This is a genomic window from Ruegeria sp. ABD4_443 (assembly GCF_056160865.1).
The window spans coordinates 288,358-403,700 of the sequence record NZ_JBSWYA010000003.1; the positions used below are offsets into that span (position 1 = coordinate 288,358).

The window sequence follows — 115,343 nt, forward strand, 5'->3', positions numbered from 1 at the left end:
TTTTGCCGATCCTTCGCGCTGAGCGCATCGGCGCGCGTGACCAGCAGCAGGGAATTGTTTTGCAACCGTTCCGGCAGCGACACCCAGGTCGCCCGTTCGGTTTCACGCCAGGCCTGCGTCGAATGCGTGCACCACAATACGCCATTGGCCTGGCCAACGGCCCTGCGCCAGACATCGCTGTCGATCTTGGGGTCCGAGATGCCCGGCGTGTCGATCAGGTCAACGGCTTCCAAAATGTCCGATTCCAGATAGATCCGGATGAACTGGGCATCGTTGACACCAATTTTTTCCAGCTGGTCCAGGGTGATGTTTTCCTGGCTGCCGTCATGGCGTTTGACATAGGCGGATTGGTTGCCCCAGCTGAACCATACCGGTGGCAATTGCGTTGCCGTCACCTGGGTCGGCAAAGCCTGTTGCCGCAGAAGAAAGTTCATCAGCGTGGATTTTCCGGCGCTGAACTCTCCCATAAGCGCGAAAACGGGTTTGCGACGGGACCACTGCTCAATACGGTCCCATTGCTGAGCGGTGACGAAGCGGGTTTGTGATTGATTTACCATAACTCTTCTTATGCTGCTTCGTTGCTGAGGTCTTTGAGGATGTCCCCGAGGATTTCATCCCGCGATTTTTGCGGCTGGATACCCGCCATAAGGGCGGCGTTTCCGGCCGAACCCTTTTCTGCCGATTGCGAAATGCTAAGCAGGGTTTCTTTCTGCTCGCGCATGAAATCGGCCAGGGTGGCGCGGGTGTTTTCCAGAACGGCTGCGATCTGGTTTTCCTCAAGATCCTTGGTGATCGAATTCGCCTCGGACGCGATCAGCCGGGTGTAATCGGCGGCATAGGCTTCGAACCCTTTGCGCCGTTGCCACCACCGGCGCCACCAGGTGCTTTGCAGGTCCAGCGCGATGGTGCGCCCGATCCCCAAGGGCGGCGGAACGCGCGGAACAATCGGGGCCTCGATGCTGAATTCGCCCAGGTGATTGCCCAACAGCTTGTGGTACAGGGTTTCGACATCTGCGGCAGCCGCAGCGTACAAGGCACCGGCATCCTTGCGCATCGCGCGGGCAAAGCTGAAATACGCGGCCTTTTGCAAGGTCCGCAGGCCGCCCGGATCATATTGCCAGGTGCCCTGCTCGCCATTTTCTTCGAGATGCGAAATCAACGAGTCGGTTGCGCGTTTGACAAAGTTAGCCTCGGCCGAGGACAGCCGGTCCAGCACTTTTTCGCGCAGCGCCGTGGTCAGGTCGGAGGCTTTCTTTTCATAGGCGTCAGCGACCGCCGCGATTGCGTCTTCGGGCGATACACCGTCAAGGTCGCGCATGACCCCTTCGCCGCCGGACAGGGTCTTGGCGACCGCCGCCGCGCGGATCTGGCTTGCGATGTTGCGGGCGCGGTGGCGCACCCGATCCAGCAGCCGGGTGCCCGCGCCTTCGGCGATGCGTTCGTTCATTGCCAACAGCAGGTCAGGCAGCCCAGACAGCGCCCAGATCTTGTCAAGCGAGGCGGCCTGATCCCCAAAACCGGCGGCCAGATAAAAGGTGTTCAGCGCCTGCCGCGATTCGTCGGTCAGGATATCAGGGTTGCCGGTCAGTGCGGCCTCGGCCCACAAGGCGCTGCCGAAAACGACGCTTGTGTTGGCGTCGATATTGTTCTGTTTCAGCGTATCCTGCACCCGGTCCCGGATTTCAGGAACCTGGTTGACCGGGTCCGACAGTTCGTCGATCCGGTTGATGAACAGGATGATCTGGCGGTTCTCGAACTGCGCGATGATACGCATCAGCGCCATGTCCATCGTGGTCAGTGCCTGGCTGGCAGCCAGCACCACGATGCACACCTCGGACCCCCTGAGGCTGCGCAAGGTGATCTGTTCGCGCACCATGAACGTATCGTTTACGCCCGGCGTGTCGCACAGACGCAGCGCGATCGGGTATTGCGGAATATCCATGTTCAGTTCCGCGGATTTGGTTACATCCGCGAAACGCCCGGTTTTGGGGCTGATATCCGGGTCATCTTCGTCGCCCAGGCAGACATAGCGCTGGATCAGCTCCTCGTCGAAATAGTCGTATTGGTGGCTTTGCCCCAGGATAAGGTCGAAATGCGTGCCCAGACGCTTTTCCGACTTGGCCTTCATCTCTGCGATCTGGCGACGGATGTCTTCCATTTCGTCGTCGGCACCTGCCCGGTTGGCCAGTTCGCCAAGCCGGCCGCCGCCGACCATCAGGTTATCCCATTCCTCTTGCTCGAAGAAGGTGAACCGGGACTTGGTGTCGCCCTGGGTGCGCGTGTTGATGTTCAACGTCGTAACCACCGAGGTCCACGGGTTCACGTCAGACGGCAACAGGTTGGGCCGCCCCGCAAGGATGTTCACGATCGACGATTTCCCGGCCTTGACCTGCCCCACCAGCGTGACGTTGGCGGTAAAATTTTCCATGCGGGTTTTCAGCGTGGCCAGCCGTGCCGACGACCGCGCGTCGGCCACCTCTGTCAATTGGTCTATCTGCGCGGTCAGCGAAGACATGGCTGATGTCATCGGGGCCAGGGCCTCGTTGCCTACGGACAGCAGGTGGTCATTGCGCGCCATGGTCAGCCTCCGGTGCCAGTTGCAGCGACCGGGGTGCCGGTCGGGATACCTGTCAGCGTGTCAATGCGCGCGATCAGGTCCAGGGCGTTGCCCAGAATCGCCGCCTCGGTTCCCGGCGAGATCGTGTCATAGGCGCGAGCATCGGCCAGCACTTCGATCGAGCTGAATCGTTCGCCGTTTTCCAGACAGGCCACGCGACGCCCCGTCGGAAAGCCGTCGGTCTTGGTCGAGGGCAGCGGCATCCGGGAATTGGCCAGCAGGTACTGGTCGCCCGAATGGGTCTTGAGTGCGATCCCGAAGCCGGTATCGGGATAGTGTTTGTTCAGAGTTTTGAGCTCGCCAATAAAGCTTTCCTTGGCAAGAAAGACGGCGTCTTGCTCAGCGGCAGCAGAGTTGAAATGTTCGGTCACAACAGAGACCCTTGTATTGGAGTTGAGCGAAAAACTCGTACGGTGCCCAAGGGCGAAAAGACTCATTAACTCCTTGATGACCAGAATTACCCTCAAGGCGGTGTTTGTTTGGCGCGATTAAGATTTTTTGGCGTTTGAATTGTGGCGCAAATGTGGTGGGGCTCTCATAATGACGCCTCAACCCTTGAGGGAATATTAATAATCTGGGGCCGATCATGGCCGTCATCCCGGGCCGCTGCCCTTGCTTTTGCTGACCTGGATGCCCGTCCGGTTACCACATTTTTCGTGGCTTTTTAGGGGTTTATTGATTTGTTATTGCGTTGTTATTTCCACAACCGCTTTCCGTTCAGATTGCCCGCTTGCATACGTGATAAACCAGAGGCTGCGTGCGGTCGTCCATTTCCTGTGGTGATCCAGGAAACTATCGCACAGGGATGGTTCAACGTATGGGAGAACGGTCCGGGCGGCCGATTTGCAGGATTTCCTTTGGAAATTTTTGTGCGCAGGACGTCGGGTATCCAAGCGAAAATTGGGCAGGCTGACCAAAGCGGCACCGGCTTTGCGCTTTGCGGACCGGCTGCGGGCACAGCTTTGGACCGGGGGATATCAAGGCCCCGCCCCGATGGCCGCGCGGCGGGAATCGCCACCTGCAATTGCGCCTGTTTCAGGTGTGAAAATTCTGCGGGCGGGTTTGAATTTACCCCTCGCACTTGGTTCCAAGCTTTGCTATGCAGCGCGTCATTCCGACGCCATTGGCGTCAGGTTGCGGGTGTGGCGAAATTGGTAGACGCACCAGATTTAGGTTCTGGCGCCGCAAGGCGTGGGGGTTCAAGTCCCTCCACCCGCACCACATTTTCCTTGGTATCTATGCGCCGTAACGGGCCAGGAACATGTCGACGGCGTGCAACGCGATCTCATCAATTTCGTCCTGGGAAAAACGCGTCTGAATTCCGAACGCGGCTTTCGTCCAGATGCGGACCTTGCACAATTCCGAAAACTGTTCGGCCGCAATATTGACGTCGTCAATCGCCAACTCGCCCTTGGCGACTGCCTTTTCCAGGTATTCAACCATCTGGCGCTGACCATTTGCCGGACCGGCCTCGTAAAAGGCCTTGCCAAGTTCGGGGAACCTGTCGCGTTCGGCCACGCAGATGCGGAACACCTGCTGGGCAAAGTCCGAAACCAGAAAACTGGCCAGTTGCGTGGCGGTGATTGTCAGAACCTCGCGGACCGGTTTGGTTTCGTCGATCATCGAAATGATGCGTTCGGCCATGCGGCAGCATTCGGTCTGGGCGACCTCGCTGAACAGCAGGCGTTTGTCGGGGAAATAGCTGTACAGCGTTGCCTTGGAAACACCGGCTGCACGGGCGATGTCGTCGACGCTTGCCCCTTCGAAACCGTCCGCCATGAAAACCTCGCGCGCGCCACGCAGGACCTGATCGAATTTCCGGCCCGTTCGCAGAATTGTGGCGGCTTGGGTCATGGTGGCTCCTGTATCGTTGGCCCGCCAAGTTTATAAACCGAACGGTTCAGATTCAAGGGCGCGTCGCCCTGGTTGAAACTTTCATTAAACGGCGTAGCTTCGGGATGGCCCCGGACGAGGTGAAATCATGAAGTTCTTTTTGCAGCGCAAGCATTTTAGGGACTTGTCCGAACAAGAGATCGTCGCGCTTGCGATTTCGTCGGAAGAGGACGATGCGCGCATCTATCGGTCCTATGCCGAAACCCTGCGCGCCGACTTTCCGGCAAGCGCCAAGCTGTTCGACGGCATGGCGCAGGAAGAAGACGAGCATCGCGCCCGGCTGATTGCGTTGCACGAGCAAAGATTTGGGTCGGTCATCCCGTTGATCCGCCGTGAACACGTGGCCGGGTATTTCGCGCGGCGCCCCGTTTGGCTTGTCGAAAATCTGGGCATCGACCGCATCCGCGAAGAGGCGGAAATGATGGAACACGACGCCGAACAGTTCTATCTGGCCGCCGCCGCGCGTTGCAAGGATGCCCCAACCCGCAAACTGCTGGGCGATCTGGCGGCCGCCGAGGCGGTGCATGGGGTCCGGGCGGTCGAATTGGAACATACCCATCTGACCGACGATATCCGTGAAACCGAACGCGCCGTGTCGCGCCGTCAGTTTGTCCTGACCTGGGTGCAGCCGGGGCTTGCCGGGCTGATGGACGGGTCCGTTTCTACACTGGCGCCGATCTTTGCGACGGCATTTGCCACGCAGGACACTTGGACGACATTCCTGGTTGGTCTGGCGGCCTCGGTCGGGGCGGGCATTTCCATGGGCTTTACCGAGGCCGCGTCGGATGATGGTGAACTGTCGGGACGGGGGTCGCCCCTGAAACGGGGGCTGGCGTCGGGTGTAATGACGACCGTAGGCGGGTTGGGGCACGCCCTGCCCTATCTTATTCCCGATTTCTGGACGGCCACGATCATCGCGTTCGCCGTGGTGTTTGCCGAGTTGTGGGCAATAGCCTGGATTCAGAACCGGTTCATGGACACGCCCTTTTTCCGGGCCGCATTCCAGGTCGTTCTGGGTGGCTCGCTTGTGCTGGCGGCGGGTATTCTGATCGGCAGCGGCTGAACAGGCTCTTGCTGTCCGGTAAAAACATGTTACCAATCCGGTCATGGTCGAGATCTTCCTGCGTACACTGCCCTTTTTCGCGATTATCGGCCTGGGATACTGGGCCGGGCGGTCGCGGTTCTTCAGCCAGGATGCAACCGCCTATCTGACCAAGTTCGTTTTCTTTTTCGCGCTGTCTGCGCTGTTGTTCCGCTTTGCGGCCACGTTGCCCTTTGCCGAGATCTTCAATGCGCGACTGGTGGCCGGGTACCTTCTGGGGACAATGGCGGTTTACGTACTGGCCACGGCCATCGCGCGATTTCGGAGGCTGGACATCCCCACCGCCGCGGTCGAGGCGCAATGCGCAGCGATCGGCAATGTCGGGTTTCTTGGCCTGCCGATGCTGGCCATGTTGTTCACCGAAGCGGCGATTGGCCCCGTCATGTTGGTGCTGACGGTCGATCTGGTGGTATTTTCGTCCCTGATCGTGATCCTGATCAATGGCGGGCGTGACGGCAGGCTTTCGGCGGGCACGATCCGGCTGATCGGGTTGGGGCTGATCAAGAACCCGATGATCGTCTCGATTTCGGCAGGGCTGGCCTGGTCGGCGTTGGAATTTCCGGTTCCCGAGCCATTGAACGACTTTCTGACCATCCTTGGCGGGGCCGCAACGCCGGGGGCATTGTTTGCCATTGGCGCCTCGCTGGCCAGCAAGTCGGCGGAACGGGTCCAAATCGCGGCCTGGCTGAGCTTTTGCAAGCTTGTTGTGCATCCGGCATGCGTCGCGGTTGCGCTGGTTTGGCTGGTGCCAGTCGATGGGTTTTCGGCCACTGTCGCCATTGCGGCGGCTGCGCTGCCGGTTGCTGGCAACGTCTATATGCTGGCCGCGCATTACGAAATCGCACCCCACCGAGCCTCGGCTGCGATATTGCTGTCCACGGTTGCAAGCATGCTTAGCGTGCCGCTGGTGATCGCCTGGGTGGGCACATTGTAAAGGCAGGTGGGCGAAAATCATCGCGGCTTGGGGGCTCTGGACTTTACGGCGGGGCCTTGGGCCGTTAGCCATTGGCCTGACCCAACCCAAGGACGGTGAAAGATGGAAACCCTTTCGGAAAATGCATGTTTTGGCGGCGTTCAGGGCGTCTATCGCCACGCCTCACGGGCCACGCAATGTGACATGACTTTTGGCCTGTTTCTGCCGGCCGAGGCGAAGGACGGGCCGGTTCCGGTCCTGTGGTACCTGTCGGGGCTGACCTGCACGCATGAAAACGCGATGACCAAGGCTGGCGCCCAGGTCTGGGCCGCAGAGCAGGGTATTGCCCTGGTGTTCCCCGATACCTCGCCGCGCGGCGCGGATGTTGCGGACCACGATGATTATGACCTGGGCCAGGGTGCGGGGTTCTATGTGAACGCGACGCAATCGCCCTGGGCCCCGCATTTTCGGATGTGGGACTATGTCGCCGACGAGCTTCCAGCGCTTTTGGCCGAAAACTTTCCGATTGATGCCGAGCGGCAATCCATCACGGGTCATTCGATGGGCGGCCATGGGGCGCTGACGCTTGCCATGAACCTGCCGGGGCGGTTCCGCTCGGTCTCGGCACTCGCGCCAATTGCCAACCCGACCGGCAGCGACTGGGGCCGCAAGCAACTGTCCGCATATCTGGGCGAAGACAAGGCGGGGTGGGAAAAGCATGATGCAACGCTGCTGATGAAGGCAAACGGGTTTGACGGCCCGCTGCTGATTGATACGGGCACCGCGGATCAGTTCATCGACCTGCTGCGCCCCGAAGCCCTGGCGCAGGCGATTGCGGAACGCCGTCAGCAGGCGATCACCCGCATGCAGCCCGGCTATGACCACTCCTATTTCTTCGTGTCCACCTTCATGGAGGATCACGTCACCTTTCACGCCGAAGCGCTGTACGGGGATTGAGGCATGAGCAGCTATGACTACGATCTGATCATAATCGGCTCGGGGCCGTCGGGGCGCGCGGCGGCAATCCAGGCAGGCAAGCTGAAACGCAAGGTTCTTGTGATCGACCGCAAGGACCGGTTCGGCGGGGTTTCCGTGCATACGGGTACGATCCCGTCAAAAACCCTGCGCGAAACGGTTCTGAACCTGTCGGGCTGGCGCGAGCGCAGCTTTTACGGACGGTCCTACAGGGTCAAGGATCAGATCCGGGCCGAGGACCTGAAGGCGCGTCTGCACATGACGCTTGACCACGAGGTCGACGTTCTGGAACACCAGTTCAACCGGAACCACGTCGAAACACTGGACGGAATGGCGCGGTTCACCGGCCCGCACGAGGTCGAGGTTGCAACGGATGCCGGGGAAACCACCCGTTTGACGGCGGCGAAATTCCTGATCGCGACCGGGACCAAAACCTATCGCCCCGAATACGTTCCGTTCAACGGCAAGACCGTCGTGGATGGCGACGACTTTCTGGAGATGGCCGAAATCCCACGCTCTTTGGTGGTGATCGGCGCCGGGGTGATCGGGGTGGAATACGCCACCATGTTTTCGGCGCTGGACGTCCGGGTGACCTTGATCGAACCGCGCGAGACCTTTCTGGATTTCATCGACAGCCGTTTGATTCACGATTTTACCCATCAAATCCGGGAAAACGGTGTCGATCTGCGGTTGGGATCGGCGGTGGACAAGATCGAAGACGCCGGCGCCCATGTCGAGGTGACATTAGAAAACGGCCGCCATGTCCGGGCCGAGATGCTGTTGTTTGCAGCCGGGCGAATGGGGGCGACCTCGGCGCTGAACCTTGATGCGGTCGGGATCGAGACAGATCATCGCAACCGGATCAGCGTTGACCGCAAGACCTACCAGACCTCGGTGCCGCATATCTATGCGACCGGTGACGTCATTGGGCACCCTTCGCTGGCCTCGACTTCGTTGCAGCAGGGTCGCGTGGCCGCCTGCCATGCGCTGGATACCCCGACCCTGCCCGAAAGCCCGTGGTACCCCTATGGCATCTATTCGGTTCCCGAAATCTCGACCTGTGGCATGTCCGAAGAAGAATTGCAGGAACGCGGCATTCCCTATGAGGTGGGCGTGGCCCGGTTCCGGGAAACGTCGCGCGGCCATATCATGGGCCTGGAACACGGAATGCTAAAGATGCTTTTCTCGTTGAAAACGCGTCGGGTTCTGGGGGTGCAGATCGTCGGTGAAGGGGCGACCGAGTTGATCCATATCGCCCAGGCGGTTCTGAACCTGAAGGGAACCGTGGACTATTTCGTGCAGAACACCTTTAACTATCCGACGCTGGCCGAGGCTTACAAGATCGCCGGGCTTGACGCCTTTAACCGCATGCCCATCCCTGATGAATTCAAGGTACGCAAGCAGCCTGCGGACAAGCAGGCCAAAAAAGCGTGACAGCACTGTATATTGACGGGGACGCCTGTCCGGTAAAACCCGAGGCCGAACGCGTGGCCACCCGTCACAAGGTGCAAATGCTGCTGGTATCGAATGGCGGCCTGCGTCCGTCGGCCAACCCGTTCGTGCAGATTGTCATCGTGGCCGAAGGCGCGGACGAGGCCGACAAATGGATCGCCGAGCGTTGTGGCGCGGGCGATGTGGTGGTCACATCGGATATCCCCCTGGCGGCCAAGTGCATCGAGGCGGGCGCGCGCGTTCTGCGCCCCAATGGCGAAAGTTTCACTGCCGCCAATATCGGGCAGCAACTGGCGATGCGCGATCTCATGGCCGATATGCGGGCGGCCAATCCGCTGGGCGCGGGCGGCGGCGGTAAGCCGTTTTCCAAAGCCGACCGGTCGCGGTTTCTGGATGCGCTTGAACGAGAGCTGCGCGCGGCAAAACGGGTGTGACCCGCCCATTCGTCTGTACCGTGCCGCGCGCCGCGGATGTGGCTTGCACATTGTGCTGCAGGTTGGTTCAGTCCGCTGCAGGGGAATCGTGAAAGGTGCGCCCATGCCCGTCCAGGCCGTGATCTTCGATATCGGAAACGTGCTGATCGAATGGCAGCCCGAGCGGTATTATGACCGCGTGATTGGCGAAGACCGGCGCCGCGAGATGTTTTCCACCGTTGATTTGCACGGCATGAACGACCTTGTGGATCAGGGGCATCATTTCACCGATACGATCTATGACTGGGCCGAGAAATACCCGCAATGGCGCGCTGAAATCCGTATGTGGCATGACAACTGGATCGAGCTTGCGGCGCCGGAAATTCCGCACTCGGTCCGGTTGCAGCGCGCGCTGCGCGCGCAGGGGGTTCCCGTCTTTGCGCTGACCAATTTCGGGGTGCAGAACTTTGACTATGCAACCACCGTCTATCCGTTCCTGACCGAATTTGACCGCCTTTATGTTTCCGGCAGGATGAAGGCGGTGAAACCACACAGCCCGATCTATGAGATGGTCGAGGCCGATTGCGGGCTGGCCCCCGAAACCCTTCTGTTTGCCGATGACCGGATCGACAATATCAAAACCGCGCGGGCGCGCGGCTGGCAGACCCATCATTTCACCGGCCCGCAGGGATGGGCCGACCGGTTGGTCGCCGAAGGGTTGTTGCGGCCGGACCAGGCGGTTTAGGCTAGGCTAGGCTAGGCTAGGCGCCGGAGCCGGTCTGTTTTCCCGAATGGGCAAGTGAACCACGGCACTGAACGCTCCGATCGCGACACCGATCCACCAGACCAGCGTGTAATCACCATGGGCGTCATACAGCCGCCCGCCCAGCCAAATGCCCAAAAAGCTGCCGACCTGATGGCTGAAGAAGATGATGCCGTAAAGCGTACCCATGTAGCGCAGACCATAGAGATGCGCGACCAGCCCCGAGGTCAGGGGAACTGTGGCCAGCCAAAGCGATCCCATGACCAGTGAAAACACGATGACCGATAGCGGCGTGATCGGGAATATGATGAACCCCGCTGCCGCCACGGTGCGGGCCGCGTATATGATGGCCAGCAGGTATTTCTTGGGAAAGTGGTTGCCCGCCCAGCCTGCCAGCAGCGTCCCGCCAATATTGGCCAGCCCGATCAGCGAAATCGAGATAGCCCCAAGCGCCGAAGTCGTGGTGACCCCGATGGAATGCAGTATTCCGCCCGGCTGGATGGGGCCGCACATTTCGGTCACGAAGGCCGGGAAGTGGGCGGTGATGAAACCCAGTTGATAGCCACAGCTGAAAAAACCGATGAAAATCAGCGTGTAAGAGGGGTCGCGGAAGGCTTTGCGCAGGATCTGGCCCATGCTCTCTGCCAGGTCCGTATTGCTGGCCTGTTGTGGGGCGCGCATGAAAGGAAGGGTCAGAACCAGGGCGAGGACTGCGGCAGCAAAAAGGATGAACACCGTCTGCCAGGGCAGAAATGACAGCATCCATTCCGCCGTTGGCGCGCCCAGAACCTGGCCAAAGCTTCCAGCAGCCGTGATGATGGCAAGGGACATGGACCTGTTGGCGTCGGATGCGGCACGCCCGACCACGGCCAGGATCACGCCGAAGCCGGTTCCGGCAATCCCGAACCCGACCAGCCACGCATACATCTGATGTTCGAAAGGTGTCACCGACCATGCCGACAGCACCAACCCGGCCGCATAGAAAAGTGCCCCCAATATGATCGCACGCCGATCGCCGATCTTTTCGGCGATTGCGCCGAAAATCGGTTGCCCGATACCCCAGGCAAGGTTTTGGATCGCGATGGCCATCGAAAAATCGGTGCGCAGCCACCCGAACTCGTCCGCGATGGGGATTTGAAACACGCCAAAAGATGCGCGCACGGCAAAGCTGACCGTGATGATGATACATCCGACGATCAGAACGGGGTTAAAAAGGCGGACCGATTGCTGCATTGGAACCCTGGCTGTTGCTTTGAGCGGAAAATGAAAGCGAATGCCCGGCGCGTCAATTCAGGAGTTTTGCGGTCACGGATAAGCAAATTTGATGTGTCGGAAAAACTGTCCGCTTTTCAAGGGGCAACGCGGGCGTTATGGCTCGGGGTATGACGGATTTGATATCGCTTTACGAGGCGCGCGTTGCGGATGGCACCCTGCGGCGCGACGACGCGCAAGAGGCTGTTCTGCCCCGGTTCGAACGCATCCGCGCAGCGTTGAAGACGCCCGTCCGGCGCGGGCTGTTCCGCAAGGCACCGCCGCCGCCAAAAGGGTTGTACCTGTGGGGCGGTGTCGGGCGTGGCAAGTCGATGCTGATGGATATGTTCGTCGAGGCGTTGTCGGATATTCCGGTGCGACGGGTTCACTTTCACGCTTTTATGCAAGAGGTCCACGCGGGCATGCATGCCGCGCGGGCGCAGGGCGTAAAGGATGCGCTGGCGCCTGTGGCCGCTCAGATCGTGAAATCGGTTCGTTTGCTGGCCTTTGACGAGATGCAGATCACCGATATCACCGACGCGATGATTGTCGGCCGGTTGTTCGACCTGCTGCATGCAGGGGGTGTCGTGGTCGTCACCACGTCAAACCGGCACCCAGACGACCTGTACAAGGACGGGTTGAACCGGCAATTGTTCTTGCCGTTCATCGCCCATATCAAGGAACAGTCCGAGGTTTGGGAACTGGTTTCGCCCACGGATTACCGCCAGAACCGGCTGGAGGGTGCGCAGGTCTATTTCTCCCCGATCGGACCCGAGGCGCGCGCCAAGATCCGGGCCGTGTGGCAGGACCTGTCGGGCGGCCCGGCCGATCCGTTGGTCCTGCAGGTCAAGGGGCGCGATGTGGTTCTGCCGGCCTTTCGAAACGGCATTGCACGGGCCACGTTCTATGACCTGTGCGGGCGGATGCTGGGCCCCGGAGATTATTTGGCAATTGCCGAAGCGGTAAAGGTGCTGGTGCTGGAAGACGTGCCGCGCCTGTCGCGCAACAATTTCAACGAGGCCAAGCGGTTTGTCACCCTGATCGACGCCTTGTACGAGGCGCGGGTCCGGTTGATCTGTTCGGCGGCGGCTGAACCAGAGATGCTGTATGTCGAAGGCGAAGGGACCTTTGAATTCGAACGCACCGCCTCGCGGTTGCGGGAAATGCAGGATCAGGATTGGGGGACATAGGGGGCTCTGCCCCCGCCGCCCATGGCGGCTCCCCCGGGATATTTTCAGCCAGATGAAGCCTTGCGGGCCGAGGGGTCAGGCGTTGTCGCGCAGGATTTTGCCCGCAAGGTAAAGCGAGCCGCAGATCAGGACGCGCGCCGCAGGATCGCCTGCCGTGATTGCCGCCAACGCATCGGAGACCGTATTGGCGGTCGTGGCGGGCAGGTTCACCGCGGTTGCGGCGGCCGCGGTTTCAGCGGCACTGAGCGTGGCGGGTTCGTCGGGGATTGAAACCGCGGTCAGGCTGGCCGCCTGTGTCGCCAACGGGGCCAGATAGCCGGTCACGTCCTTGGTGTTGAGCATCCCGCAGATCAGGTGCGTCGGTCGGGGCGGCAGCTCTGACAAGAGCTCGGCCAGGGCATGCCCTGCGGCGGCGTTGTGACCGCCGTCCAGCCAAAGTTCGGCCCCTAGGGCCTGATCGGTCAACGGGCCGGACTTGAGGCGCTGCATCCGGGCGGGCCACTGGGCCTTGGTGACTGCGGCCTCGTAGGCGCGGTCACCCATGTCCAGGTATCGAAGCACCGCAAGGGCGGTGCCTGCGTTCTGGATTTGGTGGTGGCCCAGAAGGTTTGGCAGCGGCAGGTCGCGCAACCCTGTTTCATCCTGATAGACCAGGCGCCCGTTTTCCTTGTGAACGTGCCAGTGCTGGCCATGTACCAGCAGCGGCGCGCCCAGGCGGGCGGCGGTGTATTCGATGACTTCGAGCGCTTCGTCCTGTTGCGGGCCAACGATGCAGGGCACACCGGGCTTGATGATCCCGGCCTTTTCCGCCGCGATTTTCCCCAAGGTGTCGCCGAGGAACTGTTCGTGGTCGATTGAGATCGGCGTGATCACGGTGACTGCGGGTTGGCCGATCACGTTGGTTGCATCCAGGCGCCCGCCGAGCCCGACCTCGAGCAGGGTAAAGTCGGCCCTGGTGCGGGCAAACGCCAAAAGCGCGGCGCAGGTGGTGATCTCGAAATAGGTGATGTTTTCGCCGCCATTGGCCGCGTAGCATTCGTCGAGAACCGCGGTCAGCGCAGGTTCTGAGATCAGTTCGCCCGCGAGGCGGATACGTTCGTGGAAACGGGCCAGGTGTGGCGACGTATAGGCATGGGCCGAGCGCCCCGCCCCTTCGAGCCCGGCACGAAGCATGGCCTGTGTCGATCCCTTGCCGTTGGTCCCGGCGATGTGAATGACCGGAGGAAGCCTGTCCTGCGGGTTGTCGAGGGCCGCCAGCAGGCGCCAGACGCGATCCAGTGTCAGGTCGATGATCTTGGGATGCAGCGCCATCATCCGTTCGAGGATGGCGTCCGAAGGCGCACCCGTCATTTCTGGTCTTGGGGTTCGGGCGCTGTCTCGGCGGGGGCGTCTGCCTCGGACGTGGGATCGGGCGCGGGAAGGTCGCCCTTGATCGCGGGTGGCAGGCCCATCAGCATTCGGACAATGGTGATCAGCTCGTCGCGCATCTCGGTGCGTTTTGTCACCCGGTCGAGCATGCCATGGTCCAGCAGATATTCGGCGCGCTGAAACCCTTCGGGCAGTTTTTCGCGGATGGTCTGTTCGATCACACGCGGACCTGCAAAGCAGATCAGTGCGTTGGGTTCCGAGATGTGGACATCGCCCAGCATGGCGTAGGATGCGGTCACGCCGCCGGTTGTGGGGTGGGTCAGCACGACGATGTAGGGCAGGTTCGCCTCTTTCAGCATCTCGACCGCAACCGTGGTCCGGGGCATCTGCATCAGGCTGAGAATGCCCTCTTGCATCCGCGCGCCGCCAGCGGCCGAGAACAGGATCAGCGGGCGCTTGAGTTTTACCGCCTCTTGTGCGGCTGCGATGATGGCGTTGCCGACATACATGCCCATCGACCCGCCCATGAACGAGAAATCCTGGGCCGCGGCAATGACGGGTGTGCGCCCGATTTCGCCAGCGGCGACCAGCATCGCCTCTTTCTCGCCGGTTTTTTTCTGCGCGGCTTTCATCCGGTCGGGATATTTCTTTTGATCGCGGAACTGCAGCGGGTCATCCTTGGGGGCCGGCACGTCAACCTCGGTAAAGATACCGCCGTCAAACAGGTGCCCGAAACGGTCGCGGGGCGTGATCGCCATATGGTGGCCGCATTGCGTGCAGACGTTCTGGTTTTCTGCCAGTTCGCGGTGGAACAGCATCGTCCCGCATTCATCGCATTTGTGCCAGAGATTCTCGGGCACCTCGCGGCGCGAAAAGATCGAGTTGATCCGGGGGCGAACGTAGTTTGTGATCCAGTTCATGTCGGAACCTTGTTGGTGCGGCGTTGACGTCAAATAAGACGCAACGGAAGGAATTGCAATCAGCGCCTGAGCGCAAGGCGCGCGGTAAGCCAGCTGACGATCATGACGGCGAAATCCACTGCCAGCCAGGGGCGCAGTGCTTGTGTGTCGGTCATGTCATAGGGCAGGTGATACAGCGCCAGGCCGCCCAGGTTGTCAGGCAGCGATACCAAAAGCAGGGCAACCGCGTTGTTGACGAAATGCATGGCAATTGCCGGTCCCAGTGTGCCGGACCGGGCCGTCAGATCTGCGCTGAACAGGCCAAACATGCAGGCCCAAACCGCGATCAGACCGGCATTATCGCCAGCCGCGACCGGGGTATAATGCCCCAGGGCAAACAGAATGGACGGCACGCCCATCCAGATCAGCGGGGATCGGAACCGGGCCGCCAGGCTTTGCTGCAGGTATCCGCGAAACAGGATCTCTTCGGCCCCGGTTTGAATCAGGATCGCGACCGCTGACAAAGGCAGAAGACCCAGCCATGTTGACAGCGGCAGGTTGGGCAACAGGGGCGCGCCCATGTCATAGGGCGGCAGGATCAGGATAACCGCCCCCAGGGCCAGAAGCGCGCGCAAAACGCGCCAAAACTGGAATACGGCAAGAGAGCGCGGCCCCAGCACCGACCCCAGGCTGCGGTGCTGAAACTGGCGCGCGGCCACGGCAACGCCCAGAATGGCAAAGGCGAAACTGGCCAGCAGCACCAGCATGGCCACTGGCGAGGACCCGTTGAGAAACCCCAGGACCCAATCGGGCGGGCCCAGGCTGGCGACCACGGCAAACAGCACCGCATTCAGGGCAATAACGATAGCGGCAACAACGGCCAGCCCGGCCACGGTGCGCCAAAGCTGGGGGTGGCCGCGTGCCTCTGCCACCAGTGTTTCGTGTGCGCAATACGGCGCGCCAGGCTGTCTATCCATCCTCGGGGCGCCTTGCAGGTTCGGCCTCGGCCTGCGTGCCGATGGGAACATCCGAAACCAGCAACCTTTCCGAAACCGTGGTGAAATACCCCGAAATCGTTTCCAGCAGACTGACGGCGACGGTGGCGTCGTTTTCAATGACCGATCGCAGTTCCTCGGCCCCGATCCTGAGGAACGTGCAATCGGTCGCCGCAACAAGGTCAAGCTGCCGGGCCTGTCGTGTTATGATCGACAGATCGCCGATCAGGCGGCCCGGTTCGACGGTCGATATCGTGGTCTTTGCCCCATCGTCGCGTGTCCAATTCAGGTTGGCCTGTCCCGATACGCAAAGATAGGCCGCGTCGGGGTTTTGGCCGCGTGCAAAGATGGTCTGACCTGCGGCGGCATCATACCACTGCGCAGAGAAGGCAAGCAGGCGCTGATTTCGCCCATCCAGCCGCGCGAACGGGTCCGCCGCCGAGATGATCTTGAGCTTGCGGCTGAGATCGGCGCTGGCGCCTTCTTCGATATCCGTCTGGGTCCGCGACACACCGTCGATGCGCCCGTCCTTGACCTCGACAAACAGGTCATAGGCTTCGGGGTGGGCAAAGTGGTCCTCCATGAAGATCATGATCGAATCGGGCAGCAATTCGCGCAGCTTCAGGCGCGTGCGCAGGCGGCTTTCGGAATCGTGGCTGGCCAGGGCCTTGTCGAGGATCAGGATATCGGGACGTTTGATGCCCGCACGGGAAAAGGCGGCCCGTTCCTGAAAGACGGTCGGCAGGTTGTTACCGCCAAGTCCCGAAGGTAGGTCATAGATGATGGCCGCCACCCGTCGGCGCAGCCCCTCTTCGTTGAGGGTATCTGCAATCACTTCCTCGATTTCGTCGCTAAAGGCCCCGGCCATGATCGACACCCGGCCATACAGGGCATTTTCGATGACGGTGAGGCGCGGCAGGTAAGCATCTGGTGACACCGGAACGAACATGTCCTTCAACGCTTCGCGCAGCTCTTCCGCGCGGTTGTGCCGAATGGACAGGATCTTGTTCTTGTACTCCTCGGGAAAGCTGGGGCCGATCTGTTCCGCGGTCAGCATGAACGGAACCGTCAGCAGCAGGGACCGATCGCGGTCGCTGAATTCGGCACCTCCGGCCTTGTGCCTGCGTTCCTCGATATCAAGCAGGCGGTGATACATGTCCTTGGAAATACCCAGCCGCAAAAACAGGGGGTGGTCGGCCCCGTCGCGTCCGAATGTGCGGCTCAGGGTTTCAAGGACCGCGCTGGCAATGGCCATCGCGTCCTCGTCCAGGCGGTGCGCCCTGAGCATTGCCAGGAACCGCCCGTCATCGGCCAGCATATCGGGCGAGATGTTCTGCGCAGGCGCGGAAAACAACAGGTTTCCCCCCAGCGGAACGGCCGGGTTAAAGCTGTCGGGGTCAAACTGATAGACATACTGGTCCAACCCCTTTTCGCGCAGGCGCTGCGCGATTTTCGGGCGCAGGTTTACTATTTCCTGGGCCAGATCGGGATGCAGGCCGGGGTCGAATTGCGACCGCAAGGTGCGGCGGAACATGTATTCGTCAATGCCCATCGCCTCGACCAGCTGGAACCACCAATTGCGGATATCGTCGATATTATCCAGCCCCGCCAGCCCTGGGTCGAGCCAGTCATCCGACAGCGAATCGGGCAAATTCCCCGCCCGGAGCGCCTCGGCCTGGCGTTTGGAGGGCGCTTGCGTGGCGTCTGCCTCGTGGCGCGGATGCGTCCGAAGCGGCATCAACAGGTTGTCCCCCAACGTGCCGTCAAACAGGTAGGGGCGCGAATAGGCGTATCCGATGCGGGCCGCGATCACCGCCTGATGCAGGTCGTTCAGGTTGTGCCCGGCCACGATCACCTCGCCGTGAACCGGCAGCACTTCGCGGGTCAGGACCTGCGCCAGCGCGTTGCGTTCCGAGGTCTGGGGCGCCTGGATGGCCACCCGCGCGCCGGGCGGAATGGTCAGGTCGATATCTTCCAGGACCGTCTTGCCGTCGGCGTCGCGCACGGTCACGTTGCGCAGCTCGATCCCGCCGCGCAGATGCGGGATGGATTCGGGCGCGTTGTCGAACAGCTCTTCGGGGATCATGTTGTCCGGCGCGAACCGTTCGGTCACGATCTGCCAGCGCAGCGACATGTCCTGAACCTGGTTGTAATAGGTCAGCAGATCCTTCCAGGGGCCGCTGAGATCCTTATAGGCCCCCAGCGCGGCCACCAGCGCGCCGACCGTAACCTCGCCCGTGATCGCCAGGTAGCCCCCCACCGAATAGAACAGGAAGGGGGTCATCTGCGTGATCAGGTTGTTGAGGAACTTCATGAAGAACTTCTTGTTGTAGATCCGGTACCGGATATCGAACAAGGTCCCCAGCCTGTGGCTGAACTGCGCCAGCCTGTAGCGCCACCCGCCATTGGTCCGCAGATCGCTGATCCCCGCGGCGCTTTCGCCGATTTCCGAACTGAGGCGCCGCACCTCCTGAATGCGGTCCTTGTTCAGCAGGTTGATCTGGCGCTGCAACCGGGGGATCAGCCAGGCCTGCAATGGAATAAGCGCGATGCTGGCCAGCCCGAACCAGACGCTTTGCATGAACAAGAACGTCACGATCGTCATCATCTGGCCGAACTGGAACACCGGTTGCGCGATTGCATCGCCCATCAAGCCGCCCATCGGCTCGGCCTCTGACGTGATCATCGATACCAGCTCACCCTGGCTGGTGGTGGCAAAATAGGTTTTGGGAAAGCGCATCGCGCGGCTGATCAGTGTGAACCGCAGGCGGCGCAGCATGCGTTCGGCCAGGACGCCCTTCATCGTGTTGATGCGCATTTTCATCACGCCGCTGGCAATCACCGTTGCCAAAAAGGCAAAGCACAGGATCAGCAAATACTGGATCTGGGTCACGGTCAGCCCCCAGATCGCCACCGTATCGCCCGGCGCGCCGATTGCGTCGTTGATGATCTGCTTGGGCAGTTCCAGCGAGGCGTAGAGAAACGGAAACGACAGCACGGTCAGCAGCAACAAAACCAGTTGCTGTTTCTTGGAGTGCTTCCAGATAAACGCAAAAAGGGTGGGTTCCATACCCCGGCCTCGTCATTGTCCTGAGTGATCTGCGGCGCCTCGCGGAAGAACCACAATGACCGGGTGCCCGACGGTAAGCGCTGTCCCGGCCTAATTCAAGAATTGCGGTTCCACAATGCGCCCCTGCGGCCAGAGCCGGATTGATTCGTTCACAATTGGGAAAATAATGCGGGTTATTTTGGAAAGGCGGGTTTAACCCGCCGGGGTTCTCTGGGTAAAGAGGTACAGTTACGGGCAATGGGGTCATGGGCAGGATTCTGGATCGCATCATCAGTCGCATGTCGCTTTCGCGCTGGCGCGGGGTTGCGGCTCAGGCCGGTCAAACGAGCCTGCCGATCCTGCGGCTGCAACGCGATGAGGCGCGCGTGCTGCGCAGGCAACTGGATCAGATTGTCCAGATCGCCGACGGCCGCCTGACGCGCCCCCTGATCGGGTCGACCAATTTTCCGACCCCGCTTGGAACCGACTGGGCCTGGCGCCCCGACCTTTGGCGCGGCCCCCTGCCCCGGCCCGGTCTGGCATCGCTGCCGCGCAAGGCGGATATCGACCGGCAGGTAAGGCTGTTTCACGACTGCGACCTGTCCGAAATTGCGGTTCGGCAGATCAGGAATTCGGGTGAAAAGGACCTGGCACCCTTCAGCCTTGCCATCGAGGTTTTCGAGTTTGCGGGATCGTTCCTGTCCCTGTCGGTCGAGTTGCCAACCCAGGCCGCATCCGACCTGACGCGCCAACACCTGATGCGCGCCAGCCTGCAGGTCGAATGCGAAAGGCCGACGGGGATGTTTGCAAGGCTCAACATCCAGCATGGCCCCAACACCGAGCAAGTGTTGCGCGCACTGGACCTGTCCGCCCAAACCTCAGAGATCGACTTTGACCTGGCGTATCTGAACCTGAACGAAAGACGGATCGAGAAAATCTGGCTGGACCTGATCTTGGAACAGCCCGCTATGAACCGTGTTATCCTGCGGGATCTGACGCTGTGCCGTCATCACCGCGCCGATTTGTAGGGGGTCAAACCTTGACGCAAACCACGCTGACGCCGATCCGGTTCGAAAACGCCGTCTGGGAAGGGCATCTTGCCGCCGACAGTCTGCCGCAGGTCGTTGCGCGCTATCTCGGAGAGCCGCTGCCGGGTGTCGAGCTTGCCGCCAGCGGGGACGGTTGGGCGCTGCGTGTGCCGGTCCCCGATGCGGTGCTGTCCGAAGGCGTGCATACTGTCGTGATCTGGGATGAAGAGGCGCAGGTGAAGCTGGGCGATTTCACCGTCATTGCCGGATCGCCCGCCGGTGATGACCTGCGATCCGAGCTTGAATTGCTGCGGGCGGAACTGGATATGCTCAAACGCGCCTTTCGCCGGAGCCGGGCAGAAAACACCTGACGCGCACAGCTGGAACGCGCATTGAAACCCGACCCCTGCACGGCGTAAAGTCCGGTTTTTCTGTCATTTCACCCGTTTTCGTGCATCATTGAGGCAGTTTCAGCCGAAAAGGAGCCGGAATGGATCGCAGCAGCATAATCAAGGTCATCGCGCTTATGGTGACGGCCTTTGGCATCGGGATCGACTTTACCGGCGCTCTGATGCTGGTTCCGGCAATCGAAAACAGCTTTGACGCGGATATCACCAGCACTCAATGGGTTCTGAATATCTACGCGTTGTTCTTTGCGATGACGATGGTCGCCGGAGGGCGGCTTGGCGACATGTATGGACATCGCAAGGTCATGATCATCGGCCTGTCGATTTTCCTGTTTTCATCCGTCATGTGCTTTTTCGCGCCCAGCCTGGATTTCCTGATCGGTGCGCGCGCGTTGCAGGGGATCGGCGCCGGGTGCGTCTGGCCCTGTACGCTGGCATTTGGGGCGACCAAGGTATCGCATGAAAGGCATCGCGCCCTGATCATGGGGCTGATCCTGGCGGGCGTCACCAGCGGCAATGTCTTTGGGCCGATGATCAGCGGGTTCGTGGTGGGCTTGGGCGACTGGCGCCTGTTCTTTCTTGCCAACGTCGTTTTCTCGTGCATTTCCATGGCAACCGCGCTGTTGCTGATGCAGCGCGAAGACAAGCACAAGCAGGGCGAACATATAGATTTCGCAGGCATGGGCGTTTTGTCCTTTGCCGTGCTTATCCTGCTTTATGCGCTAGATGTTGGTGCCGACTGGGGGTGGGCATCGATGCCGCTGCTGTTGCTGTTTTTCGTCAGCGCCGTTCTGTTTTTCCTGTTCCCCAAGGTCGAAAAGCGGGTCAAGGAACCCTTGTTGCTGCCGCAGCTGATGCAAAACCGCGAGTTTCTGATCACCCTGGGCCTGAACATGTTCAATGTGTCGGCGGCTTTTGTGGGCCTGCTGTATTTTCCGCAATACATGCAAAAGGTTCTGGGCTGGTCGGTTTTCCAGTCCGCTTTGGGGTTGGCGCCGCTGACCGTCCTGCTGGCGATCGGATCGATCGTTTCGGGCACGCTGTATAACGATTTCGGCCCCAAAAAGCTGTTGTTCTGGGGGTATATGATTGCCACCTGCGGCGCGGCCAGCGTCGTGATCCTGCCGGCGGGGCTGGGGTATTTCCAGATCCTGCCGGGGATGGCGATGATCGGTCTGGGTGCGACCCTGACCGTTGGCCCCTCGGGCACTGCGGCCGTTTGCGCGGTCAAACCTGAACGGGCCGGGCTGGTCGGCGGGCTGAGCTTTATGACGCACCTCGTCTACGGCGCGGTCGCGGTCGCCTGTGCCACGGCGATCATGTATGCCGTCAGCCTGTCCAGCCTGCGCAATTCGCTTGCGGCCGCCGGGATCAAGATGTCTGATGCGGATCAGAGGGTTTTGAATGGCGGGACGTTGGACACGGACTCGGCCCGCGCCGTGCTGAGCCGCCTGGCATCGGGCGAAAGTGACACGGTTCGGGCCGCCGTCAACACCGCGTTCGACAGCGGCATGAACATGGCCTTTGTCTTTGCCACGATCTCGGTTTCCATAGGCGTTCTGCTGGCGATCCTGCTGGACGAAAAGAAGTTGCACAAAGTGGAAAGCTGACCTGCATTGCAGGGCCGGATATCAAAAGGGCCGCGTTTGATGCGGCCCTTTTCAACGATCTTGTTCAATGGTCTTGCGGTTACTGCGAAGGACCTGCGTTAGGCGTAAAGGCCGAAAGGCCCTTTAGGATATCAATTGCATAAGCCAATTGGTAATCTTCTTCCCGCAGTTCAGCGGTCGCCTCGGCCTTGGCGCGGTCTTCCTCGATCTGACGGATTTCGTCTTCGCTGAGGCTGTCGTTGTTCAGGCTGCCGCGCAGGTCGGCCTCGGAGCGGGTGAAGGCATTTGTTGCCTCTTCCTCTTCGGCGTCCGGTTCCCGGCGGGGCTGTTCGACGATGATGTCGGGGCTGACACCCAGCGCCTGGATCGACCGGCCCGACGGCGTGTAATAGCGCGACGTTGTCAGCCGCATGGCGCCATCACCGCGCAGCGGCATGACTGTCTGTACCGACCCTTTACCAAAGCTCTTGGTGCCCACGACAATAGCCCGGTTGTGATCCTGCAGCGCGCCGGCCACGATCTCGGACGCCGAAGCCGAGCCGCCATTGATCAGCACGACGATTGGTTTGCCGCCCGCCAGGTCACCCGGGGTGGCATTGAACCGTTCGCCCTCTTCCGGGTTGCGGCCGCGTGTCGATACGATTTCGCCTTCGTTCAGGAACGCATCCGACACTTTGATGGCCTGGGTCAGCAGCCCCCCCGGATTGTTGCGCAAATCCAGAACGACGCCGTTGACCTTGTCGATGCCGCCGGCCTCGGCGATCTGCTCATCCAGGCCTTCCTTGAGGTTGGGGAAGGTCTGATCGTTGAACGTGGTGACGCGCAGAACAACGCTGGTGCCCTCAGTCCGGGCGCGCACGGCGGTCAGTTTGATCGTGTCGCGGATGATGGTGACGTCAAACGGGTCCTGTTCGCCTTCGCGGACAACTGTGATCACGATTTCCGATCCAACAGGGCCGCGCATCAGGTCGACGGCCTTGTCCAGCGTCAGGCCCAGGATGCTTTCGCCGTCAACATGGGTAATGAAATCACCGGCCTCGATACCGGCCTCGTCCGCAGGGGTGTCGTCGATCGGCGAGACAACTTTGACAAAACCTTCTTCCTGCGTGACCTCGATACCCAGCCCGCCGAATTCCCCGCGGGTCTGGACGCGCATCTGTTCGGCGTCATCGGGCGACAGGTAGCTGGAATGCGGGTCCAGCGAGGTCAGCATTCCGTCGATGGCGGCCTCGATCAGTTCCTCGGGCTCGACCTCTTCGACATATTGCGCCCGGATCCGTTCGAAAATATCCCCGAAAAGGTCCAGCTGTTCATATACGCTGGCCTTGTTCTGGGCCTCTTGCGCCAGCAGCGGACCGGCAATCTGGGTCGTCGCGATAATACCTGCCACAGTTCCGGCCAGACCGGCCATCACAAATCTTTTCATACTCGTTTATCCATCCTTGTTCGTCCGGAACCAAGTTTCCGGATCCACGGGGGTGTTGCCTTCTCTTACTTCTATATAGAGCGTTTCTGACCGGTCAGTTCCAGTGCCATCACCGCTTGTTGACAAAATAGCGCCGATTTCCGGGGATTCACCGGGCATGAGGCCAACCGGGGTGCCTTCGGGGATCACCTGCCCGGTTTCGCCGTAAACCTCTTGCAACCCCGAGAGCACAAACAACAATTCCTGTTGCGGTTCCAGGATCACGACATTTCCCAGGTCCAAAAGCGGGCCCCGGTAACGGATTGTTGCAGCGGTGGGGGATGTGACCAGAGACCGCGGCCGCGTCCCCAGAACGATGCCGGGCCGGGTCACCCCGGCCGCATCCGTGTCCCCTGCCCCGTGCAGCAGGACACCCTGGACCGGCAGGGGGATTTGCCCTTTTGATGACGTCACATCCGCGTTTGTGGCGGCGACCTCTCCTTCGGTGATCTCGGCCAGACCGCTGGCAAACCCGTCCAGCGTTTCGGTCGACGAGATAAGGATCGCGGTGCGCACCGGGTCTTCGACAAAGCGTTGCGGCAGATCGGTACGTTCGGCGATTGCAGCGCTCAGGCTGGTGCGGGCCTGCTGGACGCCGGTCAGCCCTTCGGACAGGGTATCAGCCGCGCTTTGCTGAAGCTGGCGCAGGGTTTGAACCTCTTGCAGGTCTGACGCCAGCGCCTGCGCGCGGGCGTTCAGGCCGGGCGTGACCTCGGACAGCATCATGCCGGTACGGGCGGCCCCCAGCGGCCCCGAAGGGTGCAGCATCAACACCGGCGGCGCGGTGGTTTCGATGGTCTGCAACACGCCCAGAAGCTGCGAGATGTCTTTTTCCCGCGCCCGCAATTCAGCGGTCAGCTGCGCCTCGCGCGTGGCGGCCTTGCGCAGCCCGTCGCGCATCGCCGCCAACCCGGCCTCAAAGGCCTGGATGGTCTCGGTCAGCGCCCGGACGCGGTCACGGGCCCCCTCGGCCTCGGTCAGTGCGACAGAGGCCTGTTCCAGCATCCGTGCCGCGTCCAGGGCCGCTTGCGAGGGGTCGTTTTGCGCCCCGGCCGGAGCGCCCAGCAAGGTCATGGCCAGAACAGCCGCACGAAATTTCATGACAGCAGGCTCGTACCCGTCATTTCAGGCGGCTTGGGCAGGTCCATCAGGTCAAGCAAGGTCGGGGCCAGGTCGGACAGGCGCCCGTCGCGCAGGCTGGCGCCGTCGGGTCCGCCGACCAGAGCGACCGGCACCGGGTTCAGCGTATGTGCGGTATGCGGTCCGCCGGTTTCGGGGTCCAGCATCATTTCGCAATTGCCGTGATCTGCCGTCACGATCATCGCTCCGCCCGCTTTTTGCAGCGCCTCGACGACCTGTGCCAGCCCCTGGTCGACGGCCTCGCAGGCCTTGATGGCGGCTTGCAGATCGCCGGAATGGCCGACCATGTCGGGATTGGCATAGTTAGTCACGATCAGGTCATATCCCTGGCCGATGGCCTCGACGAATTTCGCGGTCACTTCGGGCGCGCTCATCTCGGGCTGCAGGTCATAGGTCGCGACCTTTGGCGATTTCGGCATGAAGCGGTCCTCGCCCTTTTCCGGCTGTTCCTTGCCGCCATTGAGAAAGAAGGTCACATGCGGGTACTTTTCCGTTTCGGCCAGCCGGAACTGGCGCAAGTCATGTTTCGCCACCCATGCGCCCAGCGTGTTCACGATGTCGCGCTTGGGAAAGACGGTGGTCATATAGGCATTGTGGCCGTCAGAATATTCCACCATCCCAAGCAGCGCTGCCAGGTTCGGGCGTTGTCCGGCGTCAAAATCCTGAAAACCCGGCTCGCCGATGGCCCGCAGGATTTCGCGCGCACGGTCGGCGCGGAAATTCAGGCAAAAGAACCCGTCGCCGTCTTTCACGCCGTCATATCCGGTCAGAACCGTTGGCACGACAAACTCGTCGGTTTCGGATTGGTTATAGGCGTGGTCGATGGCCCCATGCGCGGTATCGGCCATGCGGCCCCGACCGTGGATCATCGCGTCATAGGCTTTGCTGACCCGTTCCCAGCGATTGTCGCGGTCCATAGCGAAATACCGGCCCGTCACCGTGACAACCCGTGCATTCTGCGGCAGCCGCTCTTGCAGTTCGGCAATATAGGTAAAGGCCGATTTGGGGGCCACGTCACGCCCGTCGGTAACTGCATGCAAGGCCACCGGAACCCCGGCATTGGTGATTGCGGTCGCGGCCGCAACGATGTGGTTCAGGTGCCCGTGCACGCCTCCATCCGAGACCAGCCCCATCAGGTGCGCCGTGCCGCCGCTGGCCTTGGTGGCGGCGATAAAGGCTTGCAGTGCCGCGTTGTCGTTAAAGCTGCCATCCTCGATCGCCAGGTCGATCTGGCCCAGATCCATCGCGACAACCCGTCCGGCGCCGATATTCGTATGGCCGACTTCGGAATTGCCCATCTGGCCGCTGGGCAGGCCGACATCCGGACCATGAGTGATCAGTTTGGCCGAAGGCCCCCCGGCCATGATCGCGTCAAAGGTCGGGGTCCGGGCCAGCAGCGGGGCGTTGGCCTGCGTGTCATCGGACAGGCCCCAACCATCGAGAATACACAGGACTACGGGTTTCGGGGCGGTCATATCCAGGGTCTCCGGTTGCTGCTCTTGATCCGTCTTCTATCGCCTGCCCGTCTGCGCGTGAACCGCATTTTCGCCGGAAGGGGGCAGAATTGGGCTGGCGGGCTTTAGGTCTTGCCGGATTGGTCGTCAAAGCGCCGTGCCTTTCGGCCGCGGTATTTCACGGTCAGATCCAGGGGCGCGTCGTTTTCGTCGTAAACGCCAAGGATCACCCCTTTGCCCCGGCTTCGGGTGCGCATGTCGATAAGTTGCTGTTCCGAACGGGTGGTCCGCTGCGATTGCCGCCGGGTCCAGGCGAACAGGTGATCATGCATTTCGGCAATCACATCAGCATGGTCCGCGCTGTCGCCCAGATCTTTCAACTCGTCAGGATCGTTTTCCAGATCAAACAGAAGGGGCCGGAAACCGCCTTCGCAATGGATCAGCTTCCATCGCGTCGTGGCAACCATGAACATGACCGCATCCCGGACCGATACGCCCAGGGTTTCGGCGATGGGCGAGGCCGAGTAATCGTATTCACAGATCGCAAAGTCGCGCCCGGTCGACGCCGCCTGCCCGTGCAGGATGGGCAACAAAGACCGCCCTTCGAGAATGTGATCAGCCACCTGCCCGCCTGCTGTTTCAACAAAGGTCGGTGCCAGGTCGATGGATTCGACCAGCGCATCGCAGGTGGTTCCCCGCGTGGCGTCGGCCCGGGGCGAGGGGTCGCAGATGATCAGAGGCACCTTGGTGGACGCGTCATGGAAAAAGGTCTTTTCGCCCATCCAGTGATCCCCAAGGAAATCACCGTGATCCGATGTCAGCACGATCATCGTGTCCTGCAGCCTGCCGGTCTGTTCCATCCAGTCCAGCAAGCGCCCGATCTGATCGTCGGCCTGTTTGATCAGACCCATATAGGCAGGGACGACCGCCTCGCGCACCTCATCGCGGGAAAAGGCCTGCCCGACCTTGGTGTTCATGAAAGCCGCAAGAACGGGATGTGCATCCTGCCGCTCGGCCTGAGACCGGACCACCGGCTGCACATGCTCGGGGCCGTAGATCGAGGCATAGGGCTCGGGCACGATATAGGGCCAATGGGGTTTTATATAACTCAGGTGACAGCACCACGGCCCTTTGTGGGATTTCATGAAATCCATGCCGCGGGTTGTCAGATAAGGCGTTTCGCTGTCTTCTTCGGCGATATTCGCAGGCTCGGCTGCGTTTTTCAAAAACCATCCTGACAGCACGTTGCCCTGGGCATCCAGACCGGAATTGGCAAAGTCGTGCCACGGGTTGTCGCTGTCATACCCCTTGGCCGAAAGATAGGCGTTGTACTGCCGCGCCCCCTCGGGGTCATAGAAACCATCTGGTCCTTCGGGGCGCATCCCGTCATCGCGTTCGAATACATCAAACCCGCATTCCGCGACGCGCGCGCCGATCAGGCTGTCGGGTTCCAGCCCCAACCGGGCCATGCCTTCGGCATCTGCGCGCATGTGGGTTTTGCCCACCAGCCAGCAATCCATTCCGGCGTCGCGCAGGTGATCGCCCATCGTCCGCTCGCCGACCTTCAGCGGAATGCCGTTCCACGAGGCGCCATGCGAATGGACATAACGCCCGGTATAGGTGGACATGCGCGAACTGCCGCAGATGGGCGATTGAATATAGGCCCGCGTGAACCTGACCCCGCGCGCCGCCAGCCTGTCGATATTGGGTGTATGCAGATGCGGATGGCCGTAACAGCTCAGGTAGTCCCAGCGCAGCTGGTCGAACATGATGAACAGGATGTTGGGCGGCCGGGCCATGGTCAGCAGCGCACCCTAACCTTCCATGTCTTGCAGCATCTTGCGGGCGCGCTTGCACTGAAGCTGGTCGCGCAGCGGGCTGTCGGGGTCGATGTCCTTTTGGCAGACGACGCATTTATCCGCCCCCGAGATCGCGTTCAGGCCGCCACAGCTGCCCTTGATCGTCTTGCCCATGAGCATGACGCCCAGGGACATGCCGACCATGATGATCAGCAACAATACGAAGGCCAAGATGAATGTGCTCATTGCCGGGTCCTGCCTGTCAGTTGGTCCCCAGCGCATCCTTGAATGCGCTGCTTTGAACCGTGATATAGGCTTCTTCGCCGCCTGTCACATCCCGTGCGATGAAGAACACGGCGATTTTATGCTGTTCGGCCAGGTCCAGCCCTTTTTCCTGCCCCAGCGCCAGCATGGCCGTTGCCCAGGCATCCGCCATCATCGCCGTTTCGGCCAAAACCGTCACCGATGTCGTGCGGTGGGTGATCGGACGGCCCGTTACCGGGTCGATGATGTGTGAATACCGCACGCCATCCTGTTCAAAGAAGTTCTTGTAATCGCCCGACGTGGCCATGCCGAGGTTGTCCAGCGGCACGATCAGTTGCAGCGCCTGGCTGCCGGTTTCGGGCTTTTCAACGCCAATGCGCCATGTCTCGCCCTTGTCATTTTCGCCCATGGCAACAAGGTCGCCGCCAATCTCGACCATGTAGTTTTCGATCCCGGCATCGCGCAGGGTCCGGGCGACCTGGTCTATTCCATATCCCTTGGCGATCGCCGACAGGTTGATCCCCACCGCCGGGTCCGACTTGGTCAGGGTCCCGGCTTCGGTATCCAGGCTCAGCAGGCGGGCCTGGCCGACCTGTTGCAGCGCCTGGGCAATCTCGGCATCCGAGGGCACCGGGTCCTCGGGCTTGCGCGGCCCAAAGCCCCACAGTTCGATCAATGGGCCCAGCGTAACGTCGAACGTGCCGTTGCTTTTGTCGTGGACCTCGTTGGCCGCCGCGATCACATGTGCGAATTCCCCGGACACCGCCGCGGGGTCGGTGCTGTCGGAGGCGGAAAAAACCGAAACCTCGGAATTCGGGTCCCAGTTGGACATCTTTGCGTTGACGGCGGCCAATGTCTCTTCGACGGCGGCAGCCAGGGCGGATGCGTCCAGATCGGTGCCAATGGCGGTGATGTTATACGTGGTGCCCATGGTTTCGCCGCCCAGGGAAACCACCTCTGGTTCAGCGTCGAACAGACAGCCGGAAACAACAAGCGACAGGGCCAAAGCCGGCAATACGCGCATGGGGCGACCTCCTGGGGAAAACCGTGACCGGCGTATGCCAGCGGCCTTGGACAGAGTCAAACCGCGTTCACAGCTTCAGCGGCAGGAAGCCAAGCGCCAGCAGCCCCAGCGCCGCCGGGACACCAAACAGCCAGGCGCGTTTCTGCCAGCCATCGGGTTGCTGTTTCCAGGCCTGGCGGAAATTGTGACCGCACACGACGACGACAAAGAAGATTATCGCGGCGATGGGCGGGGTCAGATGCAGGTTCTCCAAGGGTTGGATTTCCTTGTTGCAGGGCAGAGTTGCGCCAGATTGTGAATTTGCACCCTATACAGGTTGTGTCTGAGCGCTAAGGTGGAAGGCATAGTCATAACCGCCGAAGGAGGAGACCGCCCATGGCCCCAAGCTCTTACCAGCCCCCGACGCGTGGCGACAAGCCCGAGACCGGCACCTTTAGTCAAACGGCCGAGTCGAACCTGTCGCACACCAAAACGACAGTCGCAAAGCTGCTGGAAGGCAAAGGGGACGCGGTGTTTTCCGTGCGACCCAATGAAACCATTCACGCGGTCGTGGATATCCTAAAGGCCAAGCGCATCGGTGCGGTTGTCGTGACGGATCAGAACGGCACGCTTGAGGGCATCCTGTCGGAGCGGGACATCGTGCGCCGCATGGCGGACACTCCGGGCCAGACCCTGCCGCAATCGGTTGGTGATCTGATGACGCGCGAGGTAAAGACCTGCGCGCCCGAAGACCTGCTGATGGATGTGTTGAAAACTATGACCGAAGGGCGGTTTCGCCACATGCCGGTGCTGAGTGACGGTAACCTGCGCGGCGTCATCACGATAGGGGACGTGGTTCAGTACCGCCTAAAGGAACTGGAATACGAAGCCCTGCGCATGAAACAGATGATCGTGGGCTGACCCGGGTTACACCCCGTAATAACGCGCATGAACGCCATAGGCCTGACCGGCGCGCTGGACCGCGCCGCGGGCCGGTTTCAGGTCGGACATCACCAGCCCGGACACTTTCAGGTTGACGCTGGCAAGCTCGCGCAGCGCATCCTGCACGCAAGATTGCGCCGTTCGCTCGACCGCCACCGACAACAGGATCGCATCCGCCAATTGCCCCACCACACGTGCATCGGGGACCGCCAGCACCGGGGGGCTGTCGATCAGGATATGGTCATATTCCTTGCGCAGGCCCTGTAGCATCCGGCCGAATGCGGGCGAAGAAAACAGGTCTGCTGCGCTGCGGTCGCTGCGTTCACCCATAAGAATATCGACGCCCAACCGGCTGTCCGGCCGGATCAGCCTGTCCAACGCGGCGCTTTGTTCCATCGCCGACACCAGTCCTCCATCCGGGTTTTCGGGAAAATAGTCGCGAAAGGAAAGGCGACGGATATCGGCCTCGATCAACAGGACCGCGCGGCCAAGCCCCGCGAGGTTGTGCGCCAGGGAAATGGCAGTCGTGGTCTTGCCTTCATCGGGGACAGACGAGGTGCACAGGATGACCTTGGGCGGAAGCCCCTGCCCCGACAGCAACAGCGAGGTTCGCAGGTTCCGCGCGGCCTCGGCCAGGGGGGATGTCGGATGGCCCTCAAGATATCCTACCAGATGCTTGCGGTCGCGGATCGGCGCGCGTGGCATATGCCCCAGGACGGCCACCTGCGTCGCCGATTCCAATTGGTGCGCATCGGGGATGCCGGATTTTTGGTAATTGGTCAGAAACAGAAAACCCGCAGCCAGGGCCGCGCCGCACAGCATCCCAACGATGCCAAGCCGCAGTGTCGCCGGTGCAATCTTGGTGCCCGGTGTCGCAGGCGATATGATCCGGCTGTCCGCAGTCTGCAACCCGCGCCGCAACGTGGTTTCCTTGAGCCGGGTCAGAAAAGTTTCATGCAGCAGCGCGGTCGCGCGGGCGTCGCGTTCGACCTGTCGCTGCCGGGTCACGATGGCCGTTGTCTCGGCAATTTCGCCCTCAAGTCGCGCAATCGCCTGTTCCAGCGCCTGGGCCTGCTCACCCGTCAGTGACAGGTCGCGGTCTGTCCTCTCTGCCAGTCGGTCTACGCGATCGAGAAAGGCAGCCGCCGAACCGACATCCCCGGCCTGCGCTTCCCGGGCCAACAGGTTCAGCGACCCGTCCTCCAGGTCCAGGTCGGCCAACCCGGACGGTCCGGCGGCGTGTAACGCGCCAAGATGTGCCTTTTCCTCGAGCAACTGGCCCTGCCGGTGGCGCAGGGTGTCCAACCGGTTGCGCGCCTCGCTCAAACGCACAGAGGGCTGGTCAGCATTGGCGGTTTCTACCTGTGTGCGCAGGTCGTGGAGAATGGCTTCCTGGTCCGTAAGGTCCTGTTCCAAAGTAACCACCCGTGCCGACAGCCAGTCAACGGCGGAATCGACGTCGGCGTGTTTCGTGTCAACCTGTCCCTGGACGTAAAGCGACGCCAAAGCATTGGCCAGACCGGCGGATTTGTCAGGGTCATTGCTGGTGGCGGTGATACTCAGCGCATAGGAATTGCGGATATTGCTGATCGCGAAGGCCCGCTCGACATTGGTTGCAACTGCGTTGGTGATCTCGTCCGTCGCCGCGACTGGCGCGGGGTCGGGCCTCAAACGCAGGGGGCCGGAACGCACTGCCGGATTGAATTCGGGGTCTTTGGCCAGGGCCAGGTGCTGCACCAGATTTCGCATCATCTGATGCGAACTCAGAACCTCGATCTGAGTGTTGATGGCGGAAATGTCGCGCCCCAGCCCCGGAACCGGATGCGGTGCGCCGCCCAGGTCCGGCGACTGATCCAGGACCAATACAGCCTGGGATTGGAAGCGGGGGGTCAGAAGGAAATGCGCGGTCGCCAGCCCAAGCATCAACCCCAACACAGAAAGTGAGGCCAAGACCCATTTCCCCGCCCACAGCACCGCCAAAGCGGCGACAATGTCGGTCGCCTCTTCGGCCCGGCCCGGTGCGGGCTCTTGCGGCATGCTCATCCTGTTCAGCATGGCCGCCCGCATTGCTGAGCAATGAATGACAATGTGCGCATCCTACGCCCCCTTCAGGCCAAAAACGGTGCGGATCGTGTGCAGGAAAATCCGAACTTCCTGCGCCAGGCACTGATTGTTGATATAGCGAATATCCGTCCGGACCTTGGCGGCCACGGCGTCCGCGCCCTGGGCGTAACCGTTCTGGGTCTGGGCCAAACCGCTGATGCCGGGCCGGACACGGCAACGGGCCCGGTATCCCGGAACGTGGCGCATATAATAGCGCGCGTGATGGATGTAATCCGGGCGCGGCCCGATCAGGCTCATCTCGCCGCTGAGCACGTTCAGGATCTGTGGCAACTCATCCAGACGTGACCGCCGCAGGCAATGGCCGAGGACAGGAATGCGGTGGCTTTCGACGGGGTCAAAGGCCCTGCGGGCGGTTTTTGGCGCCGGAATCATCGAACGGAACTTGTGGACAACAAAGGGTCTGCATTTGCGCCCCATCCGTATCTGCGAATAAAAGACAGGCCCCGGGTTGAAGATCGGGTTCAGCACAAAGAGAGCCGCCGCAACGCACAGCAAAACCGGCAACAGAAGCAGGGAGACGACGATGTCGGTTCCGCGTTTGACGGCGAAAAACCACGGAAGGGGCCGCGCCTGTCTGACTGATGCCGAGAATATTGGCTTGGCGGGGGGCAGTGCCGTGTATTCCGTGTTCACCTTGGTCCTCCTGGTCAGTGCCGGGTTGACCGAAACATGGCTGGTCCCCCGCGTGCTTGGGAGCGAGTGTCGGGAGGGAATGGTAAATTTATCGTTAACCTTAACAAGGTGTTAGGGTGTTTCCCGTCATGAAAGCACTTGTTTGCCAGAATTGGGAAACGGCTGTGACTGAAATTTACTCAGACGTTGGATTGCCCGAGGTTTCGCCAGTGGTGTGAAAGTTAATTTCTCCGGGCCGGATTTCGGCTGCGGTCAGCCGGTCGGTGGCAAAAGCGCCGGTATCGACCGAGATCACCTGCCGGTAGATCCGGGGCGTTGCGACGATGGTATGGCCGTGGATCACCCATTGCCCGTCGGTCCGCGCGTCAAGAAAGAACCGGGGGTGACCCCACAGGCAAACCTCGCGGGTCTGGTCCTTTAGGGGCAGCGCCGGATCAAATGCGGCATGAACCGCAGTCACATTGCCACTGGTCCATGTCAGCGGCCGGTTCCTGAGCCAGCTCAGCAGCGGTTCACCAACGGTCTCGCGCAATCGGCTGGCAAGTGCTATGGCGTCGGCGCCGGATACCGGCTCGGTCACGTCCGACAATCCAAATGACGCCAGCGTCTGCAGGCCGCCATTGTGCAGCCACAAGCCGCCCATACGCTTTGGGTCGTCTATGAACCGCAGCATCATTTCCTCGTGGTTTCCCAAAAGGCATATGAACGATTGCGGCGATCCGTTGGACAGATCTTGCAAAAGGTTCAAAACCTGCGCGGCCTGGCCGCCGCGGTCGATGTAATCACCGACAAAGACAACCGGATGGTCCGGCTTTAACTGGTCGAGCAGCGTTTCCAGCAGGTCCAGCCGTCCGTGAATGTCACCGACAACATAGAAAGGTCGGGCCGGGGCGATGTCTGCCAGGTCCGCGCCGTGATCCCCGGCGGTGCCGCGTGAAACAAGCCTTTTGATCCAATCCGTAATCATCCTATCCGATCACTACCTTGGCGGGCTTTTGGCGGCAATCGCCAAGTTCGCCCTGGCCCCTGCCGGTGGTTCGTGAACGATCCGTCAAACCGGCGTTCGGGCAACGACCGGCGGCCCGAGGCTAATGTGGCGCCGTCAAGAAACAGGAGAATCTCGGTGCCTTCCACGACTTTCAAACCCCAATCCGGCTGGACCGCCGTAAACCGTCATACGGCCGATGCGGATCAGGATATCCTTCTCAGCAATGTCAGCGGCGCATCCGTCCGGTTCGAAATTACCCAGGACGATGGCATTCCCATGCTTGATCCCGCATCGGGACACACGGTGCAACCGGGCCGTTCAGTGGCCATGCAGCTGAAGACCGGCGAGCGGATGTGGCTGGTGGGCGACGACGCTCAGGCCACGCTGTTGGTGGGCTGATGATGAGGCTCGCCGGTAGGTTCAGGAACGGTCGATTCGCTTGCAGCAGGCGCACCGCACCCGGAAACGATCCGTGGGCCGCTTATGCGGCAAACGGCAGTGTCCCTGATTTATTCGCCGATTTCAGGGCTGGCTTGTACAAGGGTCTGGGCCCGCAACATTCCGCATTTGGGCAGGTCTTTGCCTTTTCGCGCGGCTCGTCCGGGGCATTTACGGATGCGTCAGGCACATTGGTTCAGGCCGGGCCGGACGTGCCGCGGATGGATCATGTCCTGGAAAATGGCCAATGGGCTGCGCGCGGTCTGCTGCTGGAAAGCGAGGCGCGCAGCAATGCCCTGAAATGGTCGGCGGATTTTCAGAATCCTGTCTGGACCACAAGCCGCGCCAGTGTCGCCGCCAATGCCGGGCTTGCGCCCGATGGCGCTATGACCGCATGCCAGCTGACCAGCACCACCGCGTCGTTTGACGGTGCGATACGTCAGTCCGCCACCTATGCCACAGGCGAAACTCTCAGCTTTTCGGTCTATGGCAAGGCGGGTGACCGGGCCTTTCTGTTCCTGCGGGAACGGACCAATGGGTTTGCCAAGGACAGCTATTTCGATTTGCAGAATGGCACGCTGGGTGTGGTGAATTCCGTCCATACGGCGCGAATCCAAGATGTCGGTTCCGGCTGGTTCAGGTGTTCGGTCACCGTCACGGCGACCCGAACCGCCACATCGGATTTCGAGGTCTACAATTCCGAGGAGAATGCAAATACCGCCTCGGCGCAGCCTGGGTTCACCTATATCTGGGGCGCACAACTGGAGCGCGGCGCGGCCCCGTCGTCCTATATCGCGACCCAAGGCACGGTTGCGACGCGAGGCGCGGACAGCCTGACGGTGCTGCCGGGGCAACTGGTTGATCCGGTTGGGGATGGCGGCGTTTCCCTTTTGTTGCGCGGCGATGCGCATGTTCTGCCGGGTGCCGCCCCGGTGCAAATTTCCCGATGGGGCGATGGAAATGGCGATCGGATCGAGATGGATATCGTGGCGGATGGGGCCAGTGCCGGGCAGTTGGATCTGACGCACTCAGCCGCGGGCGCGTCCGTTGTTCTGGCCTCATCGCCCGGAACGTTCGGCCCGGGCCTGCTCAGCCCCTTTGCCGTGGCGACCAGCCATGGCGCGGCTCTGGTGACCGGAGTGGCCGCCAACCAAATCCTTGGCCCGGTCGCGACCCAGGGTATCCCGGATATCAGTACAGGGCCTTTGGTGCTGGGGCCTGGAATGATGGGTCATATTGCCCAGCTTGGGGTGTGGCGCGGCGAGCGCGACGCCGAAGCGATTGCCGCCGTGACGATGTAACGGAGGCTACGCCGGGATGGGGTGCGGTGTCTTGTCGACATCCTCACATGAAACTGAGGTGCGCACGTCGCGCCCCATCACACGGATCAGCAGATTGACCCGATCCTGCGGTTCAAGCCGGTCAATGCGCGACACCATGCCTGCGAAGGGCCCGGCCATCACCCGCACGGTATCGCCCACATTTAGCGGCAATTCCTGAACAAACCGCCCGTCGTCATCACACATGCATTGCAGCCCGGCGATGAACGCGGGGGGCAGCGGCCGTGGTGCCTGCCCCGGCCCGGTCACGATCCGGCTTATGCCGCGTGTCGCATTTATTGCCTGCCATCCGGGGCGGCGCGGATCAAACCGGACAAACAGATAGCCCGGAAACAGCGGGCGCGCGTCGGTCTTGTACCGGTTGGCCCGCCGTATGGTTTCAAGCCGGGTGGGTGAAAAGCACGTATACCCCTGCCGCAGCAGATTGCGTTCGGCGATCAGGCGCATATTGGGGCGCAGTTGGACGGCAAACCAGTTTTCCCAGCGTGCCGAGGCGGCGCCGTGGCGCGGATCGGTTGCGTCTTTTTCTGATGTGAGTTTCGCAGGGTTCATACTGACGCCTCCAGTTTTACCCGAAGGTTGTCGAAATTGGTTAACAATACCCTAACCGATTGAAGGGGCACCGACATCTCGAAGGAAATCTTGACTGTGGAATATAAGTTTAAAGCGATTTGTTTGCGTCGAATACAACTTTAACGATTGAATTCTGATCTTTTGGCTGCAATGATCCGGGCAAATCACATACCCCCAGAAGTCCGCCCCCTCAGGCACTTCCGGTGCGGTAGCCGTTGAGCCAGTGTATTTGCCAAATTGACGATGACAAAAACAAAATCCGATTCGGATGGACCTCCCATGACAGGCAAGCAAATTCGCGCGGCCCGGGGTGCTTTGAATTGGTCGGTACGCGACCTGGCCGAAAGGTCGGGGGTGGGCGCTGCGACCATCACGCGGTACGAGGCCATCGAAGGCGTGCCCCGGTCGCGCAAGGACAACCTGCACAAGCTGCGCCGCGTCCTGGAAAGACAAGGCATCCGTTTCGTGAACGACCGCAGAACCTCGTATGGTCTGCTGTTTGACATTCCATCGGCCCGCGACTGACGCTGACTTGAATCGTGAAAATTTCCGTGATCACACCGGTTTTGAATCGCGTTAAAACGATTGCTGACGCATTGCAGTCGGTTTCGGCGCAAGACTATGGAAATATTGAGCATATTATTCAGGATGGCGGGTCGGACGACGGGACGGTTGACTGTCTCAGGGATTGGCGCGGGCAAATTCCGCTGCACTGGCAGTCCTGCGCGGATCGCGGATTGTATGACGCAATCAACAAGGGGATGGCGCGCAGCACCGGCGATGTGATCGGCCTGATGCATTCCGATGATGTTCTTGCGGATCGGGCTGTTCTGTCTGATGTGGCGCAGGCGCTGTCAGGGTCCGGCTATGACGGGGTGTATGGCGATCTGGATATGGTAACCGCGACGGGGCAGGTCCTGCGCCATTGGCGGGCGGGGGCGTTTCACCGCGACCGGTTGCGCCGGGGGTGGGTACCCCCGCATCCGACCCTGTTTCTGCGGCGTGATGTTCTTGAACGGTTTGGCGCCTATGACCCCGACTATCGCATTGCGGGCGATTACGATGCCATGCTGCGCTGGATCTGGACGGGCCAGGTTCGGCTGGCCTACCTGCCGCGGGTCCTGGTGAAAATGCGTGTGGGCGGGGCCAGCACCGGTTCGGTCGCTGGCCTGTTGACCAAATCCAAAGAGGATTACCGTGCATTGCGCCGCAATGGTGTCGGCGGCGTGGCCACGCTGGCCGCTAAGAACCTGCGAAAACTGGGGCAGTTTTCGGCCGTTTTCCAGATGAGGCCGCATTGAAACCGGGCCCCTGGGCGATTTGGGCGCGGCTTTTTGTTGACCCCGGCCCCGCGGGGATTGATATGACACTCGCAGGTCAGGAATATCCCCTTGACGGTATCTGGGGAAACGTATCCCTGATAGCACCGGGTATTGATTGTATTTGAGGGTTTCATGAAACGGGTATTGGTTACGGGCACAGCAGGGTTCATCGGGTTCCATCTGGCAAAACTGCTATTGTCAGAGGGGTTCCAGGTGCATGGATATGACGGGATGACGGACTATTACGATGTCTCCCTGAAACAGAGGCGCCATCAGATGTTGCTGCAGACGCCGGGCTTTTCGGCGACCGAGGACCTGCTGGAAAACCACGAGCGCCTGATGCAGGTCGCGGATGAGTTCAAACCGGACGTGATTGTCCACCTGGCCGCGCAAGCCGGCGTCCGCTATAGCCTTGAACATCCGCGCAGCTATATAGATTCAAACGTCGTAGGCACGTTCAACGTCATGGAAGTGGCCCGCCAGCACAAGGTCGAGCACCTTTTGATGGCCTCGACATCCTCGGTCTATGGCGCGAATGAGGACATGCCCTTTACCGAGATGGAAAAGGCAGACACGCAGCTGACGATTTATGCGGCCACCAAGAAGGCGAACGAGGCGATGGGCCATTCCTATGCCCACCTTTGGAACCTTCCGACCACGATGTTCCGGTTCTTTACGGTGTACGGCACCTGGGGCCGCCCGGACCTGGCTCTTTACAAGTTCGTTGACGCGATTCTGGATGGGCGTCCGATCGACATTTACAATCACGGCGACATGTACCGCGATTTCACCAACGTGGACGATCTGGTGCGTGGGATCAGATTGTTGATCGATGTTCCCCCGGTTCGCCCTGACAGCGCCGATGAAATTCCCGAGGGTGACAGCCTATCCCCGGTGGCCCCCTATCGCGTGGTCAATATCGGCAATGGCGACAAGGTCCGCCTGCTGGATTTCGTCGAAGCCATCGAAGACGCGGTGGGTCAAAAGGCGATCCGCAATTACATGCCCATGCAGATGGGCGACGTTCCCGCCACATGGGCCAATACCGACCTGTTGCAAAGCCTGACGGGCTATCGCCCGCAGACCGATTTCAAGGACGGGATCGCACGCTTTGTCGAATGGTTCCGAGATTATCACGGAAAATAGGCAAGAGATCTGAATGCTGGACCCGAACCCCAATACGCGCCGCATCGCCGTCATTGGCCTTGGCTATGTCGGCCTGCCCCTGGCCGTGGCCTTTGGCCGGATTGGCCCGGTCGTGGGGTTCGACATCAACCCGTCCCGGATAGCGGCCCTGCAGCAGGGCATTGACGCCACGCACGAGGTCGAGCCCGCCGAGCTTGAGGCGGCAAACGGCTTGAGCTTTACCGCCGATGCGTCCGATCTTGCAGGGTGCGACACCTATATCGTGACGGTTCCGACGCCGATCACCAAAGGCAAGCAACCCGATCTTGCACCGCTGCTGGCCGCGTCCAGAACCGTTGGCGGCGTCCTCAGGCCCGGTGATCTGGTGATTTATGAATCCACCGTCTATCCCGGCGCGACCGAGGATGATTGCGTGCCTGTCCTGGAACAGGTTTCAGGGTTGCGCTTCAACCGGGATTTCTTTGCCGGATACAGCCCGGAACGGATCAATCCGGGGGACAAGTCGCACCGGATTTCCGACATCTGCAAGGTGACGTCCGGCTCGACGCCGCAGGTGGCGGACCTGGTGGATGCGCTTTATGCGCGGATTATCTCGGCGGGGACGCACAAGGCTGAAAGCATCCGCGTGGCCGAGGCTGCAAAGGTCATCGAAAACACGCAGCGCGACCTGAACATCGCTCTGGTCAACGAACTGGCGATGATCTTCGGACGCCTCGGGATCGATACCGAGGCGGTGCTGCGCGCGGCGGGAACCAAGTGGAATTTTCTACCGTTCCGTCCCGGCCTGGTCGGCGGCCACTGTATCGGTGTGGACCCCTATTACCTGACCCACAAGGCCGAAGAGGTCGGGCACCATCCGCAGATCATTCTTGCCGGACGCAGGCTGAATGACGGGATGGGGGGCTATGTCGTGTCGCAGCTGGTCAAGCAGATGACACGGGGCGGGATCGACGTCGGGGCCTCGCGCGTGCTGGTGTTGGGGCTGACCTTCAAGGAAAACTGCCCCGATCTGCGCAACACCCGCGTGGTCGATATCGTGGACGAGCTGAAATCCTATGGGATTGCGGTCGATGTGCACGACCCGCACGCGGATATGCAGGCGGCACAGGATGAATACGGGATCACCTTGCTGGCCGAGCCGGAACAGGCCGCCTATGACGGGGTCGTCCTGGCCGTGGCGCATCAGCATTATCTGGACCTCGATCCTGCGGACATTCGCGCCTATGGCAAGGCGAACAGTGTCCTGTTTGACGTCAAATCCTGCCTTCCCCGGAGTGTCAGCGATCTTAGGCTGTAACATCGTGCTGTCCGGGGCCGGAGCGCAAGTCTGACCCCGCGATCCGAGGCGCTCTGGGTTGCATCCGGGCAGCTTGGCCTGCTGGTCGGCGCGCTTGTTCTGGTGCGTGTGCAGACGGGGATGCTGACACCGGATGACTATGCGCAGCTGGCCCTTGCTATGACCGTGTTCAGCTTTGGGCAGGTTGCGGTGTTCGGGGGCGTGAACCAGGCCATAACGCGCCTGTATTCCCTGGCCTCTTCCCGTGGTGAACTGGCGGCCTATCGCCACTGTCTGCGCAAGCGGTATGCCCATGCCTGCGGGGTTTGGGGCGCGGCGGTCTGCGCGCTGGCTGCGGGGTTGGGTGCCTCGGGACGGCCGGAATGGGCCGGCTTGCTGTTGGCGGTTCTGCCCTATTCGGTGCTGAACGGGCGCCTCAGCGCGCTGATGGCGCTTGGCAATGGCGCGCGCGCGCGGCGTGTCGTGACCCTGCACCAGGTTGCGGATGCGGCGCTGAAAATCGGGCTGGTCTGTCTGGTCGCGCATCTGGCGGTCGTGTCCGTTGCGCTCTTGTTTGTGGCCTATGGGGTTGCAACGGCACTGGTGCTGGCCTCGATGGCCTTTTGGCTTGGCCCTGTACAACCCGCATCGGTCACGGTCCCGAAAGGCGATGAGATTGACGCGATTTTTGGCCGCTTTTCCGGCCCGATCTTCCTTTGGTCGCCATTTGTCTGGGGCGTATTGGTGGCGGATCGCTGGGCGCTGCAGGCATTTGAGGGCGCCTATGTGGTCGGGCTGTATGCGGTTGCCGCACAAATGACCCTTGGCCCGGTTCGGATCGGCATGTCCGCGGTGCTGCGCTATTTGGCGCCGCGCCTGTTCGACGGGCTTCAGTCCGGGGACCGCGCGGCGGGCAAGGCCGTGGGGCAGGCAATGGCCCTTGTCCTTGTGCTGACGGGGCTTGGATGGACCGTTGCGTTCCTGTTCCATGCATCGATTTTTCGGATTCTGGTCGCGCCGGAATATGCGGCGGCTTCGGTGTTCCTGCCCTGGCTTGTGCTGGCCGCCGGGCTGAGCGCTGCGGTTGAGCTGGTCACCCTGAATGTCCTGGGCGCGATGAACACCGCAGCGTTGGTCCGACCGCGCGTTGCAACCGCGTCATTGGGGATTGTGCTGGTCTATTTTGGGGCCTGGCAATTTGGCGTTGCCGGGGTCATTGCGGCGCAGATTGCCCATTCCGGCCTGTTCCTGGCCTGGACCTTTTTCCGCATCGCCAACCAGGGCAGATGCCGGACATGATCACCGGCGCAATCTACCAGCTGCCCCTGATTGCGCTTCTGGTCGTGGCAATCCTGCGCAATGGGCTGCGCCGCAGGATGGTTTCGGCGGCCATGCTGGCGACGGTCGCAATCTATGCGGCCTATATTCTGGCGATTGACGTGACCGGGCAAATTGCTCAGGTGCGCGTATTTGACCGTATGCCGCGGGATTTCATCACGGCGAACGGGGCGATCCTTGCCGTTTTCACCCTGAGCTTCCTGCTGGGAGGGGGCTTGGGGCGGGCCTGGGGCACTGACCACCCCCCCAACCAGCGGGCAGAGATCGGCGCGATCGGCCCCTTGATTGCCGGCGCGGTGCTTGTCCTGATTTCGGCCGATGGCTGGTGGCTGTTTGCGCCCTATCCGCTGAACAAGGGGGCCTGGCAGCTTGTTCATCTGGGCGGTGCCGGTGCGGTCGCCAACTTGCTGCTGCTGTATGCGGTGAACCGGGCCCGCAGTTCCGGGCAGCATATCGGGTTGACCCGCGCGGTTCTGTGGGTGGTCGCGCTGCATTACGTGCTGGCAGGGGACAGGGGGTCGCTGCTGTTCCTGCTACTTGGGGCGTTTGCCTTTCACCTGGCCACAACACTGCGCGGCGGCTGGCGTGTGGCCATCCGGGCGCTGTGTGTGGCCGCGCTTGCCCTTGTCGCGCTTGAACAGATTTCCTATTGGCGCTCGTGGGGCGTTCAGGCGCCATCGGCCGAAGGATCGTTTCTGGCCGAGATTGACCTGCTGCCGCAATCCGTGGCCCACATGTTTCATGCCATCGCGATCCGGCTGTCCGGGTACCAGACCGTTGACGGCGGGGCGATCGATCTGCTTGCCACGTTGTGGCTTCAGGTGATCCCGTCCGGGGTTCTTCACGGGCTGGGTCTGCAAACGTATAACGGCCCGTTATTGCTGTCTGAATTCGTGGTGCACGGGGGCGGTTTCTTTGTTCCGGCCGAGCTGTATTTCGCGCATGGCTTTCCCTCGGTCGCTTTGATCGGCGTGTATTTTGGCGCATTGGCGGCCTTTGCCGACCGTTGGTCCGCCCGCCCCGGCGACACGTTCATGACAACGCTGGTCCTGCTGGTGGCGGCGTCCAGCTTTTATACGATGTTCTATGGCGTTCAGGCCGTCCATCGCATGCTGAGCCTGCCTGTCCTGCTGGTCATCCTGCGCGCCCTGTTGCAAGCCGTGCTACGGCGCCAAGAGAGGTTTCGCGCGTGGTAGCCGCGTTGGAGCCCGTCAAGGATGCGCGCAAGGGGCGGCTGCAATGGCTGGCGCGCGGTATGGCCAGCCACGCAACCCGGATCTACGCGGGCAGCCTGGGCCGCAACACAACCGTGGCGGTGTGCGGCTTTCCCCGTTCGGGCACGTCCTGGATCAGTGCCGTGCTGGCCGGCTATTACGACCTTCCCGTGCCGCGTCACTATGTGGTGCCGCAGTTCCGGCCCCATGTGATGCACGGGCATGATCTGCGTCTGGGCCGATTGGGTCGGGTTTTCTATATGGTCCGGTCGCCGTTTGACCTGTACCCATCGCTGTTCGTGAAACGGTTTGGCATTTCGGACCCGACAGGTTCGTCCAGGGACCAGTTCGCAGCGTTTCTCAGGGCCGAGCTGGCCAGCCCGCACGAGGCACCCTGCCCATGGTCCGATCACGTGGCCCGGGCCTGCCGCCAGTTTGGTCCGCCGCTTGTCTATACCCGCGATGTGCAACGGATGTCGGATCAGCTGGCCACCCACATCCGGCGCACGGATGGCAGCTGTGACCGTGAACGGATGATGCGGCTGGTCTCGGCCCGCCCCAAGGGCGCAGGCGCACCCACGACGGTGACACCCCATCTGGCCCGCCAGTTCGACTGGTTCACGCCGGACAGCCGCCGCCTTGTCGAGGCGCAACTGGACCGCCTGCAAGCGCTTTTGCCCACCGACGGAATGCCCAGAGACTGGATTGAGGAGTTGAAACGGTGAAAGACCACAGCAGTCCGGGGGACGCGTGCGTTGAAACGGCGGCCCCCCGCATCCTGCATGCCATACCATCAATTGCCCTGTGCCATGGCGGCCCAAGCCAGAGCGTTGCCGGATTGCTGGGCGCACAGACCAAGATCGCGCCGGGGCGGGTCGGACTGATCTGCGGCCAGGACGCGGCCGAGCCCAAGTTCGCCGTGTCGCGCCGATGGGCCGCACGCTATGCCAGTCAGCGGTTCTGGTGCCCAGCCCCAAGCGCCCTGCCGGTGATGCGCAAGGCCATTGGTGATGCTGACATTGTGCATGTGCATTCTTATTGGAACGGGTTTGCCGCCACCATGATCGCCCTTGCGCAGCGCGCCGGGAAACCTGTGGTTCTGTCGCCGCGCGGCTGCCTGCAACATGCGGCAATCGCGCAGTCTTCTGCCCGGGCCAAGGCGATATTTGCCCGTCTTGGCGGGCGTCGGCAGCTGGCGCGCCTGTCGGGGTGGCATTTTCAGACCGAGGCTGAAGCCCAAGCCAGCCTTGGCGTCGGCCACCGGCCCCGCGTCATCGTGGATAACGGGGTTGCCCTGCCGCGTCCGGACCCATCGCACGCGGCCCTGCGCGCGCGGGTGTTCGCGGACACGCCCGATGCGGTCAACCTGTTGTTTCTGGGACGCATTGCCGCCATCAAGGGGATCGACCTGCAACTGCGCGCCTTGCGATACCTGCGCGACCGCGGTGTACCGGCCATCCTGCATCTGGTCGGCCCTGACGGCGGCGACCTGAACCGGCTGCGCGCCCTGGCGGATGACCTGGGCGTGGCGGACGGGCTGAAGGTTCACGGCCCTGTCTATGGCGATGGCAAGTTCGACTGGATGCGCGCCGCTGAAGCGGTTTTGCTGACGTCCGAGTTCGAAAACAACTCGAACGCCGCGCTTGAGGTGATGGCCGCAGGCGGTGTGCTGGTCGCGACCTCTGGGTGCATCAGCGACCAAGCGGTGGCTGCGGGTGCCGCAACCTGTGTTGCCCGCGACGCAGGGGCGCTGGCCGAAGCGCTGGCGCGCAGCGGTACTGACGGGCAGCGATCTGCCGCCCGCGCCTATGTGCGCGACAATCACAACTGGTCCGACCGGGCCGCCCGCATGCTGTCGTTTTACAAGACCTTGTTGTGATAGACGTCAGCGCCAACCGGGCAACCCGCACCTATTCGCGCCGCATAATGGCGGCACGGGTGCTGTGGGCCTGTTGCCAGCCCCTGTTCCGATACAGTCCGCGCCCATTCTGGGGGTGGCGCCGCTGGCTGCTGAGATGCTTCGGGGCCAAGGTCGGGCCCGACGCTCATATCCATCCCTCGGCACGGATCACGATGCCCTGGAACCTGTCGCTGGGGGCGCAAACCGCGGTCGGGGACTGTGCGATACTTTATGCCCTGGGCCAAATTGACATCGGCCCGCGTGCGACCGTTTCGCAAGGCGCGCATCTGTGTGCGGGCACCCACGATCACCGCCGCGCCGACCGGCCTTTGTTGACGCCGCCGATTGAAATTGGCGCCGATTGCTGGATCGCGGCCGAGGCCTTTGTCGGGCCCGGCGTTTTGATTGGTCCCGGCGCGATTGTCGGCGCCCGCGCGGTGGTCACAAAGCCGGTTCCACGCGGCGTGATCGTGGCAGGCAACCCGGCCCGGACCATCGGCAAATGCTGACGGTTGTTATTCTTGTTCGCGACGAAGCCCTGCATATCGAACGGGCCATAAAGTCGGTTCAGCCTGTTGCTGACAGGATCGTCGTGGTCGATAGCGGGTCGCAGGATGATACCTGTGCGCTGTCCCGTGCCCTTGGGGCCGAGGTGCTGGTTCACCCGTGGCGCAACTATGCCACGCAGTTCAACTGGGCGCTGGATCAGGTCGGGGCGCAGGCGGGCTGGGTTCTGCGGCTGGATGCCGACGAAATCGTCAGCCCCCGCCTGCGTGATGAAATCCGCGACAGCCTTCCGGCCTTGGCGGATACGGTAGATGGCGTCTATGTCCCGCGCTATATGACCTTTTTGCGTGGCCCCGTGCGCCGGGGCGGGCTGTTCCCGGTGCATGTTCTGCGCCTGTTCAGGGCCGGTCAGGGGCGGTGCGAGCAGCGGTGGATGGACGAACATGTGGTCGTGACCGGGGCAACCGTTTCGTTTCAGGGTCATGTCCTTGATGACAACCTTAAACCTCTTGGCTGGTGGATCGACAAACACAATGGCTATGCCAGCCGCGAAGCGGTTGATCTTTTGAACCTGGAATACCGGTTTATGCCGCATGAAACGATTGCACGGGCACAAGGCGGGCAGGCCAGCCGCAAACGCTGGATCAAAGAGGCATTGTATTCCCGCATGCCGGCAGGCGCGCGGGCGGGCCTGTATTTCCTGTGGCGGTTCATCTTCCGGCTGGGATTTCTGGACAGCCCCCAAGGGCGCAGTTTTCACCTGTTGCAGGGGTTCTGGTACCGATACCTGGTGGATATGAAACTGCGCGAGGTGCGCGCCCATATGCGGGATCGGTCGGTGGATGTTCAGACCGCGATCCGCGAGGTGCTGGGGATCGACGTGACCGAAATGTAAAAAACCGGCGCCAACTGCGCCGGTTTTTCCATTGGTTTTACCCGCCGAAATCGTCGAGCATGATGTCTTCGCGGTCCACGCCCAGATCCAACAGCATGTTGATGACCGACTGGTTCATGATCGGCGGTCCACACATGTAGAACTCGCAATCTTCGGGGGCCGGATGGTTCTTGAGGTATTCTTCGAACAGGACGTTGTGGATGAACCCGGTATAGCCGTCCCAGTCATCGCCGGGCTGCGGATCGGACAGGGCGACATGCCATTCGAAATTGTCATTCTCGGCCGCCAGCATGTCGAAATCTTCGACAAAGAACATCTCGCGGCGCGACCGTGCACCGTACCAGAAACTGATCTTGCGCTTGGATTTCAGCCGCTTGAGCTGATCGAAGATGTGGCTGCGCATCGGCGCCATACCGGCACCGCCGCCGATAAAGACCATTTCCTTTTCGGTCTCGCGGGCGAAAAACTCGCCAAACGGACCCGAAATCGTAACCTTGTCACCCGGTTTCAGGTTGAAAATATACGATGACATCTGACCGGGCGGGATACCCTCGGACCCCGGCGGGGGCGAGGCCACGCGGACGTTCAGCATGATCATGCCACGTTCTTCGGGATAGTTGGCCATCGAATAGGCGCGCTCGATCGGTTCGGCCACGGTGGATTTATACTGCCAGAGATTGAACTTGTCCCAATCCTCGCGATACTCCTCCTCGACGTCGAAATCGGTATAGGACAATTGGTGCGTGGGGGCTTCGATCTGGATATAGCCCCCGGCGCGGAAATTCACGTCCTCGCCTTCGGGCAGGTCCAGTGTCAGTGCCTTGATGAAGGTGGCGACGTTCTCGTTCGAACGCACCGTGCATTCCCATTTCTTGACGCCGAACACCTCTTCGGGGACTTCGATGTCCATATCCTGCTTGACCGCGACCTGACAGGACAGGCGGTCACCGCATGATGCCTCGCGCTTGGTGATATGGCTTTCCTCGGTGGGCAGGATGGACCCGCCGCCCGCGTGAACGCGGACACGGCATTGGGCACAGGTTCCGCCACCGCCGCAGGCCGAGGGCACGAACAGCTTTTCCGCCGCCAGCGTCTGCAGCAGCTTGCCGCCCGCCGGGACCGAGATGGTCTTTTCGCCGTTGATGGTGATGTTCACGTTGCCGGTCGACACCAGCCTGGACCGCGCGGCCATGATAAGGGCCACCAGCGCCAAAACGATCAGGGTGAAAAGGACGACGCCTAAGCTAAAGGTTTCCATCGACCCCTCCTTACAGTTTCACGCCCGAGAAGGACATGAAGGCCATCGCCATCAGACCCGCGGTGATGAAGGTGATCCCCAGACCTTGCAGGCCGTCGGGAATGTCCGAATATTTCAACTTTTCACGGACCCCCGCCATTGCGGTGATCGCCAGCGCCCAGCCGAACCCGGACGAGATGCCATAGGTTGCGGCCTCGGCAAAGTTGTAGTCGCGTTCGACCATGAACAGCGAACCGCCCAGGATGGCGCAGTTCACAGTGATCAGCGGCAGGAAAATCCCCAGCGCGTTGTAAAGCGGCGGGAAGTACTTATCGAGCACCATTTCCAGGATCTGAACCATCGCGGCAATCACCCCGATATACGAGATCAGGCCAAGGAATGTCAGGTCCACATCCGGGAAACCGGCCCAGGCCAACGCGCCGGGCTTCAGCAAATAGCTGAGCAGCAGGTTGTTGGCGGGAACGGTGATGGCTTGAACGACCATGACCGAGATACCCAGACCCAGCGCCGTTGAAATCTTCTTGGATACGGCGATGAAGGTACACATCCCCAGAAAGAAGCTGAGCGCGAGGTTTTCGACAAAGATGGCCTTTACGGCCAGTGAGATAAGCCCTTCCATCAGTGTGCCTCTACCTGCTGGATTTTGTATTCACGTTCTTCGACCTGGTTCGGTTTCCATGTGCGGAATGCCCAGATCAGCAGGCCGATCACGAAAAAGGCCGATGGTGGCAGCAGCAGCAGGCCATTGGGCACATACCACCCGCCATTGTTCACCGTCGGCAGGATCGTGATTCCGAACAGGCTGCCCGAGCCGAACAATTCGCGGATCACGCCGACCAGCATCAGGATCAACCCATAGCCCAGACCATTTCCGACACCGTCGATAAAGGATGCCACGGGCGGGTTTTTCATCGCAAAGGCCTCGGCCCGGCCCATCACGATACAGTTGGTGATGATCAGCCCGACGAAAACCGACAGGGTCTTTGAAATCTGGAACGCATAGGCTTTCAGGATCTGGTCCACCAGGATCACGAGCGAGGCGATGATAACCATCTGCACGATGATCCGGATCGAACCGGGGATCTGGTTGCGCAGCATCGAGATGAACATCGACGCAAAACCGGTCACGAAGGTCACCGCCAGCGCCATCACAAATGCCACCTGCAGCGAAGAGGTCACCGCCAGCGCGGAACAGATGCCCAGCACCTGCAGGGTGATCGGGTTGTTGTCGACCAGCGGGTCGACCAGCAGCTCTTTCCTTGTCTGGGACATCAGAACTCTCCTGCTTGCAGTTTGGCCAGGAAGGGGCCATAGCCCGCATCGCCCATCCAGAATTTCACCAGGTTATCGACACCGACCGAGGTCAGCGTGGCACCCGCCAGCGCATCGACATAGAAATCAGGCCCGGCGGCGGGTTGTGACTTGGCGACAGTGATCTGCAGATCACCCGCGTCGTCGCGCAGTTTCTTACCGTTCCACAGCGCTTTCCAGCGGGGATTGTCGACCTCGGCGCCCAGCCCCGGCGTCTCGCCATGCTGATAGAACTGCAGGCCGAAAATGTCGTTGCCGTTGCTTTCCAGCGCGATAAAGCCATAAAGCGTGGACCACAGGCCATAACCGTGCAGCGGCAGGATCACCTTGTTCAACCCGCCGGTTTCATCCCGCAACAGGTAGATGACACGGTATTTCGCCTTGCGTCCAATACCCGCCGGGTCGCTGTCCAAAGCGACGCTGAGGTCCGGGTCGCTGGCTGCCGCCAGGTCGTCGAACGTGGCCGGGTCGAACTGATCATCGACAAACTCTCCGGTCGCCAGGTCCAGCACATGCGGCTCGAACGCGGCAAAGGCTTTGGTCACGTCGATGCCAGGCTCATAAACGCCTGCGACCTGCAGGACGTTGACCTGCTTGTCCTTGAGCTTGTTGGCCTCTTGCACAGGGCGCAGGCTGACGGCGGCCGCCGACACGATCATCGACGCGACAAGGCAGACGGCGACGGCGATAAAGATCGTCTTGCCGACCGAATCCGGCGATGCGGCCAGGAACCGGCCAATGGCGCCCTTTGGGTCTTGAGGTTGCGTATCAGACATGGCGGCGCGCCCTCCGTTTGATGTTGGCCTGCACGACGAAATAGTCGATCAGCGGCGCAAAGACGTTGCCGAACAGGATGGCCAGCATCATACCTTCGGGGAAGGCCGGGTTCACCACGCGGATCAAAACGACCATGACACCGATCAGCGCGCCATAGATATACCGGCCCAGATTGGTGTGGCTGGCCGAAACCGGCTCGGTCACCATAAAGGCCAGACCGAAGGCATAGCCGCCCAGCACGACGTGCCAGTACCAGGGCATGGCGAACATCGGGTTGGTATCAGACCCGATCAGGTTCAGCAGCCAGGTGAAGGCAATCGTACCCGCCAGACAGCCGACAATCAGGCGGTAATTGGCGATCTTTGTCATCAGCAGGAAACCAAGGCCAAACAGGCAGGCCAGCGTCGAGGTTTCGCCAAAGCTGCCCTGGATCGTGCCAAGGAACGCGCTCATCCAGCTGATCCCATCGGCGGCCAGCGCCTGATATCCGTCAGCCGCAGACACCGCCAGGGCGGTCGCCCCCGAGAACCCGTCAACCGGGGTCCAGACGGCATCGCCGGACATGTTCGCCGGATAGGCGAAATACAGGAACGCACGACCGACCAGAGCCGGGTTGAGGAAGTTCTTGCCGGTTCCGCCAAAGACTTCCTTGCCGATCACGACACCAAACGAGATGCCCAGGGCGACCTGCCACAAAGGCGCGGTCGCCGGCATGATCAGCGTGTAAAGCATCGAGGTCACAAGGAAGCCTTCGTTCACCTCGTGGCCGCGCACGGTGGCAAAGATCACTTCCCAAATACCGCCGACGATCAGGGTCGTCAGGTAGATGGGCAGGAAATACAGCAACCCGTGCACCGTGTTCCCGAACAGGCTTGTCGGGTCCAGCGAAATGCCCAGGGCCTGCAAAATGACGATGCGCCATCCGGTTGCCGCCTCGGGGCCAAGCACGGCCAGCGCCGCGTTGGCCTGATAGCCCGTATTCCACATGCCAAACAGGATGCAGGGGATCGTGGCGATCACGACATAGGTCATGATCCGCTTCATATCCACATAGGACCGTGCATGCGGCGCTGCGGTTGTTACAGTTTTCGGAGTGTAGATAAAGCTTTCGACCATCTCGTAGATTGGGAAAAGCTTTTCGTACTTGCCGCCCTTGGTAAAGTTCGGCTCGATCCGGTCAAAGAAGCTGCGCAAACCCATCTGGCTCAGCCCTCCTTTTCAATTTTGGTCAGGCAGTCGCGCAGCGCCAGCCCGTATTCGTATTTCGCCGGACAGGCAAAGCCCACAAGGCCCAGATCCTCTTCGTCCAGCTCCAGCGCACCAAGCGCCTGTGCCGTGTCGGTATCCATCACCAGCATCGCCCGCAGCAATTGCGTCGGCAGGTAATCCTGCGGCATAAGTTCCTCGAAGGTTCCGGTCGGCACCATCGCCCGCCGACCCCCATTGAGGTTGCTGGTCAGCGCAAACATCTTGCGGGTGAAGGCCGAGCCAAGCACCGGCTGCACCGCGAATTTCGACGGCATCGGGCGAATCCAGCCCAGCGGTATCTGGTCGTGATCCTCGCGGATCAGCGTGATCTGGCGGGAAAACCGGCCCAGAAAGGCGTGTGGCCCTTCGGCCTGGCGCCCAGACAGGACCGACCCCGAGATCACCCGCGCCGGGCCTTCGACGGCGATTTCGCCCCGGGTCAGGTCGTCGGTCGAAGCGCCCATGACGGTACGGATCAAGCGCGGTTGCCGCGCGGCAGGTCCGGCGAGCGAGATGACCACATTCGGATCAAGATGCCCGGTCTGAACCAGGCGGCCGATGGCGATTACGTCATGATACCCGATGGTCCAGACCTGTTTGTCCCCCGCCAGCGGTTCAAGGAAATGAACATGGGTCCCGGCCAGCCCGGCGGGGTGCGGCCCCGAAAAGCCCACGGCCTGGACACCGTCCACATCCGCGCCCGGAACGGACGCGCCATCCTGGTGGCACAGATAGGTCTTGCCTTCAGTCAGACCGGCCACGGCGCCAAGCCCCGCGGCAAAAGCCTCGGGCGCGTCGCCCATGATCAGCGCGGCATCGCCCGCAAGCGGCTCGCTGTCCATGGCGGTCACGAAAATCGCGGCAGGCGTATCGCCCGGTGCCGGCATCTTGGAATAGGGGCGCGTGCGAAACGCGGTCCACAACCCGGCGGCACAAAGCTTGGTCGCGATTCCCTCGGCCGAGGACCAATCGCCGACCGCAGAAAAGTCGAGCCCGGTATCATTGGCGTCGGTGACTTCGACCACCACGCTTTGCAACACGCGGCGCGCGCCCCGGTTGATGGCCACGATCTTGCCGGTAAGCGGCGCAACCATCATCGCCTCGGGGACGTCCTTGTGGCAAAACAGCGGTGTTCCGCGCCGGACCTCGTCGCCTTCCTGAACCAGCATGCGTGGTTTCAGCCCAATATAGTCGCCGCCTAAGACGCCAACGCTGGAAAACTCCGGGCCTGGGTGAATTGTCTGGTCGGGGGCGCCGTCTATCGGCAAGTCCAGCCCTTTTTTCAGTTTGAAAGTTTGCATGTCGCTACGTTCTTCCAAGCCTCTTTCCTGCGCCTGCCGGGTGCAATCAGGTGACCCTGATTTTGACCAGCCTGAGGCACTTGTCTGCATGTGCGCAAGAGGCGTTTGCAGGCAGCCGCACTCTGTGGGCGTTTTTCCGATCACGGCCCCTTTACGCGGGCGGGGCGCCAAACGCAAACCTGTTACCGCGCGAAATGCGCGTTGTGGGGCAGTTTAACTGAAATTGATCACATTTCAGTCGCATTTTGCCAACCCAATTTGGCTGTCGCGCCACTGAACGATCCGGTGTAAGAGGCTGGGATGGCAGATTCCGATCTTGAGATTTTCCTGATAGCAACCCCGGGGCTTGAAGCCCCCCTGTGTGACGAGGCCGCCGCCTGCGGCTTTGCCAGTGCGCAGGTGGTGGCGGGCGGCGTGGCTGTACGTGGCAACTGGTCCGAGGTGTGGCGCGCGAATCTGCAACTGCGCGGCGCCAACAAGGTTCTGGTCCGTCTCGGCAGTTTCCCGGCGGTCCACCTGGCCCAACTTGACAAGCGTGCCCGCAAGTTTCCCTGGGCCAATGTCTTGCGCGCCGATGTTCCGGTCCGGGTCGAGGCCACCTGCCGCAAATCCCGTATCTATCATGCCGGTGCCGCCCGGCAGCGCATCGAAACCGCGATTTCCGAAGAGCTGGGCGCACCGATTTCGTCCGAGGCCGACCTGCGGGTCCTATTACGCATCGAAAAAGACCTGTGTACCCTGTCTGTCGACAGCTCGGGCGAGCTGCTGCACAAACGCGGGAACAAGGCGGCTGTCGCCAAGGCCCCCATGCGTGAAACGATGGCCGCGATGTTCCTGCGCGAATGTGGATTTTCGGGTCAGGAACCGGTGCTGGACCCGATGTGCGGATCAGGGACCTTTGCCATCGAGGCCGCCGAAATTGCCGGGGGGCTGCATCCCGGCAGGTCGCGCAGCTTTGCCTTTGAACAGCTGGCCACGTTCGATGCCGATGGCTGGAATGCGATGCGGACCCCGGTACCGCTGCGGGATCCGGGCCTGCAATTTTCTGGCTCGGACCGGAATGCGGGCGCGGTACAGGCCGCCACCGACAACGCGCAACGCGCGGGTGTCGCGGCCCTGACCCGGTTCCAGCAACGCGCTGTCAGCGACATCAAACCCGACGGCAACCCGCCCGGTCTGGTTATCGTCAACCCGCCCTATGGCGCCCGGATCGGGGACGAAAAACGCCTCAGGTCGCTTTATGGCAGTCTGGGCAAGGTTCTGACCAACCGTTTCAGCGGCTGGAGGGTCGGGATCGTGACCAGCAGCGCATCGCTTGCCCGTGCAACCAGGCTGCCGCTGCTGCCGCCGGGCCCGGTGGTGGATCATGGCGGAACCAAAGTGCGCCTGTACCGGACCGAGGCCCTGCCCTGACAGCGACAGACCCGAGCGGCCCGACAAAACCGGCCGCGACAAACCCGATCGATTTTTCGCCATCGGACGCTCAGAATCCCCCTTGCGCATCCAAACACGCAGGTATAGATCACCCGCCACGGTCGGAGTGTAGCTCAGCCTGGTAGAGCACTGTCTTCGGGAGGCAGGGGTCGGAGGTTCGAATCCTCTCACTCCGACCAATAAAACAAGGCGCCTGATGCGTCCCTCGAAAATCAGCCGCAACGATATCCGCAACGTTTCAGGTTGGATTTGTTCCCACTCTGTCTGTCAACGGCGCTGTTTCCAACGTCATCCCCTTTTGAATGCCCAGGAAACGGCGATATGTTTGAGGTAACCGATGCGACAAACCCGGTCGTCAAATCTGGGGATTTTTAATGCCAGTTACCCTTGCGTAGGTCTCCTCGACATCTCCCCAGCGCTGTGCCAGCGGAAGAACAGCAAGGTGGACGATCAGCCAAGTGGCGTAAACCATGTTGTGATCCCAAAACCCGCCTACCGGCACCTTGCCGTGGGCAATCTGATTTCGCACAGATGGACCACCGGGAAAACTGAACAGAAGATCGATCTCGTGAGTGTAACGCTTAGGAAGAATTTTCTCTAATTGTGACCGCCAGGGATTGCTTGGGTTCAACAGCATCGGGAGAGAAGCTTCTGTTTGAATTCCGTGTTCGTCCGTAGTCGTGGTGTCGATACCTCGATGATAGAGGATCGTTCGCAGTGAATTCTCTAACTGTGGGATCAACAGGGACGCCGCCTCGATATCTTCACCACCAAGAAAGTGAACGATTGCACGGGCGAAAATATATACGTGCCCCAGCGGGATGAATGGGCTGTCCTTGATCATCTCTTGGACAACATCAGCGGCTACTAGGTGTTCTTCTGAAATCACCCTTCGAATTGGATTGATGGCACCGGCAACCGTTACTTGCCGGGAATGCCCGCGGTGAAATGACATCAAGTATCGATAATGCAACTCCGTCTGTTCGGCACTTCCGGTCAGGCCTGGTGATTTGAACACGACCCGTCCTTGGAAATCGTGGACCTGCATGGGCATGATGCCTTGTAACGGAAACTCCTCGGCGTGTTTCACAGCCTCCCGACGAATAGCATCGGGTTCAGGGGGTTGATCACACAACACCAAGGAGAGAAATGCGGCCGGCCATGAGTGGCCCTGGACCGAAGCGAAAGAGTGTTCCACGATCTCCGACAGATCGATTTCGGTCGAGAAGGAGCCCATCTCATCGCGGATCGACGGCTGAACCTTGCTAAGCCAGGTGGTCAATTCATCCCTTCGCTCCTTTGTGCCTGGGTAGTTGCGGAGCACCTGAATTGCATCGTTCAGAAAGGCGGATGCTAACATGGGGGAAGCGGCAAACTCGGCTTTTTGCACGTGGCACTCAGCAACTTCAACCATGCATCGACTGTGGTTCTGTTCATCCCGGTTGCGCTTGTGGCATCGGGCAGCGACCTTCCAAAGGTCAATTCTCAGGTCTGGGTTTGCTTGCAGTTCATCCGCTGCAACCAGTTCCTCGGCACGTGCCGCGATCTCTTCTACTAGCGTGATGTCATGATCGATATCGACTTCTACAATCCGAACGAAGTCACTAGCGTTGCCGTCCTTGTAGGCATCGGCGACCAACGAACGGATTATTTCCCTTAGCCGTTCCGAAGCCTCATGCTGCCATCGAGTTGCGTGGGACACACGAGCTGCTCGGACCAATAGTTCTTTTGCATGCACCCCCCAGGGAGATACATCTTCAAAAGCAAAGACTGAAGTGCCAGCCTGCACCTGCTCCACGCTGTCGCAATAGGCGGAGATTGCTTCCTCCGCCATGTCATGCCGCTTCCGCTGAACAAACCACGTGACATCAGCCAATCGCGCTCTGAGACCCGCGTTGGTAATCTCCGGAGCTAGTTCAGCCAGGACGTCGATTTGCTCTGGTAGCAGGTCGCCGGGAACTAACGACCTACGATCACCAAAAATGAACATCGGCCTGAAGGGCTCTGTGCGGTGATCGGGCTCAACATGGTAATTCGTAAGCCCAGCCATCAGTTGAAGCGGTTGTTGATTTTCAGGTTCGGCACTATTGGCCAGATCTGAAAAAAGCTGGTTGATGTCGTGGCAATCTACACTGTTCGAGACCGACAACAGAGAATTGATGTCGATATCACGCAACTGGTCCAACGCTACGACGAAATCCACGCCAGGTATTGGTGCCTGCGTTTCGCTTTCCTCGGGCGTTGCCGGTTCCGAGGTTTGATTGTCTTCGGAGTTATTCATACCAAGGCTCCCGGATATTCGATCAGCCTATGGTAGTGAGCTCAAAGTTCCAACCAACGAAATGAATTACCACGGTAATACGCTCCGTTTTTGGGGAAGGTGAGGGAGGCAAATCGTGAGACAAGCGGACCACATACGAGAGTTCGTTCTTTACCAAATGATCAAACCGGTAGGCTCGCACGGCCTGCCATCGGTGTCAGTTCGAGCCGTTGACATTCATCGAGATATAGGGTCGAGGAATTCGATGCCCGCCGTGTGTAGTGCCCTGGGCAGCAACAAGTTCTTGGGAATGGCTGCGGTGGAAACCATCTCTAGGTCTGGCCCACCGAACGGATCCGATGCCCTGTTCACGTTCAAGCCAATCGATGGATACTCGGGGGAAACCTCAACGTAGTCGATTTCGACCGACAAATCTGTCGCTAAGTCGATGACCCTTCTCGACCCATCCAACGCCCTCGTCTTAGTCACATGTGTGAAGGGGAAGCTCAACCACCCTACTCCCGCTCAGGATCTCAAGGAGTTCATGATCTAGTTTTGATCATCATATGCCGGGCTGCGGACTACAATCTGTGCGCAGCTCAATGAACACGCGAGGAACGCGCCCCTCTTTTAAATACCCAGATTCATAATCCCAGCGGCGTTCTTCAGCGCTTCTGGGCTGTAGGACCTATAGACGTTTTCCAAGGTCTCGCGCGAGGTTGCAAAATAGGCCGTGGCGTCCTCCAGCGTCATGCCGCGCATGAACGCCCATGTAACCGCTGTGTGCTTTAGGGTGTGCGGCGTCACTTCCTTAAGACCGGCCCGTTGGACGGCGGCTCGAAAGGCTTTGTCGATCCGATCTATCGGCACGCCCTTGAACGACACGACATGGCTCCCCTCCTGCGTCCAGGTCTTCATCTCTGCTTGAAGCGTCCCAGGCATCTTGATCATTCCCTTGCGCTTCTTGGTCTCGGCCTCAGCCTTACCAAGGAAATGGATCACTCCGCTGTCAAGATCGACCCAGCCGCTATCAAGGGAGGGCATCCACTTCAGCCGCGTGATCGCGGTCTTCCGACGTCCGGTGTAAAGCGCGATCTTGATGAACCGCTGAACGTGAGAAGCAGAGGCCTCCAGCAGGCGCTGGACCTCCTCCTCGGTCAGCCAGCGGTCATTGGCAACTCCCTTCTCAGGCAAGGTTACGATCGGTGCATGGCTGATCTTGCGCGACGCCATGGCGTATTTCACAGCGGCGTTCAGCGTGTTCATCTCGCGCCGGACGGTCCATGCGGCGCGCCGTCTCCAGGCCGTGTAGCCCCGGCACCTGTCTATATCGATCTCGGACACCTTGAGGTCGCTCCAGTAGGGCGACAGTGCCTGTATCGTGTAGAGCAGACGTTCCCTGTCGCGGACCACCTTTACCTTGGTCTCGCCGTAATGCACCAAAATCTCGCCGACGGTGATCTCGCTCGGGTCGTGGACGCGATCATCTTGCCGCTTCTTGCTGGCGATGTAATTGCTCAGAACTTCTTCCGCTGCTTCATGAAATCCATCACCAAAGCCTGTCCGGATCTGCTGTCCTCCGTCGAGGATGACCCATGCGCCATCGTCTTTGCGCTGGAAGAGTCGGGCCGGTTTGCGTTTACGTGGCATGTCGAAATGAACCTTTCCAGTTCGCAGCGTGTCATATAGTAGCGATGGCCAATCTTAGTCGCTTTGATTTTGCCGAGATGGATCATCGTCCGCACTGTTCTGGGTTTAACAGTTCGGTGAAGCGCCAACGCAAAGTCATCGACTGTCAGAAGAGCTTCATTGGCGCTCATGATAAGCGCCCCCGGGGCAGCGCTCTATTTTGCGGGGTATAGATACTGATTTCCATGACGGACTTATCGCCGTTGTTAGGTTCATGCGTAGTCGCTGCAAACATTGCCGGAACATCTCCTTTTTCATGCAAACTGTTTAGTCTATAGCGAAAACCACGCCGGATGCGCTTTAGCTGTCACGAAAAAATCACAAGACACTGAAACTAAAAGAAAGATTATTCCTTTTCACGTTGTCCTTTCATCCTCTTCAAATACTTCAACCAGTTCTACCAAGGACCACCTGGCCTGCCAGAATTCTTGTGTCGACGCCTTTGAGGATTCCTTCTGACTTTGAACCGTCCGTGCAGAGGCAATCAGCATACTTTTGAGAGTTTTCCGTATCTCAGACGAAAGTTCAGGCCGAAGTTGAAAATTTGTGTCCGTGGCTTTTTGTTCTCACTATGAGACGTGCGTCTACAACAGCTGGTTGCGCAACATCTTTAGGGGCCATAGAAAATCCTAAACTGACCAATTTCCCTAGCTAGCAAAAAACTACGACGAACGGACTACTTTATGAATCCTACTGAGATCTTCGAAGCTCTGGAACAGATCTCCTCGAACCCATTTGAACCGAATGAATTTCCATTCGAATTCGCTGAGGCTACGGATGTCGCCCAAGCAGCGATAGCCAAACTCAGGAACGGAACAACCAATAAATCCGACCAACCAGGCGGCGTCCTGGTCAGCAAGAAATTCCACTATGCCCCCGCCATGACCGGCATGGCAGCTGTCACGCTGGAGGCCCTGCGCAATTCAAAGAAGACCAGCACGGCGAAACCTGCCATCCTGATCGCTACGGATGGCGAGATGGTGGCAGCCGAACATCGTGCCAGCGGCGACACACTGCATTGCCGCTTTGATGAGATCGGTGACAACTTCGGCTTCTTCCTGCCCGCAGCAGGCAAGGAACGCTATGAGGCGGCGGAAGAAAATCCGATCGACGTCAAAGTCACGGCCAAACTGGCCAAGCTCTATGACGCGCTGGTGCGAAAGAATCCGGATTGGGCCAGTGACGCGCGCCGACATGAGATGAACCAGCTGATGATGCGGCTGATCTTCTGTATGTTTGCCGAGGATGTGGGCATCTTCCCCGATAACCAGTTCAGCCAGATCCTGTTCAACCATGCTGGTAATAAAGGTGAGGAAGCGCGCGAGGTAATCATCGATGCCTTCACCGCCATGAACCGGCCTAAGGACAAGCGCAGCGATCTTCCTGCTTGGGCGGGTGATCTGGAATATGTGAACGGCGGGCTCTTTGCGGAATCCATCGACGCGCCTGTCTTTGACGTGACCGCCTATCGTTATCTGCGCGATGCCTGTGACGAAGACTGGCGTGAGATCAATCCGGACATCTTCGGTTCAATGATCCAGTCCGTGGCCGATCCTAAACAGCGATCGGAGCTGGGGATGCACTATACCTCAGTGCCGAACATCATGAAGGTGATCGGGCCGCTGTTCTTGGATGATCTGGATGCCGAAATCGACAAGGCGTGGGAACGGCCCAATGGCCTACGCAAGGTGCTGACCCGGATTGAGGGGATCCGGGTATTTGACCCCGCCTGTGGGTCAGGCAACTTCCTGGTCGTGTCCTACCGCCAGCTGCGCGAACGCGAGATGCGGATCCTGAAACGGCTGGAGGAGTTGACGGCGGAGAGCACCAAGGAGATGTTCTCGGCCGTAAAAATCGCCAATTTCCACGGGATCGAGATCACCGATTTTGCGGCCGAGACTGCAAAGCTGGCACTGTTCATCGCCGAATACCAGGCGAACGCTGTGTTCAAAGAGGTTTTCGGCCAAGGACCGGTTAGCCTTCCACTGCGCGAAAGCGCCCATATCGTCTGCGACAACGCCCTGCGTGTGGATTGGGAAGATGTCTGCCCACCTCCTGTGGAAGGGCAAGAGGTTTTCATAGCGGGCAATCCTCCATTTTTGGGAAAAGCGAAGCAAACCAAAGAGCAGAAGGCTGATCGGGACTTCGTCTTCGATGGGAAGCTGAAAACCTACAAAGCTCTGGATTTTGTTGCCGGGTGGACTTTCAAGGCGGGGGACTACATTCGAGGGAAAAAGGCGTCGGCGGCTTTGGTGTCGACCAATTCGCTCTGCCAGGGCGCATCCGTGCCGATGCTTTGGCCTGCAGTTCTGTCAGGTGATCTTGAGATCTCCTTTGCCCACAGGTCTTTTAAGTGGAGGAACAGCGCAGCAAAGAACGCTGCGGTAATCTGTGCCATTGTCGGGATGCGAAATAAGTCGAATGCCCCTAAGCGACTATTTGAAGCCGACTATGAAGGGTTAGTCCAGCACATCAATGCATACCTTGTAAGTTATCCAGACGTTTGGGTTCGGGGTATTGGGAAGAGCATTTATGACCTGCCTCATATGGCTTTCGGCAACATGCCGTATGACGCTGGTAAGCTATTGTTCAATCCTGAGCAAAAAAATGACCTTCTTGATGCAGAGCCGGGGGCAGAGAAATTTATCCGGCGCTTCATGGGGGCCCAAGAGGTCACCAAGGGCATCGAACGATATTGCTTATGGATTGGGGACGATGAGCTTCAAGAAGCTCTGGCTCTTCCGAAGGTAAGCGAAAGAATTGAGGAAACGCGCAAAGCGCGTTTGGAAATGAAAGATGCAGCTGGCAAAGCTCTTGCAGAGAGGCCTCACCAATTCCGTGAGCACTATTCGGCAGAAAAACACGCAATCTTGATCCCAAGAGCTACGAGCGAAAATAGACCCTATCTTCCAGTCGAAAAGGTCACCTCAAAGACCATCAGCGGTGATGCCAATCAAGTTCTTTATGACGCTCCCGACTGGTGCATCGCTCTAATTGCTTCACGCGTCCACCTCATTTGGATTGCAACCGTTTGTGGAAAACTAAAGACTGATTTCCGCTATTCCAATACCCTTGGTTGGAACACCTTTCCTGTGCCGAAATTCTCAGAAGATCAGCTTGAGGCGCTCAATGCCTCGGCCCGCAAGATCCTAAAATGCCGCTATTCCCATTACCCAGCCACCATCTCTGAACTCTACGATCCCGACAAAATGCCCGGCGATTTGCAAGCCGTGCATCTGGAGAATGATGAGCTGCTGGAAACCATGTATATCGGGCGGCCCTTCCGCAACGACACCGAACGGCTGGAGCATCTTTTCAAGCTCTATGCTGCCAAGATCAAACAGATTGAAAAACAGGCTGCGAAACCCAAGCGCGGCAAAAGGAGCAAATAGATGGCTCAGATGCTCAATGTGACCTACGGGCGCTCGAAATCCTCAACCAACGCCATGGGTATGCGCGAAATGCAGGCGCGAGCCTATGCGGCGCGGGCGGCGCAATTTCTGCTGCTGAAAGCGCCCCCGGCGGCGGGGAAAAGCCGGGCGCTGATGTTCATAGCACTCGACAAGATGCGCCATCAGGCTCGTGAAAAGACCATCGTCTGCGTGCCGGAAACCTCGATTGGCGGGTCGTTCCGCTCGACCGATCTGACCAGCTATGGGTTCGAGGCGGATTGGGAGGTCGAGGACAAGTGGAACCTCTGCCTGACCGGCGATGACGCACAGGATCAGAAGGTAAAGGCCTTTGTTGAGTTCATGAACTCGGACGCGGAGGTCCTGGTTTGCACTCATGCCACCTTCCGATTTGCTTACGACCAAGTGATAGAGGAACAGGGGATCGAGGCCTTTGACGATTGCTTTATCGCAGTGGATGAATTCCACCATGTTTCGGCGTCGGACCACAACCGCCTGGGCGTGATCCTGCGGGCACTTGTGGCGCGAGAGAAATGCCATCTGATGGCGATGACCGGAAGCTATTTCCGGGGCGACGCGGACCCTGTGCTGCGTCCAGAGGATGAAGCCAAGTTCACCACGATTACCTACAGCTACTATGAACAACTGGAGGGCTATGAACACCTCAAAGCGCTAGGTGTGAATTACCAGTTCTACAAGGGTAACTATGTCAACGGCCTGGAGGGTGTGCTGGACCCGGCGCAGAAGACCATCATCCATATTCCACACCGTGGCTCGTCCGAGGCGTTCGACGACAAGAATAATGAGGTCGGGAAGATCATGGATTTCCTGGGCCGCCATGTCGGGCGGGATCCGGATACTGGATTCGATTTGATCGAGCTGCCCGATGGACGAGTTCTGAAAGTAGCCGACCTCGTGGATGACGGTCCGGGGCGCGGCATCGTCAAGACGGCGCTGTCGCGGGAGATTAAAGGAGCTGATGGTAAACGCGATGATGTGGCGGATCGTGCCAAAGTGGACATCATAATCGCGCTCGGCATGGCCAAGGAAGGGTTTGACTGGGTCTGGTGCGAGCATGCGCTGACAATTGGGTATCGGTCTTCGCTGACCGAAATTGTGCAGATCATCGGTCGGGCCACGCGCGACGCTCCGGGCAAACCCCGTGCCGTCTTTACCAATCTTGTGGCGGAGCCTGGCGTCGAAACAGATGTGGTCTCGGACGCAGTAAACGACATGCTCAAGGCGATCTCTGGATCCTTGCTGATGGAGCAGGTTCTGGCCCCGAACTTCAAGTTCTACCGCCGTGAAGACGGGGATGTGCGCGAGCCTGTGCATACCGATGGTCAAGGCAATGTCATGATTGGTATCAAGGGCTTGATTGAACCACCCACTGAGCGCGCCAAGGAGATCTGCGAGCAAGATATGCACGATCTGCTTGCAGCTGCATGTCAGGCAATGGACAAGCGTGTTTTAGCGCCTGACACAGCCCCTGAGGTCGCTACTCAAATGATTCTGACTGACATTATCGAAACACGCTATCCAGACCTCAGCGACGAAGAGACCGAAAGCGCTCGTCAGCACCTTGCAGCCCATATGAACATCTTGACCCTTGCCCGCCAGGAAGAGGAGCCCGGTATGGCTGAATCTGCCGCCGCTTTTGAAGGCAAGTCGACAGACGTCGATGATGATGGGCAGGATGAGCCGGAAGGTGCTCCGAATACGCTTTTACAAATGGTGAAGAAGTTCATCAACGTGCGCGAAATCGATGTCGATCTGATCGACAGCGTGAACGCCTTCCAGGAACGATTTGAAATTGCCTCCAAGTCACTCGATTCACAGCTGCTACAGCACGTCCAATCCGCAATGGTCGCCATCCGTGTTTCCATGACTGAAGAAGAAGCACGGACACTTTGGCCGCGGATCAAGGCGTTTCGGGCAGCAGAAGGGCGTGAACCCAATCTGAACTCGCCCTATGCATTGGAAAAGCGGATGGCTGACGCCTTGGCGTGGCTCAAGTCACAGAAAGCCAAACGCATGCGTGAAGGGACACTCTGATGCCCAGGCTGACCCTCGAAGAAATCTTCTCGGAACCGGACGAGTTCGGCCTTCTTGAGGTTGCCCCTCAGAGGCAGGTTGCGTCAAAATCTGATGATGGAACAGCAGTCCTTAGCGACGTTTCGCGGTTTTTTGAACAGCACGGTCGCCTGCCAGATCCGGACGCTGAAGACCACGAAGAGATGCGCCTCGGAACCATTTGGGACAAGCTAAGGCAATCTCCGAGCCAGGACATATTGGATGCGGATCGGCTGGGTCTTCTGGCTGGTCCGGAGCCTGAACACGCGAACTGGCGGGACCAACCCGCAGAAGAAGTTATACCAGAAAGCCTGGACGACATTTTTGCCGATGACGATCTCGAGGTGCCAACAGAGTTCTCGGACCTCCGTCACGTCACACCGTCTGCAGAGAGACATCAGCCTGAACATCGCGCAGAGTTTTTTCCCTGTTCGGATTTCGAACAATTTCAGGCGAAGTTCTCGCAGATTCAGGCCGCGCTTGAAACAGGTGAGCGGAAAACAAGGATCGTCGAGAAATGGGCCGTTATCGAACCAGTCGCCGGGGATGTATTCATCCGAAATGGGCTTCTGTGCCTCGTGGTTGAGCGGATGCGCAAATCTTCAGGCGGGCTTTCCCAAGAAGATCGGCTGCGCATTGTGCTGTCCAACGGAATGGAAAGCGACCCCATGGTCGCTTCCTTCCGCAAAGCGCTCAACGAGGATAAAACCGCCCGTTCAGTTCAGAAGGTCGGGTTGGGGCCTCTTGATCCCGCATGGGAGGCTGACCAGCTGTCTATAACTGGGACGATTTATGTCGCAAGGTCCATGTCCGATGATCCCAACATACGGCCGCACCGCGACATTCTTCACAAGATCGGTGTAACCAGTCAGGATGTGAAACGGCGCGTAGCGGATGCAAAAAATGATCCAACCTTCCTTCTGGCCCCTGTTGAGATTGTTGCAACATACCAATTAGAGAATCTTCCCAGGGAAAAGGTCGAGAGCATTCTTCACCGATTCTTCCAAGCAGCGCGTCCTGCAGAACTATTCGTCTTGGATCGCTTCGGCAAGAAGGTGCATCCGAAGGAATGGTTCTTTGTCCTGCCCGAGCATGTGAGCCAAGCGGCTAGTCTGATACAGCAGAAGAAACTTCACCTTTACCAATACAACCCACAGAAGCAGGCTATCGAAAAGAGATAGCTTCCAACCGAAATTAGAAAGAGTAAACAGTATAGGTTTCTCCCTCGCGCGGCCTTCGGCCTTTCTCGGTCCGATGAACACCTCCCCTTCGGTCGATGCTCAGCCAAGCCGTATTCTTAACCATAGGGTTCTGACTGCTGAAGACTGGTTCCCTTCCAACAAGCCAAAGAAAAGCATTACGACCAAAGTGCAGGTCGTATTTGCGACGGCTTGAAGAGGAAGTAGCTGGTTACCTGTAGCGTTGCAGACAGGCCCCTGGCGGTTACCTAAATGTTCATGAACTCCCGAAATACAACGAATTTTTCGAAGTGTTTCTCGTCGAAACTCATCTTCGTAACATACTGGATAACTTCATTAGATTCAACATCTTGACAATCAAAAGATCCTTGCTGCACTAAGCTCAGCCAGTGCATGTGACCAATCTCCGGCAAAAACTCGGTGCGCGCTGCTCGTTCGGAAGCATCGATGTCTGGATCCACCTGCACAATCATGTGCCAATGAGGATTCACATCCAACTTTTCCGGGAAGGCAAACCAGACCAATCGCTCGTCCGGACGCCTGCCCCATTTCGGCCCGTTGATCTCGCGATTCACACGCGCATCCCACTCCTTTAGTAACCGGCGCATGCGTGGATAACCCAAAGGCTGGTGGTTTGATGCAAGCGTAATGAAGTGGGTGAAATCATAGTTGGCCAATTTCTCACGTAATTCATCACGCATATGCCTGTGTAGCTGTGTGCGCCGTCCGCAGTTGGTTGCGACCCAGTCTTTCATGTGTCCGGCTCCATGTGTTCGTTGGATACACCAGGCGTTATAGCGACCTCGGCTCCGATATGCAGAATGTGGCTAAAAAAATCGCCCGCAACATCCCATGGATCGCCAATTGGCGACCTTTGCGAGGTTCATTTCTCGTGACCTAATCTCGTAATTTTTAGCTTTACCGATTGCTTGTTCACAGAAAGGATCTGGCACAACAGGAGGTTTGGACCAATCAAACGCTGTGGACCCAGAACCCATCCCCTTAATCATGCGTGGGGAAACCTAGGACTTCGATATTGTAGGGATCTGGCGAACGGGCTTGAGCGAAGCGCTGAGCCATTCCTCGCCCACTTGCGTGATTGGGTTCGCTGTTTGCAGCTCTGCACCCATCAGACAGATCCAGCTGTTGCTGGTCTCCATTTTTTCAAACCCGAATTGTCTCTTCGACTCACGCTTTGGCCGACCACAACAGAGCCAATAACTATGACTGCTCCTATGGACTGGGTGAGGCTAAGCGTTTGTCCCAAGTATACCCAGCCGAGCACGACAGCTGTTACAGGGCTCATCATGCCGAGCATCGAGACTGCACTGGGCTCCAGGCGCGCTATGCCACGAAGCGAAAGGGCGTAAATAGCAGCTGCACCAATCAACCCAAGCCAAATTTGACCGGCGATATTTGTCGCGCTGAGCGCTGGTAGTGGCGGCTCAAGGAGCAACGCGACCGGCAACATTCGAGCCACCGGCCGTCAATTGCCACGCCATAAAGCTCGCGCCGAAGTTGCCGGCGTTAATTTCCGGGTGATCACCACAAGACAGTCCTCGCACTTTTTCGATGAGGCTAGGTCGTGTTGTGACAGCGTTTCACAGCTGGCAACTGGCGAAATCCAAGCTGTTGTCTGACAATGATTGATTACGCTGACGCTACGTGCCGATTGGTATGAATCGTGTTAACCAATGATTAACTATTGGTCTAATGCGATTTAGAGTTTGGATTTTTGGCAGCTATGACAGAGAACAGAGATCGCCTTTCGGCGGAAGAAGCAAAAGGCCTCCGAACGGCGAAGGAACTGGAAGCTCACCTATCGTGGCTAGACACCTTCACGCCGGCAGCCTTGGGCGTCCTTGCAATTGCGTCCGGTATTTACACCTACCTCGGGGTATCTTCGCTACTCGAAGATAATGGTGCCGTCTCGTTCTTTGCGGCAGTGGCCTATTCTATCGCGGTCTCGGTCGGGATCTTCGTTTTCTGGAGCTACATGCTTCGACTGCTCCCTTCCATGAGAACGGCCAGCGGCTTCATTGGGCTGACTGTTTCGACAATTGTTGGCTCGGTCGCCATTATCGCAATGTCGAGCTGGCTCAACGCTGCGGCGCTCGCCGGATCAGCCGCCGTGGAGCAGCATCTGGAAAACACGGTGCGTGATTACCAAGCGGCACTTGAACAGTCCCATGACATCGCACTGCATGGTCAGGCATTGGGTCGTGAGGTGGAACGCGCGCGCCAGAGTTTCGAAGAGCTTGCTGAACTTGAACAATCTGGTGACTTGTCCGGAACCGCAGGACGAGGTGCAGTATTTCGAGTCCTGACCCAGAAGGCCGAAGAGTTGCGTAACCTCGAGGAGCAAATCGCTGACCAACAGCCACTTATCGAAGAGGCGTTCCAGCAGGGTAACGAGATTCTGGCCAGAATGCGTGAGCTCACTGTAGCGCCAGGTCCTGTCGACCGGCGCTCCGTGCAATTCTCAGAGGAAAGCGTGAAGCTTGCAGGGGTAATATCCCGTTTGAACCAATATAGTGTCGCTCCGCTGGTCGCCCGTGCTGCCGAAGATCTTCCTTCGTCGGTGGTTCTTCCCGAACTTGATGGGCGAAGCTCAGATGTGCGCAGCGCTCAGTCGTCCACGATCAACTCCGTGCTTAACGCACTCGATCAGCGAAGCAGAACGCTCAAGAACGCGGCCGACGAAGTTCTGGACATGGAGCCACCCATTGAAACCGCCTACAACCCGATCTCAAGCGCAGACGCCGTAATCAAGTATGCCCATAACTTTGTTCCGTCATGGGCCGGAGCCATCGCCATCGATCTGCTGCCGGCCGTTCTTGTGTTCGTGTTGGCAATCACACAGGCTGCTATTCGAAGTGGCAAGGACGGTATGAGCATCGAAGATACCCTGACGCTTGCGGATCTAAGAGCTGCCATGAATGCGATGAAGGACGTTGAGGCGACTATGGGTGTTGCCGATGCAGCAATCCTCGAACGCACATCTCAGAAAATCGAAGATTGATGAAGAGCTTCATATCCAGGTTCGACCCACGATCGGGGCTGAGATACGTGCTGCTCCTACAATTGGGGATCGCAGGCATCCTCATTGTTTCGGATGTTTTTAGCGATGCTCAATTGTCTTTCCGAGACAGGGAAGAGCTTCCTTCCGGACCAGTCTCGCCTGGCGATCAGCGCCGAGAATATCGCACTGATCGCACGGACCCGACACTGCTACCCCGAGACGAGCCGCTTGACGTGCCGGTGCCTGAGAATTTTCCCAACCGGTTGAACTTTACTCAGCACGAGGTTGCTGATCTTGGGCGGGTTCTGCTTCTCAGCGGCCAGATTGAGCCAGGGGACGCTGGGCGCTTTGCTTCCTACTTGTCTGACATGCAGGGCAAGCCTGATCTGATAGCGCTCCATAGCCCTGGCGGAGTGGTGTCTGAGGCATTGTCCATCGGCAGACTTCTCCGGGAGGCGGGTCTTTCTTCTGGCGTTCTAGCCGGAGCGGTTTGCTTGTCCTCATGCCCATATATTCTCGCCAGTGGCTCCGAACGATTGGTATCGCGCCGGGGTATCGTGGGAATGCACCAACACTATTACGAGCAACCACGCCTGATCCCCGTCGTTTTTGCAGTTGAGAGCATTCAAAAAGGCCAGGGAGAGACGATGCAACATCTTATCGATATGGGCGTAGACCCAGCGCTCATGCTGTATTCGCTCAACACACCGCCCGAGCAGATCTACGCGTTAATTGAAGACGAACTTTTGGATACACGGATAGCGACGAAGCTTGTCGACTAACCAAAACCGAGGGGATGGAGCTTGTTAAAGAAACTGACTGCCGCGCTTGCTCTGATTAGCACAACCGCCACTGCAGGAGGTGTGCAGGTTCGCGACGCAGATACGATTGTTGTCGACGGGACGCCTGTGCGCCTGCAAGGGGTGGACGCACCGGAACTCGGAACTTCTTCGGGACGAGATGCGCGCCGGTGGATGGTCAACTTCCTGCGCGGTAAGGCGGTAGAGTGTAGGCTCACTGGTGAGCGAACATATGATCGTTATGTTGGCGTTTGTTACGCTGATGGGCAGGACTTAGGCGCTGCTGTAATCGCAGCTGGCTACGCACTGGACTGCGCGCGATATAGTGGAGGTCGCTACCGGAAGCTGGAGACCTCGGCTGCGCGATCACGGCTGCGTCGAGCGCCATACTGTTGAGGCAAGCACATGAGTGAGAGTGAAACTGATCGTGGTGGATCAGCCCCCTGTTACCAACACCTGGTTTTTGGAGGTGAGAGCATAGATCCTGGTGCTGCGCGCGACGTCGCACGTTTTCGCCGCGCTGAGCGCACGCGATTGTTGGCCTTAAGAAAGATGCCAGTTCAGGATCGGGATGCGGCCACCAGGACTTTGATTGAAGGGCTGGATAATGTGGTCGCACCCCAATCGGGGATGAAAATCGCAGTCTACTGGCCAATTCGGGGAGAGCCAGATCTTCGCCCTTGGATGGCATCAAGCCACGCAGCCGGCGCCCGGATTCTGCTCCCTGTCGTGGTTGCAAAGGATCAACCTTTGGAATTCCACGCGTGGTCACCTGGTTGCGAGATGATACGCGGTGCGTGGAATATTCTCGTCCCCAAGACCGGCCATGCCGAGAAGCCAGACATTGTCATCGTGCCTCTCGTAGGTGTCGACCAGGCACTCTACCGGCTTGGCAACGGCGGTGGATATTACGACAGAACCTTTGCTGCATTGCAGCCCCGGCCTAACGCAATCGGCGTCGGTTTTGTGAATTGCTTGATCAAGACAATCTTCCCGATGCCCTGGGATGTTCCCATGAACGAGGTTTTGTTATCGGATGGAAGCCATTTGCCTTGATAGGCAATGCGTCTTTCCCAACGTCATAGAAGGCACAGACACTGAGTGCTACGGCTCGGGTGGATGGTGTGTTGGTTGCTGAACGTTATTCTTAACTGGTATACAGCTCAGCTGGCGATCAGGGAAAACGCAGTTGTTAGCAAACGGGACGCAATCTTGGGTTAACCTTTCGCGAGCAATGGCCAAGACAAAGGTTTATACCTTCGAACCGGAACGGGGGCGTTCGAATCACTTTTCCATCAAGTCGTCCAGATGCGGAAGCAGTGGCCACATGATAATCACCCAGATCAACCAGCAGGCAGAGGTCGCGTCGGTGCCGTAGGGACCCCGTCTGAGAGAAGTGCATGTGCTACGCCATGGCGAACAGCAAGCCGACTCAATTCACGTCAAGGGATGCTTGCAAGTAAACGTGGGACAAGGCCAATGTCCTCGCGGTTGACGAGCCTGCAAGCCTTGCGTGAAGCATAGGAATGTCTAATTGTTCATTTGTGACGGATTGTTGAGAAAAGGCAGATATGCGGCAAACATACTTCAGCCTACTTTTATACTGGGCTTTTTCAGCCAATGCATCTGCCTGCGTGGTTGATGCTGAATTCATAAGAGAGAGCAACAGCGAAACGCTGATCGCTTGCCTAGAAGGATCGGAGAGTGATGAGTTTCTGAATGAACGCAACATGGAACTAGCTACTGTTCTGCATTTAGCTGTCGAAACAGGTAAGGGCCACGTCGTGCTTGAGGCAATACGTCGAGCCGCTGGCGAGGAGGGGTGGCCGGACCTGCGAGACCGCGTGGATAGTGACGGGCGCACGGCACTGCACATTGCTGCCGAGATTGGTGAATCCGCCGAAACCGTCCGCTGGCTTTTGACTTGGGGAGCGGATCCAAACGCGATGTATGCGGTCGAAAAACGGTGGAATCCCATGTCCTGGGACTACGGAATTGTGCCACTCCACTTAGCCGCTATGAAACCTAACAGCGCGAATGTTGTATCGGCGCTAATGGCAGGTGGTGCGAAACCGTCAATAGCACGCCCGATCGTTTCAAAAGCAGGCAAATATTATTGGCCTGCATTGCTGGATACGATCCGTCACGCTGAGGACCTAAGGGTTCTAAATGCCTTTGCGGCCGGTGGAGCGGACTTTAGTGTTGTTTCAAACGATGACAACAACGCGCTGCATGTTGCGGCGGCCTGGGACCGGTCGAGTAGCGTGATCCGTTTTCTCCTTGAAAAGGAGGTGGATACCAACGCGACTAATGATGAAGGTCAGACACCTCTGCATCTCGCCGCTCGTTTCTCATCGAAACCGGAAATTGTGGCGAGCCTCCTAGAAGCTACGGACGATCCGTGCGCCGCAGACACAAAGGAGCGAACCGCACGCGAATTTCTTAGAGTTAATGAAGTTCTCGCTGGGAACCATGCGCTAGAGCGCCGGTTTCATGAGGTTTGCGTCGAAGGGAATTGAGAGGTTATGCGGCGAATAGCGAGCTTCGTTTTTCGCGTGCTCAGGCGAGGCTCATTCTTGTTAATCTTCATTGTGTTGATCCTCTGCAGCAATATCCTTTTACTGACCGCTGACGCAGTTTACGACGCCTCAAAACGGGGGCTCTGGAGTTTAGCCAGCATTGTGGCGGATGTCGGCACCCCGACGACTCATCGCGGAAACCGTGAAGCGGTGGTCAGGCTAACTACGCAGACTGAAATTTTCGAGGCCGAGGCCCAGCGACTAGATGCCGAGTTGCGGCGTTCACGAAACGAAGTGGCAAAACTTGGAGCTGACAATGAGACGCTAAGTCGACGCGCTGCCGGTCTCGCGAACGAGAAGGCGGAGCTCGATCGAAATCTTAGACGCGTTCGGCGAGAGGCAACGGATTTGTCCGCCGAAACCGCGGAACTCAACGCCGAACGCGCTCGCCTTAATCGTAGGCTTGCTAACCTCGAAATTCAAGTAAACAACCTTGATGGACCGCTCCGCGAGCGTGTCGGTGCGATCAACGAACGGCTTGCTCGACGAACATCGCGAATGATCTCCACTAATGTGTCCTCTATGGCGATCGAGGCGGCGCCATATGTAGGCGCCGCCGCAATTGTCGCCGTTACCTTCATGGAGGTCCGCGATGCCTGCTTAACTCTAGCAGATACCCGCGAGATGTCGGAGCTACTTTTGGGTGAGCCCCACGTGGAAGTTCCTGCCTGTGGCTATTCGCCAGCGGAGTTTTGGGATATTTTATTAGGAGGTCCTGACGCGACTTCGTGCCACGATCTAAGTGCCGATATGCCAGCCGAACTGCGGCTCGACTGTTCAACAATCTCGCGCCCTGGCGAAGCCGCGTCACCGAATTCCGATGGTGGGCCTGAGTTCGAGAATGTAAGGCGCCCAGGCGAATGAACAATTTAGTGATCGGCGAGGCTTCGGTGACGTGACCGCGAACCGATGGCATCGGTTTGGGGGTTTGGCCGCCAATCATGGTGAGGAGAAGACGGTTATGATCGACGCAACATATCTTAAAGCCCATCGCACGGCGTCCAGCCTTGCGGTGAAAAAGGGGGACGTGGCCGTCTGATCGGCCGAACCAAGGGCGGCATGAACACCAAACTGCATGCTATCTGTGACAGCAAGGGCCGTCCACTGCACCTGTTCGTGACTGCCGGTCAGGTTAGCGACTACATCGGCGCCCGTGCCTTACTGAGCAGCTTGCCGGACGTTGACTGGTTGCTTGGGGATCGCGGGTATGACGCCGACTGGTTCAGAGAAGCGTTGAAAGACAGGGGAATACGCGCCTGCATCCCAGGCAGAAAACAACGCAAGAAGCCTGTCCGATATGACAAACGTCGATACAAGCGTCGCAACCGCATTGAGATCATGTTTGGCAGGCTCAAGGATTGGAGGCGCGTGGCAACCCGATATGATCGCTGCCCCAAGGTCTTCCTCTCGGCAATAGCACTCGCCGCAACAGTCATCTATTGGCTATGAGTCCTGAGCCTAGCACTGCCTGTTTGTCCTTTTGAGTTGCTGCACCTTAATAGACCTGCAACTTTGGCCCCAAGCGACAGTTTTTGACCGCTCAAGGCCGCTGGCCAGAATACTTATTGATTGCGGTGTCTACATGCTCCTTAAACGTTGGGTCTTGGTAATTTGAAGTGGACTTAAGCGCCCTAAAACTCAAGAAGTCTTCTTTGGAAGCCGTCCAAGAGGTCGACCGAGAAAGCGTGTATGCAATGTATAGATTGACGCGATATTCTCGCTCGGGATCGTCTCTAATTATCGCATCGATCAACAATTTAGGGATCCCGGCTTCGCCTCCATTGATGTCGGCTAGGATCTTGTCACTGAACTGCCGCCTGTAACCGCTGAAAAAACTGTCCCTAATACTATTGGTTGTATAGTCACTTGGTATCCGGTCGTTTTCCGTCAATGTTGCCAAAACAGATGGTGAAGCTACTGGTTCTGATCCTCTAGTTAGCACCCTATCTAGAGTGTTTCCCTTGTGCCCGGACGCTTCGTCTTCCGTATCAGGTTTCGCCTTCATAAAATATTCAATTACCACTGAAAACTCTTCATCATCCGAGTAGAGAGGATGCAAAACGTTCGTAACAAAGGTTAATCGACCCAACTCATCGCGCTCAACTTGGTCGTTCAAGACATTGTTGAGAGTAGAAACAAAGTTCAATTCCCTCTCAAGGAGGTCTTTTCTTGAGACGAAAAAATGATTGTATCCGATCGAAACTACTGCTGATACAACGGCGGACCCTAAGATGACGCTTATAGATGATGCTGTCTGAGGCATACCTAAAACTCCAAATTGTTACACTAGAAAACATAAAAACAATATGCTGAGCAAACGGGGACCAAGCAACGTCGTTGGCTCTTCCGGTCTTAGTATTTGAACGACTCTGGTGTCAATTACTGCGTTGGTCATTGGCGTCCGCATTGGAGAAGCCGTGGTGTGGCGTCAAAAGCCGTATCGGACGGTTGGTCTGGGTCGCGCGTGAAGGCCTGTCTCCTGGCGTTGATCACGAACGTTCTGCACCGCTTCTGTTGCCGGAATTGAGCGCGAAATTACTGATGCTGCGCGATGCCCGAGGGCCCGGTTTTCGACAGGATGATAATAGATTTCAGCAACCTGAGATACCAAGATCTACGAATTGAAAACGAACACAAACTCATTTCCAGCAATTTCATTCCCAAGAACAGCGCCTGTCAGGATTTGCTTTGAATTGACTCAACAGACGCGCCCGAAATGAAGTCATTCAGGCTCCAAGAATGCTCCGTGGACCCATCCAGTTTGATTTCCGAACCGAACCAATACCCAACGTGAGCCTGGGTCAATTCCGATAACTTCGATTGACTGGGCGCGATGGCTGAATGATCCAATGATAGGTGATCTAGCTGACGGTTCTGTTCTGATATTCAGAACATCGTCGGAAGCAACGCCCGTTACACGGAACATGATTGCAGGAGTTTCTTGAACAGCTTGATCAGCTGATGGGCCTGCTGAGTTTTCTGTCTCGCGGTTTCTATCATCAACTGCTAATGGCCCTCCAACAATTGATACGATGACGACGAGCGCAACAAAAGCGATAAAAATATAGAGGACTGTTCTAAATAGGCCCTTGAAGATGGCCTTAGCACTGGGTCCTCTTTGTGCGGCCAAACAGCCCTCACACAGCCAGAGCTTTTGTTTTCGTGTGTAGTTTCGCTGATCTGTATTGAATACCCAACTCTTCATAGCCCGTTTAGACTTCTTGTCATCGAGCAACGCACCAACGACTGTTCCGACCCCCACGCCCTTCTCGGACTTACCGGTTTGCACATTTCGGGTAACTTGAACCATTTCTGGTTGAGGTTTTCTAATCCCGCAACTCGTGCAGGTCCTTACTGTATATTTCGCCAATGTGTTCGCCCGCTTTATTGTATTGATGCCTGCATCGGTTTTTATGGCCAATATCGGATCGGGTTTTGAATGTGCTTCAACTTATCGTTCTCAATCCTCTTTCCCCTCAAACCTACATACTCGGCCCAAATGTTTTCGGGTGCCGGTATTCCGTTGAATCCTTTTCTGCCAATGATGTCGCCGCCTTGTAGTATTCGGTCTGGGAAATTTCTGTTTGTTGCGTCCAGCCACTGATGCGCTTCAAAAGCACCGACCACAACCCCTCGAACAACGGCCAGCACATAGTCAGCCTGATTTGCCCTCGCTTCGGATATTCGCCATGCCAGCCGAACTTGTTGGTAAATTTCTTCAACCGACGTTCTGTCTTCCAGTCGGTTTACATTGATCAAGATGAGTTTGTGGCTTGGCTCCCAGTCAATGGCCGGAAGTGCATACTTGTCAATCAACTCGGTTACGCTCATTGGGCCTTTGGAGCCGCTGCCGTGACCACCTTGAATATTGCTTAACCCGGGGAAGGCATCAATCACAGCCGCCTCTACCTCAAAAATTGCGGCCTCGGGTATGTCGTGTCTGTGTATCACATGGATTACGGACAGTTGTGCGTTCAATATCTCGCGGATGCGTTTTGTTTTTGCAGTTGCCTCATCCTCACCATCTTCATGCTTGAGACTAGCGGGGTCGGTGGCATGCTGGAAAACGCGGTTTCCCTTTCCTTTGCCGACGTAAAATGTTTCCCCGTTTCGCGGATCAATGAGCCTGTAGACATAGTTGCCCAATTTCTCCGCGACCCCCTCCGGGAAACCAGATGCACAGTTGTTCTTGAGCGCCAGTTCCAAAGAATCCTCCAACCACGGAAAGTTTCTCATTTTCTAGCACCTTAATAAGCATTTCGGCAATCAAGGTCGGGGAAACCAAGTGCTAGTGTGTCGATAACAGAACTCGGCAGAGTCAGCGTCAAAGGCAAGTTTGTCCGCGATCTGTCATTTCTTATTGCTCCCGGTCGTGCGCCTGCAGCGAATGTCTCATTTCACAAGCCTCACTGGACGATCTAACGAGCTGCGCTCGAAGCCGACTTAGCGCCGATGAAACTTCCGCGACACGTCGCCGGCCGCGCTTCAGTTGCTTGCCGAGAACAGCCAATTTAGCATTGGGAGCTGTAACCGGCACAAAAAACAGTCGGACGTGGTCAGGTCGTCTGCAGCCAGCACTCCTATCGACGATCCATTTCACTCATTTCCGGAGGTCACTATGGCAATGCAGTGTCAAAGTTTATCCACCGGTTTCCAAGTTAATCTCCTGGCCATCTTGAGCGACGTCTAGCCTCCGATCTTGTATTGATAGCCTAGAAGTGATCGTCGGATTGTCGCCCTTGGAACTGCTCAATAATCTACCAGGTTTGCTCCGTTGCGTTCACACTCGATGTGGGTAGCAGCAAACCGTGCTGTGCGCTGTCCTAAATTGCTTTCATTCCCTTACGGGAGCACCGGTTGGTCGGTCTGGGTTTGGTCGCCATGCGCGCTTTCCAGGCCTACCTTTGGTCCCGTTGTTTTCCGAGTTTCTTACTGCAAAGGGTTTTGCGCTCAAATAGGTTTACATTTAGCCAGAAAAACCCTGACTTTTGCCCGGATCTGTCAACTTAACGTAAACTTAGTGTAAACCTTTTGGCGCGAAATTGGCTGGTTTGAGCGGAATTGGGTTTACATTCCGCCGATCTCGTCCGGCGCGATGTAAACCTTTGTCAACCTTATGCAACCTTTTGACTTAGTCGTGGGATCCGGCGAGGCAAGACGGACGAGCCATTCCTCCCCGCCGTGATGTTACTGGTTAGCTATAAGCTCTCTTAGCGGCGCAGAGGTGCCGCAAGAGTTGCACCCGCCGCAACGTAGGCTCGGGATCGCGACCGTTGCTCACGTCACGCTGAAAGCGCAACCAGGCGCGCTCATTGGGTGTCAGTCGGTCTCTCTTTTCATGCATCGCACCTACCTTCCGAAAATGGTCTTGATTGCCGTCTCTGACCGACTGGTCAGCCGGGGATCAGTGTTATTAGAGGCCTTGCGAATTGCTTTCAGCCAGCCAAGTTCATTCGACGTGACAGGTTCTCCGAACACCTCGACAACTGCCTCGGCTGCAGTCGGGCCTATCGACTGCTCAATTGCGAGGCGCATAAGGTAAGCGGCGTCAACTTCCAAAGCTTTCGCCAAAGCCGGAACGCGATCCAATGCCACCTTGGAACTACCCTGCTTGATCATCGTGATCATGTTGGGGCTGACGTATCCAACCTGCGCCGCGATCTCGGCCTGGCTCTTGGTCGGTTTCAGTTCGAGCACCCTACGTTCGACATATTTCGCCATCCGGCTGTTTCCATACAATTTATTGGTCATCGCTATCCTCTTAGATGTGATGCAGCACGCGCTGCATGTCTTCGTTATAGCGACGGTGATAATGGGAATGTGTGGCGGGACAAACGATGGTTCCGCCAAGACCTATGTGCGATCCGAACCGAAACTGTTATCCGATATAGACCAAACTTTTTAAGCCTCGCGCCGCAACCCGTTAGGGCTTGAACCAAGGCTCTTGCGCCGATCACTCAGGCTGCGAATACTGAGAAGAAGAAATTTCTGGAGCTCGGCTATGGTGGAAGTCCTGGCGAATTTGGAACAGTCTTTCAGTGTCACCGCTGCCGGTGTCGCCGGAGGGCTGGAGGTTTTCCGCGAGATCCTGAACGCCTACGGCGGGGCCGCTGAAGGCTTTACCGATTTCCACTCCGGTGTGCTTGACCGAGAAGAAGGTTACAAAGCTCGCAACTACGAGATCGCTCGCAAGCGGCTCGCGCTTACCGACTGGGGCAAACTTTCGCCCGGTTCGGGGAAAATAGTCGCGCGCCTCATCGACGCCATCGAAATCCGAGAAGATAAGGCCAAGGGCATCGTCCAGAACAATCTGCTCACGTGGTGGCCACCCAATCTCGCACATCGCCACGTTCTCAACATCCGCGACGAAAGCGGCGCCCGGTTGGTGAAGCTTGAGCAACTGCTCTACGACCTCTACCTTGATCTTCGCCCGGAGGAAGAGATCTTTGTCGAACTATCGCAACAAGACTTGATCGGGCGAAATTATCCTCTCCTAGGCTACTTCTTGTTTCTTAAGGATATTGACCGCTTCGTGCCAGTAACTCCAGGTGGGCTCCAGAGAGGACTTGTCGAGATTGGCGTAGAGCTTTCACTTGTCGGGAGGGCCTCCTGGGAAAACTACAACGCCTTCCTGCAGTGCCTTAGGGACATCGCGGTGGAGCTTGCGAGACAGACGGGGCTCGATGTTCGACTTATCGATGCGCACACTTTTGTATGGGTCATAGGTTCCTGGGAGCGGCCCGACGCGGCGGGGCGCATATCACACCGGGGAGGCGCGATACTCACTGCAGCGCGGGAAAAAGCCCACCGCCGCATGGTTTATACCATCCAGAATACAGTAAAGAATGCGAACGGACAGATGGAGCTACGGCGCGTTAAGGACAAGATAACTGACATGACGGATGCTGAGCTTGAGGCACATATCGACGAATTAATGACCGAGGGGCGGAGCTGCAAGCTCACTGGCTGCGAGATGCTCTACGACGGCGAGCCCAGGACCGAGTTTGAGAAGCATTTTTTGGTGTCACCGGACCGCATCGATTCCGACCGCGGCTATATCCGCGGCAATATTCAACTGGTGTGCCAGTTCGCGAACTTCTTTAAAGGTCACCGCTATTCCGCTGCGGTCTTCAAGGAACTTCTTGAGAGTGTTCGGATGGCCTCCCCAGAGGTGCAGGGCGACGCGGAATAACCAACGACACTAGGTGCACTCACACCTCTGCTGACCCGCCGAACCTATGTGTCCACTCACAACTGTAGCGGCCACGCTGACCCTTAGGCGCACCGCGGTTGTGGAACGCCCTAGGACATTGGCTCGTCCTCGTTTAACCTTTGCAGGTTGGCCGCAATGAAACCGCAACGTTATTTCGGCGCTAGCTGCCACTGAAGTAAAGGACGTGACGCCAACAGCCCTTATTTTGTTGATTTTCGTTCTGGACGCTCGCCTTCGGGAGGCAGGGGTCGGAGGTTCGAATCCTCTCACTCCGACCAATAGAACAAGGCGCCCTTGGGCGCCTTTGTTGTTTTCCGGGGACCGGCCATGGCAACCAGGCTTGCCAGTTCACGCTTTTGCAGGCGCTCCAGCCGATCCACAAGCCATTGCCGCAGCTCCGCTGCACCCCGACCCGTAGAGCTTTTGAAGCCATAGAGGTCACGCAAGTGGCCGGATGATTGTGGCGTGTTTCTTCGCGAATGGTTAAAAGGGACAATAATCAAGCCAGTAAAAACAAGCCATAATGACCACTCAAACCACACGAGTTCAATTGGGACAGAAATCTCTGGCTTCGATGAAGCGAGCGGTATGACGTTCGAGCTCGACAGCCCCCATGGCCGCATGATGGCCACCATGCTAGCAGGCCTCGCCCAGTTCGAACGCGACCTCATGAGTGAGCGCATCAAGTCAGGCCTCGCCGCTGCCAAGGCGCGCGGAAAAAAACTGGGCCGCCAACTCGGCCAACGCCCAAAGTTAGACCGCCTCGCCCCAAAGGTCTTGATACTGATCGCGGAAGGCCGCTCCTATCGATGGATCGCCCGCGACACCGGCATCTGCAATAACACCATCCTGGCGATTGCCAAGCGCGAAAACATCACCCCAAAACAGGCACAGAACCCTTGAAAAACTGGTCAGAAAAACTTCGAAAAACCTTTGGCCTGGAAACATGCCCAGAAGCGCTTTTCTACGAGTTTGAATTTGCCCTGCGCTTCGAACTCGGCGGGGAGCAGTTCGGAATGAACCAACCGATAAGACGTTTCCTGCAAGCGCATCAGCGTGCGAACTCCATCGCCGAGACCGTATTCGGCAATGCTACCGACGTACATGCCTTCACCAAGAGCTGGGGAGACAGCAAGGGCCCGGCATCTGATTTCAGCGGCCTAAAGTTCGTGCTGCCAAAGATTGGGCGCGGAGACTTTGCACAGCTCACGCAGAGCGATGTCGATGAAGATGAGCGTGAGTTCTGGCACGTAGCCCCGATATCTGACGCCCTGCAGATAAGAGAATTGCTTTGGTTGGACATCGCGCGCGAAATGCCCGTCGAACCTGCCTCGTATGGTCACAACACATGGTTGGTTGATTTCGAGCATGAAATTATCCTCAACGCCTATGACGACCGTGGCCTGGACGTCATCAGCACCAAGAAAGCGATGTTGCAGCCGCTATACGAGAAATTCTCTGATTGGCTGCTCGACTATGATCGCAACAAGATGGACGCGGTCTTCAAAGAACCTTAGCGCAGGATTTCGCCCCTATCCGCAACTGACCCAATGAGATGCCACCGGCCGCTGTCATTCGGTCAGCCAAGGTCTTGGACAAGGTGGACGTTCCAGTTGCGGGCGGACCGGCGATGGACGATCCGTCTGCGCCGCCAGGCACGAGGCGCTGCCAGGACCTTTCCCGGCAGCGTCTCGGCAACTTGGTTGGGATCGCTCACGCGGCGTCCTGTGCGGGCGGCTCCTTGGCGCCCGTCATAAAGGCGACCGCATCGGACATGGTATAGTCCTTGGGATTGATGGTGCAAAGCCGCTTGCCCAGCCGGTGAATATGAATTCGGTCCGCAACTTCAAACACATGGGGCATGTTGTGGCTGATCAGAATGATCGGGATGCCGCGGGCACGCACGTCCTGGATCAGCTCCAGCACCTTGCGGCTTTCCTTCACCCCAAGGGCCGCCGTCGGTTCATCCATGATGATGAACTTGGTGGCGAAGGCTGCGGCGCGGGCCACGGCGACACCCTGGCGTTGACCACCTGACAAAGTCTCGACCGGCTGTTTGATCGATTGGACCGTCATCAGGCCAAGTTCGGTCAGCTTGTCCCGCGCGAACTTCTCCATCGCGGGCTTGTCGAGCATGCGCAGGTATTTGCCCTGCCACCCTTCCTTGCGGATTTCCCGGCCGGTGAACATATTGTCGGCAATCGACAGTGCCGGAGACAGGGCGAGGTTCTGATAGACAATCTCGATCCCCATTTCGCGCGCCTCGATCGGCGAGTTGAACTTGACCGGTTTGCCCTCGATCAGAATCTCTCCTGCGTCGGGGATGGTGGCGCCACAGATCGCCTTGACGATCGAGGATTTGCCAGCGCCGTTATCTCCGATGACGGCCAGGACTTCGCCCGGACGCAGTTCGAAGTCGGAGTGGTCGATCGCGGTCACGTGGCCATAGCGCTTCACGATTCCGCGGGCTTGAACAACAGGAGCAACCATTATGCCGATACCCTTCTGATCCATTGGTCGATGGCGACCGCGATGATAATGAGCCAACCGATTGCGAAGACCTGCCACAGCACGTCAACACCCGAGAGGCGGAGACCGGACCGAAAGACGCCGACGATCAGAGCTCCGAACAAGGCGCCCATGATCGAGCCGCGCCCACCAAAGAGCGAGATGCCACCGATAACCACGGCGGTGATCGAGTCGAGATTACCTTCGTAGAAGGACTGGGGCGAGATCGATCCGACCCGGCCGATGGATGCCCAACCGGCAAGGGCGCAGACGAACCCGGCAACCCCGTACACTGAAAGCAGGGTGCGATCCGTGCGAATGCCGGACATGTCGGCGGCTTCCTTGTCATCGCCGATGGCATAGACATGCCGGCCCCAGGCGGTCTTGTTGAGCATATACCAGAGCACGACGAACACGACGATCATAAGCAAAGCGCTAAGGGTGATCCGGGCGCCACCGATGTTGAAGGCCGCGCCGAAGAATTTCAGGAACGGGGCTTCGGCGTCGATGTCCTGCCCGCGGATGGATTGCGCACCCGACAGCCACAGCAAAAGCGCGTAGAAGATGGACCATGTGCCCAAGGTGGTGATAAACGGGGGCAGCTTGATCTTGGTGATGAACCAGCCGTTCAGCACCCCGGCACCGACGCCACCGGCAAGTCCGACGATGATGGCAAGTCCAGAGGGCACGCCGGCAAATACGGCCAGGTTGCCCATGACGACCGACATCAGGACCATGATGGCGGCCACCGAAAGGTCGATGCCCGCAGTAATGATGATAAGCGATTGCGCCGCGGCCAGAATACCGATGATCGACACTTGCTGCAGGATCAGGCTGAGATTGAAGGCCGAGAAGAATTTTCCGCCTGCAATCAGTCCGAATGCGATCAGGCTTAGAACCAGAACGATCACGGGGACCAAGGTGGGGTTATTGTGAAGCACATGCTGGATACGCTCCAGCGGCGTGTGGCGTTTGACTTCAAACGACGCAACTTTGGTATCGCTTTGATCCAAGGTCTTTTCGAAGTCCTGCCCCTTTGGGGTTGTTGTCGTTGTATCGGACATGACACTCTCCCTTGCCGGCAAGCGTATCTGCGGCATTAGATTCCGTCAAAAGTGATGGGGCGAATGCGGAGCGGCAGGGCACCATGGCGCCCCGCCTGAGAGGTTAGATAAAGACTAACCCCAGCACTTCTTCAGGCCTTCGGCCGAGGAAATCGAGGGGACACCGTCGACAGGTTCGTCGGTGATCAGCTCAACGCCGGTGTTGTAGAAGTCCAACCCTTCGCTGTTTTGCGGTTTCTCGCCGGTTTCAACATAGGTCTTGATCGCGTCGATACCTTTCGAGGCCATCAGCAAGGGGAACTGCATCGAGGTTGCGCCGATCACACCACCCTCGATGTCTTTCACACCGGGGCACCCGCCATCGACAGAAACGATCAGAACGCCCTCTTCCTTGCCAAAGGATTTCAGCGCTTCATAGGCGCCCGCGGCGGCGGGTTCGTTGATGGTGTAGACCAGGTTGATGTCCGGATCGACCTGCAGAAGGTTCTCCATCGCGGTACGACCACCATCGGGCGAACCGTCGGTCACGTCGTTGCCAACGATACGGGGATCATCTTCGTCACCGATGTCAGTCGGGTCTTTGATGTCGATACCAAATCCGTGCAGAAAGCCGTTGTCGCGCTGGTAATCGACCGAAATTTCCGAAGCATTCAGGTCCAGCAGAGCGATCTTTGCATTGGCCGCATCGGCACCCATCTTCGCCTTGGCCCACTGACCAATCAGAACACCGGCCTTGAAGTTGTCAGTGGCAAAGGTCGCATCAGCCGCATCTGCGGGCTCGAACTGGGTGTCGAGTGCGATAACAAGAGCGCCTGCTTCACGCGCCTGAGAGATCACCGGAACCAGCGCGCGGCTGTCAGTCGGGGTGATCAGGATGCCTTTGGCGCCAGAGGCAATGCAGGTCTCGACAGCGGCAACCTGAGTTTCAACGTCGCCGTCGTATTTACCCGCGAAGGTCGACAGGTTGATGCCGTTTGCTGCTGCTGCTTCGGTCGCGCCTTCCTTCATCTTGACGAAGAACGGGTTGGTGTCGGTCTTGGTGATTAGGCAGGCATTGGTTTCAGCGAATGCGCCACCCGCTATGACAGTCATGGCCAGAGCCGATGTGGTCAAAAGAGTTTTCATGTTCTCCTCCCAAGAGAAACAATTTTGAGTTCTGGACAGGGCTCCTCCCCGATCCAGACCTGCAATGTCAGATAAGCAGGCCTGGTCTCAAAAAAGCCCGATTCTATCTCTCGTGTCAATTAGTTTGTGAACTTTACTAACAAACAGATTTTGGTTTATCTTTTAATTCATACGGGAGGCAACTATGGTCCGCACCATGGACGGAGACAGCATCAGGGAACAAAGCGCTGGCGTGAACCAACGTGGTATTCGCGACCATAACGAGCGCCTGATCCTGACTGTTCTACAGCGCTATCGTGCCGTTCCGGCGGCTGAACTTGCGCGGCGCACTGGCCTGTCCAAACCGACCGTGTCGACGATCCTGCGAAATCTTGAAACGGATGGTCTGGTGCGGCGGGGCGATCCGGTTCGAGGAAGGGTCGGCAAACCGTCCATTCCAATAGAACTGGACCCGGACGGCGTGCTTTCCGTGGGGCTCAAGATCGGACGCCGCAGTGCAGATCTTTTGTTGCTCGATTTTTCCGGAAACGTGCGCGGGCAACTTCATACGACCTATGACTACCCGATGCCCGACGCTGTCTTTGGCTTTTTGAACCAGGGTTTGGACACGCTTCTCGGCGCGCTTCCCGCAAAACTTCGGGCCCGCGTCTGTGGCGTCGGAATAGGCACGCCCTTCGAACTGTGGAAATGGCACGATCTTGCCGGTCTTGCTGCCGAAAAGTTCCGCTCGTGGAAAAACATCAACTTCGCCGCAGAGGTTGCGGCTTTTAGCAACCTGCCGGTTTTTGTTGTAAATGACGCAACAGCAGCCTGTCACGCAGAGCATCTTTATGGACGAGGCCAAGAGTTCCGGGATTATGCCTATTTCTTCATCGGTTCTTTCATCGGGGGCGGAGTGGTCCTGAACGGAACCGTCTTTGAAGGCAACCAGGGCAATGCAGGCGCTCTGGGTTCGATACGCAGCACGGGCCCACTAGGCGAGGCGCAACAACTGATTGATGTCGCCTCGATTCACCTGCTCGAGACGCGCCTGACCGAGGTCGGGATTGATCCCTCGGTTCTTTGGCAACAGCCGCAGGACTGGAGCGGTTTGTCCCGCCATGTCGAAACATGGATCGGTCAAACGGCGCAGGAACTGGCGAAGGCCTCCTTGTCGATTTGTTCCGTTATCGACTTCGAGGCCATTTTGATCGATGGGGCCTTCCCTGCAGAAGTGCGCGACGAACTGGTCGAGCGGACTCGGCGGTATTTGGTCAACCAGGACAAGCGCGGGTTGATCGAGCCCCAAATCGAAGCTGGAAATGTTGGTCACAACGCCCGCGGCATTGGGGCGGCGAGCTCTCCGATTTTTTCACAATTCCTGCTGAATACGAATGCCGGTCTTTCGGCGATTTGAGGTCGCGACCGGACGTTGATCAAAGACAAGCCACAGGGCAACCCAGGGCCGTATCCGCTTGGTCAAATCTCTTGCATGCTTCAATTGCCACAAGCGATGAGGCGTATGACTTGTACTTGCAAGGCGATTGCAGGCCCAGTAACCTTCTGGAAAAGTTGAAACTTATAAGTCAACTGGCAGGGATGGCAGATGTCGTTTGCAAAGCAGGCACTATTAATCGCGGCGTTTATGAGTATTGCTCTGGCACCGGCGCAGGCGCAAAGCCCGACAGAGGCGCAAACCGAAGCCTTTGTCGTTTCTGCGCTCAGCGAAGCGCAAGAATTGTTCAAAAGCCCGTACAGCAGCGGCCCGCCGACATTCTCTTTCAACGCACCCCTCTTGCAGCACCAAAGTTACAGCGGAAAGTGGCAACGCACCTATGCGCTGAGCATGGTCGACACGATCAAAGTCTACAAAGAGGTCAACGGAGAAGGCAGCGCCCATTTCGAGGACGTCTGCTATGGCGGGAACCTTCCCAAGACATACAGCGTGATACATGTCGAACTAAGCTGCGGCACGGTCAACTGTATCAAAACCGACTATGAAAATGACGGCGTTCAGAAATTCTATTATTCGGATTCAGCAGCCCTAGCGACATCCTGTGATACGCCCGAAGGCATGCAGCGGATGCGGCGGATCGCAAATGCGATCAAGCATTATGTTTCACTGAACGGTGGAAACGCGGCCGTAATTGATCCCGACGCCATCGGATCCAGCTTCGACTGACAACAGGGCCGATGTACCACGCGCGGTTCAGGGTTTGGCTGGCCGCGAAATCAGCGCCTGAACCGCCTACTGAAAACCCCATTTGGAAGAACTACCCCTGAAAGGACCTACCATGACAAAGTCTGTTTTCTGTCTGGCCACCTCACTTACACTGCTTGCTTCGGCTGGGCATGCGGATTGTTTTTACAATAAATTTATGTCCGTCAAAAAAGGGGACAGCATCTGTTACACCGACAGTCGCAAACAATACCGGTGCAGTGAGGATAGCGAAGGGTTCTATTGGAGCTATGTCCAAAAGGTCACGCTGAACAGCACATTAAAGGACAAAACGCACTGCCATGTGCTGATCGATGGGTCGGCGACACCGGTGGGACGCGTCAAGTAATCGCGGCGCGGGGTTTGCCGCCGCTGCGGATAGTTCCGGATAATCACATAAGCGATCGGTCGCCCTGCGAAATTTTTCGCTCGTCCCGCGCCCGGGCGTGGGTTTAGACTGCGGCTATCCTGCGGTTCATTTTGCCGTAAAACGACGCGTCGGATACGTCGGCAATCCGTGTCATACGGTTGTTGTGATTTGCCGACACAAGACGCGGTGACCATCAAACATGAAAGGTGCCTTCATGTCTTTCTCCAATCGCTCGTCAATTTCGCGTCGCCGGTTCCTTGCTACGACCGCTGCCGGGGCCGCGACTATCACGCTGCACCCGTTCTCGGCTGCTGCCGCCACCAATCAGGCCCATCTGCGGATCATGGAAACGACGGACATTCATGTGCATGTCTTTCCCTATGACTACTATGCCGACAAACCGCGTGACACCGTGGGCCTGTCGCGCACCGCGTCGATCATAAATGAAATCCGGTCCGAGGCGACAAATTCGCTGTTGGTCGACAATGGCGACTTTCTTCAGGGCAATCCGATGGGCGATTACATCGCCTATGAACGGGGCATGAAAGACGGTGACAGACACCCGATCATCACCGCGTTCAACACCGTCGGATACGATGCCGCGACGCTGGGCAATCACGAATTCAACTATGGCCTGGAATTTCTGGAAAAATCCCTGGCCGGGGCCGAGTTCCCGGTTGTGCTTGCCAACGTGGCCAAGGAAAAAGGGGCAGGCCCGCGCGACGACAAGACGCTTGTGCGGCCCTATGCCATTCTCGACCGGGAAATCGAAATGGGCGATGGCACAAAACACCCGATCAAGATCGGTGTCATCGGCTTTACCCCACCACAGATCATGAACTGGGACCGCAAACACCTGGAAGGCAATGTCGAGGCGCGTGATATCGTCGAGACAGCCCAAGCCTATGTCCCCGAGATGCAGGAACAGGGATGTGACCTGATCATTGCCCTGTCGCATTCGGGGATTGGCGATGCCGATCATACCGACGGGATGGAAAACGCCTCGGTTGTTCTGGCCGGTGTCGATGGCATTGATGCGCTGGTCACCGGGCATAACCACCTGGTCTTTCCATCGCCCACATTTGCCGATCGCCCTGGTATCGACATCGAAAAAGGCACACTGATGGGCAAGCCTGCCGTCATGGGCGGCTTCTGGGGGTCGCATCTGGGCCTTCTGGACCTGCTGCTGGAGCGGGACGGGAATGAATGGCGCGTGGTGACCACGACATCCGAGGCGCGGCCCATTTCCAAGCGCAACGAAGACCGCTCGATCACCGCTCTGGTCGGTGATGATCAAAAGGTTCTGGACTCGGTCGCCGCGGATCACGATGAAACGCTGGCCTATGTCCGCCGCGCGGTTGGCAAGACATCCGCCCCGTTGCACAGCTATTTCGCGCTGGTGGCTGATGATCCATCTGTGCAGATCGTCTCGATCGCGCAAAAATGGTATATCGAAGAGATGCTGAAAGGCACCGCACACGAAGGCCTGCCCATCCTTTCGGCGGCAGCCCCCTTCAAGGCCGGTGGTCGTGGCGGCCCCGAGTATTATACCGATGTTCCCGTGGGTGATGTTGCCATCAAGAACGTCGCGGACCTGTATCTCTATCCGAACACGGTGCGCGCCGTTCGCGTAAATGGGGCCCAGGTGCGCGGCTGGCTTGAGCGTTCGGCTGGCATGTTCAACCAGGTCGAGGCGGGCGCCAAGGATGCCATCCTGTTGAACCCCGAATTCCCGTCCTACAATTTCGACGTGATGGATGGCGTGACCTATCAGATCGACCTGTCCCAGCCGTCGCGCTTTGGCCCCAAGGGCGAAGAAGTGAACCCCGATGCGGCCCGGATCGTCAACCTTGCCTTCAACGGCGCGCCGGTCACCGACGACATGGAATTCATCATCGCCACCAACAACTATCGCGCCTCGGGCGGCGGGGCCTTTCCGGGCGCCTTGGGTGACACCATCGTGTTCGAGGCCCCCGACACCAATCGCGACGTCATTGTGCGCTACATCGTCGAACAGGGCACCATCGACCCCAAGGCTGATGGCAACTGGTCCTTCGCCCCGCTGGCGGACACGACCGTGCTGTTCGAAACCGGCCCCAAGGCACGGGATTACCTAAGCGATGTCAAAGGCGTATCGATCGAGGATGCCGGTGAAGGCGCCGACGGGTTTGCCGCATTCCGCATCAAGCTCTGACCCCATTGCCGGGGTTTCCCGATCTGGCCCGCCACTGCATTTGGCCTAAGGCGGGCCTGCACCGCTGAATGTCGGCACCCTGGTCAGGCCGGGGTGCCGTCCTTGACATGGACGCTAAAGCGCGGCGTGGAACAGCCCGGTCAGGTTGTCCTCGGTCAATTCAATCGGGTTGCCCCCGCAAGACGGGTCGATGATCGCGCCCTTGACCAGCTCGGGGATCGACGCCTCGGTCACGCCCAGATCGCCCAGTTTCCGGGGGATACCCAGCATATCATTGAATTCCTGTACAAATGACCGGAACCCGTCAAAGCCGCCCTTGATGCCCAGATAGGCCGCCGCCGACTGAAACCGGTCCGCAATCGCGGGGGCGTTGAACTCCAGCACCGCAGGCATGCAAACCGCGTTGGTTGTGCCGTGATGGGTGTTGAACACCGCGCCGATGGGGTGGCTCATGGCGTGGATTGCACCAAGACCCTTCTGAAAGGCCGTCGCGCCCATTGCTGCCGCGCTCATCATCTGGGCGCGGGCTTCGATATCCGTGCCGTCGGCAAAGGCGCGCGGCAGGTAATCCTTGACCAGACGCATACCCTCTAGCGCGATGCCCTGGCTCATTGGGTGATAATGCGGGCTGGAAAACGCCTCGACGCAATGTGCAAACGCATCCAGCCCGGTGCCTGCCGTAATGAACCCGGGCATGCCGACGGTCAGTTCCGGGTCGCAGATCACGACGGTTGGCAGAACCTTGGGGTGAAAGATGATCTTTTTGGCATGGGTCTCGGAATTGGTGATCACGCTGGCGCGACCGACCTCGGACCCCGTCCCCGCCGTCGTCGGAACCGCGATGATGGGTGCGATGGCATCGGCGTCAGCCCGCGTCCACCAATCGCCAATATCCTCGAAATCCCAAACCGGTCGCGTCTGACCGCACATAAAGGCGACCATCTTGCCCAGGTCCAGCCCCGACCCGCCGCCAAAGGCGATCACACCGTCATGCCCCCCGGCGTTATACGCCGCGACACCGGCCTCCAGGTTCTTTTCATTCGGGTTCGGGTCCACATCCGCAAACAGGCCCCGGCCCAGCCCCGCGGCCTCAAGAATATCCAGCGTCGCGGTGGTGATCGGCAGACCGGCCAGCCCCTTGTCGGTGACAAGCAGCGGTTTTTTCATACCCGCCGCGGCACAGGCTTCGGGCAGTTCGCGAATGCGCCCTGCCCCGAATTTGATTGCGGTCGGATAGGACCAGTTTCCAACAAGGCTCATGATGTCACCTTCTTCAGATGATAGGATTTGGGGCGCGTCAGGTTGTGGTATCCGATCACGGACAACCCCCCGCCACGCCCGGTATTCTTGCATCCGGTCCAACACAGGCCGGGGTCAAGATAGTCGGCCCGATTCATGAACACGGTGCCGGTCTCGATCTGGTCACCGATCCGCGCCGCACGGTCCACATCGCGGGTCCAGAGGCTGGCGGTCAGGCCGAACGCACTGTCATTCATCAGCGCGATGGCTTCCTCATCCGATGAAACCTTCATGATGCCAACCACGGGCCCAAAGCTTTCATCCCGCATCACGCGCATGTCATGGGTGACATTGGTCAGGATTTGCGGGGTCAGATAGGCACCGCCGTCATCCTCGGGAAAGGGCGCGATATGTGTCACCGCACCGGCCTCGACCGCCTCGGCAATCTGCGCGCGCACCTCGTCGGCAAAGCGGACATTGGCCATCGGGCCCATCGACGTCTCAGCATCCAGCGGATTGCCCAGCTTGTACCCGTTCACGATCTCGACCGCCTTGGCGACAAAGGCGTCATACAGGCTTTCATGCACGTATATCCGCTCGATCCCGCAACAACACTGGCCGGCGTTGAACATGGCCCCGTCGATCAACGTATCAACGGCAGCATCCAGATCGGCATCCTCCAAGACATAGCCAGGGTCTTTCCCGCCCAGCTCGGTCCCGACACCGGTAAAAGTGCCCGCCGCCGCGCGTTCCATCGCCTGCCCGCCACCGACCGAGCCGGTGAAGTTCACAAAATCAAATGCGTTGCCCGCGATCAGGTCATTGGTCACGTCATGGCTAAGGAAGACATTCTGAAACACATCCTCAGGCACGCCTGCCACATGAAAGGCCCGCGCCATGCGCTCGCCGACCAAAAGCGTCTGCGTGGCGTGTTTCAACACCACCGCATTTCCAGCTATCAATGCCGGTGCCACCGTATTGATCGCGGTCATGTAAGGATAGTTCCACGGCGCCACGACAAAGACAACGCCATGGGGGATCCGCTTGATATACCGCTTGAAATTCTCATCCTCGCCGACCGCAATATCGGCCAGCGCACCAGCGGCAATTTCCGCCATATGGCTGGCGCGTTCGTTGAACCCGCCAAACTCGCCGCCATAGCGCACCGGCCGCCCCATCATATGCGCCAGTTCCGGCACGATCTCGTCATTCATCGCGCCAACAGCGGCCACGCCCGCCATTACAAGATCAACGCGCTCCTGCAAACTCCGCGCCGCCCAGCTTGCCTGCGCCGCACGGGCTCGCGCCACAGTCTCAAAGGCCGCCTCGCGCGACAGAACCTCACGTTCGGCATAAACCGATCCATCGATCGGCGAGATGCATTTCAACATCTGCCCCATATTCACTCCACTTTCAAAACGAACAGGTTCCCCTGCTTCATCTGGCCAAAAATATCCCGGGGGTCTGGGGGCAGAGCCCCCAGCCTGCCCCCGCCTTATGCGCGTTCAAACCCACGGGCGATTTCCCAATCCGTCACCACGCGTTCGAATTCTTCGATCTCGACCTCGGCCGCACGCGCATAATGCTCAACCACATCATCGCCCATGGCGGCCCGCAACATGGCCGAACCATGCAGCGCATCGCGCGCCGCCTGCAAATTGCCGGGGATCATACCAGAGTCGCCCTGGTACACGTCGCCCTTGGTCGGCGCCTGCAACGCAAGCCCCTCCTCGATCCCTGCGATCCCTGCGGCCAGCATCCCGGCCATCGCCAGGTACGGGTTCATGTCAGAACCGGGGATGCGGCATTCCACCCGAACCGCCTTGGTGCCGTCGCCGCACAGGCGGAACCCGGCGGTGCGGTTGTCCACCGACCAGATGATCCGCGTCGGCGCAAAGGTGCCCTTCATGAACCGTTTGTAGCTGTTGATATAGGGCGCCATGAAATAGGTGTAATCGGCGGCGTATTTCAACAGACCCGCCATATAGCTTTTCATCAGTCCCGACATGCCCAGATCGTCTGCGCCATCATAAAAGGCGGGCTGCCCGTCGGACCACAGCGACTGATGCACATGGGACGAACTGCCGACCTTCCCGTGATGCCATTTCGGCAGAAAGGTCGCGGCATGGCCATGCTGCCAGGCGATCTCTTTCACCGCGTTCTTGGCGATTGAGTGATACTCGGCCGTGTCCATCGCTGGCGCGTATCTGATGTTCAGCTCTTCCTGCCCGGTCTCGGCCTCACCCTTGGTGTTTTCGACCGGTATCCCCGCATCCCACAAATGATTGCGGATCGGGCGCATCACATGTTCTTCCTTGGTCGTCTGAAGAATATGGTAATCTTCGTTATAGCCTGAAATAGGCTCAAGGTCGCGAAAGCCTTCCTTGCGAATTTGGTCAAAACTTTTCTCGAACAGGAAAAACTCAAGCTCGGTCGCACACATCGCGTCATAGCCCATGTCCTTCAGCCGGTTGACCTGCCGTTTCAGGATTGCGCGCGGCGAATGCGGGACATCCTGATGCGTGTGGTGATCCAGCACATCGCACATCACCATCACGGTTCCTTCAAGCCAGGGCACCGGCCGCAAGGTTTCCAGATCGGGCTTCATGACGTAATCGCCATAGCCCCGTTCCCAGCTGGTGGCGGCATAGCCGTCCGGCGTGGCCATCTCAAGATCGGTCGCCAGCAGGTAGTTGCAGCAATGGGTCTCTTCCCAGGCGCTGGCCACGAAATGACCCGCATGGAACCGCTTGCCCATCAAACGCCCCTGCATGTCGACCATGCAGACCAATACCGTGTCGACCACGCCGTCTGAAACCTGAGACTTGAGATGTTCGAATGTCAGCATGTGCCACCCCCGGTTTTGCAGGCCGCGGCCTGCCAAATTTGTGTCTGACCCGCCCCTGATAAGGGCGGGCCGATCGTATCAGCCGTAGCGGTAGGGCCGTCCGGCCTTTTGCATATCGGCGTTATACTGTTTGAAAATCTCGACCACTTTTGCCTTGGTCTCGGATTCCGCAGCAATTTCGTCCCAGAACTTGACCGCGGCCTCTTCGACCTGTGCCCATTCGGCGTCCGGGATCGTGGTCAGTTTCAGCTTGTCGCCGTGAACCCGCAACGAGGCCTCGCCACCCCAATACCACCACTGGCGATAGTAATGCGACTGGTCGGTACAGACCTTGAACAGCGTCTTGAGGTCTTCGGGAAGCTCGTTCCAGCGGTCCATATTGGCAAAGAAATGGCCAGCCCAGGCGCCCGACACATTGTTGGTCAGGAAGTAGTTGGTCACATCGGCCCAGCCGACGGTGTAATCTTCGGTGATCCCCGACCAGGCGATGCCGTCCAGCTCGCCGGTCTGAACCGCGACCTCGATGTCTTCCCATGGCAGGGTCACCGGAACAACGCCGAACTGCGTCAGGAACCGGCCCGCTGTCGGGAAGGTAAAGATACGCTTGCCCTTCAGGTCCGCCAGGCTGTTGATCGGGTCCTTGGTGGCGAAATGGCACGGGTCCCATGCCCCGGCCGAGATGTGTTTCACGCCGACCTTGGAATATTCCTCGTCCCAGATTTCGTTCAGGCCGTATTGGTTGAACAGCACCGGCACATCCAGCGAATAGCGCGACGCAAACGGGAAATAGCCGCCAAAGACGGTGACTTCGGTGGGTGACGCCATTGAATCATCGTCGGACTGAACCGCGTCGATGGTGCCGCGCTGCATGGCGCGGAACAGTTCGCCCGTGGGAACCAGCTGGTCTGCATAGAACAGCTCGATCTGCATGCGGTCCCCGGCGATGTCGTTGAACATCTTGATTGCCGGGTCGATCACGTGCTCGGCCAGTGCCGGGCCGGCATAGGTCTGCATCCGCCACTTGATCGTCGATTGGGCCAGGGCGGGCGTCGCCAGTGCAGCGGCGGGCGCGGCTGCGGCCCCTTTCAGAAATGTACGTCTGTTGGTCATTCTCTCTCTCCGTTGGTCGGTTTCGTTCTCAAGAGGACCCCCTCTTGTCGGCGCCCCGGTTTTGGCCGGGATCATTTGTTGTACACGTATTCCGGCAGCCACAATGCGATCTGCGGAAAGGTCATTATGATGGCCAGGGCCAATGTCATCACCATGACGAAAGGCAGGATCGAGCCATAGATGTCACGCAACGAGATTTCGGGCGGCGCCATGGCGCGCATCAGAAACAGGTTATAACCAAAGGGCGGGGTCATATAGGCGATCTGCGTGGTGATCGTATAAAGGACCCCGTACCAGATCAGGTCAAACCCCAGCGCCCCAACAAGCGGCACGTAAAGCGGGGCCACGATCACCAGCATCGCGGTATCATCCAGAAACGTGCCCATCAGGATAAAGCTGAGCTGCATCAGGACCAGGATGACCCATGGGTTCAGGCCCAGACGCTCGGTGAACAGGTTCTCGATCGCGCGCACCGCACCCAGCCCGTCAAACACGGCCCCAAAGGCCAGCGCGGCAAGGATGATCCACATGAACATGCAGGTGATGCCCAGCGTTGACCGCACCGAGGTTTCGAACACCGCGCGGGTCATGCGCCCCTTTAGGACGGCGGCGGCAAAGGCCGTCAGCGCGCCAATGGCCGAGCTTTCGACCAGCGATGTCCAGCCATTGACGAACGGGATCATCATCGCGGCGAAAATGGCCAGCGGCAGCAGCCCGGCGCGCAGCAGGCGCATCTTTTCGGCCATGGGAACATCGCGTTCTTCCGGCGAAAGCGCCGGGCCAAGGGCCGGGTTGATACGGCACCGGATGACAATATACAGGATGAACATCGCAGCCATCATCAGCCCCGGCAAAAGCCCCGCCAGCCACAGCTGCCCGACCGGCTGGCGCGCGATCATCGCGTACAGCACCAGCACCACCGAGGGCGGCACAAGGATACCCAGTGACGACCCCGCCTGGATGACCCCCGTCACCATCTTTTTGTCATATCCGCGCTTGAGAAGTTCGGGCAAGGCGATCGTCGCCCCGATGGCCATGCCCGCAACGCTCAGCCCGTTCATCGCCGAGATCAGGACCATCAGGCCGATTGTGCCAATGGCCAGGCCACCGTTCAGCCCGCCCATCCACACATGGAACATCTTGTACAGGTCGTCGGCGATCTTGGATTCTGCCAGGACATACCCCATGAAGATGAACATCGGCAGGGTCAAAAGCGGGTACCATTTCATCAGCTTCATGGCCGCCGCAAAGCCGATGTCGTACCCTCCGCGGTCGCCCCAGAGCAGAAGCGCGGCGATCACCGCGACAAACCCGATGGCGCCAAAGACGCGCTGACCGGTCAGCAACATCAGCATCATGGTCGAAAACATGAGGATTGCGATCAGTTCATAGGACATCAGATCACCTCACGCGGGATGTCGTCGCCGCGAAGGCGCAGTATATCTTTGAAAAGTTCCGAGATGGCCTGAAGCAGCATCAGGAACAGGCCGACAACCATGATGACCTTGATCGGCCACAGGTAAGGCCGCCACGCGGTGGGACTGCGTTCGCCATATTGCAACGAGTAGCTCAAGGAATCATAGCCGCCATAGATCATCACGCCCAGATAGACGATCAGGAAGAACACGGTGAAAGCATCGGTCCAGGCGCGGCGGCGGTCCGACCATTCGCTGTACAAAAGGTCCATGCGCACATTGGACCCCATCTGAATCGAATAGGGCCCGCCAAGAACGTAATAGGCAACCATCGCAAATTGCGCCATCTCAAGCGTCCACAGCGAGGGCAGGAAAAACGTCTTTGAGATCGATGACCACAACAGGATGCCCATCATCACGAAGATCCCGTACATGACCACACGGCCAATCCACCGGTTCACCCGGTCAATAAACGCCACGTATCCCCGCATGAACGTCATTGCACGGCTCCTGCTGATGTCAGTTCGTCGACGGTCGCGCGCAGGATCCGGGTCAGAATGCCTGCGATCCGGTCCAGACCCTTTGGCGTGTCGATCAGGTCGTTGCGCACTTCGATCATAACGTTGGGCATACCGCGCGCGATCCCATGTTCGCGCAGCGTGTGGGTGACCCCGTCGGCCGCGGAATAGGGCTCGTTCAACGCCACGCGCAACCCAGACCCGGTGGCGTGGCGCATCATGGTCTGTGCGGCCCGGTCATCGGCGTCATGCAGCAGGCCCAGCTCAACGGTGCGGGGGGCACCGTTATAAACCGGGGTAAAGCTGTGAATGGTGACCAGGACCTGCGGTTCTGGCCGCGCGTCCAGCGTTTCCGCCAGCAGGCTGCGGAACGGCTCATAGACCTCGTGCACCCGGGCCGCCCTTTGAGGCGCGCTCAGACCCCGGTTGCCCGGAATGTCGAAAACCTCGCTGGTCTGCGGCATGGCCCCTGCGCTGTCCGGGGGGCGGTTGCAGTCATACACCAGGCGGCTGATGGTCGAATGGACAAGCGGGCAATCCAGCGCCTCGGCCAGCGTCCGGGACAGGTCCAGCGCACCGATATCCCAAGCGGCATGGGAAACCGCTGCCTCTGCGCTTAGCCCCAGCCCGTTGAGGGCTGCCGGAATACGGCGGCTGGCATGTTCGCATACCAAAACCGCGGGCCTGCACCCCTCGGGGTTCAGGACACGGGCGGCGGGGGCCTCGTTCGGTGCCAGAAGGCGGGGGTTGGGATTGGCGGTCATGCGAAACATTTGCTACAGGCAAAACTTATCTGTCAAGAAAATTACTGTAGACAAAATTACAATCTCAAATATTCTGTAACCATTCTGATAAAAAGAGGGCGCTGATGGGCACTTTCACCAAGATCGTGAAACAGCGCATACAGGACGAACTGGATGATCTGACCCGGTCCGAGCGTCAGCTGGCCTCGGTTCTGCTTCAGGATTACCCCATGGCGGGGCTGCAATCGATCACCAAACTGGCCGCGGCGGCGCAGGTATCGACCCCGACCGTCATTCGCATGGCGCGCAAGCTGGGTTTCGACGGGTTCCCCGACCTTCAGCTGGCGCTGCGCGAAGAAGTGGCGGCCCAGATCAAGAAACCGATCTCCAAGCGCGATGCCTGGGGTGTCGATGACGAGGCAGAACATTCGGTGACCCGGTTCGCGCAGGCGGTTTGGGCCAATATGCGGCATACGCTGGAGCGACTGGACAAGGACATGTTCGATGCGGTGGCGCAATTGCTGGCCGATACCGAACGGCACCTTTACGTCGTGGGCGGGCGCATCACCCGGTCGAACGCGGATTACCTGTTCAACCACATGCAGATCATCCGCCCGAACGTGACCATGTTGGGGAATTCGGCAAATGTCTGGCCGCAATACCTGCTGGATATGGACGACGCCTCGGTCCTGGTCATCTTTGATATCCGCCGCTACGAGGCGCATCTGGAAAAACTGGCGCAGGTGGCGTCGCAGCGCGGCGCCAAGGTCGTTCTGTTTACCGACCAGTGGGGATCGCCCATTGGCAAAACCGCCGATTTCACCTTTCACGCCCTGGTCGAGGCGCCTTCCAGCTGGGATTCGACCATCGCGCTGCAACTGATCTCGGAATCGCTGATCGCCGAGGTGCAGGGCGCGCGTTGGGAAGAAAGCAAAGAGCGCATCGAAGAGCTGGAGCGCTATTTTTCATCGACACGCATTTTCCGCAACCAGGACGGATAGCTGTTGGCCGGATAGCCTGATCAGACGGCTTCGAGATTGCCCAACAGAATGGCGGTCATGTCTGCCGCAATATGCCCGTCAACCGCCGTCACCGTGGTGCCGGTCTGATAATCGACATTGGTCCTTGTGACCGCCGATAAATCGGCCTCATCATCCAGAAAGACCCATTCAGCCTCGCCAATGGATGGCAGACCGACCGCAACCTGCAAAATCGAAAGCGCGTCCAGCGCGTTCACGGTTCCGTCCCGCGTGATATCCGCAGCGATGAGGTTTTCGGCCGCAGCAGGCCCCCAGGTCGGGTCCAGCCCCACCGAGATACGAAGCACCTGCAAAGCATCCAAAGCGGTGATCTGTCCGCTGGCCGTCGAATAGCCCTTGGTGATGTCCAAATCCCCGGCAAAACTGCCGCCGGGCAACCCAAGGTCAAATCGCCCATCTGCGTCAGCCTGAACCGTAATGGGCGCTCCGCCATCGGGGGAAAAGGTAACCTCTGCATTCGAAAGGGCCGGGTTGGCGTCGCCCGAATCCACCGTGACCGGACCGGCCACACCTGGCGAGGCCGGGCTGCCGATGATTGCTGAGAAATCCACTGGTATATGATCCGGCCCTCCGAATTCGCTCCCGAATATATCCGTGCTGCTCAGGGGGGCGCCTGCGGCGGAAACCAGCACAACGGTTGCATCCAGATAGGAAATTTCCGCCCCCAGTGCAGTGGATGAGACTGTCAATTGCCCCGGATTGCGCAGCATCGGGAAATCAAACAGGTCCAGCCGGTCGGAACCAACCTCGAAATCCGTGATGGTCGTCGTCCCGCTGCCATAGCGCATGACAAATATGTCGGTCCCTGCCCCGCCGGTCATCGTGGCCGTGCCGGTCCCGGACACCAGAATATCATCGCCAGCCCCGGCCAACAGGACCGTATCCAGAATACCACCGGTCAGCATGTCGTCGCCCGCGGTCCCTGTGACGGTGCCAAAACCCTCGGCCACCACGCCCAGTGTCTCAAGCGACACGGTCAGCTGTGTCAGGCCCGCGTCCTCTTGCGCCGAGGCAAAGATCTGCAGCGTGTCGCCCAGGTGGGCGGTTGCCAATGTCTCGACGTTTTGCAGGCCACTGGACAGCGTATCGGCAAAGCTGTCCCGGTGGACCAGCTTGCCGTTGGCGGTCAGGCTGAACAGGCTGACCCCGTCATCGCCGCCGCCTGCCACGACGAATACCTGGCCCGAGATCTCGACCACGGAAACATCCTGCACGGCCTCGAACCGGGTATGGCGCGAATCAAGAACGTGATCGGTCGGCGTCAGGTGCCCGTCCGGGCCCAGCTTCAGAACACTTATCGAGTTGCTTTCGGCCCCGGCAACAATCAACCACGATTGCCCGAACGCCTGGATGGATTCGATACCCGTGGGGGCGGCGATACCCAATGTCTGGATGGCGGCCGCGGTGTCGACTAGGCCCAGGGTCCCGTCGACAGGGTCGACCATGTAAACGGCGACAGAGCTGCTGGCCGCGTCGACCGTGGCCAGAAACCGGTCTGACCCCGATTGCAGGCTGGTCATGGCGCTGGCCTGCCCGGTCACCAATCCGGCCAGGGTCAGGCTGCCATCGGTGCCTACCTGATAGGTGCCGATCTGACCCGTCGCTTCATGCGCGACGGCCAGAAAATCAAGACCCCCGGCCGCCAGTTGGGTCATGGCCCCAAGGTTGCCGCCGCCAGTCAGGTTTCCGGTTTCCACAAGCCCGTCAAGCGTTCCGTCGCCGTTCAGCTGATAGCTGACCAGCCCCGTTGCGTTATCGACATCCAGAACCAGGTGATCCTGACCCGCCAGCGTGACCGGCACGACACTGTCACCCACCTCAAGGCTAATCGTATTGCTGAAAAACTGTGTGTCCTGCAACACCGGCGCCGCATCATCGACCAGCTTCCAAACCGCAAGCCCCCCACCCGGACCGGTCGCGCCATACAGATACGTTTCACCGTTAAGCGTTTTTAAAGCCGTATCGCCGATACCTGAATCGAGCGCCGGGTTCCCCGTTGCCACCACTCTTTCGAACCGAAGCATCACATTCATTCGCCCCCATGCCACCCCTGGCAATGTCTGCAGAATGACCCGCTGCCCGGTCCGAAACGAAAGCAACAATGTGGTGAAAACGAGGATTTCGGGACCAGTTTAACTCAATTTTTCAGGACCGATCGCATGCGACATTTCCTGGCAAGTTCGATGAACCGGTTTCGGCATATGCCGGACTGTCGCCGGGATGTTCGTGACCGCGGATTGTGAGGGCAAGATGACGAAAGAAACCGTTCCGGGCGACCCCCAGACACTCGAAAACCGGCCTGACACTGGGCGTGGGCAGCATGTTCGCAACTGGCTTGCACGAAAGGTCGGGAAATGGGCCGGCCGCGGGGTCGCAGGCGGGTTGGGTTCGACGCTGCTGGCGCTGCCGGTTCTGGCGCAGGCCACGGATGCCGAGCTGGATGCCTATCAGTTTGCCGATGCCATTCCCGGTGTGCAGTCGGCCAAACTGTTGCCCAATGGTGACGTTCTGCTGAAACTGGCGGACGGGCGCAGCGCGGTGGTCGCCGCCGAGAATGTGCGTATTCTGCCCAATGGTGCGGTGATGATCGCCGACGCGGCCGCGGCCGAAATCTCGCAATTTGCGCTCGCGGCCGAAGCAGGCGGCGCGGCGGCTGGTGGCGCTGGCAGTGCGGGCGCAGTTCTGGGCGGTGTCGGCCTGGCCGGCGCGGCCGCGGCGGGCGGTGGCGGCGGCGGGGGTGATGACGCTGCCGAAGACGTCACCACGCAATCCCTGCCCGGCCTGAACCTGGCAAGCGCCCAGTCGGGCGGGCTCAGCAGCGTCAGCGCCAGACATTCGGCACCGGACGGGACCGCCTCGGTCGAGGTTACGATTGGATCGGTGACCAAAACGGTCGTACCGGCAGCCGACGGCAGCTGGAGCCTGACGCTGACACCCGCCGAAGCCGCCGGATTGCCACAGGGCAAGACGACCGTCACAATCCGCAATCTGGATGCGGGTGGCGCCGAAATCTCGGTGGAAACCGCGAAATTCTCGGTCGATACCGTCCCACCCAACATTGCGATCACCGGGTTTTCGGACGGGGCCGTGATGAACGCGGCGGAACAAGGCACCGACCTAGCCGTTTCGGGCACGTCGGATGCGGAAAACGGACAGACCGTGACCGTGATGCTCAACGGGCAGGCCTACACCGGCAAAGTGTCAGGCGGACAATGGACCGTGGACATTCCGGCCGCGGATCTGGCGGCCCTGGCAGATGGATCGACAATTTCGGTCTCGGCTGACGTAAACGACAGGGCCGGCAACCCTGCACCACAGGCAACCAGCAGCTTTGACACTGATTTTTCGGCCCCCGATGTCACGCTGAACCCGGTTGCCGGAGAGTCCATCGAACTGATCGACGTGACCTCGGATCTGGTTCTGACCGGGACCACGACCGCCGAAGACGGCCAGGTCGTCACGGTTGTCTTTGCCGGTCAGTCATATACAGGGGCGGCCACAGGTGGCAGTTGGAGCGTTACGGTGCCGGTCGCAGACCTGTCGGGGTTGGCAACTGGCACGCCGGTCTCGGTCAGCGCATCGGTCAGCGACGCGGCAGGCAATCCGGCAACACCGATTACCGCATCCGTTCCGGTGGACCTGACGGGCCCCTCTATCGCCATCGACGCCCTGCCGGTCGGCGCGGTTCTGAATGCCGCTGAAGCAGCATCAGACCTGACGATTTCGGGGACAACAGACCATGTAACCGACGGCCAGATCGTTAGCGTTATGCTGAACGGTCTGACCTATACCGCCGCGGTTGCAGGCGGGGCGTGGTCAGTCACTGTTCCGACCGCCGACCTGGCGGCTTTGACCGATGGCAGAGACTTCACCGTTACCGCCGATGTTACCGATGCCGACGGGCTGGTTGCGCCGCAGGCGGGCGTCGCCCTGTCCAAAGACGCAACCCCACCGGCACTGAGCATTGATGGCATTTCAACCGGCGCAATAATGAACGCCGCGGAACAGGGCGGTGACCTGACCATCACCGGATCAACAACCGCCGAGGACGGACAGGTCGTAAGTGTTACGCTGAACGGTCTGACCTACACGGCTTCGGCCACCAGTGGAAGTTGGAGCGTTACCGCCCCTGCAAGCGATGTGGCCGCTCTCGCCGATGCGTCAACCTTCGCGGTCACTGCGAATGTCGCAGACGCAGCGGGCAACCCCGCGGTTCCGGCAACCTCCAGCTTTGACACCGATTTCACGGCACCAAGCCTTTCGATATCGGCCCTGTCAGATGGCAGCGTGATGAACGCCGCGGAACAGGGCACTGACCTGACGGTTTCGGGCACGTCCGATGCCGCCGACGGAACCATCGTCACGATCGAGATAGCGCGCGCGGATGGCACGGTCGATGTCAGCGGCTCGACCGTGGTTACCGGCGGGGCATGGACATACACGGCGTCGGCGGCTTCGATTGCCGGTTTGTCAGATGACGAGGTCTATTCAGTGAACGCGGCAATCGCGGATGCCGCGGGCAACAGTGCCACGGCCTCTGCCGGCTTTTCCACGGACTTCACCGCACCAAGCCTCACCATGAATGCCTTGCCCATCGGATCGGTGCTTGATGTCATCGAAAAGGACAGCAACCTTACGATTTCGGGGACGACAACGGCCGAAGACGGCCAAACCGTCTCGGTCAGCCTTGGCGGAAACATCTACACGGCCTCTGTATCGGGCGGAACCTGGTCCGCGACAGTATCCAGCACTGACCTGGCGGCGCTGACCGACAGCACCGGCTATGTGGTCACCGCCTCGGTCGCCGATACTTCGGGCAACCCGGCACCGGATGCGACAGCGACTTTTACCACCAATTTCCGCCCTGTGCTGGCGATGGATGACGTGGGTACAAACGACAGCATCTCGCTGGAGGATGCACAGGCAGGCGGGTATACGGTATCCGGAACGTCCTACGGGCTGAGCACCGGTCAGGCGGTGGCAATCACGCTCAACAGCGTCCTGGTCGGCAGCGCAACGGTGGGTTCGGACGGAACCTGGAGCCTTGCGGTATCATCCCCGGCATTTGTTGCGCTTGACGCAGGGGATGCCATCAATTTCACCGCCCAGGCAACAGTAGTGGGCGGGCCCGACCCGGACCCGGTCTCGGACCAGGCCACCGCCCACATTCCCGCCGCATATACCATTACCGAAATTGGCCGCAGCGGATCGACGGTAACATTCGAAATTCACGCGGCGGCAGATCGCGATACTTCTGGCGGGCTGGCAGTGACAGCCGAATTGGGTTTTGATCCCTCGGTCATCACATACGATACCGGGTCAGACGCCGAGAATGACGACTTTGACCTGTTCCTGGCCAACCAGATCAGCGGATCCGCGGTCAGTTTTGCGGGGGCGGCAACGTCGTTCAGCGATATCTCTGAACCCGTGGTCACATTCACCATGTCCATCCAGGATCCGGGACAGCCGGTCCTGCTGACCATCACCACACCGGATGGCGGCCCGACCACCTGGCAAATGGGAACAGACGGCGCGGATACCCTGACCGCGACAGATGTCGATGACATGATCCGCGGCGGGGATGGCAACGACATCATCGACCTTGACAGCGGCGGACGCGATTCCGTCGTCTTCGAAGCCGACCCTGGGGACAACGGAGTGGACATTATCACGGGTTTCACGCTGGGCGCCGCAACCGATATCTCGGATGCGATCCTGTTCAGCGGGCTGGATGTGTCAACGCTGCGCGGGACCGGGGTTGGTTTTGAAAAGCTGGGGGTTGGCGATGCAATCGACACCGATACCGGCTTTGTCGGATTGACCTCTATTCTGGCAGATCTTGACGCCGGCACCCTTGCCCAGGCGGCCGAAAGCCTGAGTGGCGCCCAAACCGGAGATGAAATCTACATGCTTGCATCGGACGGCTCGGACAGCCTGCTGGTAAAGGTTTCCTTTGCAAACCCAAACACAGCCAGCGTGGAAAGCGTCGCGCAGTTCTCAGGGCTGAGCGACCTCAGCGACCTGCATGCCGACAATGTTCTCCATACCGATCCGACCGGGGCGTCGGTCTGATCCTGAAATTTGCAACGCAACAAATGGGGGAAAGAATGGAACAGAAAGGTTTGGTTCCGGTCAGCCATGGCAGGCACGGCCAACGGTTTTGGCGGCGGTTCACATCGTACAGTTTTGCGGCCGAACGCAGCGAATGCACGATTGTGTTTTCCGAGATCATGCAGATTGCCGCGGCCTTTCCGATTGTTTTTCGCAGGGATGGGTCCAGGTCGACGCCGGTTGCGCTGTTTTCGGTTGCACGGGAACGGTCGAACCCATTCGTGTCACCGACAGGGCATTGGCTGGCCAGCTATGTTCCGTCAGAACTGCGGTGCTTTCCATTCTACGCGGGGCAAAGCGATGTTTCCGGCCATGTCCAGCTGATGGTGGACGAGGCGACGGGTTTTGTCACCGATGACCCGCAGGACATGCCGTTCTTCACAAGAAACAAAGGGTTCGCGCCGGACGTTCGATCCGCGCATGAATTTCTTTCTCGCCGTCACAAAGACGCGGCAAAGACCGAGGCAGTCTGCGCCCTTATCGAACAGACCGGACTGTTCCAGCCGCCAGGTCCAGTAGAAGGACATCACCTGCCGGGCGGGCTCAGTACAATCGATGTGGCGCGCCTTGAAAAGCTGCCTGCGGCCCAAAGGTCGCTTTTGCTGAACAGCGGCGCCTTGCAGCTGATCCATGCCCACCAGGTTTCGATGTCGCATTTCCGCTGGCTGCTGCAAGTCCAACGGGCAACCGGCACGCAAGCCACCGGGCCACGAAAGGAAATCAGCCCTGCTGTGCGCAATCTGCTGTCAAAAATGGCTGGCGACCAGCAAGAGGGCATCGCCGTTCTCAACCCCCGGTCGGAGATTGCGCATGCGGCTGTTTGACAAATCCGCACGCTTGCTGGCCGGGTTCCTGACCTGTATCTGGATGGCCGGATGCGAACCGGCCCCCGACCTGGTCACGGTCAGCGCGTCATTTGCCGAAGGAACAACCGGGGCCGGGGCAGTGCAACCGTCCAAGAGCCTGACGCAAAGCAGCTTTGGGCAGCGTGTGCGCACTGCGGTGCTGACCAGCCCGAACCTGGCGCAAAGCAACGCAGGCATAGAAATTGCCAATGCCCGACAACAGGCCGCCAAAGGCGCCTTCCTGCCCGAGGTTTCGCTGGGCCTGAATGCGCGGTCCGAACGGGTGGATTCGGATATTGCCGATACCTCGCCCTATTTGCGCGTATCGCAGCTTGTCTATGATGGCGGTGCGGCGGCCGGTACCCTCGGGGCAGCCAAGGCCCGTGTCCTGGAAAGCCGCGGCGAGCAGCTGCACACTGCCGCCGCAACAGCGCTCGCGGCTGTTGAGACTTACATTCTGGTTCTGGACCGCAGAAAAATCCGCGAAATAGCCCGGCAGAATGTCGAAACGCACGCGATGATCGAAGCACAGATCGCAGACCGTGCCGCCGGGGGGGCCGGGTCGAATGCGGATGTCCTGACGGCACGGTCGCGTATGGCCGATGCCCGCACGCGCCATGCAGATGCCCGAGCACAGGTTGACCGGGCCGAGGCACGTTTCCGCGAAGTTTTCGGAAGTGACCCTGGAAATCTTCCCAGCCCGGTTGCCGCCCCGGCGCTTGCCCGCAGCGATACGCAAATCGTGATGGACAGCCCCCAAGTCCGACAGGCCGAAGCGGCCGTCGTGGCGGCAAGGGCCGAAAGAACAGCGGCCCTGGCGCGCCGTCAGCCGGATGTGCGGGTTTCCGCCTTTGCCAACCAGGATACCAACCGCGATGCCAATTTCGGTGTCGACTTGTCGGTTGATTACGAAATTGACAGCACCGGCAAGCGCAAGGCGTCGATTGCGGCGGCCGAGGCCGAGGTAAAGCGGTCCGAGTTTGCACGCGATACGCTCATCCGTGAAATAAAACGAGAGCTGGATTTCGTCCGCTCTGACCAGAAAGCGGGCGCCCAGCGTCTGCGTGAAGCGAAAGCGGCAGCCCAGGCCAATGCGCAAAGCGTTTCTGCCACGCAAGAGCAGTTCGCAATTGGCCGCAGCAGCCTGATCGAGATTCTGGATGCGCAAAGGGATTATGTAAACGCACAGGAACGGCTTATCCTGGCCGAGCAGAATTTCTTTCTGACCAACTATGCGGCCCTTAGCCTGACAGGCGATATTCTGGACCTGTTCGGGATTGTTCTGGATCGTCCGGGGCGTGGGCAATGACGAAGCAGGACACAAGGCCAAGCGAACCAGACCTTTCCGCATTGGAAGCCTGTATGCTTCACGTTGCACGCGTACTGGACCGCCCCATGACGCTTGCCGCGCTGCATGCGGTTCAAAGCGGACCATCCGGTGCGCTGACTGTGCGGGACGCGATACAGGCGGCCCAGCGGGCCGGGATGCAGGCCGCGTTTGGCGCGCATCGACTGGGCGCGTTCGATCCCCGCCTTGCTCCGGCTATCCTGCTGCTGGAAAATGACAGGGCGGTCGTGTATCTCGGGCGGTCCCAAAATGGCAATTTGCTGATTTTCGACCCCGAGATTGACGAAACAGTTGGCGAGTTGCCGCAAAATGCCCTGACCGACGCCTATACCGGGTTCGCGATCCTGTTTCGGCGCGAATACCGCGACGCACCCGCGCAGGATGGCCGCGCGCAGGCCGGCCATTGGTTCTGGTCGGCTTTGGCCATCAACCGATGGGCCTATCTGCAAGTGGCAATGGCGGCCGCGCTGGCCAATTTGCTGGGTCTGTCGACCTCGGTGTTCATAATGGTCGTATATGACAGGGTCTTGCCGAACGAAGCCACGGAATCGCTGATTGCGCTGACCGCAGGGGTCGGCCTGGCCCTGGTCTTCGACTTTCTGCTGAAGATCCTGCGCGCAGGTTTCATAGACCGGGCCGGTCAAAAGGCCGACGGGTTCATGGGGCGCAGGATTTTCGATCACCTGCTGAATATCCGAATGAAGTCGCGGACCGGGTCCACTGGGGCGATGGCGGGCACGGTCCGCGAATTCGAGGTACTGCGCGAGTTTTTTACGTCTGCCACGCTGGTGGCGGTGGTGGACCTGCCGTTTATCGGACTGTTTATCTTTACGATCTACATGGTTGGCGGTCCGCTTGCAGTGATCCCCGCCCTGGCGGTCCCGATTGTCCTGTTGACCGGCATTGCGGTTCAGCCCTTTCTGGCCCGCCTGGCCGATCAGAGCTTTAACGACAATCAATCCAAGCAATCGGTTCTGGTCGAAACCATGAGCGGCTTGGAAACGATCAAAACGACCGCGGCTGCCAGGCAAATGCGCACCCGCTGGGCCGAGGCGATCGACGGGCAGTCCGAACATGGGGCCCGCAGTCGGGCCATCACCCAATTTGCGCTGAACCTGACCGGGCTAACGCAGCAGGCCGCACAGGTCCTGATCGTCTTTTATGGCGTCTTTCTGATTTCGGACGGGTTGGCCAGCATGGGCGCGTTGGTGGCCTCGGTCATGCTAACGGGGCGTGCGCTGGCGCCCTTGGGGCAGCTCGCGCAGACGCTGACCCGCGTCAATCAGGCCCGAAGCGCTTATCGAAACCTCGATGCCCTGATGAAAGCCGAAAGCGAACGCCCCGATGGGCGCAGCTGGGTCAACAGGCATCAGCTTGAGGGGCGGATCGCATTCAACAATGTCCATTTCGCATATCCCGACCAAGAGGAAGACGCGCTGAAAGGCGTCACCTTTACCATCAACCCCGGCGAAAAAGTCGCGATTCTTGGGCAGATCGGGTCCGGCAAAAGCACGATCGCACGGCTTATCCTGGGTCTTTACCAACCGCGCGTCGGTTCGGTCATGATGGATGGGCTGAATATCCGGCAGATCGATCCGGGCGATTTGCGCCGCAATATCGGCTCGGTTCTGCAAGAGGTCTGGTTGTTTTCGGGAACGGTCCGCGAAAATATTCTTAGCGGGGGTGCCCGTCCGCGCGACGCCGACCTTGTCCAGGCCGGGCGTATCGCCGGGGTCGAGGATTTCGTCGCCCGCCATCCTAACGGTTATGATTTGCACCTGGGCGAACGGGGCGAGGGTTTGTCGGGCGGTCAGCGGCAGGCAATAACCCTGGCGCGGGCGCTGGTGGGCCACCCACCGGTCCTGCTGTTGGACGAACCGACAAGCGCGATGGACGTCCAAAGCGAAGCCGAAGTCATCAGGCGCCTGAAAGAGGCATCGCAGGATACAACCATGGTCGTTGTAACGCACCGCACCAGCCTTCTTGAACTGGTTGACCGGATCATTGTTATCGAAGACGGCAAAATCGGCGCGGACGGGCCCAAGGGTCTGCTTCATCGCCAGGCCAAAACCTCCGGGAGGCATCTGAATGTCGCGGCATCCTGACCTGGCAACTCTGGCCCGCGAAATGCGCGGCGGCACCCGGTTTAGGGGGTCCTTGCTTTTGATCTTGATCCTGTGCTGCCTGGCGACGGCCGTGCTATGGGCACAACACACGGAACTGGATGATGTGGTCCGCGTCGATGGGCGCATCGTTCCTTCCGGGGATGTCCAGGTGATCGAGGCGACGGAACCCGGCATCCTTCAGGCGCTGCACGCGCGCGAAGGGCAGGTTGTCGAAAAAGGCGCCCTGTTGATGGAATTTGATGCCACCCAATTCGACAGTGCGCTGAGCCAGGAACAACAACGTGCTTATGGGCTGATGGCCCGGATGCAGCGCTTGCAGGCCGAAATCGACGGCGTGAACCTGTCCTTTACGGCGGACCTGATGCGCGGCGCGCCCGATGTCGTGCGTTCGGAAACGGCGCTGTATCAGGGCCGACAGGCCGAATTGCAGGCCGAAATCGCCATACTCGAGCGGCAGCGGCAACAAAAGCAGCGTGAATACGAAGAAGGAATGGTCGATCACGTCACCGCCGTTGAAACGCTCAAGGTTCTTGCGGAAGAACGGGACATGATGGCCCCGCTGGTGGAACGCCGGATGGAGCCGGTTACCACGCTGCTGGCCCTGCGGCGCAGCGAAGCCGAATGGATGGGGCGCAAAACCCGCGCCGAGGCCGTGTCGCACCGGTTGAAATCCGGGCTGGATGAAATCGACGATCGCATCCGGGCCGCGCAAAGCCGATTTCAAAGCGCGGCGCTGACCGACCTTGCCCTGGCCACCGCGGAACTGGCGGCCCTGCAACCTGCATTGCCCGCCCTGCGCGAGCGGGCCGCGCGCGCGCAGGTCCGGGCCCCGGTGCGGGGTATTGTCAACCGGCTGCATCGCTCGACCGTGGGCGGGCTGGCGCGCAGCGGCGAAGAGTTGGTCGAAATCGTCCCCCTGGGGGGCACTTTGCTGGTCGAGGCCTATGTCAGGCCGGATGACATTGCATTTCTGCATGCGGGGCAATCTGTAAAGGTCAAGATAACGGCTTATGACTTTTCCCGATATGGCAGCCTGGACGGTGAAATCATCCGCATTGGGGCCGACACGATCACCCGGTCGGAACGGGATGATGAAGAGGTATTCGTGGTCGAAATTCGGACCTCGGACACCATGCTGGACGCAGGCGGCACCGCGGTCGAGATCATTCCCGGAATGATCACCGAAGTTGACATTCTTGCGGGCCGCAAGACGGTTCTGGATTACCTGATCAACCCGGTTCTCAAGATCAAAAACCGCGCGCTGCGCGACTAAGCCCCCCCGCCGCCGAACCAATCGGTTGGGCACAACTCGGCCAAGGTCGGGCCGTGGCGAACCCGACTTGGGTTCAGGGCAGTGCCAGGGGTCGCCGTCGGCTGGGCACCGCGTGAAACCTGGCCCACTGCACCTGCGCCGCGGAGCGACGCAATCCTGCGGTCAGGCGGCCGGTGTCTTGAACTGCTGGTCAAACAGCCGCCGGAAACTGCCGTTATTTTCCAGCAGCTCGTCCAGGTTACCCTGTTCGATGACCCGGCCATCCTGGACGACCATGATACGGTCCGCTTCCAGAACGGTCGACAAACGGTGCGCGATCACAATGGTCGTGACGTTTTTGGTCAACCTGTCCAGGGCTTCTTTCACATAGGCCTCGGATTGGGCGTCCAGCGCACTGGTTGCTTCGTCCAGCAGTAATATTTCGGCCTTGCGCAGAATTGCCCGAGCGATGGCCAGACGCTGTTTCTGACCGCCGGACAGGAACGCGCCATTCTCGCCGACCTCGGTATCGTACCCCTGTGGCAGACCCGAGATGAAGTCATGCGCATGTGCGGCGCGCGCCGCCTCTTTGACCTCGTCGTCCGTTGCATCCGGGCGCGCGTAACGCAGGTTCTCCATGACGGTCGTCGAAAACAGAAACGTGTCCTGCCCCACATAAGAGATCTTGCGGCGCAGGGATGCAAAGCTGACTTCGGTCAGATCCTGGCCGTCGATTTCGACACAGCCAGTGTCGGGGTCATAAAACCGCATGATCAGGCCAAACAGCGTCGACTTGCCGCCACCGGACTGCCCAACCAACGCCGTGGTCTTGCCGGCCTCGAAGGTAAGGTTCATGTCCTGGATGACGGGCATTGCCCCCTGGTATCCGAATGTCACGTCCTTGAGACGGATTTCCCCCGGACCCGAGGTCAATTCCTTGGGCTCTGATATTTCGCGCATGGGATCTTCTTGATCCAGAAGTTCGAACATCAGCTCGACCGGGATCATGGCCGCCTCGATTGCGACGCGGGTGCGTGACAGGCGCTTGGCGGGCTCATATGCCATCAAAAGCGCCGTGATAAAGGACATCAGCTGTCCCGCCGACGTGGGTTCGCTGCCCGCGATGCCCATGGTGCTGACGACCAGCACGCCAGCCACAGCAAGCCCGGCGAGAAATTCCATCATCGGGCTGGCAACTGCCTGCAATTTCGCGATGGAGTTGGCGCGTTTCTCGACCGTTTTGATCGCGCTGTTCATGCGATCGGCCATCCGGTCTTCAAGCGCGAACACCTTGATCACCTTGATCCCGTTCGATGTCTCTTGCATCACCTTGATGATTTCGGACAGCGACTTGAGTTCCGACTGCATGATGGCCCGAACGGCCTTTAACAGGTAACGCACCGTATAAAGGGCGACCGGCCCGACGACGAAAAACATCACCGACAAAAGCGGTTGCTGATAGATCATCACAAAGACGAGCCCGACCAGTGTCAGCGCGTCACGAACAAATGTCGTGACAATCACATCGACCAGGCGCCGTGCCGACTGGGCCCCTTTGGTCACGCGCATCAGCAGGTTCGACGATTCCGTCTGCGCAAAGAAGGCGACACCGCGCTTGAGCAGCTTTTTATAAACCTTTTCCTGTTGCACCGCGATGATACGGTTCCCCGCCCGCGCCAGGAAAACGGTCTGAACATAAGAGGCCGAGGCCTTGACCCCGAAAAGGCCAACCACAACAAGTGCAACCACGTACACCTGGGACCGCATGTCGGGGTCCGTCATGGTGTTGATGATGCTTTCCATCATCCAGGCCGTTCCGGCCGTTGTCACGGCGACGATGATCATGGCCCCCATCGCGACGCCATACAGCCACCCCTGGCTGCGCAGACTATCGCCCACCAGGCGGCCGATATTGCCGCTTCGCCACTTGCGCCAGGATCTCCTGATCATCTCATTCTCCGAAACTCGGTCATATTGTCGTCAGTCAAGGTCATGCCAGCCGCCCCGCCGGACACCGGTGGATGCCTAGGCATGTCAAGAAAACAGGGTTGGGCCTAGTTATGCCTGACCGGCCAAAGATTCCAGAGCTATGCGCCATAAATGCCGCGTTCGCATGGAAAATCACCCCAGCGCCGCACCGGATCAGCGGCGGATTGCCGGTCATTGTCGCCACGCGACGTCCCCCAGGAAAATATACCCCGCCCCGTAAATCGTCTTGATCAGCCGCGGGTTCTTGGGGTCTTCGCCCAATTTGGTGCGCAGGCGCGAAATCCGCACATCCATGGCACGGTCAAAGCTTTCCCCGGCTGCCCCGCCCAAGGTTTCCTGCATCTGGGCGCGGCTGATCAGGCGTTTCGGGCTTTCAAGAAACAGCCGCAGGACCTCGCCCTCGGCATGGCTGAACGGGGTTTGGTTGCCTGTGTCATCCTCAAGGACATAGCGGTCAAAATACGCGGTCCAGCCGTTAAAATCGGCCGTATCGGAAAAGCTGCCCTGGGTTTTGGGGGCGCGCAGCCGCGCCCGGACCCGCGCGACAACTTCGACCGGGTCAAAGGGTTTAGTGATATAGTCATCGGCACCCAGTTCCAGCCCGGTCACACGGTCCTGAACCTGCGCCCGCCCCGAGATGATGATCACGGCCGCCCCCTGTTCCAGCGCCAGGCGATGAACCAGGGCCAGCCCATCCGTATCAGGCAGCGACAGGTCCACAAGACAGACATCCGGCGTCACCCGTTTCAGCGAGGCTTCGAATTCCCGGGCGCGCGAAAAGCTTTGCGTCCGGAACCCGGCATCTTCCAGGGCATCGGTGAGGATTCTCCGAATCTCGGGCTCGTCGTCAAGGATGGTTACCAATGGGTGCGTCATGAAGGAGCCCTGGAACAGATCAACGCGGATAGTTGCGCGCGAGTAAACGGCTTGCGCAGGACCGGCGCAAGGGCCAGCGCATCGCGAAACAGCGGATCGCCATGTCGCAGCGACGTCATCAGGATGCACGGCAGCCCTTCGGGCAGGCGCCCCAACAGGTCAATCCCCGTCGCCGCCCCCTCAAGCCGGATATCGGACAGGACCAACGATATATCGCTGACATTCGCCGCAAGCGCCGAGGCTTCGTCGGCCGAGGTTGCCTCGATCACGGTGAATTTCAGATCGACCAGCATATCCCGGAACTGGCTGCGCAGATCGTCGTTATCCTCGACCAGCAGCACCAGACCGGTCTGAACCGGAGGCGCGGGCCGGTATGGCAGGCGCAACACCACCGAGGCCCCCGAAGGTGTGTTGCGCAGGTTCAGGTCCCCGCCGGCAAGCTTGACCGTGTCATAGACCATCGGCAGCCCCAGCCCCGACCCCTTGCTGCCCTTTGTGGTGAAAAAGGGGTTCAATGCCTTGTCCAGCGCATCGGCCGAGAACCCCGGCCCCGTATCCGACACCGTAATCTCGACCCAGATCGTGCCGACCGCATGGGTGCTTATGGTGATCTGGCCCGACGTCCCGCAGGCGTCGCGCGCGTTCAGGATCAGGTTCAACAATGCGTCCTGAACCATTCCGGGGTCCAGCATCAGTGCCACATCGGGCAAGGTGCTTACCACCGACAAACCGACACCACGCGGCAAGGAAGGCGAAGCAAGTATGCGCAGATCCTCAAGCAGGCCGCGCATATCGGTTGCCTGTGGCTGTGGGGTACGGTTGCCGGTCATGTCGGCGATCCGGTTCAGCAATTGCCCGCCGCGGCGCGCAGTCTGCTGGGTCGCGGTCACAAGTTCGGTCGCCTCTTCCGACAGATCCATTTTCTCAAGCTTGGCCTGCATCCCCAGGATGATGGTCAGAAGGTTGGAAAAGTCATGCGCAAGCCCGCTGGTCATCTGCGCGGCCATGGCCCGCCGCCGGGTCTGTTGCAACGCAACGCGGGCTTGGGTTTCCTCGGTGATGTCCACGGACATGACATAGACACCGCCCGCCTCATCAGGGGTGAACGAGGCGCGGATCCGCCGCGAATCCTGGTCTTCGGTGAATTCAAAGACGGAAGGCTTGCCATCATAGGCCTGTTCAAGGTGGGGTTTGACCCGCGCAAAGACCGATGCACCCAGCGCCTCGGACATGTGCAGACCCACGATATCGGATGGCCTGCCCGGCAGCACCGAGCTTAACCGGCGATTGGAGTAATCATAGCGCCCGTCGATATCCAGATGCGCGATATGGGCCGGCATCATCTCGGTTGTCATGCGGGTGCGGGCCTCGATCTCGGTCAATTGCCGCTTGGCCTCTTCCAGCGCGGTGATCGTCGCGGCCAGCTTGCGGTTGGTCGCCGAAAGCTCTTCGGCGTGGCTCAGCAATTGCCCGGACAGTTCCTTGGACCGCGCGCGCAGCAGGTCTTCGACCCGGCGCGTGCCGGTAATATCGGTATAGACCGCAACCCACCCACCTGTGGGCAGCGGCGCCCCTTCGATCGAGATCACCTGGCCATTGGGGCGCACGCGCTCCATGTAGTGGGGTTCGAACGCCAGGGCTTGTTCCACCCTGTCGGACACCATTTGCTCGAAATCCTTGTCCGGCCCGTACTCGCCCCGCATGGCCAGGAACCGGATCGTGTCCCGAAACAGCGCGCCGGGTTGCACAAGGTGGTCCGGCAGATCGAACATCTCCTGAAACCGCAGGTTGCTGACGACCAGCCGCAATTCGCTGTCATAGATCGACAAGGCCTGCCCGATCAGGTTCAGACCGGCGGTCGTCATTGCCTTGATGCGTTGTTCGGTTATGTCCAAATCGTGCCTTCCCCCCGTGCCAGACCTATCACCAGATGCGGCGCGGGTGTAGCGTTGTGCCCTGCGACCTGTTGGCCGTCAGGCACGCCGGCGGGCGATGATCCAAATCGGATGATAGGTCAGCGGCACGCCCTTGTCCGTGGCAAACGCACGGGTATAGCCATCGCAGAACGCCGCCAGGGTGGCCCGCGTCCACACATGCCCGGCGCGCCCATTGACGCCGGTTTCGCGCAAATGGCGCAACACGTCGGGCGGCGACCGGAACCAAAGGCGGTGGCGTTCCTGCCAGAGGTCCAGAACCTCGACCGCGTCGCGACCCCCGTGTTCAAGCGCCTCTGCCAGGTCTTCTGGTGCGCAAAGCCCGGGCGCGGCGGACTCCGAGCCCAAGTCGCGCAATTCGGCAAACTGGTCGCGCCCGAAACCCGAAATGGCCAGCCACCCGCCCGGTGCAAGCGCCCGCGCCGCACGCTGAACCATCTCACGGGGGTCATCCAGCCACTGAATGGTCGAGGTCGACGCAATCAGGTCGGGGTTCCTGGGCCAATCAACCGCCCGGATATCGCCAACAAGAAAATCGGCGTTCCAGGCGCGAGCCGTTTCGACCGCTTGTGGCATCAGGTCGTTCAGCGTGGCAGAGCCTATGTCAAAACGCGCCTGCAAGGCGGCAGTCAAATGCCCGGTTCCGCAACCGATTTCGAACAGGGTTTCAAACGCGTCAGGCGCGCCCAGTTCCCCAAGCCGCGCGGCCAGCTGCGCGGCGATGCCCGCCTGCGGCCCGGCGGCATCGTGATAGCTGTGAAAGCTGCGGCTAAAGCTGCGCTCGACCCGATCCGGGACCATTGCATTCATGCAAACCATCCTTTCCAGCTTTGGCCATCGGCAAAGGGCACATGGGGCGCATCCAGACGGCGGACGGCCCCCGATTGCCCTGCCCAGGCGGTTTCCTGGGCCGCTGCCGGAATAATCCTGTCACGGGTCGAAATCCAGATGCGGTCAAACCTTGTATCTGGCGCCGGACCCCGGTCGGCAATGGCGCGCAGCTGGGCCTGGGCCGCCGCTATATCCAATTCGGGCGGCGGGCCCGACAGACCGGCGCGGCGGCAGAACCGAGCAAAGCTGGCCGGGGTCAGCCCGTCAGCTGTGGCCGCGACGATGTCAGGTGCGATCCCGCGCCACTCATCAGCCGGAAACAGCGTGCCATTGACCGCAACGCTCTGCCGGGGCGTGACCCCTGCCCCGGCCATCCAATGTGCCGCCGAGGCCACGCCGAAGGAATAGGCCAGCAAACTTACCCGCCCATAGGCTCTGATTTCCGGCAACGGGTCAGATATATCGCGGTAATCGTCGACAAAAAGAACGTCGCCAGCCCCGGCCAGCGCGGCAAACGGCGCAGGCCCCAGGCCCCAACCGCCGAATACCAGCGTCAGATCGGCGCCGCCTTGCCGGTCCAGCCAGAGCTTTCTCATCCGCTGTCCCGCGCGAGATCAACCATCGCGGCGGTGACACGGGTCAGCTCATCCGGCGATATCACATAGGGCGGCATGCAATAGATATTGCGCGCGAAAGGCCGCAACCAGACGCCGGTTTGCGGGGCCCGTCCATGGGCGATGCGGGGATCAACCGGTTCGGCCATCTCGATCACGCCGATTGCGCCCAGAACGCGCACATCCACGACCCCGGAAAATTTCCGCGCGGGTTCCAGCTCGGCCTTCATCTGGGCCTCAATCGCGGCCACGCGCTGTTGCCAACTGCCATCCTCCAACAAGGTCAGGCTGGCCGTTCCGGCCCGACAGGCCAGCGGGTTGGCCATATAGGTCGGGCCGTGCATGAATACCCCGGCCTCGCTCTCGCCGATGCCACGCGCGACCCGTTGGCTGGTCACGGTGGCCGCGAACGAGATATGCCCGCCGGTCAGCGCCTTGCCCAGGCACAGGATATCGGGGGTGAACCCGACGTGGTCCATGGCGAACAGGCGGCCGGTCCGGCCAAACCCGGTGGCGATCTCGTCGAAGATGACCAGAACGTCATGGGCATCGCACAGGGCCTTGGCCGCGCGCAGCCAGTTCGGGTGATAAAAATACATCCCGCCAGTGCCTTGCACCACGGGTTCCAGCACAAGCGCGGCAATCCGGTCGCCCTTGGCCTCAAGCAGCTGCGCAAGGTCGGCCAGCCCGTTCTGCGTGTCATCATCGGGCCAGTCATCATGCAGGCGGATTTTGGGCCGGGGCAGGAAATGCTGGATCGACAGTGCCCCGCGGAACAGACCGTGCATGCCTGTTACGGGGTCGCAGACGCTCATCGCTTTCCAGGTGTCACCATGGTAACCGCCGCGGATCGTGGCGAACTCGACCTTGCCGGTGCGCGCATGGGCCATCTGGTACTGAACCGCCATCTTCATGGCGACCTCGATCGAAACCGAGCCGCTGTCGCAATAGAATATCCGGTCCAGCCCCTGCGGCAGCATCGAGACCATTTTCCGCCCCAACTCAATCGCCGGTTTGTGGGTCAACCCGCCGAACATGACATGCGGCATGTGGTTCAGCTGCTGTTGCATCGCAGCGGTAATCGCCGGGTGCCGATGCCCGTGAATGGCGCACCACCATGACGACATCGCGTCGATCATGCGCGCGCCATCTTCGCGAAACAGATACACGCCTTCGGCCCGGTCGATCAGGTGCATCGGTCCGGGGTCGGCGACGTTGGTATAGGGATGCCACAGGTGGCGCGCATCAAACTCCAGCGGCGTCATAGGGCGCTCCTTATCCGGTCCATGTCGATCGATTGGAACGCGGTCGCAAGCGTTTCGCGGTTCAGGTCATCGATCCAGTCCAACCGCCCCAGATGCGCGACATCGGACATTTGGGTGATGGTCTCTTCGACCGCCGGTTCGGGCGGGCCCGAAAAGACCACCCCGACCACCGGACAGCCCGCGTTGCGCAAGGCCATCAGCGACAGGGTCGTGTGATTGATCGTTCCAAGAAGGGTCCGGGCCACAAGGATAACGGGCTTTTGCCACTGGGCGAACAGGTCAAGGAAATAAGCCCTGCGCGTCAGCGGAACCATCAAACCCCCTGCGCCTTCGACCACCAGCGGCCCCTGGACCTGTGGCAGCGCAAGGCGGGTCAGATCAATCTCGATGCCCATATCCTCGGCCGACAAATGCGGTGAGGCGGGCAGATCAAGCAGGTAGGTTTCGGGCAGAACCGGCTGGCCGGACAGGGCGGCGACGATCTGGCTGTCGGTGGCGTCTTCCAGACCGGACTGGACGGG

98 protein-coding genes, 2 tRNA genes and 2 pseudogenes (2 of these 102 only partly in view) are annotated in these 115,343 nt (G+C 59.4%); 49 read left to right on the top strand and 53 right to left on the bottom strand.

Annotation, left to right across the window (positions count from 1 at the left end; all coding sequences use genetic code 11):
* The 3 genes in view from ACXAG8_RS08410 to ACXAG8_RS08420 are tightly spaced (at most 8 nt apart) and all read right to left on the bottom strand, a layout consistent with a single transcriptional unit that may run on beyond the window.
* On the bottom strand, positions 1-557 hold the beginning of the coding sequence (locus tag ACXAG8_RS08410) for a dynamin family protein (protein WP_475223400.1). It extends 1,150 nt beyond the left edge of the window; the window shows 557 of its 1,707 coding nt (coding positions 1-557); it begins with the start codon at positions 555-557; its stop codon lies off the left edge, out of view.
* Positions 558-565: 8 nt separating this feature from the next.
* The gene (locus ACXAG8_RS08415; protein ID WP_475223401.1) at positions 566-2,578 is read right to left on the bottom strand and encodes a dynamin family protein; all 2,013 of its coding nucleotides are present in this window, start codon (positions 2,576-2,578) and stop codon (positions 566-568) included.
* Positions 2,579-2,580: 2 nt separating this feature from the next.
* Entirely contained in the window at positions 2,581-3,054 is a 474-nt protein-coding gene (locus ACXAG8_RS08420) for a hypothetical protein (protein WP_475223402.1), read from the bottom strand.
* Positions 3,055-3,753: 699 nt separating this feature from the next.
* Between ACXAG8_RS08420 and ACXAG8_RS08425 the strand changes: the two genes are divergently transcribed.
* Positions 3,754-3,838 (top strand) — tRNA-Leu (locus ACXAG8_RS08425).
* A gap of 15 nt (positions 3,839-3,853) precedes the next feature.
* Here the strand turns inward: ACXAG8_RS08425 and ACXAG8_RS08430 are convergent.
* Entirely contained in the window at positions 3,854-4,471 is a 618-nt protein-coding gene (locus tag ACXAG8_RS08430; RefSeq protein ID WP_475223403.1) for a TetR/AcrR family transcriptional regulator, read from the bottom strand.
* A gap of 127 nt (positions 4,472-4,598) precedes the next feature.
* Here ACXAG8_RS08430 and mbfA point away from each other — a divergent pair, with 127 nt between their 5' ends.
* The 6 genes from mbfA to ACXAG8_RS08460 all read left to right on the top strand — a co-directional run bounded on the left by mbfA (position 4,599) and on the right by ACXAG8_RS08460 (position 10,110).
* Positions 4,599-5,573: an iron exporter MbfA gene (gene mbfA / locus ACXAG8_RS08435; RefSeq protein WP_475223404.1), complete on the top strand. Its 975-nt coding sequence runs from the start codon at positions 4,599-4,601 to the stop codon at positions 5,571-5,573.
* A 43-nt stretch (positions 5,574-5,616) separates the two neighbouring features.
* Positions 5,617-6,546, top strand: coding sequence for an AEC family transporter (locus tag ACXAG8_RS08440; RefSeq protein ID WP_475223405.1), 930 nt, complete (start codon positions 5,617-5,619; stop codon positions 6,544-6,546).
* A 102-nt stretch (positions 6,547-6,648) separates the two neighbouring features.
* Entirely contained in the window at positions 6,649-7,482 is an 834-nt protein-coding gene (gene fghA / locus ACXAG8_RS08445) for an S-formylglutathione hydrolase (RefSeq protein ID WP_475223406.1), read from the top strand.
* Between the two features lie 3 nt (positions 7,483-7,485).
* The gene (gene sthA, locus ACXAG8_RS08450; RefSeq protein WP_475223407.1) at positions 7,486-8,934 is read left to right on the top strand and encodes a Si-specific NAD(P)(+) transhydrogenase; all 1,449 of its coding nucleotides are present in this window, start codon (positions 7,486-7,488) and stop codon (positions 8,932-8,934) included.
* Entirely contained in the window at positions 8,931-9,386 is a 456-nt protein-coding gene (locus ACXAG8_RS08455) for a YaiI/YqxD family protein (protein WP_475223408.1), read from the top strand. Before sthA ends, ACXAG8_RS08455 begins: the two co-directional genes overlap by 4 nt.
* 103 nt (positions 9,387-9,489) lie before the next feature.
* The gene (locus tag ACXAG8_RS08460) at positions 9,490-10,110 is read left to right on the top strand and encodes an HAD family hydrolase (protein WP_475223409.1); all 621 of its coding nucleotides are present in this window, start codon (positions 9,490-9,492) and stop codon (positions 10,108-10,110) included.
* A 6-nt stretch (positions 10,111-10,116) separates the two neighbouring features.
* On the opposite strand, the gene ACXAG8_RS08465 is transcribed toward ACXAG8_RS08460, so the two are convergent.
* Positions 10,117-11,361, bottom strand: a complete 1,245-nt coding sequence (locus ACXAG8_RS08465; RefSeq protein WP_475223410.1) for an MFS transporter — start codon at positions 11,359-11,361, stop codon at positions 10,117-10,119.
* Between the two features lie 149 nt (positions 11,362-11,510).
* On the opposite strand from ACXAG8_RS08465, the gene zapE reads away from it, so the two are divergent.
* Complete coding sequence (gene zapE / locus ACXAG8_RS08470; protein ID WP_475223412.1) at positions 11,511-12,569, top strand: cell division protein ZapE; 1,059 nt, start codon at positions 11,511-11,513, stop codon at positions 12,567-12,569.
* 75 nt (positions 12,570-12,644) lie between these two features.
* On the opposite strand, the gene ACXAG8_RS08475 is transcribed toward zapE, so the two are convergent.
* The 4 genes from ACXAG8_RS08475 to ACXAG8_RS08490 are packed head-to-tail and all read right to left on the bottom strand — an operon-like array spanning position 12,645 to position 18,901.
* The gene (locus ACXAG8_RS08475) at positions 12,645-13,919 is read right to left on the bottom strand and encodes a bifunctional folylpolyglutamate synthase/dihydrofolate synthase (RefSeq protein ID WP_475223413.1); all 1,275 of its coding nucleotides are present in this window, start codon (positions 13,917-13,919) and stop codon (positions 12,645-12,647) included.
* The gene (gene accD, locus ACXAG8_RS08480) at positions 13,916-14,857 is read right to left on the bottom strand and encodes an acetyl-CoA carboxylase, carboxyltransferase subunit beta (protein ID WP_475223414.1); all 942 of its coding nucleotides are present in this window, start codon (positions 14,855-14,857) and stop codon (positions 13,916-13,918) included. Before accD ends, ACXAG8_RS08475 begins: the two co-directional genes overlap by 4 nt.
* A gap of 59 nt (positions 14,858-14,916) precedes the next feature.
* A complete protein-coding gene (locus ACXAG8_RS08485; protein ID WP_475223415.1) occupies positions 14,917-15,813 on the bottom strand; it encodes a lysostaphin resistance A-like protein in 897 nt (298 codons plus the stop codon).
* Entirely contained in the window at positions 15,806-18,901 is a 3,096-nt protein-coding gene (locus ACXAG8_RS08490; protein WP_475223416.1) for an ABC transporter transmembrane domain-containing protein, read from the bottom strand. Before ACXAG8_RS08490 ends, ACXAG8_RS08485 begins: the two co-directional genes overlap by 8 nt.
* A 245-nt stretch (positions 18,902-19,146) precedes the next feature.
* On the opposite strand from ACXAG8_RS08490, the gene ACXAG8_RS08495 reads away from it, so the two are divergent.
* From ACXAG8_RS08495 to ACXAG8_RS08505, 3 genes are all read left to right on the top strand, one after another.
* Positions 19,147-19,908, top strand: a complete 762-nt coding sequence (locus ACXAG8_RS08495) for a DUF6478 family protein (RefSeq protein ID WP_475223417.1) — start codon at positions 19,147-19,149, stop codon at positions 19,906-19,908.
* A gap of 11 nt (positions 19,909-19,919) precedes the next feature.
* Entirely contained in the window at positions 19,920-20,279 is a 360-nt protein-coding gene (locus ACXAG8_RS08500) for a hypothetical protein (protein ID WP_475223418.1), read from the top strand.
* A 119-nt stretch (positions 20,280-20,398) separates the two neighbouring features.
* Complete coding sequence (locus ACXAG8_RS08505; RefSeq protein ID WP_475223419.1) at positions 20,399-21,925, top strand: MFS transporter; 1,527 nt, start codon at positions 20,399-20,401, stop codon at positions 21,923-21,925.
* Between the two features lie 79 nt (positions 21,926-22,004).
* Here ACXAG8_RS08505 and ACXAG8_RS08510 read toward each other — a convergent pair whose 3' ends face one another.
* From ACXAG8_RS08510 to ACXAG8_RS08540, 7 genes are all read right to left on the bottom strand, one after another.
* Entirely contained in the window at positions 22,005-23,351 is a 1,347-nt protein-coding gene (locus ACXAG8_RS08510; protein WP_475223420.1) for a S41 family peptidase, read from the bottom strand.
* Positions 23,352-23,357: 6 nt separating this feature from the next.
* Positions 23,358-24,491 (bottom strand): murein hydrolase activator EnvC family protein, encoded by a 1,134-nt coding sequence (locus ACXAG8_RS08515; RefSeq protein ID WP_475223421.1) that lies wholly within the window; start codon positions 24,489-24,491, stop codon positions 23,358-23,360.
* On the bottom strand, positions 24,488-26,005 hold the full coding sequence (gpmI, locus tag ACXAG8_RS08520) for a 2,3-bisphosphoglycerate-independent phosphoglycerate mutase (RefSeq protein WP_475223422.1): 1,518 nt from the start codon (positions 26,003-26,005) through the stop codon (positions 24,488-24,490). The genes ACXAG8_RS08515 and gpmI overlap by 4 nt, the downstream gene beginning before the upstream one ends.
* Positions 26,006-26,109: 104 nt before the next feature.
* Complete coding sequence (locus ACXAG8_RS08525; protein ID WP_475223423.1) at positions 26,110-27,783, bottom strand: sulfatase-like hydrolase/transferase; 1,674 nt, start codon at positions 27,781-27,783, stop codon at positions 26,110-26,112.
* A 15-nt stretch (positions 27,784-27,798) separates the two neighbouring features.
* Positions 27,799-28,029 carry a (Na+)-NQR maturation NqrM gene (gene nqrM, locus ACXAG8_RS08530; RefSeq protein WP_475223425.1) on the bottom strand — a complete coding sequence of 77 codons (231 nt, stop codon included), beginning with the start codon at positions 28,027-28,029 and terminating at the stop codon, positions 27,799-27,801.
* A 16-nt stretch (positions 28,030-28,045) separates the two neighbouring features.
* Positions 28,046-29,071, bottom strand: coding sequence for an FAD:protein FMN transferase (locus ACXAG8_RS08535; protein WP_475223426.1), 1,026 nt, complete (start codon positions 29,069-29,071; stop codon positions 28,046-28,048).
* A gap of 67 nt (positions 29,072-29,138) precedes the next feature.
* A complete protein-coding gene (locus ACXAG8_RS08540; RefSeq protein ID WP_475223427.1) occupies positions 29,139-29,324 on the bottom strand; it encodes a hypothetical protein in 186 nt (61 codons plus the stop codon).
* 122 nt (positions 29,325-29,446) lie between these two features.
* Here ACXAG8_RS08540 and ACXAG8_RS08545 point away from each other — a divergent pair, with 122 nt between their 5' ends.
* Positions 29,447-29,971: a CBS domain-containing protein gene (locus tag ACXAG8_RS08545; RefSeq protein WP_475223428.1), complete on the top strand. Its 525-nt coding sequence runs from the start codon at positions 29,447-29,449 to the stop codon at positions 29,969-29,971.
* 6 nt (positions 29,972-29,977) lie between these two features.
* Here ACXAG8_RS08545 and ACXAG8_RS08550 read toward each other — a convergent pair whose 3' ends face one another.
* The 3 genes from ACXAG8_RS08550 to ACXAG8_RS08560 form a co-directional block, all read right to left on the bottom strand.
* Positions 29,978-32,035, bottom strand: a complete 2,058-nt coding sequence (locus tag ACXAG8_RS08550; protein ID WP_475223429.1) for a GumC family protein — start codon at positions 32,033-32,035, stop codon at positions 29,978-29,980.
* 54 nt (positions 32,036-32,089) lie between these two features.
* A complete protein-coding gene (locus ACXAG8_RS08555; RefSeq protein WP_475223432.1) occupies positions 32,090-32,749 on the bottom strand; it encodes a sugar transferase in 660 nt (219 codons plus the stop codon).
* A gap of 175 nt (positions 32,750-32,924) precedes the next feature.
* Entirely contained in the window at positions 32,925-33,716 is a 792-nt protein-coding gene (locus tag ACXAG8_RS08560) for a metallophosphoesterase family protein (RefSeq protein WP_475223433.1), read from the bottom strand.
* Positions 33,717-33,872: 156 nt separating this feature from the next.
* Between ACXAG8_RS08560 and ACXAG8_RS08565 the strand changes: the two genes are divergently transcribed.
* Complete coding sequence (locus ACXAG8_RS08565) at positions 33,873-34,136, top strand: hypothetical protein (RefSeq protein ID WP_475223434.1); 264 nt, start codon at positions 33,873-33,875, stop codon at positions 34,134-34,136.
* Between the two features lie 134 nt (positions 34,137-34,270).
* A complete protein-coding gene (locus tag ACXAG8_RS08570; RefSeq protein ID WP_475223435.1) occupies positions 34,271-35,476 on the top strand; it encodes a phage head spike fiber domain-containing protein in 1,206 nt (401 codons plus the stop codon).
* Between the two features lie 6 nt (positions 35,477-35,482).
* Here ACXAG8_RS08570 and nusG read toward each other — a convergent pair whose 3' ends face one another.
* On the bottom strand, positions 35,483-36,067 hold the full coding sequence (gene nusG / locus ACXAG8_RS08575) for a transcription termination/antitermination protein NusG (protein ID WP_475223437.1): 585 nt from the start codon (positions 36,065-36,067) through the stop codon (positions 35,483-35,485).
* 300 nt (positions 36,068-36,367) lie between these two features.
* On the opposite strand from nusG, the gene ACXAG8_RS08580 reads away from it, so the two are divergent.
* The 10 genes from ACXAG8_RS08580 to ACXAG8_RS08625 all read left to right on the top strand — a co-directional run bounded on the left by ACXAG8_RS08580 (position 36,368) and on the right by ACXAG8_RS08625 (position 45,686).
* Positions 36,368-36,613 (top strand): helix-turn-helix domain-containing protein, encoded by a 246-nt coding sequence (locus ACXAG8_RS08580; RefSeq protein WP_475223439.1) that lies wholly within the window; start codon positions 36,368-36,370, stop codon positions 36,611-36,613.
* Positions 36,614-36,639: 26 nt separating this feature from the next.
* Positions 36,640-37,389 carry a glycosyltransferase family 2 protein gene (locus ACXAG8_RS08585; protein ID WP_475223527.1) on the top strand — a complete coding sequence of 250 codons (750 nt, stop codon included), beginning with the start codon at positions 36,640-36,642 and terminating at the stop codon, positions 37,387-37,389.
* Between the two features lie 153 nt (positions 37,390-37,542).
* A complete protein-coding gene (locus tag ACXAG8_RS08590) occupies positions 37,543-38,556 on the top strand; it encodes an NAD-dependent epimerase/dehydratase family protein (protein ID WP_475223441.1) in 1,014 nt (337 codons plus the stop codon).
* A gap of 13 nt (positions 38,557-38,569) precedes the next feature.
* Entirely contained in the window at positions 38,570-39,853 is a 1,284-nt protein-coding gene (gene tviB / locus ACXAG8_RS08595; RefSeq protein WP_475223442.1) for a Vi polysaccharide biosynthesis UDP-N-acetylglucosamine C-6 dehydrogenase TviB, read from the top strand.
* A gap of 102 nt (positions 39,854-39,955) precedes the next feature.
* A complete protein-coding gene (locus ACXAG8_RS08600; protein ID WP_475223443.1) occupies positions 39,956-41,131 on the top strand; it encodes a lipopolysaccharide biosynthesis protein in 1,176 nt (391 codons plus the stop codon).
* The gene (locus ACXAG8_RS08605) at positions 41,119-42,366 is read left to right on the top strand and encodes a hypothetical protein (protein ID WP_475223444.1); all 1,248 of its coding nucleotides are present in this window, start codon (positions 41,119-41,121) and stop codon (positions 42,364-42,366) included. Before ACXAG8_RS08600 ends, ACXAG8_RS08605 begins: the two co-directional genes overlap by 13 nt.
* Entirely contained in the window at positions 42,360-43,109 is a 750-nt protein-coding gene (locus ACXAG8_RS08610) for a hypothetical protein (RefSeq protein ID WP_475223445.1), read from the top strand. The genes ACXAG8_RS08605 and ACXAG8_RS08610 overlap by 7 nt, the downstream gene beginning before the upstream one ends.
* Positions 43,106-44,263: a glycosyltransferase gene (locus tag ACXAG8_RS08615; RefSeq protein ID WP_475223446.1), complete on the top strand. Its 1,158-nt coding sequence runs from the start codon at positions 43,106-43,108 to the stop codon at positions 44,261-44,263. The genes ACXAG8_RS08610 and ACXAG8_RS08615 overlap by 4 nt, the downstream gene beginning before the upstream one ends.
* A complete protein-coding gene (locus ACXAG8_RS08620; protein WP_475223447.1) occupies positions 44,260-44,793 on the top strand; it encodes an LbetaH domain-containing protein in 534 nt (177 codons plus the stop codon). Before ACXAG8_RS08615 ends, ACXAG8_RS08620 begins: the two co-directional genes overlap by 4 nt.
* A complete protein-coding gene (locus ACXAG8_RS08625; protein WP_475223449.1) occupies positions 44,787-45,686 on the top strand; it encodes a glycosyltransferase family 2 protein in 900 nt (299 codons plus the stop codon). The genes ACXAG8_RS08620 and ACXAG8_RS08625 overlap by 7 nt, the downstream gene beginning before the upstream one ends.
* A 37-nt stretch (positions 45,687-45,723) precedes the next feature.
* Here ACXAG8_RS08625 and nqrF read toward each other — a convergent pair whose 3' ends face one another.
* Genes nqrF through ACXAG8_RS08655 form a run of 6 tightly spaced genes read right to left on the bottom strand, consistent with a single transcriptional unit; the run spans position 45,724 to position 51,581 of the window.
* Positions 45,724-46,944, bottom strand: a complete 1,221-nt coding sequence (gene nqrF, locus ACXAG8_RS08630) for an NADH:ubiquinone reductase (Na(+)-transporting) subunit F (RefSeq protein ID WP_475223450.1) — start codon at positions 46,942-46,944, stop codon at positions 45,724-45,726.
* A gap of 10 nt (positions 46,945-46,954) precedes the next feature.
* Complete coding sequence (gene nqrE / locus ACXAG8_RS08635; RefSeq protein WP_475223452.1) at positions 46,955-47,563, bottom strand: NADH:ubiquinone reductase (Na(+)-transporting) subunit E; 609 nt, start codon at positions 47,561-47,563, stop codon at positions 46,955-46,957.
* Positions 47,563-48,216 carry an NADH:ubiquinone reductase (Na(+)-transporting) subunit D gene (locus ACXAG8_RS08640; RefSeq protein ID WP_475223454.1) on the bottom strand — a complete coding sequence of 218 codons (654 nt, stop codon included), beginning with the start codon at positions 48,214-48,216 and terminating at the stop codon, positions 47,563-47,565. The genes nqrE and ACXAG8_RS08640 overlap by 1 nt, the downstream gene beginning before the upstream one ends.
* Positions 48,216-49,031 carry a Na(+)-translocating NADH-quinone reductase subunit C gene (locus ACXAG8_RS08645; RefSeq protein WP_475223455.1) on the bottom strand — a complete coding sequence of 272 codons (816 nt, stop codon included), beginning with the start codon at positions 49,029-49,031 and terminating at the stop codon, positions 48,216-48,218. Before ACXAG8_RS08645 ends, ACXAG8_RS08640 begins: the two co-directional genes overlap by 1 nt.
* Entirely contained in the window at positions 49,024-50,232 is a 1,209-nt protein-coding gene (locus ACXAG8_RS08650; RefSeq protein WP_475223456.1) for an NADH:ubiquinone reductase (Na(+)-transporting) subunit B, read from the bottom strand. The genes ACXAG8_RS08645 and ACXAG8_RS08650 overlap by 8 nt, the downstream gene beginning before the upstream one ends.
* Positions 50,233-50,237: 5 nt before the next feature.
* Positions 50,238-51,581 (bottom strand): Na(+)-translocating NADH-quinone reductase subunit A, encoded by a 1,344-nt coding sequence (locus tag ACXAG8_RS08655; protein ID WP_475223457.1) that lies wholly within the window; start codon positions 51,579-51,581, stop codon positions 50,238-50,240.
* A 300-nt stretch (positions 51,582-51,881) separates the two neighbouring features.
* Between ACXAG8_RS08655 and ACXAG8_RS08660 the strand changes: the two genes are divergently transcribed.
* Together ACXAG8_RS08660 and ACXAG8_RS08665 are read left to right on the top strand one after the other, a co-directional pair.
* The gene (locus ACXAG8_RS08660; RefSeq protein WP_475223459.1) at positions 51,882-52,994 is read left to right on the top strand and encodes a THUMP domain-containing class I SAM-dependent RNA methyltransferase; all 1,113 of its coding nucleotides are present in this window, start codon (positions 51,882-51,884) and stop codon (positions 52,992-52,994) included.
* A gap of 123 nt (positions 52,995-53,117) precedes the next feature.
* Positions 53,118-53,194: transfer RNA gene (locus tag ACXAG8_RS08665), tRNA-Pro, on the top strand.
* Positions 53,195-53,370: 176 nt separating this feature from the next.
* On the opposite strand, the gene ACXAG8_RS08670 is transcribed toward ACXAG8_RS08665, so the two are convergent.
* From ACXAG8_RS08670 to ACXAG8_RS08680, 3 genes and pseudogenes are all read right to left on the bottom strand, one after another.
* Positions 53,371-55,296 carry a DUF4209 domain-containing protein gene (locus ACXAG8_RS08670; RefSeq protein WP_475223460.1) on the bottom strand — a complete coding sequence of 642 codons (1,926 nt, stop codon included), beginning with the start codon at positions 55,294-55,296 and terminating at the stop codon, positions 53,371-53,373.
* A 609-nt stretch (positions 55,297-55,905) separates the two neighbouring features.
* Positions 55,906-56,925, bottom strand: a complete 1,020-nt coding sequence (locus ACXAG8_RS08675; RefSeq protein ID WP_475223461.1) for a tyrosine-type recombinase/integrase — start codon at positions 56,923-56,925, stop codon at positions 55,906-55,908.
* Between the two features lie 59 nt (positions 56,926-56,984).
* Positions 56,985-57,095, bottom strand: a pseudogene (locus ACXAG8_RS08680) (hypothetical protein); the annotation flags it as partial.
* A 552-nt stretch (positions 57,096-57,647) separates the two neighbouring features.
* Between ACXAG8_RS08680 and ACXAG8_RS08685 the strand changes: the two are divergent.
* From ACXAG8_RS08685 to ACXAG8_RS08695, 3 genes are read left to right on the top strand one after another with little or no spacing between them, the layout of a single operon-like run.
* Positions 57,648-60,356 (top strand): class I SAM-dependent DNA methyltransferase, encoded by a 2,709-nt coding sequence (locus ACXAG8_RS08685; RefSeq protein ID WP_475223463.1) that lies wholly within the window; start codon positions 57,648-57,650, stop codon positions 60,354-60,356.
* Positions 60,357-62,429: a DEAD/DEAH box helicase gene (locus tag ACXAG8_RS08690; protein ID WP_475223464.1), complete on the top strand. Its 2,073-nt coding sequence runs from the start codon at positions 60,357-60,359 to the stop codon at positions 62,427-62,429.
* A complete protein-coding gene (locus ACXAG8_RS08695; protein WP_475223465.1) occupies positions 62,429-63,628 on the top strand; it encodes a GIY-YIG nuclease family protein in 1,200 nt (399 codons plus the stop codon). Before ACXAG8_RS08690 ends, ACXAG8_RS08695 begins: the two co-directional genes overlap by 1 nt.
* Positions 63,629-63,894: 266 nt before the next feature.
* Here ACXAG8_RS08695 and ACXAG8_RS08700 read toward each other — a convergent pair whose 3' ends face one another.
* Complete coding sequence (locus tag ACXAG8_RS08700; RefSeq protein ID WP_475223466.1) at positions 63,895-64,401, bottom strand: hypothetical protein; 507 nt, start codon at positions 64,399-64,401, stop codon at positions 63,895-63,897.
* Positions 64,402-64,775: 374 nt separating this feature from the next.
* Positions 64,776-65,117: an EamA family transporter gene (locus tag ACXAG8_RS08705; RefSeq protein WP_475223467.1), complete on the bottom strand. Its 342-nt coding sequence runs from the start codon at positions 65,115-65,117 to the stop codon at positions 64,776-64,778.
* Positions 65,118-65,390: 273 nt separating this feature from the next.
* Between ACXAG8_RS08705 and ACXAG8_RS08710 the strand changes: the two genes are divergently transcribed.
* The 7 genes and pseudogenes from ACXAG8_RS08710 to ACXAG8_RS08740 form a co-directional block, all read left to right on the top strand.
* Positions 65,391-66,668 (top strand): hypothetical protein, encoded by a 1,278-nt coding sequence (locus tag ACXAG8_RS08710; protein WP_475223468.1) that lies wholly within the window; start codon positions 65,391-65,393, stop codon positions 66,666-66,668.
* A gap of 47 nt (positions 66,669-66,715) precedes the next feature.
* On the top strand, positions 66,716-67,450 hold the full coding sequence (locus ACXAG8_RS08715; protein WP_475223469.1) for a COG3904 family protein: 735 nt from the start codon (positions 66,716-66,718) through the stop codon (positions 67,448-67,450).
* Positions 67,451-67,576: 126 nt separating this feature from the next.
* Positions 67,577-67,864 carry a thermonuclease family protein gene (locus ACXAG8_RS08720; protein WP_475223528.1) on the top strand — a complete coding sequence of 96 codons (288 nt, stop codon included), beginning with the start codon at positions 67,577-67,579 and terminating at the stop codon, positions 67,862-67,864.
* Between the two features lie 9 nt (positions 67,865-67,873).
* On the top strand, positions 67,874-68,524 hold the full coding sequence (locus tag ACXAG8_RS08725) for a 5-formyltetrahydrofolate cyclo-ligase (RefSeq protein WP_475223470.1): 651 nt from the start codon (positions 67,874-67,876) through the stop codon (positions 68,522-68,524).
* A gap of 515 nt (positions 68,525-69,039) precedes the next feature.
* A complete protein-coding gene (locus tag ACXAG8_RS08730) occupies positions 69,040-69,987 on the top strand; it encodes an ankyrin repeat domain-containing protein (protein WP_475223471.1) in 948 nt (315 codons plus the stop codon).
* Positions 69,988-70,044: 57 nt separating this feature from the next.
* Positions 70,045-70,911 carry a hypothetical protein gene (locus ACXAG8_RS08735; RefSeq protein ID WP_475223472.1) on the top strand — a complete coding sequence of 289 codons (867 nt, stop codon included), beginning with the start codon at positions 70,045-70,047 and terminating at the stop codon, positions 70,909-70,911.
* Positions 70,912-70,963: 52 nt separating this feature from the next.
* Positions 70,964-71,496: pseudogene (locus ACXAG8_RS08740) on the top strand (IS5 family transposase); the annotation flags it as partial.
* A gap of 91 nt (positions 71,497-71,587) precedes the next feature.
* Here ACXAG8_RS08740 and ACXAG8_RS08745 read toward each other — a convergent pair.
* The 4 genes from ACXAG8_RS08745 to ACXAG8_RS08760 all read right to left on the bottom strand — a co-directional run bounded on the left by ACXAG8_RS08745 (position 71,588) and on the right by ACXAG8_RS08760 (position 75,798).
* Complete coding sequence (locus ACXAG8_RS08745) at positions 71,588-72,310, bottom strand: hypothetical protein (protein WP_475223473.1); 723 nt, start codon at positions 72,308-72,310, stop codon at positions 71,588-71,590.
* 459 nt (positions 72,311-72,769) lie between these two features.
* A complete protein-coding gene (locus ACXAG8_RS08750; RefSeq protein WP_475223474.1) occupies positions 72,770-73,468 on the bottom strand; it encodes an SH3 domain-containing protein in 699 nt (232 codons plus the stop codon).
* Complete coding sequence (locus ACXAG8_RS08755) at positions 73,459-74,283, bottom strand: LEM-3-like GIY-YIG domain-containing protein (RefSeq protein ID WP_475223475.1); 825 nt, start codon at positions 74,281-74,283, stop codon at positions 73,459-73,461. The genes ACXAG8_RS08750 and ACXAG8_RS08755 overlap by 10 nt, the downstream gene beginning before the upstream one ends.
* A 1,113-nt stretch (positions 74,284-75,396) precedes the next feature.
* Positions 75,397-75,798, bottom strand: a complete 402-nt coding sequence (locus tag ACXAG8_RS08760) for a helix-turn-helix domain-containing protein (protein WP_475223476.1) — start codon at positions 75,796-75,798, stop codon at positions 75,397-75,399.
* A 250-nt stretch (positions 75,799-76,048) separates the two neighbouring features.
* Between ACXAG8_RS08760 and ACXAG8_RS08765 the strand changes: the two genes are divergently transcribed.
* The 3 genes from ACXAG8_RS08765 (at position 76,049) to ACXAG8_RS08775 (ending at position 78,777) form a co-directional block, all read left to right on the top strand.
* Positions 76,049-77,239, top strand: coding sequence for a hypothetical protein (locus ACXAG8_RS08765; RefSeq protein WP_475223477.1), 1,191 nt, complete (start codon positions 76,049-76,051; stop codon positions 77,237-77,239).
* Positions 77,240-77,725: 486 nt separating this feature from the next.
* Positions 77,726-78,163 (top strand): recombinase family protein, encoded by a 438-nt coding sequence (locus tag ACXAG8_RS08770; RefSeq protein WP_475223478.1) that lies wholly within the window; start codon positions 77,726-77,728, stop codon positions 78,161-78,163.
* Positions 78,160-78,777: a DUF3885 domain-containing protein gene (locus ACXAG8_RS08775; protein ID WP_475223479.1), complete on the top strand. Its 618-nt coding sequence runs from the start codon at positions 78,160-78,162 to the stop codon at positions 78,775-78,777. Before ACXAG8_RS08770 ends, ACXAG8_RS08775 begins: the two co-directional genes overlap by 4 nt.
* Positions 78,778-78,973: 196 nt before the next feature.
* On the opposite strand, the gene ACXAG8_RS08780 is transcribed toward ACXAG8_RS08775, so the two are convergent.
* The 3 genes from ACXAG8_RS08780 to ACXAG8_RS08790 form a co-directional block, all read right to left on the bottom strand.
* Entirely contained in the window at positions 78,974-79,774 is an 801-nt protein-coding gene (locus ACXAG8_RS08780) for an ATP-binding cassette domain-containing protein (protein WP_475223480.1), read from the bottom strand.
* The gene (locus ACXAG8_RS08785; RefSeq protein ID WP_475223481.1) at positions 79,750-80,832 is read right to left on the bottom strand and encodes an ABC transporter permease; all 1,083 of its coding nucleotides are present in this window, start codon (positions 80,830-80,832) and stop codon (positions 79,750-79,752) included. The genes ACXAG8_RS08780 and ACXAG8_RS08785 overlap by 25 nt, the downstream gene beginning before the upstream one ends.
* Before the next feature lie 114 nt (positions 80,833-80,946).
* Complete coding sequence (locus ACXAG8_RS08790; protein WP_475223482.1) at positions 80,947-81,957, bottom strand: substrate-binding domain-containing protein; 1,011 nt, start codon at positions 81,955-81,957, stop codon at positions 80,947-80,949.
* A 196-nt stretch (positions 81,958-82,153) separates the two neighbouring features.
* On the opposite strand from ACXAG8_RS08790, the gene ACXAG8_RS08795 reads away from it, so the two are divergent.
* From ACXAG8_RS08795 to ACXAG8_RS08810, 4 genes are all read left to right on the top strand, one after another.
* Positions 82,154-83,353 (top strand): ROK family transcriptional regulator, encoded by a 1,200-nt coding sequence (locus ACXAG8_RS08795; RefSeq protein WP_475223529.1) that lies wholly within the window; start codon positions 82,154-82,156, stop codon positions 83,351-83,353.
* 228 nt (positions 83,354-83,581) lie between these two features.
* Positions 83,582-84,118 carry a hypothetical protein gene (locus ACXAG8_RS08800; protein ID WP_475223483.1) on the top strand — a complete coding sequence of 179 codons (537 nt, stop codon included), beginning with the start codon at positions 83,582-83,584 and terminating at the stop codon, positions 84,116-84,118.
* Positions 84,119-84,230: 112 nt separating this feature from the next.
* Positions 84,231-84,503 carry a hypothetical protein gene (locus ACXAG8_RS08805; protein WP_475223484.1) on the top strand — a complete coding sequence of 91 codons (273 nt, stop codon included), beginning with the start codon at positions 84,231-84,233 and terminating at the stop codon, positions 84,501-84,503.
* A 235-nt stretch (positions 84,504-84,738) separates the two neighbouring features.
* Complete coding sequence (locus tag ACXAG8_RS08810) at positions 84,739-86,718, top strand: bifunctional 2',3'-cyclic-nucleotide 2'-phosphodiesterase/3'-nucleotidase (protein ID WP_475223485.1); 1,980 nt, start codon at positions 84,739-84,741, stop codon at positions 86,716-86,718.
* 114 nt (positions 86,719-86,832) lie between these two features.
* Here ACXAG8_RS08810 and ACXAG8_RS08815 read toward each other — a convergent pair whose 3' ends face one another.
* The 7 genes from ACXAG8_RS08815 to ACXAG8_RS08845 form a co-directional block, all read right to left on the bottom strand.
* On the bottom strand, positions 86,833-87,978 hold the full coding sequence (locus ACXAG8_RS08815; RefSeq protein ID WP_475223486.1) for an iron-containing alcohol dehydrogenase: 1,146 nt from the start codon (positions 87,976-87,978) through the stop codon (positions 86,833-86,835).
* Positions 87,975-89,357, bottom strand: a complete 1,383-nt coding sequence (locus ACXAG8_RS08820) for an aldehyde dehydrogenase family protein (protein ID WP_475223487.1) — start codon at positions 89,355-89,357, stop codon at positions 87,975-87,977. Before ACXAG8_RS08820 ends, ACXAG8_RS08815 begins: the two co-directional genes overlap by 4 nt.
* Before the next feature lie 95 nt (positions 89,358-89,452).
* Positions 89,453-90,805, bottom strand: a complete 1,353-nt coding sequence (locus ACXAG8_RS08825; protein WP_475223488.1) for a glutamine synthetase family protein — start codon at positions 90,803-90,805, stop codon at positions 89,453-89,455.
* A gap of 78 nt (positions 90,806-90,883) precedes the next feature.
* Positions 90,884-91,915 (bottom strand): TRAP transporter substrate-binding protein, encoded by a 1,032-nt coding sequence (locus ACXAG8_RS08830; RefSeq protein WP_475223489.1) that lies wholly within the window; start codon positions 91,913-91,915, stop codon positions 90,884-90,886.
* 71 nt (positions 91,916-91,986) lie between these two features.
* Positions 91,987-93,312, bottom strand: a complete 1,326-nt coding sequence (locus ACXAG8_RS08835; RefSeq protein ID WP_475223490.1) for a TRAP transporter large permease — start codon at positions 93,310-93,312, stop codon at positions 91,987-91,989.
* Positions 93,312-93,830: a TRAP transporter small permease subunit gene (locus ACXAG8_RS08840; protein ID WP_475223491.1), complete on the bottom strand. Its 519-nt coding sequence runs from the start codon at positions 93,828-93,830 to the stop codon at positions 93,312-93,314. The genes ACXAG8_RS08835 and ACXAG8_RS08840 overlap by 1 nt, the downstream gene beginning before the upstream one ends.
* On the bottom strand, positions 93,827-94,612 hold the full coding sequence (locus tag ACXAG8_RS08845) for an N-formylglutamate amidohydrolase (RefSeq protein ID WP_475223492.1): 786 nt from the start codon (positions 94,610-94,612) through the stop codon (positions 93,827-93,829). The genes ACXAG8_RS08840 and ACXAG8_RS08845 overlap by 4 nt, the downstream gene beginning before the upstream one ends.
* A gap of 104 nt (positions 94,613-94,716) precedes the next feature.
* On the opposite strand from ACXAG8_RS08845, the gene ACXAG8_RS08850 reads away from it, so the two are divergent.
* Positions 94,717-95,592 carry a MurR/RpiR family transcriptional regulator gene (locus tag ACXAG8_RS08850; RefSeq protein WP_475223493.1) on the top strand — a complete coding sequence of 292 codons (876 nt, stop codon included), beginning with the start codon at positions 94,717-94,719 and terminating at the stop codon, positions 95,590-95,592.
* Between the two features lie 20 nt (positions 95,593-95,612).
* Here the strand turns inward: ACXAG8_RS08850 and ACXAG8_RS08855 are convergent, their stop codons facing one another.
* A complete protein-coding gene (locus ACXAG8_RS08855) occupies positions 95,613-97,664 on the bottom strand; it encodes a dockerin type I domain-containing protein (RefSeq protein WP_475223494.1) in 2,052 nt (683 codons plus the stop codon).
* Positions 97,665-97,881: 217 nt separating this feature from the next.
* Here ACXAG8_RS08855 and ACXAG8_RS08860 point away from each other — a divergent pair, with 217 nt between their 5' ends.
* From ACXAG8_RS08860 to ACXAG8_RS08880, 5 genes are read left to right on the top strand one after another with little or no spacing between them, the layout of a single operon-like run.
* On the top strand, positions 97,882-101,703 hold the full coding sequence (locus ACXAG8_RS08860; protein ID WP_475223495.1) for a beta strand repeat-containing protein: 3,822 nt from the start codon (positions 97,882-97,884) through the stop codon (positions 101,701-101,703).
* A 35-nt stretch (positions 101,704-101,738) separates the two neighbouring features.
* A complete protein-coding gene (locus ACXAG8_RS08865) occupies positions 101,739-102,566 on the top strand; it encodes a SapC family protein (protein WP_475223496.1) in 828 nt (275 codons plus the stop codon).
* On the top strand, positions 102,553-103,896 hold the full coding sequence (locus tag ACXAG8_RS08870) for a TolC family protein (RefSeq protein ID WP_475223497.1): 1,344 nt from the start codon (positions 102,553-102,555) through the stop codon (positions 103,894-103,896). The genes ACXAG8_RS08865 and ACXAG8_RS08870 overlap by 14 nt, the downstream gene beginning before the upstream one ends.
* Positions 103,897-103,949: 53 nt before the next feature.
* Complete coding sequence (locus ACXAG8_RS08875) at positions 103,950-106,040, top strand: type I secretion system permease/ATPase (protein ID WP_475223498.1); 2,091 nt, start codon at positions 103,950-103,952, stop codon at positions 106,038-106,040.
* Positions 106,024-107,334 carry an HlyD family type I secretion periplasmic adaptor subunit gene (locus tag ACXAG8_RS08880; RefSeq protein WP_475223499.1) on the top strand — a complete coding sequence of 437 codons (1,311 nt, stop codon included), beginning with the start codon at positions 106,024-106,026 and terminating at the stop codon, positions 107,332-107,334. Before ACXAG8_RS08875 ends, ACXAG8_RS08880 begins: the two co-directional genes overlap by 17 nt.
* Positions 107,335-107,496: 162 nt before the next feature.
* On the opposite strand, the gene ACXAG8_RS08885 is transcribed toward ACXAG8_RS08880, so the two are convergent.
* The 7 genes from ACXAG8_RS08885 to bioD form a co-directional block, all read right to left on the bottom strand.
* A complete protein-coding gene (locus ACXAG8_RS08885; RefSeq protein WP_475223500.1) occupies positions 107,497-109,263 on the bottom strand; it encodes an ABC transporter ATP-binding protein in 1,767 nt (588 codons plus the stop codon).
* Positions 109,264-109,473: 210 nt separating this feature from the next.
* Entirely contained in the window at positions 109,474-110,178 is a 705-nt protein-coding gene (locus ACXAG8_RS08890; RefSeq protein WP_475223501.1) for a response regulator transcription factor, read from the bottom strand.
* On the bottom strand, positions 110,175-112,043 hold the full coding sequence (locus ACXAG8_RS08895; RefSeq protein ID WP_475223502.1) for a PAS-domain containing protein: 1,869 nt from the start codon (positions 112,041-112,043) through the stop codon (positions 110,175-110,177). The genes ACXAG8_RS08890 and ACXAG8_RS08895 overlap by 4 nt, the downstream gene beginning before the upstream one ends.
* Positions 112,044-112,151: 108 nt before the next feature.
* Positions 112,152-112,922 (bottom strand): methyltransferase domain-containing protein, encoded by a 771-nt coding sequence (locus ACXAG8_RS08900; protein ID WP_475223503.1) that lies wholly within the window; start codon positions 112,920-112,922, stop codon positions 112,152-112,154.
* Positions 112,919-113,539: a pimeloyl-ACP methyl esterase BioG family protein gene (locus ACXAG8_RS08905; RefSeq protein WP_475223504.1), complete on the bottom strand. Its 621-nt coding sequence runs from the start codon at positions 113,537-113,539 to the stop codon at positions 112,919-112,921. The genes ACXAG8_RS08900 and ACXAG8_RS08905 overlap by 4 nt, the downstream gene beginning before the upstream one ends.
* The gene (gene bioA / locus ACXAG8_RS08910; RefSeq protein WP_475223505.1) at positions 113,536-114,822 is read right to left on the bottom strand and encodes an adenosylmethionine--8-amino-7-oxononanoate transaminase; all 1,287 of its coding nucleotides are present in this window, start codon (positions 114,820-114,822) and stop codon (positions 113,536-113,538) included. Before bioA ends, ACXAG8_RS08905 begins: the two co-directional genes overlap by 4 nt.
* Positions 114,819-115,343: the 3' portion of a dethiobiotin synthase gene (bioD, locus tag ACXAG8_RS08915; RefSeq protein ID WP_475223506.1), read on the bottom strand. The gene runs 96 nt beyond the window's last position; 525 of the gene's 621 nt are visible here — the last part of the coding sequence; its start codon lies off the right edge, out of view; it ends in the stop codon at positions 114,819-114,821. The genes bioA and bioD overlap by 4 nt, the downstream gene beginning before the upstream one ends.

Bases quoted from the DNA above. Each gene is read 5' to 3' on its own strand.
- ACXAG8_RS08865 (WP_475223496.1), top strand. From the start codon at position 101,739: ATGGAACAGAAAGGTTTGGTTCCGGTCAGCCATGGCAGGCACGGCCAA.
- ACXAG8_RS08580 (WP_475223439.1), top strand. From the start codon at position 36,368: ATGACAGGCAAGCAAATTCGCGCGGCCCGGGGTGCTTTGAATTGGTCG.
- ACXAG8_RS08805 (WP_475223484.1), top strand. From the start codon at position 84,231: ATGACAAAGTCTGTTTTCTGTCTGGCCACCTCACTTACACTGCTTGCT.
- ACXAG8_RS08675 (WP_475223461.1), bottom strand. From the start codon at position 56,925: ATGCCACGTAAACGCAAACCGGCCCGACTCTTCCAGCGCAAAGACGAT.
- ACXAG8_RS08705 (WP_475223467.1), bottom strand. From the start codon at position 65,117: ATGTTGCCGGTCGCGTTGCTCCTTGAGCCGCCACTACCAGCGCTCAGC.
- ACXAG8_RS08560 (WP_475223433.1), bottom strand. From the start codon at position 33,716: ATGATTACGGATTGGATCAAAAGGCTTGTTTCACGCGGCACCGCCGGG.
- ACXAG8_RS08625 (WP_475223449.1), top strand. From the start codon at position 44,787: ATGCTGACGGTTGTTATTCTTGTTCGCGACGAAGCCCTGCATATCGAA.
- ACXAG8_RS08440 (WP_475223405.1), top strand. From the start codon at position 5,617: ATGGTCGAGATCTTCCTGCGTACACTGCCCTTTTTCGCGATTATCGGC.
- ACXAG8_RS08780 (WP_475223480.1), bottom strand. From the start codon at position 79,774: ATGGATCAGAAGGGTATCGGCATAATGGTTGCTCCTGTTGTTCAAGCC.
- ACXAG8_RS08510 (WP_475223420.1), bottom strand. From the start codon at position 23,351: ATGAAAAGATTTGTGATGGCCGGTCTGGCCGGAACTGTGGCAGGTATT.
- nqrM (WP_475223425.1), bottom strand. From the start codon at position 28,029: ATGAGCACATTCATCTTGGCCTTCGTATTGTTGCTGATCATCATGGTC.
- ACXAG8_RS08840 (WP_475223491.1), bottom strand. From the start codon at position 93,830: ATGACGTTCATGCGGGGATACGTGGCGTTTATTGACCGGGTGAACCGG.
- mbfA (WP_475223404.1), top strand. From the start codon at position 4,599: ATGAAGTTCTTTTTGCAGCGCAAGCATTTTAGGGACTTGTCCGAACAA.
- ACXAG8_RS08690 (WP_475223464.1), top strand. From the start codon at position 60,357: ATGGCTCAGATGCTCAATGTGACCTACGGGCGCTCGAAATCCTCAACC.
- ACXAG8_RS08810 (WP_475223485.1), top strand. From the start codon at position 84,739: ATGTCTTTCTCCAATCGCTCGTCAATTTCGCGTCGCCGGTTCCTTGCT.
- ACXAG8_RS08825 (WP_475223488.1), bottom strand. From the start codon at position 90,805: ATGCTGACATTCGAACATCTCAAGTCTCAGGTTTCAGACGGCGTGGTC.
- ACXAG8_RS08890 (WP_475223501.1), bottom strand. From the start codon at position 110,178: ATGACGCACCCATTGGTAACCATCCTTGACGACGAGCCCGAGATTCGG.
- ACXAG8_RS08815 (WP_475223486.1), bottom strand. From the start codon at position 87,978: ATGAGCCTTGTTGGAAACTGGTCCTATCCGACCGCAATCAAATTCGGG.
- ACXAG8_RS08875 (WP_475223498.1), top strand. From the start codon at position 103,950: ATGCTTCACGTTGCACGCGTACTGGACCGCCCCATGACGCTTGCCGCG.
- nqrF (WP_475223450.1), bottom strand. From the start codon at position 46,944: ATGGAAACCTTTAGCTTAGGCGTCGTCCTTTTCACCCTGATCGTTTTG.
- bioA (WP_475223505.1), bottom strand. From the start codon at position 114,822: ATGACGCCGCTGGAGTTTGATGCGCGCCACCTGTGGCATCCCTATACC.
- ACXAG8_RS08660 (WP_475223459.1), top strand. From the start codon at position 51,882: ATGGCAGATTCCGATCTTGAGATTTTCCTGATAGCAACCCCGGGGCTT.
- ACXAG8_RS08905 (WP_475223504.1), bottom strand. From the start codon at position 113,539: ATGAGAAAGCTCTGGCTGGACCGGCAAGGCGGCGCCGATCTGACGCTG.
- ACXAG8_RS08785 (WP_475223481.1), bottom strand. From the start codon at position 80,832: ATGTCCGATACAACGACAACAACCCCAAAGGGGCAGGACTTCGAAAAG.
- ACXAG8_RS08505 (WP_475223419.1), top strand. From the start codon at position 20,399: ATGGATCGCAGCAGCATAATCAAGGTCATCGCGCTTATGGTGACGGCC.
- ACXAG8_RS08640 (WP_475223454.1), bottom strand. From the start codon at position 48,216: ATGTCCCAGACAAGGAAAGAGCTGCTGGTCGACCCGCTGGTCGACAAC.
- ACXAG8_RS08430 (WP_475223403.1), bottom strand. From the start codon at position 4,471: ATGACCCAAGCCGCCACAATTCTGCGAACGGGCCGGAAATTCGATCAG.
- ACXAG8_RS08590 (WP_475223441.1), top strand. From the start codon at position 37,543: ATGAAACGGGTATTGGTTACGGGCACAGCAGGGTTCATCGGGTTCCAT.
- ACXAG8_RS08755 (WP_475223475.1), bottom strand. From the start codon at position 74,283: ATGAGAAACTTTCCGTGGTTGGAGGATTCTTTGGAACTGGCGCTCAAG.
- sthA (WP_475223407.1), top strand. From the start codon at position 7,486: ATGAGCAGCTATGACTACGATCTGATCATAATCGGCTCGGGGCCGTCG.
- ACXAG8_RS08855 (WP_475223494.1), bottom strand. From the start codon at position 97,664: ATGAATGTGATGCTTCGGTTCGAAAGAGTGGTGGCAACGGGGAACCCG.
- ACXAG8_RS08645 (WP_475223455.1), bottom strand. From the start codon at position 49,031: ATGTCTGATACGCAACCTCAAGACCCAAAGGGCGCCATTGGCCGGTTC.
- ACXAG8_RS08490 (WP_475223416.1), bottom strand. From the start codon at position 18,901: ATGGAACCCACCCTTTTTGCGTTTATCTGGAAGCACTCCAAGAAACAG.
- ACXAG8_RS08765 (WP_475223477.1), top strand. From the start codon at position 76,049: ATGGTGGAAGTCCTGGCGAATTTGGAACAGTCTTTCAGTGTCACCGCT.
- ACXAG8_RS08515 (WP_475223421.1), bottom strand. From the start codon at position 24,491: ATGAAATTTCGTGCGGCTGTTCTGGCCATGACCTTGCTGGGCGCTCCG.
- ACXAG8_RS08850 (WP_475223493.1), top strand. From the start codon at position 94,717: ATGGGCACTTTCACCAAGATCGTGAAACAGCGCATACAGGACGAACTG.
- ACXAG8_RS08845 (WP_475223492.1), bottom strand. From the start codon at position 94,612: ATGACCGCCAATCCCAACCCCCGCCTTCTGGCACCGAACGAGGCCCCC.
- ACXAG8_RS08700 (WP_475223466.1), bottom strand. From the start codon at position 64,401: ATGAAAGACTGGGTCGCAACCAACTGCGGACGGCGCACACAGCTACAC.
- ACXAG8_RS08465 (WP_475223410.1), bottom strand. From the start codon at position 11,361: ATGCAGCAATCGGTCCGCCTTTTTAACCCCGTTCTGATCGTCGGATGT.
- ACXAG8_RS08830 (WP_475223489.1), bottom strand. From the start codon at position 91,915: ATGACCAACAGACGTACATTTCTGAAAGGGGCCGCAGCCGCGCCCGCC.
- ACXAG8_RS08885 (WP_475223500.1), bottom strand. From the start codon at position 109,263: ATGATCAGGAGATCCTGGCGCAAGTGGCGAAGCGGCAATATCGGCCGC.
- ACXAG8_RS08525 (WP_475223423.1), bottom strand. From the start codon at position 27,783: ATGGCCCGGCCGCCCAACATCCTGTTCATCATGTTCGACCAGCTGCGC.
- gpmI (WP_475223422.1), bottom strand. From the start codon at position 26,005: ATGACCGCCCCGAAACCCGTAGTCCTGTGTATTCTCGATGGTTGGGGC.
- ACXAG8_RS08745 (WP_475223473.1), bottom strand. From the start codon at position 72,310: ATGCCTCAGACAGCATCATCTATAAGCGTCATCTTAGGGTCCGCCGTT.
- ACXAG8_RS08485 (WP_475223415.1), bottom strand. From the start codon at position 15,813: ATGGATAGACAGCCTGGCGCGCCGTATTGCGCACACGAAACACTGGTG.
- ACXAG8_RS08545 (WP_475223428.1), top strand. From the start codon at position 29,447: ATGGCCCCAAGCTCTTACCAGCCCCCGACGCGTGGCGACAAGCCCGAG.
- ACXAG8_RS08880 (WP_475223499.1), top strand. From the start codon at position 106,024: ATGTCGCGGCATCCTGACCTGGCAACTCTGGCCCGCGAAATGCGCGGC.
- ACXAG8_RS08695 (WP_475223465.1), top strand. From the start codon at position 62,429: ATGCCCAGGCTGACCCTCGAAGAAATCTTCTCGGAACCGGACGAGTTC.
- ACXAG8_RS08870 (WP_475223497.1), top strand. From the start codon at position 102,553: ATGCGGCTGTTTGACAAATCCGCACGCTTGCTGGCCGGGTTCCTGACC.
- ACXAG8_RS08415 (WP_475223401.1), bottom strand. From the start codon at position 2,578: ATGGCGCGCAATGACCACCTGCTGTCCGTAGGCAACGAGGCCCTGGCC.
- ACXAG8_RS08800 (WP_475223483.1), top strand. From the start codon at position 83,582: ATGAGTATTGCTCTGGCACCGGCGCAGGCGCAAAGCCCGACAGAGGCG.
- ACXAG8_RS08795 (WP_475223529.1), top strand. From the start codon at position 82,154: ATGGACGGAGACAGCATCAGGGAACAAAGCGCTGGCGTGAACCAACGT.
- fghA (WP_475223406.1), top strand. From the start codon at position 6,649: ATGGAAACCCTTTCGGAAAATGCATGTTTTGGCGGCGTTCAGGGCGTC.
- tviB (WP_475223442.1), top strand. From the start codon at position 38,570: ATGCTGGACCCGAACCCCAATACGCGCCGCATCGCCGTCATTGGCCTT.
- ACXAG8_RS08535 (WP_475223426.1), bottom strand. From the start codon at position 29,071: ATGCGCGTATTGCCGGCTTTGGCCCTGTCGCTTGTTGTTTCCGGCTGT.
- ACXAG8_RS08605 (WP_475223444.1), top strand. From the start codon at position 41,119: ATGCCGGACATGATCACCGGCGCAATCTACCAGCTGCCCCTGATTGCG.
- nqrE (WP_475223452.1), bottom strand. From the start codon at position 47,563: ATGGAAGGGCTTATCTCACTGGCCGTAAAGGCCATCTTTGTCGAAAAC.
- ACXAG8_RS08495 (WP_475223417.1), top strand. From the start codon at position 19,147: ATGGGCAGGATTCTGGATCGCATCATCAGTCGCATGTCGCTTTCGCGC.
- nusG (WP_475223437.1), bottom strand. From the start codon at position 36,067: ATGAACCCTGCGAAACTCACATCAGAAAAAGACGCAACCGATCCGCGC.
- ACXAG8_RS08475 (WP_475223413.1), bottom strand. From the start codon at position 13,919: ATGACGGGTGCGCCTTCGGACGCCATCCTCGAACGGATGATGGCGCTG.
- ACXAG8_RS08460 (WP_475223409.1), top strand. From the start codon at position 9,490: ATGCCCGTCCAGGCCGTGATCTTCGATATCGGAAACGTGCTGATCGAA.
- ACXAG8_RS08670 (WP_475223460.1), bottom strand. From the start codon at position 55,296: ATGAATAACTCCGAAGACAATCAAACCTCGGAACCGGCAACGCCCGAG.
- ACXAG8_RS08760 (WP_475223476.1), bottom strand. From the start codon at position 75,798: ATGACCAATAAATTGTATGGAAACAGCCGGATGGCGAAATATGTCGAA.
- ACXAG8_RS08790 (WP_475223482.1), bottom strand. From the start codon at position 81,957: ATGAAAACTCTTTTGACCACATCGGCTCTGGCCATGACTGTCATAGCG.
- ACXAG8_RS08655 (WP_475223457.1), bottom strand. From the start codon at position 51,581: ATGCAAACTTTCAAACTGAAAAAAGGGCTGGACTTGCCGATAGACGGC.
- accD (WP_475223414.1), bottom strand. From the start codon at position 14,857: ATGAACTGGATCACAAACTACGTTCGCCCCCGGATCAACTCGATCTTT.
- ACXAG8_RS08685 (WP_475223463.1), top strand. From the start codon at position 57,648: ATGAATCCTACTGAGATCTTCGAAGCTCTGGAACAGATCTCCTCGAAC.
- ACXAG8_RS08895 (WP_475223502.1), bottom strand. From the start codon at position 112,043: ATGACGACCGCCGGTCTGAACCTGATCGGGCAGGCCTTGTCGATCTAT.
- ACXAG8_RS08835 (WP_475223490.1), bottom strand. From the start codon at position 93,312: ATGTCCTATGAACTGATCGCAATCCTCATGTTTTCGACCATGATGCTG.
- ACXAG8_RS08420 (WP_475223402.1), bottom strand. From the start codon at position 3,054: ATGAGTCTTTTCGCCCTTGGGCACCGTACGAGTTTTTCGCTCAACTCC.
- zapE (WP_475223412.1), top strand. From the start codon at position 11,511: ATGACGGATTTGATATCGCTTTACGAGGCGCGCGTTGCGGATGGCACC.
- ACXAG8_RS08725 (WP_475223470.1), top strand. From the start codon at position 67,874: ATGAGTGAGAGTGAAACTGATCGTGGTGGATCAGCCCCCTGTTACCAA.
- ACXAG8_RS08550 (WP_475223429.1), bottom strand. From the start codon at position 32,035: ATGAGCATGCCGCAAGAGCCCGCACCGGGCCGGGCCGAAGAGGCGACC.
- ACXAG8_RS08900 (WP_475223503.1), bottom strand. From the start codon at position 112,922: ATGAATGCAATGGTCCCGGATCGGGTCGAGCGCAGCTTTAGCCGCAGC.
- ACXAG8_RS08820 (WP_475223487.1), bottom strand. From the start codon at position 89,357: ATGGGGCAGATGTTGAAATGCATCTCGCCGATCGATGGATCGGTTTAT.
- ACXAG8_RS08710 (WP_475223468.1), top strand. From the start codon at position 65,391: ATGACAGAGAACAGAGATCGCCTTTCGGCGGAAGAAGCAAAAGGCCTC.
- ACXAG8_RS08650 (WP_475223456.1), bottom strand. From the start codon at position 50,232: ATGGGTTTGCGCAGCTTCTTTGACCGGATCGAGCCGAACTTTACCAAG.
- ACXAG8_RS08730 (WP_475223471.1), top strand. From the start codon at position 69,040: ATGCGGCAAACATACTTCAGCCTACTTTTATACTGGGCTTTTTCAGCC.
- ACXAG8_RS08860 (WP_475223495.1), top strand. From the start codon at position 97,882: ATGACGAAAGAAACCGTTCCGGGCGACCCCCAGACACTCGAAAACCGG.